Genomic DNA, 112727 nt, shown 5'->3' with positions numbered 1-112727 from the left:
TAAGGTTAACGCGGGTGCCGGGCTTTTCAAGCGCTCTTGCGTTTGATGCCGATCGACCGGCCGGCACGCTCCGGCGTCGGCAGCGCGGCGTGGGCAGCGCGCATGGCTTCAACCTGTGCCATCACATCGGCCGGGAAAGGAGCGACCTTCGGCCCGGCCATGTCGACATGCAGCGACAGCGATTCGGATGTTGCGGCCAGCCAGCCGTCGACGTGGCGAATCTCCTGGTAGACTCTGAGCCGCTTTTCGTCATGGTCGATGAGCTGGAACGAGACGTTCACCTTGTGGTCAAGGTGAAGCTCCTGCACGTAGCAGACATGGACCTCGGCCGTGTAGATGGTGAGGCGGCGCTCCTTGGCATAGTCCGGCCCCATGCCCATCATTTCGAAAGCCTCGTCCGAGCAGCGATCGAACAGCACGTTGTAATAGGCCATGTTGAGATGGCCGTTATAGTCGATCCAGTCCTTCTCGATCGCCATCGGCTTGGAAATGATCGGCGCAGGCATTGGCATCTGGTTTTCCTTGATCGTCGCTGGACAGGGCGTGGCTGGTGAGGTTCTCTTTGTTCTGGCGCAATTCCGGACGGAAAACCGCTTCACACTTTTCCTGGAATTGCTTTAGGCATCATCCATAGCTGCATAGCAAGAGTGGCCGCTGGTCCATTCGCGGAGGAATTCATGGCTTTGAGCGACCTCAATCCCGTCGAGCGCAACGAGGAAGGCATCGCCGCCGTGCTCGGCATCCTCAAGCAACAGTTCGGCGAACGTTTCCAGACCGGCGCGGCGATCCGCGGCCAGCATGCGCATACCACCACCTATATCCCGACCCAGGCACCGGACGGCGTCGTCTTCGCAGAAACCACCCCGGAGGTGCAGGAGATTGTGCGCGCCTGCGCGGCGCACCGCGTGCCGGTCATCGCCTTCGGCGTCGGCTCCTCGCTCGAGGGCCATACCAATGCGCCGGGCGGCGGCATCTCGATCGACACCTCGCGGATGAACCGCATTCTCTCGGTCAATCCGCAGGATCTCGACTGCACGGTCGAGCCAGGCGTGACGCGCGAGGACCTCAACCGGCATTTGCGCGATACCGGCCTGTTCTTCCCGATCGATCCCGGCGCTAATGCCTCGCTCGGCGGCATGGCGGCGACGCGCGCCTCCGGCACCAATGCCGTGCGCTACGGCACCATGCGCGAGAACGTGCTGTCGCTGACCGCGGTGATGGCCGACGGCGAGGCGGTGACGACCGGCAAGCGGGCGAAGAAAAGCTCGGCCGGCTACGACCTGACCCGGCTGCTGGTCGGCTCGGAAGGCACGCTCGGCATCATCACGTCGCTGACGCTCCGCCTGCAGGGCATTCCGCAGGCGATTTCCGGCGGCGTCTGCCCGTTCCCCAGCCTGGAGGCGGCCTGCAACACGGTGATCGCGACCATCCAGATGGGCATTCCGGTGGCGCGCATCGAACTGGTCAACGCGCTGCAGATGCGGGCGATGAAGACCTATTCGAAGCTCGACTATCCGGAGAGCCCGTGCCTGTTCGTCGAATTCCACGGCAGCGATGCCGGCGTCGCCGAACAGGCGGAGACCTTTGGCATGATCGCCGAGGAGCAGGGCGGCGGGCCGTTCCTATGGACCAGCGTTGCCGAAGAGCGGACAAAGCTCTGGAAGGCGCGGCATGACGCCTACTGGTCGTCGCTGACACTGCGTCCCGGCGCCAAGGGCCTGTCCACCGATGTCTGCGTGCCGATCTCGCGGCTCGCCGAATGCGTCACCGAGACCGAGGCCGACATCGCCGAGATGTGTCTGATCGCGCCGATCGTCGGCCATGCCGGCGACGGCAATTTCCATGTGCTGGTGCTGATGGATGTCGACAACCCGCAAGAGATCGCGCTTGCGGAAAAATTCGTCGCCAGGCTCAACATGCGCGCGATCGCCATGGAAGGCACCTGTACCGGCGAGCATGGCATCGGCCAGGGCAAGGTGGGCTTCCTGCGCCATGAACTCGGCCACGGTGTCGATGTCATGCGCACCATCAAGCAGGCGCTCGATCCGCTGAACATCATGAACCCGGGCAAGATTTTGCCGGCGGCGGGACGATGAAGTTGCCGCGAGCTACTCCTGCGCTCCCTCGGCGAGCTTCTGCAGCGTAGGTCGGGTGGGCGCGAAGAAGGTCGTGCCGGTGTGCGGCGTCGAGAAATCGAGCAGCCGGTCGTAAGCGCCGGGCGGCTCGCCGACATACATGCGCTGCAGCATCTTCTCGATCACCCACAGATAGCGGGTGTAGCCGATGAAGTAGGTTCCGAATTCCTTCTGCCCCGGCCGGCCGAAAGGCATGTTGTCGCGCAGAATGTCGTATTCGTTGCCGGCGTCGTCCTCGATCGTGGCCAGCGACTTGTGCGACTTGCGCGGCTTGTCGTCGTCATCGATCTCGATGTTGTCGATCTTGGTGCGGCCGATGATCTCTTCCTGGAGGTGCGTCGGCGTTTCCGCCCAGGCGTCGAGATCGTGCAGGTATTTCTGGACGACGACATAGCTGCCGCCGGCAAAGCCGGCATCCTCGTCGCCGACAAGGGCCGAAGCGGGCAAATCGAGGCCGGTCGGGTTGGCCGTGCCGTCGACGAAACCGAGCAAGTCGCGCGCGTCGAAATAGCGAAAGCCGGTAACCTCGTCGACGACGGTGACGCTGCTGCCCAAGCTGTCCAACAGGATGCGCTCGAACTCAAAGCACATATCGGAGCGTTCGGCACGGATGTGGAAGAGGAGGTCGCCAGGCGTCGACGGCGCCGAATGGACCGGCCCCTTGACCGGCGCAAAGGCTTTCAGCTCGCGCGGTTGCCAGTCCGGGGAAAGACGCGCCCAGAGGCCAGCGCCAATGCCGGCGATGCACGACAATCGGCCGGACAGGTCGCGGAAGCCGACATTCTTGACGAGGTCGTCAAGCCCGCCGAGCACGAAGGCCACCTTCGAGAGGGCCACTTGATCGCTGCCGACCGTGACGACGAGGAAGACCGAGGCGAGCGACAGCGGGGCATCGATGCTCTGCGCATCGATCGGCACCCTGTCCCAGTTCTTGCCTGACATCGGGAATGCTCCGCGTTTGACGATTTGGTTCAGATGATCGCGGCCGGGCATGGCCGCTTGAGGCAGGTGCGTTCCAAAAAGGATATCGCGACCGCGAGCGGTTGCGCAACAATGGTCGTTACCCTGGATTGGCGGGCGAACAGGGCCGAATTGCCTCTTTATCGACACGCGGATGCGGGTAGAGTGCGGCTGACTTTCAATCCGGGGAGAAAATGCTCGCACGCCTGTTCGTGATCTTCGGTGGGCTGTTCGTGCTGGTGCTGTGCGCGGCGCTGGTGGTGCCGTATTTCATCGACTGGACCGGCTATCGCGCCGATTTCGAGCGCGAGGCGAGCACCATCCTCGGCCGCAAGGTGACCGTCAAAGGCGATGCGACCGCGCGCCTTCTGCCGTTTCCTTCGGTGACCTTCTCCAATGTCGAGGTCGCCGGCGGCCCTGACCGCCAGCCGGCGATGACGATGGAGACCTTCTCCATGGATGCGGAGCTTGCGCCTTTCCTGCGCGGCGAGCTGCTGATCTTCGACATGCGGCTGGTGCACCCGAAGGCGACGATCGACGTCGCCGGCGACGGCACGGTCGATTGGGCCATCCGGCCGTCGACGCGCTTCGATCCGGGCCAGATCGCGATCGAGAAGCTGACGGTGACCGAAGGGCAGATCGAACTGCGCCATGCCGCCGGCGGGCGCAGCCATTTTATCTCCGAGATCAACTCGACCATTTCGGCCAAGTCGCTTGCCGGCCCATGGCGGATGGACGGCACGCTGCGCTTCGACGGCCTGCGCACGGAAGTCTCGGCCTCTACCGGCAGGGTGGAAGCAGACGGCCAGATGCGGCTCAGGCTGAAGGCCGATCCGGATGCCTATCCGCTGGTCATCGAGACCGACGGCAATGCCGGCATCGTCAAGGGCGCGGCAGTCTATTCCGGCCAGTTCAAGATTTCTGGAGCCGACAGGAACTCGGCCGAATTGCGTGGTACTGACGGCGAACCTGTGAAAGTCAGCACCGGCAAGCCCGATCCTGGCTTCCGATTGAACGGCAAATTCGCTCTCGACCATCAGAAGCTCGGCGTCGACGAATTCCGCTTCGAGACCGGGCCGCTCGACAATCCCTACACCGCCGATGGCAAGGCGTCGGTCGATCTCGGCCTCAAGCCGCATTTCGCGATCGAAGCGAGCGGGGCGCAGGTGCAGTTCGACGAGGCGGTGGGCGCATCCGCTGGAACCGGGCTGACGCTCGATCAGCGCATCGCGGCATTCGAGCAGACGCTGCTGCACATGCCGAAGCCGACGATACCGGGCACGGTCGAGGTCAGGCTGCCGGCGGTGGTGGCGGGCGACACGACAGTGCGCGACGTGCGGCTTTCGGCGGAGCCGGTCGAGGGCGGCTGGTCGGTGAAGTCGCTTGCCGCGACACTGCCGGGCCGCGCGACGCTCGAAGCCGACGGCATGCTGAGCGTCGAGGACCATTTCGGCTTCACGGGCTCCCTGCTGCTTGCCGTCGGACAGCCCTCCGGTTTCGCGGCCTGGCTGTCGAAGGATGTCGACGACGCGATCCGCCGTCTGCCGGCGGCAGGGTTCAAGGCCAAGGTCGATCTCAGCGCGAACCGGCAGTCCTTCAGCGATCTCGAGCTCATCCTCGGCAAGGCGAAGTTCTCGGGCAGCATCGATTCCAGCCAGCCCGATGGCGCCAGGCCCTCGGTGCTGATGCGGCTGGAAGGCGGCGAGCTCGACGTCGACGGGCTGGCGGCTTTCGCCTCGATCTTCGTCAGCGACAAGGGCGCCAACCGTTTCTCCGACCGCGACCTCGATTTCCAGATCAAGGCGGGCCCGGTCAGCGCCGGCGGCCTGACGGCCGACACGGTGGATACGGCGTTGAGGCTGCGTGAGGGCCTGCTCGAAATCGACCGGCTCTCGGTCGGCGGGCTTGCCGGCGCCTCGATCAGCGCCACAGGGCGTATCAAGGACTTTCCGGAAAGCCCGACCGGCAAGCTCGACGCATCCGTCGTGGCCGTGGATCTCAAGCCGCTCATCGATGTCGCGGCACAGCATTATCCGGACAATCCGGTTCTGAAGGGTCTGGCCACCCGTGCGGCTGCTTATCCCGAATTGTTCCAGGACGCCCGTGTCGACCTGGTAACCAGTGCGGCCGACAATGGCGACGGCACTACCGGGCTCGCGCTCTCCGCGCAAGGCAAGGCCGGCGGCTCCGCCTTCTCGGCTTCGCTCTCGGGCAAGGGCACTGCGGCTCGGCTTCTGGAGGCGCCGGTCGCGCTGACCTTCAACGCTCGCAACCAGAACGCCGCCACGCTGCTTGCGCTTTATGGCCTGCCGGCGCTGCCGCTCGGCATGCTTGGACAGGCGACCACCGATCTTTCGGCGAAGGGCTCGTTGAGCGGCGGTCTGGCGACCAGCTTCAATCTCACGGCTGACGATTTCAGGGCGAGCTTCGACGGGACCGTCGCCGAGACGCAGCAAGGCGCCACCGCCAAGGGCAAGGTCAATCTCGACGCCGCCGATATCGAGCCATGGCTGATGACGACAGGCGTCGGGCTGCCGGGCATGGGCACCGGCACGTCGGCATCGCTCGCCGCCGATGCCGATTTCGGCAATGGGCTTCTGGTGTTGAGCGGACTGACCGGCGCGATCAACAAGGCCGCAGTGTCGGGCGACGTCAATGTCGACGGCAAGGATGGGCTGCCGCATCTTGCCGGTGCGCTGGCACTCGATGAGCTCGACCTCGATCCGCTGGCGGTGTCGCTGTTCGGCGATCAGTCCTTCCTTGCCGCGAAAGGCGGCGGCTGGCCAACCGCGCCGTTCAGCCAGAAGTCGACCCTGCCGTTCAGCGCCGATCTCGACCTCAACACGGCGGCGCTTGCCGCCGGACCGTTCGCCACCGCGCATGACGCGGCGCTGTCGCTGAAGCTCGACCGGGAAGGCATCCATGTCTCGGACCTCAAGGCCAAGCTCTACGGCGGCACGCTGACCGGCCTGTTTGAGCTGAAGAACACCGACGGCACCGGCCTGTTTTCGGGGCAGTTGAAACTGGCCGGCAGTGATCTTTCCACAGTGCTGCCGGGGTCAGGCATCGGCGGCAGCGGCGACATTTCGGCAGCGCTGTCGACCAGCGGCAAGTCTGTGGATGCGATGATCGCCGCCCTGTCCGGGTCCGGCACGGCGGCGCTGAAGGGACTGGCCATCGCCGGCATCAATCCCGATGCCTTTGCCCCTGTCATCGCTAAGGCCGATGCAATCGGACGCGACATCGATGCCGCCAAGACCGCCGGCTTCGCGCCTGAGATCGCCGGCGAGGGCAGTTTCACGGCCGGTGACACCGACATCGCCTTCACCGTTGCCAACGGCACGCTCCGGGCGCCGCCGATCAGCCTCGACAACCCGGCAGCGACACTGTCGGCGGACGTGATGGCTGACCTCAGCACCAGCACCGTCACAGCAAAGGGCGCGATCACCTATCGACCAGGCGACGAGGCGCTGGTCGGCTCCGAACCGGCCGTGAATTTCAGCCTCGCCGGCGCGCTCGGGGCGACGGCGCCCCAGTTCGACAGCGCGCCGTTGGCGCAGTTCCTGACCCAGCGCGCGCTGGAGAAAGAGCAGCAACGGGTCGAGGCGATGCAGGCGGCGCTGCTCGAGAAGCAGAGGCTGCGGCGCGAGGTGCGCTACTACGCTGCCCTGCAGACGGAGCGCGACCGGGCGGCCGAGGAATTGCGCCGGCAAGAGGAGGAGGCGCGGCAGAAAGCCGAGGCCGAAGCCAGGGCGAAAGCCGAGGCAGAGGCGCAGGCAAAAGCGGAAGCCGAGGCGAGGGCCAAGGCGGAGGCCGACGCCAAGGCTCAGGCCGAGGCTGAGGCACGCGCCAAGGCGGAGGCTGATGCCAAGGCAGAAGCGGAAGCCGACGCTAAGGCAAAGGCAGAACAACGAGCAACTGACGAAGCGGCGAAGGCCCAGGCCGAGGCGGAGCGCAAGAAGGCGGAGCAGGCGAGGCTGGAGGCCGATCGCAAGAAAGCCGAGCAAGCGAGACTGGAAGCAGAGCGCAAGGCGACCGAGCAGGCGCCGAAGGCCGACCGGTCGCTTCCCGGCGTCAACGACAGTTCCGCTCCAGAGTCGCCGAAACCCAAGGCCAACCCGTTCACGATCGACAATCTGCTGAAATCGCTGGACGGCGGTTGAGGCCTATCCACCGAAGCCGCGGGTCTGGCATTCGGCCGCGCCGCCTTGTCGATTAGGACGGCTCCTGACGAAAGAGCAGGCGCCTGAGCATAGGCTCGATCCGCGAAAGCTCGTCGAGATGGGCGGCCGACAATTCGGCCAGGCGATCGTCGGCGAGAGGGGTAAGTTGCAGCAGCACGCGGCGGTGGTCGGCCTTGTCCTGATCCCTTATGACCAGTCCGGCCTCGCTCAGCCGGTTCACCAGTTCGACGGCGCTGTGGTGGCGGATGCGCAACCGCTCCGCCAGATCGCCCACCGCCACAGGTCCGCCGCCGGGATAGCCCTTGATCGCCAGCAGCGCCTGGTGCTGGCGCGGGGTCAAGCCCGCCTCATTCGCCTGAAGCTGGCTGAATTCGAGGAAGCGGCGGATCAGGTAGCGGAACTCCGACAGCCGCTGGTAGTCGGCCTGGCTGATGGCGGGACGTGGTTTCTTCGGCGGCGTCATTCTCCGACTTATGGCCCTTTCCGGCCAAAGCTCAACTCTCATGAAGCTAGGGGCCTAGTGCGATCCATGTCCAAAATGACGCGGATCGATGATCGAGAAACGCCCTTGATGAATTATATCGTAGTACGATATGTAGCGGCCCGACACCGGACGGCACTCGCGCCGCCAGAAAGCTCAGGCTCCCCAATGAAATCCGCTCACGCCGGTAATGGCCATCTTCGCGACTTCACCACCGATCCAAGGGTGTTGCTCATCGCCGCGATAGCGGTCGTGGTCGCGACCGCCGGGCTGTTTGCCGGCATCGTGCTGCTGAAGCTCATCCGGCTTGCCACCAACATTGCCTATTTCGGCCAGTTCACGTTGGCCGAGCTCAGGCTCGAGGACACGCCGCTCGGCTATGCCGCCGTGATCGTACCCGTGATCGGTGCGCTCATCGTCGGGCTGATGGCGCGCTTCGGCAGCGAGAAGATCCGCGGCCACGGCATTCCCGAAGCGATCGAGGCAATCCTGCTCGGGCGCTCGCGGCTCGACGCCAAGGTTGCGGTGCTGAAGCCATTGTCGTCGGCGATCTCGATCGGTTCCGGCGGACCGTTCGGTGCCGAGGGCCCGATCATCATGACCGGCGGCGCGATCGGCTCGCTGATCGCGCAGATGCTGCCGGTCAGCGACAATGAACGCAAGACGCTGCTGGTGGCGGGCGCGGCTGCCGGCATGACGACCGTCTTCGGCACGCCGATCGCCGCCATCATGCTTGCCGTCGAACTGCTGCTGTTCGAATGGACGCCGCGCAGTTTCATCCCGGTCGCCGTCGCCGCCATCGTCGCCGAGGTCGAACGCACCCTGCTGCATCTGCCGGGTCCGATCTTCCCGTTTTCGGGCAGCATGGAAGCATCGATCGCCGGATTGGGCGGCTGGGTGCTGGTCGGCATTGCCTCCGGGCTTCTTTCGGGCCTGCTGACGCAATTGGTCTATGCCTGCGAGGACGCCTTCCAGAAACTGTCAATACACTGGATGTGGTGGCCGATGATCGGCGGCCTCGTGGTCGGCATCGGCGGATTGATCGAGCCGCAGGCGCTCGGTGTCGGCTACGACAACATCGCCAATATGCTCGATGGCCGCGTCGTCGCGACCGCGGCGCTGACGCTTCTGGTGGTGAAGGCCATCATCTGGTCGGTGGCGCTGGGTTCGGGAACGTCAGGCGGTGTGCTGGCTCCGCTGCTGATCATGAGCGGCGCGATGGGCGCGGTGCTGGCCGGCATCCTGCCCGAGGCGACGCCGGACTTCTGGCCGCTGCTGGCGATGGCCGCGACCATGGGCGGCACGATGCGCGCGCCGCTTACCGCGACCTTCTTCGCGGTCGAGCTCACCGGCAACACCCATATGCTTGTCCCGCTGATCGCGGCCTGCGCAACCGCGCATGCCGTCACCGTGCTGTTGATGAAGCGATCGATCCTGACCGAAAAGGTGGCGCGGCGCGGACATCACCTCGTCCGCGAATACCGCGTCGATCCCTTCGCGCTGACCAGGGTGCGCGAAGTGATGACGGCCAAGGTCGAGAGCGTGCCGGCGACGATGACGCTGCATGGCGCAGCCGCATTCCTCACCGCGCCGGACACGCGGCATCCGAGCTTCCCCGTGATCAACGAAGACGGACATGTGCTCGGCGTCATCGATCCGCCGGCGATCCTACGCTGGCGCCGCGCCGGCAAGCACCGTAAGACGACGCTCGGCGAGCTTTTAACCGGCAGCAAGGTCACGCTCGCCTATCCGGACGAGTATTTGGAAGGGCTGTCCGACAAGCTGCTCTTGGCTAACGTCTCGCATCTGCCGGTCGTCTCGCGCGAGGATGCACGGCTCGTCGGCTATATCGGCTGGAAGGACCTGATGCGAGTGCGGTCGAAAAAGCAGGCGGAGGAACGCGACCGTTCGGCCCTGCTCAGCTTCGGCGCCAAACGCAAGACGCAGCAAAGCGTCGGCGACCCGGTCTGAGGCCGGTCAAGGCGACTTGCCGCCGCGCTTTGCCCAGGCCAGCACGTAGAGCCTCAGCGCGGAGGAGAGGTTCGCGTCGCGTGTTCGCGTTTCGTCGATCTCGGCAACAAGGGCCGCCAGCGAAATCGAGCGCTGCGCCGCGATCGTGACGAGGTCATCGTAGAAAGGTTGCTCCAAGGAAAAACTAGTGCGGTGGCCGCGGATCGTCACCGAGCGCTTTTCGACCGCGGCCATCGGAGGCGCTCAGCGTCCGTCCGGATCGCCGGGCTTCTCGCGGCGATGGCCGTCCATGAATTTTTCCGTCCTGTCGGACGTCAGCCAGTCACGCTCGCGCTCGGCCTTGGAGCGGCCGTGCAATGCCCGGTTCTCGCCGGCCAGGCGTTCCTTCTCGATGCGCGCTTTCTGTTTGCGGGCCCGGCGGAGATTGACGACTTCGCCCATTCTCCCGGCTCACTTCTTGCGAAAAGCGTCGAGCGAAACCACCTCGGCGCTCTTGCCGCCGGTATCGGCGACGGCCGGCTTCTTCTCGGCCTCGGTGGTCTTTTTCTTCGATTCCGGTTTCTTTTCGGCCACGACGGCAATCGGCAGCTCCGGGGCCGGCGCTGCGTCGTCGTCTTCCGCGGCATTGTCCGCCTTGACGTCGAATTCGAGCTCGAAATTCACCGAAGGATCGTAGAAACCGCGCACGGCGGAGAAGGGGATCTCGAGCTTTTCAGGCACGTCGGAGAAGGAGAGCCCCACCTCGAAACCGGCATCCGTCACCTTCAGGTCCCAGTACTGGAACTGGATGACGATGGTCATCTGCTCCGGATAACGCTCGCGCAGCCGCGAGGAAATGCGCACGCCAGGCGCGCCGGTCAGGAAGGTGATGAAGAAATGATGGTTGCCCGGAAGGCCTGTGCGCGCGACCTCGGCCAGGACCTTGCGCATGACGCCGCGCAATGCCTCCTGGGCCAGAATGTCGTAGCGGATGTGGTCGTCGGCCATGTGACGGTCGGGTTCCGTTGAATCGTCCGCATAGCTGTAATCAAGCTTGAGCGCGGCGTAAACCGCATATAGGCGCCCAACGCCGAGGCCAAGAGGGGGTGGCGGCGATTTGATCGCTCAGGCGTGGGTGAGGGCGGCCTGCCTGACGGAGGTTGTTTTCCGCGAGCCGAAAGCGCGGAGGAAGGTGCGCACACCGTTGGTGGCCGAGCGCAGCACTTCCTCTTCGGTCGGCATGCCGCCGAGCATGAAGGTTATCTGCAGCTCGGCGTTGACAAGCGCGAGGAACTGGCGCGCCGCCACGTCCGGATCGTCGATCGACAGGTGCCCGGCATAGGCAAGCCGCGCGAAGCGGGCGGCAAGCGCCGACCAGGTGCGGCCCGGCCCCTGTTCGCGCCACTCGGCAAAAAGCTCCGGATAACGCTCGCCCTCGGCCTGGATCAGCTTGCGCAGGAAGCGGCCGTCGCGGTTGCAGATGCAGTTGCGGTTCATGCGCACCGCGAAGGCGACAAGATCGGATTCGAGGTCGGCGGGCTGATCGGGGAAGGTGGCGATGGTGGCGAATATGCCGGCATTGCAGCGTTCCGTCAGGTCGCGCACGACCGCCATGAAGAGCTTTTCCTTGTCGCCATGGTGATTGTAGACGGTCTGGCGCGAGACGCCGGCCTCGGCCGCGATCAGGTCGATATTGGCGCCGGCATAGCCTTCCCGGCAAAAAACCGAAGCGGCCGCATCGACCACCGATGTGCGCTTGGCCTCATGGCTGCGTGGCGGGAAAGTGTCAGGAGAAACGCCGGGCTTCATAAAAATCTATATAGTGGTGATTGACGAATTGGACAAGCCTGTCTAAATTTGTGGACACAACAAAGGGAAGTCCGCTCCCCGAGAGACGAATGAATTCGCTCTAGAGGCGAATGAACTCGCCCTCAGATGTCGGATTTCCACGGGATGGAACGTCCTGGGGTAGACGCCGATCTTCGCGGCGCCAACCAGATTCGAAAGAAGCCCTATCATGAGTCCCAAATTCCTCCGCATCGCGGTCGTGCTCGGCTTGTTGTCCGCAATCGGCCCCTTCGCGATCGATATGTATCTTCCCGCGCTGCCCTCGATCGGTGAGGATCTGCACGCTGGCACGGCTGCCGTGCAGATGAGCCTCTTGATCTTCTTCCTGTCGATGGGCTTCGGCCAGATCGTCGTCGGCCCGATCTCCGACATGGTCGGGCGCAAGCTGCCGCTTTATGCCGGCCTCGCGCTGTTCATGGTCGGCGGCGTCGGCTCGGCCATGGCGCCCTCCATCGAATGGTTGATCGCCTTCCGCTTTCTGCAGGGGCTCGGCGCCAGCGCCGGCATGGCCATTCCGCGCGCCATCGTGCGCGACCTGCACACCGGCAACGAGGCCGCAAAGCTGATGTCGCTCCTGATGCTGGTGTTCTCGGTCTCGCCGATCCTGGCGCCGCTGACCGGCAGCCAGATCATCGAGAGTTTTGGCTGGCGCGCAGTCTTCTGGACCGTGACGGGTGCCGCGGCTTTAGCCACCATCCTGCTCGCGACTTCGCTGAAAGAGACGCGGTCGGTGGAGGAGCGCGCCAACTCGTCTTTCGGCACGGCGCTGGCGGGTTACCGCTACCTGATGGGTGACCGCAACTTCCTCGGCCTGGTGGCGATCGCCGGCTTCGGCATTGCGAGCTTCTTCGTCTATCTGTCGAGCTCGTCCTTCATCCTGATCGACCACTACGGCCTGTCGCCGTCGGTCTACAGCGTCTTCTTCTCGATCAACGCGGTCGCCTTCATCGGCATGTCGCAGTTGACCGGAATGCTGGCGGACCGCTTTGGTTTGAAGCGGGTCGTCTGGGTGGCGGTGACCGGCTACGCCACGGTGATGGTGGCGCTGTTCGCGATCATGGCTTCCGGCGTCGACCGGCTCGACGTGATGGCGGCGCTGCTCTTCGTTGGCTACGGTTTCCTCGGCTTGGTCATCCCGACCACTTCCGTGCTGGCCATGGAAGAGCATGGCGAGATCGCCGGCACCGCCTCGGCGTTGATGGGCACGCTGCACTTCGCCATAGGTGCGTTGGCCATGGGCGTAGCGGGCCTCTTCTTCGACGGCACGCCGCTGCCGATGGTTGCCGGCATCACGCTTTGCGCGGTGATTTCGTTCACGCTGGCCAAGGTGACTCTCGGCCGCACGCGGGAAGCGGTCGAAGCGCCGGCGGAGTAAGAACTCACGAAAGATCGGAAAAGGCCGGGCTTGCCCGGCTTTTTCCGTGTCCGCAACAATCCGTCGCGTCGAGGACGAAGCGCACACGCTCCTCGACCGACGTAAGGGGCAAGGGCACAAGGTTGTAGCCGAGTTCGGCGTAGGCCTCGGCCACCGATTGGAAGGTGCGCTCGGCTTCGTCGAGTGTCTGTTTCCTCTCCTCGTCCTGAGTGAAGATCTTCGGCCATGGCGGCGCGATGAAGACGCGGCGGGCATAGCGGAATTTGGCCGCCGCGTTTTTGATGCGGTCAGGCACCGGCAGGCTGCAGAGCCTGAGATAGCCGATCACGTCCGGCACGCCGCGATCAAAGAAAACGGGGCCGGGCTTAGCATGCGCGGCGCGCCAGGAGCGCAGCTCCCATGACAGCATCAGCTCGGCAAAGAGCGCCTGGTCCTGCCACGGAAGGGCAGGGCCGCCGATCGCCATCTGATCGCGGATGACGCGTCCCGCCTCGGGCGCCGTCGCGAAGCCCATGGCCTTCAGCGCTTCGATGAGCGTGGTCTTGCCGGAGCCGGGACCGCCGGTCAGCACGAAGAATCGATCGGAGTCGTTTTGCATGACTTGTCCATGGATGATGGACGGCAAGGCAGGACGACGCATGCGCGCCGGACCTTGGCCGTTCAGTGGGAAAGAAGAAAAGGGGAGAAGGTGGAGGTTTCTGTTGCCAGGTACCTCCGAACCCCGCCTAGAAGTGCGAACCCCTAGGGCTTGATTTGAAGCGTTCGCACTGCATTAAGCAGCGAGACGAGCTTCCGCATAGTTGTCGTTGGCAACTATAAGTTTAGCCCGATGACGGTGGTACAATGCCGGGCAAAAGTACGATCTTTACACCTTCGTCGATCCTATTTCGCCCCCAGCAAAAGCCGCTCCGTCATCCAGAGCAGTTTTTGGTGGAGGCGCCGGGTACCGCCCCCGGGTCCGAACGGCTTATTTCATCGCCTGTTTATCGCCATAGTCGGTCAAGCCGACGAAGTGAATATAGGGACCGATCATGGAAAATGAAAGGCCAAACCGGCACTTGTCCCCGGTGCCAAACTCGACAGCCAAGGGTTGACTTGCGCGCTTACTCAATCGAAGCTCCGCCGGCGATGAGGAATCTCTGACCTAGCGCACAAGTTGCGCGGCGCGCCACAAGCCTCATCGATCGGATCCGTGGCGCCGACGAGGGGAATTTCGATGGCCGACTATCTTGCGGATGTGAAGAAGTACGATGCCGGCGCCAGCGCCGACGCCGTCGAGAAGATCGTCAAGCATCTGGGCATCGCGCTCAGGAACCGCGATTCCTCGCTGGTCTCCTGCACGGACCCGAAGGAGCTCGAGCGCGTCCGGGAGAATTGGGCCGGCAAGAAGCTCGGCGTCGCGGACGCCAAGAAGGCAGACGCCTCGATTGAGAAGGTCTGCAAGGCGATGGCCGCCGACAACACCAAGAGCCGCGTTACCTTCTATTACCTGGTCGCCAAGGATCTGGGCAAACTGGGTTCCCTCTGAGGCACAGCCGTCGGCAGCCGGCTCCGCATCGTGCCGGCCCGCGGACTTTCTGGCGCACGATCCATATCTGTGACGGGTTTGCGGTGTTCGACCGACGGCCAGTCGGCTATGATCGCATGTCACCCGAATCGAGGCGAATCCTATGCGCCAATATCTCGACCTATTGAAGCACGTGCTGGAAAACGGCGCCAACCGGGGCGACCGCACCGGCACCGGCACGCGCTCGGTGTTCGGCTACCAGATGCGCTTCGACCTTTCGCGCGGCTTCCCGGTCACCACCACCAAGAAGCTGCATCTGAAGTCGATCATCCACGAGCTGCTGTGGTTCCTGGCGGGCGACACCAACATCAAATATCTCAACGACAACGGCGTCACCATCTGGGACGAATGGGCCGACGAGAACGGCGATCTCGGCCCTGTCTACGGCAAGCAGTGGCGCTCGTGGCCGGACGGGCATGGCGGCGAGATCGACCAGATTGCTGGCCTTCTCAAGGAGATACGCAAGAATCCCAATTCGCGACGGCTGATCGTTTCGACCTGGAACCCGGCCGAAGTGGAAGCGATGGCGCTGCCGCCCTGCCACTGCCTGTTCCAGTTCTACGTCTCGGAGGGCCGGCTCTCTTGCCAGCTCTACCAGCGCTCGGGCGATATCTTCCTCGGCGTGCCGTTCAACATCGCGTCCTATGCGTTGCTGACGCTGATGGTGGCACAGGTGACCGGTCTGAAGCCCGGCGACTTCGTCCACACGCTCGGCGACGCGCATCTTTATTCGAACCATTTCGAGCAGGCGCGCGAGCAGCTGCGGCGCACGCCGAAGCCGCTGCCGACGATGTGGATCAACCCGGACGTGAAGGACCTTTTTGCCTTCCGCTTCGAGGATTTCCGCCTCGAAAACTATTTCGCCGATGCCAGCATCAAGGCGCCGATCGCGGTCTGATACCAGGCGCTCCCGGCGCTTGGATGGTGAAACGCAGTTCTGTCAGTCGATGCCGACCACGACGTCGGACGCCTTGATCACCGCATAGGCCTGCTTGCCTTTTTCGAGCTGCAGGTCGGCGACGGCCTCGTTGGTGATCGAAGCGGTGACGATCGCCCCGCCGCCGATGTCGATCCTGACATGCGAGGTGGTCGCGCCCTTGATGATCTCGACGACCTTGCCCTTGAGGATGTTGCGGGCGCTGATCTTCATCTGCCTCTCCTTGGCCTGCGCTGTATCGGATAGGCTTCATCGTAGGCTGGGAGGACCCAGCTATACAATGGTGCTGAAGGTAAAAAGCCTTCCCTTGTTATGTTCATCCGGATATATCGATCGAAGGCATTAGGCAGAACGAATTTTCAAGACAGGGAGAGGTTTCATGACGGGCAAGGGTTTTGGATTGAAGGCGGTCGCGGTCAGCGGGCTGACGGCGCTCTTGATCGCGGCCGTGCCGACGGCTCGCGCCGACGACAAGGTGGTCGTGTTCGCTGCGGCGAGCCTCAAGGACGCGCTCGATGCGGTCAACAAGGCCTGCGAGCCTGAAGTTGGCGAAGCGGCGACCATTTCCTATGCGGCAAGCTCGGCGCTCGCCAAGCAGATCGAGGGCGGTGCGCCGGCAGACGTTTTCGTCTCGGCCGATCTCGACTGGATGAAATATCTTTCCGACAAGAAGCTGACCAAGACGGACACCGAAGTGAAGCTGCTCGGCAACCAGATCGTGCTGGTGGCGCCGAGGGATTCCAAGGTCGAAGCCAAGGTGGAAAAGGGTTTCGATCTCGCCAAGCTTATCGGCGATGGCAGGCTCGCAATCGGCGACGTCAAGGCGGTGCCGGCCGGCAAATACGGCAAGGCGGCGCTGGAATCGCTGGGCGTCTGGTCCTCCGTCGAAGGCAAGGTCGCGCAGGCCGAGAATGTCCGCGCCGCGCTGAAGCTGGTGTCGACTGGCGAGGCCGTCCTCGGCATCGTCTACGCTACCGACGCGCATGCCGAGAAGGGCGTGAAGGTCGTCGGAACCTTCCCCGAGGATTCGCACCCGCCGATCATCTACCCGATTGCCCAGACGGCGGATTCGAAGGACAAGGATACGGCTGCCTTCCTGAAGTGCGTCGAGTCGGCCAAGGCCGCCGCGCTCTTCAAGGAACAGGGTTTTACGGTGCTCGCGCCGAGCAACTGAGAGAGACCTTACACCGCATATGAACTGGCTGCTGGACCTCACTCCCGATGAATGGAATGCGGTCCGGCTGTCGATCAAGGTGGCGACGGTGGCGATGATCGCAAGCCTGCCGCCGGGCATCCTGATCGCGCTGGTGCTGGCCCGGGGGCAGTTCTGGGGCAAGACCCTGCTCAACGGATTGGTGCATCTGCCGCTGATCCTGCCGCCGGTGGTGACCGGCTATCTGCTCCTGCTTACCTTCGGCAGGCGTGGACCTGCCGGCTCTTTCCTGGTCGAACATTTCGGCATCGTCTTTTCGTTCCGCTGGACGGGCGCGGCGCTCGCTTGCGGCGTCATGGGTTTTCCGCTGATGGTACGAGCGATCCGGCTGTCGATCGAGGCGGTCGACCGCAAGATGGAGGCCGCGGCCGGCACGCTCGGCGCCAATCCGCTCTGGGTGTTCGCCACCATCACTCTGCCGTTGATCCTGCCCGGGCTGATCGCCGGCGCGATCCTCTCCTTCGCCAAGGCAATGGGCGAGTTCGGCGCCACCATCACCTTCGTCTCCAACATCCCCAACGAGACGCAGACGCTGCCCTCGGCGATCTACACCTTCACGCAGGTGCCGGGCGGTGATGCGGGCGCGCTGAGACTGACGCTGATTTCGATCGTCATCTCCATGGTCGCGCTGGTGGCCTCCGAGGTCCTTGCGCGGCGGATCGGCCGGCGGATGGACATCGAATGACGCTCTCGGTCGACATCAATCATCGCCTCGGCGATTTCGCCATCGAAGCGAATTTCGAAAGCGCCGGCCGGCTGACGGCGCTGTTCGGGCCTTCGGGTTCGGGCAAGTCGACGCTGATCAACCTGATGGCCGGACTGATCCGGCCGCAAAAAGGGCGGATTGCGATCGACGGCCGCGTGCTGGTCGACACCGCCGCCAGCGTGTTCGTGCCGATGCACAAGCGGCGGATCGGCATGGTGTTCCAGGACGCGCGGCTCTTCCCGCATATGAGCGTCGCCGGCAATCTGCGCTATGGCCGCTGGTTTACGCCGGCTACCGAACGCTACGCCAATATCGACGCCGTGGTCGACCTGCTCGGCATCGGTCCTCTGCTCGACCGGCGGCCGGCGAGATTGTCAGGTGGCGAAAAGCAGCGCGTGGCGATCGGGCGTGCGCTGCTTGCCAGCCCGAAACTGCTGTTGATGGACGAGCCGCTTGCCTCGCTCGACGAGGCGCGCAAGGCCGAGATCCTGCCCTATATCGAGCGGCTGCGTGACGAGACGAAGATCCCGATCGTCTATGTCAGTCATTCCGTCGCCGAAGTGGCGCGGCTGGCGAGTGACGTGGTGGTGCTCTCGCAAGGCAAGGTCGCGGCTTTCGGCCCGACCGAGGCGATCATGCAGCGGCTCGACCTTTTGCCGGCGGAGGAGCGCGGCGAGGGCGGCGCGGTGCTCGACACCAGGGTGCTGCGTCACGACGAGGCTTTCGGCATGACTGTGCTCGGCTCGCCGGCCGGCGATATCCGCGTGCCACGCCTCCCACGGCCGGCGGGGGCTCTGGTGCGGCTCCGCATCCGCGCTCGCGACGTCATGATCGCGACTGAACGGCCGGCGGGCCTCAGCGCGCTCAACATATTGGCGGGAACGATCGCCGCAGTCAGGCCGGGCGTCGGCCCGACGGTGGAGATCGCCATCGACTGCAACGGCGCAATCGTCCTGGCGCGCATCACCGAACAGTCGAAACACACCCTTCGCCTCGCGCTCGGCCGCAAGGTCTTCGCGGTGATCAAGACGGTGAGCTTCGACAGTGCGACGACCGCGCCCGGATTGCCGGTAGAGGCCGACGGTTGACGAAAGGGCAATATCGCTATGTTGGTTTGGAATAGCGATATGGCGGCGGAGGGGGTAATCTCGACGTGATCGCGGAGGACAAGAGATGCCATCGCTGAGCCTGCGGATAAATCTCGATCCCGACGGACGAATTGGTCCGGGTAAGATCGAGTTGCTGGAACAGATCGCCGCTTTCGGTTCGATCTCGGCCGCGGCGCGCGGCATGGAGATGTCGTACAAGCATGCCTGGGATCTTGTCGAGGACATGAACCGGGTGTTCGGCAAGCCGCTCGTTGCGGCGCAGACCGGTGGCCGGAAAGGCGGCGGCGCGCAATTGACCGCGGTAGGCCTCGCCGTCGTCAGTCGCTTCAGGGCCATAGAGCGCGCCGCCGCTTCCGCGGCCGCGGTGCATATGCAGGCTTTGCAAGCGGAGATCGACGCCGGGTAGGCAGTAGGCAGTAGGCTGTGATGTCCTAGAGTTGTTGCTCGACGCGCACGAAATCGACAACTTCCGATCGTCCTAATGGCCCACTGCCTATTCCCTACTGCCTATTTCCTACTCCCCTGGCTTCCTCAGCAGGTAGGTGTCCATGATCCAGCCTTTTTTCCGCCTGGCTTCCTCGCGGACCTTCTCGATCTCGGCGCCTACATCGCCGAGCCGGCCGGAGAGGATGATCTCGTCCGGCGTGCCGAGATAGGCGCCCCATTGGATGAAGACATCCTGATCGGCCAGCGTGTTGAAGGCGCATTTGCCGTCGAGCATGACAACCGTGCTTCCGGCGTTTGCCGGCAGCCCTTCTTCAGTCAGCCTGCGTCCGGTGGTGACCAGGATCGAATCGCCAATGCGGTTGAGCGCTGTCGCGTGGCTCGCGGCCAGCGCCTGGATCGCGGTGATGCCCGGAATGACCTCGAGCTCGAAACCGACATTGCCTCTGCGGCACACGCGCTCCAGGATGCGCAGCGCGCTGTCATAGAGCGAAGGATCGCCCCAGATCAGGAAGGCGCCGCAGCCATCCTCGGCAAGCTCGTCGCGGATCAGCCGCTCATAGATCTCGGCGATCGCCTCGTGCCAGTCGTCGACCGTCACGCGATAGGACGATGCCGGCTCGGCGCGAACCGGCACGTCGAACTCGACGCGGCGCGATTGCGGGTTGGTGACGAAGCGGTCGCAGATCTGCCGGCGAAGTTCGGCGAGATCGTTCTTGCTCGCGCCCTTGTCGGGAATGAACAGCACGTCGGCGCGGTTCAGGCCGTTGATGGCCTGGACCGTCATGTGATCGGGATTGCCGGCGCCGATGCCGATGACGAGAAGGTTGCGCATGAGCGCTTCTCCTGCCCGATCGGACGGCCGGTGTCCAGACGGCTTGGGCAACCAGAACGTAAAGGCCTTTGAAGCGGGCAACAGCAGTCCATCGTTTGGCAGAAACGCTGAACTGCTCTAGCTACTTTTCGTGGAATTGCTCTAGATGAAAGCGCATACCGGGGTGATCCCGGTCGAGAGGGGATTCATGTTCCGCACCATCCTCACCGCAGCGTTGGCGTTTTTGGCCGCACCGGCCTTCGCCAACGATTCCGTCGCCGAACTGGGTACCGGCGGCCTGATCCTGTCGCGCAGCGACGCCGTCGCCATGGAAAGCGAGAACCTTTTCATCTCGCCTGAGAAGGTGACCGTCGACTACGTCTTCCGCAACAACACCGACAAGGACGTCAGCGCCATCGTTGCCTTCCCGATGCCGGACATCGAGGGCGATCCAAACGAGATGCCGGCGCTCCCGGAAGCGCAGAGCGACAATTTCCTAGGCTTCGAGGTGACGATCGACGGCGTCGACGCGAAGCCGCAGCTCGAACAGAAGGCGTTTGCGCTGGGCATCGACATCACGGCCGACCTCAAGGCGCAGAACGTGCCGCTCTATCCGTTCGGCGATGCGGCCAAGGCGGCTCTGGCGAAACTGCCTAAGGATGTCGCCGAGGATTGGGAAAACCGCGGCATCATTATCGAGGACACTGCCGATGACGGGTCGGGCATGCAAACCGCCTACGCGCCGTTCTGGCAATTGCGCTCGACTTATTGGTGGCGCTCGACCTTCCCGGCCAACAAGGAAGTCCATGTCTCGCACCGCTATAAGCCCAGCGTCGGCGGCACGTCATCGGTCAGCTTCTATTACGACGGCAAGTTCCAGGGGCAGTACGACACCTACAAGACCCGCTACTGCATCGACGGCGCGTTCGAGAACGCGGTGCGCAAGGCAGCGAAGGAAAATCCCGACGGCTATCCGAAATATTTCGAGAGCCGCATCGCTTACATCCTCACCACGGGCGGAAACTGGGCGTCGGGCAGCATCGGCAATTTCAAGCTAACCATCGACAAGGGTAGCCCCAAGAATCTGGTTTCGTTCTGCGGCGACAACGTCCGCAAGGTTGGCCCGACGACATTCGAGATGACGGCCAAGGATTTTTATCCTGAGCACGATATCAACATCCTGCTGCTCGAGCCGTCGGACAATGGCGGGAACGGCGGCTGATGGATATCGCGATCTACGTCGCCATTGCCGAGAACGGCGTGATCGGACGCGAAGGCGGGCTGCCGTGGCGGCTTTCCAGCGATCTGAAGCGCTTCAAGGCCGACACGATGGGCAAGCCGATCATCATGGGCCGCAAGACTTATGAGGGCATCGGCCGGCCGCTGCCCGGCAGGCTCAACATCGTGGTGACGCGCGCCAGAGACTGGCGCGCCGAGGGCATCGAAGTCGCCCATTCGCTCGACGAGGCGATTACGCTGGCCAAGGTGCGCGGCCGCTGCATGGCGGGCGCCGAGGAGATCTGCGTGGTCGGCGGCGGCGAGATCTATGCCCAGGCCTTGCCGCTCGCCGATCGTCTCCATGTCACCCATGTGCTGGCCGCGGTCGATGGCGACGCTCATTTTCCGCCGATCGACCCGGCGATCTGGCGGATCGTGCGTTCCGAGGATTTCCCGGCGGGCGAAAAGGACAGCCACGCGACGCGCTATACCGTCTATGAGCGTCGCGGCGACGGCCAGTGACGAGGACAAAGGGTCGCTGCCGGCCCAAATCGGACGGCGCGGGCGGCAGACCGCGTTGAAAGCGCGTCACGGCGTCCCTATAGAAGAACGACAGTACAGCGCCGCGCGTCCAACCGGACCCGCAAAAGGCCGCTGTAAAACTTTGATTTGGCGCATGATTCCTTTCCGAAAACCGGTACCGGTTTTCGGGGTCATGCGCTAGGATTGCGCCGCAAGGCCCGAGGGAACCGAAGCGAAAGGACATTCATGCCCTGGAACGACAAGAGCGGTGGCGGCGGCCCATGGGGCGGCGGCGGCAATCAGGGGCCCTGGGGGCAGGGACCGAAAGGCCCGAGCGGCCCGCCGGGTTCGCCTCCCGATCTCGAGGACATTATCCGCCGCGGCCAGGACAGGCTGCGGCGCGCTCTTCCGGGCGGCGGCGGCGCCAGCCCGGCGGTCCTCGGGCTGATCGCGCTCGCTCTGGTCGTGCTTTGGGCCTTCAAGGCAATCTATACCGTGCAGCCTGACGAGGTTGCGGTCGAATTGCGCTTCGGCAAGCCGAAGACGGAGCTTTCGCAGCCCGGCCTGCATTTCCACTGGTGGCCGATCGAAACGGTCGAGACGGCCAAGATTTCCGAGCAGCTTGTCAGCATCGGCGGCGGATCGAGCAGCGGTTCCGGGCTGATGCTCTCCGGCGACCAGAACATCGTCAACGTGCAGTTCTCGGTCGCCTATCAGGTTTCCGATCCAAGGGCCTACCTCTTCGATGTCTCCGATCCCGATGGCATGCTGACGCAAGTGGCCGAAAGCGCCATGCGCGAGGTCGTCGGCCGGCGCCCGGCGCAGGATATTTTCCGCGACGATCGCCAGGGTATCGCCACTTCGGTGCGTGAGATCATCCAGAACACGCTCGACGGCTACAAGACGGGCCTCCAGGTCAACGCGATCTCCATCGAGGATGCAGCACCGCCACGCGAGGTCGCCGATGCCTTCGATGAGGTGCAGCGCGCCGAGCAGGACGAGGACAAGTTCGTCGAGCAGGCCAACCAGTATTCCAACCAGAAGCTCGGCCAAGCGCGCGGCCAGGCGGCTCAGGTCCGCGAGGATGCCGCCGCTTACAAGAACCGCGTCGTGCAGGAAGCCGAAGGTGAGGCGCAGCGCTTCATCTCCGTCTACAACGAATATGCCAAGGCGCCCGACGTCACGCGCAAGCGCCTTTATCTGGAAACGATGGAGAGGATCCTGAAGGACTCGAACAAGGTCGTCGTCGAGCAGGGCAACGGCCAGGGTGTGCTTCCCTATCTGCCGTTGCCTGCACTGCAGCCGAAGGCGCCGCCGGCGCCGGCGCTGGGAGGTAACCAGTGATGGCCAACCGTCTTCCCATCATCGCCGTCATCGCGGCCGTTCTCCTGTTCCTCCTCTATTCCTCGGTCTTCGTGGTCAGTGCGGGCCAGCAAGCGATCGTGCTGAGATTCGGTGAGATCATCGACGTCAAGAGTGAGCCGGGCGTCTACTTCAAGGCACCGTTCGCCTTCTTCGACGCCGATAGCGTGCAAATGGTCGAGAAGAGAGTGATGCGCTTCGACCTCGACAACATCCGGGTCCAGGTCTCCGGCGGCAAGTTCTACGAGGTCGACGCATTCATCGCCTACCGCATCTCGGATCCGCGCACCTTCCGAGCGGCCGTGTCCGGACAGGTGGAACTCGCCGAAGCTCGGTTGAGGACGCGCCTCGATGCGGCGCTCCGCCGCGTCTACGGTCTGCGCGACTTCGAGGCGGCACTTTCCGAAGAACGTGGTGTCATGATGCGTGAGGTGCGTGACCAGCTCCGTCCGGATGCGACGTCGCTCGGCCTCGACATCGAGGATGTGCGCATCCGCCGGACTGATCTGACCGCGGAAGTATCGCAGCAGACCTACGACCGCATGAAGGCCGAACGCCTGGCGGAAGCCGAGCGGCTGAGAGCGCGCGGCAACGAGGCGGCGCAACGCATCAAGGCCAGGGCCGACCGCGAGGTCGTCGAGATCATCGCCGAGGCGCAGAAGGAATCGGAAATCCTGCGTGGCGAGGGCGAGGCGCAGCGCAGCGCGACCTTTGCTGACGCCTACAAGCGGGACCCGGCCTTCTTCGATTTCTACCGCTCGATGAATGCCTATGGTGCCGCGTTGGACAATACCGGAACGACGATGGTGCTGTCGCCCGAGTCCGAGTTCTTCCGTTACTTCCGCGATCCGGACAGCAAGCCCGCCCCCGGACCGGCAACGCAACTGGGGGCACCGCAACCGGCGCCTGCGGCACCTGCCGCGCCTGCGACGGCACCTGCCGCGCCTGCGACACAACCCAGCACCGCCCAGTAGCGGGCGGTGCAGGATTTCCTTGCGGCAATCGGCCTGGTCCTCGTCATCGAGGGGCTGGTCTATGGCGGGTTTCCAGCTCTGGCCTGGCGACGCCTGAGAATGTGCTGCGGATCGGCGGACTGGTTGCGATCGCCGTCGGCGTCGGGATCGTCTGGTTGGTCCGTGGCTGATGAAATTCCATGGTGCCGAAGTGATTGACGATTTATCTTCCGCCGATAGCTATAGCCGCAAACGTGCCTTATTTCTTGCCAACATGAATTGGACAGGCGCCTTTGCGGATGCGCTTTTCCTTTTCTAAAAACGCCGGGAGGCCACGATGATATCCGACACCCTGTTGCGCGCGGCGCGGCGCACGCTTTTCGCCGGCGCCACCGCATTCGTCGTCGGCATGGTTGCCGTCCCGTCTTTCGTCACGCCCACGATCGCTTCCGACGGGCCGCCTTCCGTCGCCGATCTCGCCGAACGCCTGCTCGGCGCGGTGGTCAACATCTCGACCTCGCAAACGGTGAAAGGCACGGAAGGGCCGGGCGCAGTTCCGATGCCGCAACTCCCCGAAGGTTCGCCCTTCCAGGATTTCTTCGACGACTTCTTCAAGAACCGTGGCGGCGACAAGGGCGGCGGCGGGCAGAAGGTGCAGTCGCTGGGCTCCGGCTTCGTCGTCGACGCCGAGCAGGGCATAGTGGTGACCAACAACCACGTGATCGCCGATGCCGACGACATCGAGGTCAATTTCTCCGACGGCGTGACGCTGAAGGCGACGCTTGTCGGCACCGATACAAAGACCGACGTCGCGGTGCTGAAGGTCGATCCGAAGGGCCACAAGCTGACGGCGGTGAAATTCGGCGATTCCACCAAGATGCGCGTCGGCGACTGGGTGATGGCGATCGGCAACCCGTTCGGCCTTGGCGGCACGGTCACGGTCGGCATCATCTCGGCGCGCAACCGCGACATCAATTCCGGCCCCTATGACGACTTCATCCAGACGGACGCCGCCATCAACCGCGGCAATTCCGGCGGCCCGCTGTTCAACGCCGAAGGCGAGGTCATCGGCATCAACACGGCGATCATCTCGCCGTCCGGCGGCTCGATCGGCATCGGCTTCTCCATTCCCTCGCAGCTTGCGGCGGGCGTCGTCGACCAGCTTCGCCAGTTCGGCGAAACGCGGCGCGGCTGGCTTGGCGTGCGCATCCAGCCGGTGACGGACGACATCGCCGAGAGCCTCGGCATGGCGACGGCCAAGGGCGCGCTGGTGGCCGGCGTCATCAAGGGCGGTCCGGTCGACAATGGTTCGGTGCAGGCTGGCGACGTCATCATCAAGTTCGACGGCAAGGACATCCACGAGATGCGCGACCTGCCGCGCGTGGTCGCGGAAAGCCCGGTCGGCAAGGCGGTCGACGTCGTGATCGTGCGCAAGGGCGTCGAGCAGACGGTGAAGGTGACGCTCGGCCGGCTCGAGGACGGCGAGAAGCTGGCCAGCGGCGAGAACGGCAATACCGACCAGGACAAGGGCGACAAGGCGGCTCCGGTGTCCACGGCTTCGGTGCTCGGCATGACCGTCGGCGAGCTCAACGACCAGACGCGGCAGAAGTTCGGCATCGCGGCCGATGTGTCGGGCGTGGTCATCACCGACGTCGCCAAGGATTCGGCGGCCGCCGAGCGCGGCATCCAGCCCGGCGAGGTGATCACCGAGATCGCGCAGGAATCGGTCGGAACGCCGAAGGACGTCATGGACCGGATCGGCGCCCTGAAGGAACAGGGCCGCAAGAACGCGCTGCTGATGCTGGCCTCGAAGACCGGCGAGCTGCGCTTCGTGACGATCCGGATGGATTGAGTCCGGAAAACGTCCAACCAACTGGGCTCCAACAAAAAGGGCGGCTAGCGAGCCGCCCTTTTCCGTGCCTGCCAGTCGCCTCGCGACAGCCTGTAGAGGACGTGCCGCTTAAGATGAGGGAGGCTGTCCGGCACGGCAGGATGATCGAAGTCGCTGGCCGGATCGACGCGCATGCCGAGCCGTTTCATGACGGCGACGGAGCGGTGGTTTTCAGCGACGGCGAAGGAAACGATTTCGCCCAGCTCCAGCGTTTCGAACCCGTAAGCGAGCCAGGCTTCGGCCGCCTCGGTTACATAGCCGTTGCCCCAGAATTCCGGCGCCAACCGCCACCCGATCTCGATCGTGCCGGCCGGCAGGACGTCCACATCCTCCGTTCCGGACAATCCGACAAAGCCGATGCACTCGCCCGTGGCGGCAATCTCGGCCGCGGCGAAGCCGTAACCGTCTTCATCGATCCAGGTGCGGACCTCGTCCATCTTGGCATCGGCGGCGGCGCGGTCGCGGCGGAATGGGAAGAACTCCATCACGCGCTCGTCGGAGTTGATGCGGTGGAAGAGCGCCCGGTCGCGCTCCTCCCAGTTGCGCAGGATGAGGCGATCGGTGCGCATCGGCTTCATTGCACGAATTCCTCCTGGCGATAGCCTTGGAGGTAGAGCAGCGCTGTGAGGTCGCCATGATCGATGCGGATCCTTGCCTGCTCCGCCACCGCTGGCTTGGCGTGCAGGGCCACTCCAGTGCCTGCCAGGCGGATCATGTCGAGGTCGTTGGCGCCGTCGCCCACAGCAATCGCGTCGGCCGTCGACAGGCCAAGCCTTGCCGCAATGTCGAGCAGCGCCTCGGCCTTGGCGGCGCGGCCGAGGATCGGTTCGGCCACCGTCCCGGTGAACCTGCCGTCGGCCTCGATCAGTCGGTTGGCGCGGTTCTCCTGGAAGCCGAGCAGCGCGGCGATGCGGCTGGTGAAGACGTCGAAGCCGCCGGAGACGAGTGCCGTCCAGGCGCCGCCGGCGCGCATCGTCTGCACCAGCGCGCGGCCGCCGGCGGCCAGCGTCAGCCGCTTGGCGATGATGCGGTCGACCACTGCCGTGTCGAGGCCCTTCAGCAAGGCGACGCGCTCGCGCAAGGCGGGCTCGAACGCGATCTCTCCATTCATCGACCGCGCCGTGATCGCGGCGACATGTTGCTTGACGCCGATCTCGTCGGCGAGCTCGTCGATGCATTCCTGGTCGATCATGGTCGAATCCATATCGGCAAGCAGGATCTTTTTCTTCCTGCCTTCGGCCGGCTGGACAACGATGTCGACCGGTTCGGAGGCCAATGCCGCGCGCAGATTGGCCGTCAATACGCCGATGTCGGGCGTCTCCGGCAGAACCAGATCGCAGGCGACATCTTCCGCCAGCCAGTGAAGGGCGCTTGCGCCGGCTGCACGCGAGGCCATATTCGCAAGTGAGGCCGACACTGCGCGGTCTTTGGGACGGGATACAAGCGTGGCGATCAGCGGCATCGAAAATTCCGGCAGACGGGCGGGCGAAGGCCGCGTGAAGAACGCGATCCTGATAGCTGGGCCGACCGCCAGCGGCAAGTCGGCGCTGGCGCTCGATCTTGCCGAACGCCAGGGCGGCGTCATCGTCAACGCCGATTCCATGCAGGGCTATTCGGTACTCGACGTGCTGACGGCGCGCCCAAGCGCGGCCGAAATGGCACGCGTGCCGCATTTCCTCTACGGCCATGTGCATCCTTCGACAGCCTACTCCACCGGCGCTTGGCTGCGCGACGTCACCCGGCTGATCGAGGAAGACGCTTTGTCCGGGCGGCCCGCCGTCTTCGTCGGCGGCACCGGGCTCTATTTCCGCGCTTTAGCCGAAGGCATCTCGGACATGCCCGACATTCCGCCATCGGTGCGCGAGCGCTGGCGCTACGAGCTCAAGGAACAAGGGGCCGAACGGCTGCATCGCATTTTGATGCGTGAAGACTCCGCCGTCGCCATGCATCTCAGGCCGACCGACGGCCAGCGCATCGTGCGGGCGCTGGAGGTGCTCGACGCGTCGGGGCGGTCGATCCTTGACTGGCAGGCGGCGCGCGGCCAGCCGCTTATCGACCGCGACAGCGCGCGCTTCCTGGTGATCGAGCCGGATCGCGGCGAGCTCGTGGCGCGCATCGAGGCGCGATTCGACCAGATGATCGACAAAGGTGCGCTCGACGAGGTCAGGCAGTTGATGGCGCTCGATCTTGCTCCGAACCTGCCGGCGATGAAAGCGATCGGGGTTCGAGAGCTGCAGGCCGCGTTGGCCGGGGAGATGAGCTTTCCCGAAGCGATCGAGCGCGCCAAGATCGCCACGCGCCAATATGCCAAGCGTCAGACGACCTGGTTCAGGCACCAGCTGGGACCGGAGTGGCAAAGGCTCCGCCCGGGTGGGGAATCGTCAATCCCGGACTGATGGATTTTGCGATTTCAATCAGAGGCTTGGAATCTTCGATGGAGCTTCCCGCCACGGTTGTCCGGGTTAACCGTCCGTAAGGCTGGGCATGCCATAACGACGATGGGTCGCAGTACCGCGGGGAGTTATGCGTTTTCACAAGGCGGAATCCGCATTTTTCGTCTTTATTTTCGTGATCCTGGCTGCCGGCCTGGTGACCTTCCACGCCTATGGCCAATTGCAGGACATTGCGACTGATCTCGACACCGCGTCGCGTCTCGACAGGATCATCTATCTCAACAAATTGCTGTTCGTGACCGGCGCGCTGCTGGCCGCCGCCTTGTTCTTCGGGACCTTCTTCATCTACCCGCTGATCCGCGGCCAGGTGAGGGAAGAAGGCAAGCTGCGCGCCATGACGGTATCACTGAGCGCCCGTTCGCAAACGCTCGAGCACGCGGCGCTCACCGATGGCCTGACCGGCATGCAGAACCGCCGCTACTTCGACGACGCGCTAAGGGAATATCTCGACGAGTTCGGCCGCATCGACAAGCCGGTGGGCCTGATGATCCTCGACCTCGATCACTTCAAGCAGGTCAACGACACGCATGGTCATGATGTCGGCGACGAAGTTCTGCGGGCCGTCGCGCAATGCGTGCGCGGCATGACGCGCTATCACGACGTGGTGGCGAGGCTTGGCGGCGAGGAGTTTGCCGTGGTCACGCCAAACATGGACGCGGAACTGCTCGCCCGGTTCGCCGAGCGAATCCGCAAGGCGATCGCCAACATGTCGATCCTGTCGGGCAATGTGCGGCTGAAGGTCACCACCAGCGTCGGCCTTGCCGTCTGGGACCGCAAGGAGAGCGCCGACGACTTCTATCGCCGCGCGGACCGGCAGCTCTACGAGGCGAAGAAGCAGGGCCGCAACCGCGTCTGCGCCTAAAATTCCGTCACTAAATTCGTGATGCTGGCCGCCTGGAGCCGCTTTCTGCGCTTCCGGTGCTCACGGACTTTTTGTCCGCTCCGCTCCGGTTCTCGAAAGCAACTCCAGTCGACTCGGCCTGACGAATTTCCTGACGGAATTTACCCATGCCTGCCGGTGAAACGGAGCCTGGAAGCCTTACAGTGGCACTGTTATCGGTCGGCGAAAGGCTGCCGCAGGCTCAGTCGTTCTGCTGGCGCATGCCGAAGGTCGAGGGCTTCAGGCCGTAGCGCAGGTCGAAATCGTCGTCCGGCTGCACGCGCGGCGCGGATGGCTTGCGGTAGTCGGGATCACCGGCCTGGCGGCCGGCATCGACGGCCTCGGCGAACGCTATCGACTGCTGCGGTTTCGGCACGTTGCGCAGCCGCTCGACAATTCCTGCGAGATCGACATCGTCGCCAGCTTCCGCGGGCAGGGTCTGCTCGCGCTTGGCCGTTCCCGGTATGAATTCGCGGGACAATTTCTCGAATTTGAGCCGCATGGTCGTCGCCACGCCTTCACCGAAGGCGATGGCTTCGCGCTGGCCCATGGAGGACAGGAACGCCAGCGTCGAGGCCGAGGAATCGGCGATCGCCGAGCGGATGATCGCCTGGTCCTGCTCGTTGGCGAGCCGCATGGCGAAGAAGGTCGAGCATTGTGACAGGATGGTCGGATCGAGCTCACCCGGACGCTGGGTGACGACGCCGAGGTAGCAGCCATATTTGCGGCCTTCCTTGGCGATGCGCGACAAAGCGTGCCTGGTCGGCGCGAAGCCGAGGCGCGGATCGGCGGGCATGTAGCGATGCGCCTCCTCGCATAGCAAAAGCAGCCGCAGCCGGCCCTCGCTCCAGAGCGCAAGGTCGAAGGCGAGACGCGCCAGTACCGAGCAGACGGAGTTGACGACCTCGGACGGCATGCCCGCCATCTCGAAACAGGTTACCGGACGCCCGTGGTTCGGCACGCGGAAGATGTTGCCGACGGTCTCGTGTATGGTGTCCTCGATCAGCCGCGAATTGAACATGAAACGGTAGCGCGGATCGGCCGCGGCCGATTCGATGCGCGTCCTCAGCGACTTCAGTGTCGGCCGATCGTTCTTGCTTTCCAGGAGACCCATTCGCTCGTCGATCTGCTTGAGGAGATCGGCGATGCGGTAAGGCACCGGCGTGTCCGCCGTCAGCGCATCGCTGCCGCGCCTGATATACGAGCCGGAACTCGGGTTGCGGTAGAGGTTCTTGGCGGCCGGGATGAGGTCGCGCAGGACGTCGACTTCCTCCGGCACGGTCTCGCGCCCGCGAAACAGAACCTCGGCGAATTCCTCCAGCCTGAACATCCAGAACGGCAGGTCGAGCGTCTTGGAATCGACCTTCACGCAATGTTCCGGAAGCGAGGCGGCAAACTCATTGTGTGGGTCGAGGATCAGCACGCGCAGATCGGGCCGGGCCTCGATCGACTTACGCAAAAGCAGCGAGACAGCCGTGGATTTGCCGACGCCGGTCGTGCCGACAACGGCGAAATGGCGCGCCAGCGTGTCGTCGATGGCGATGTTGGCGTCGATCGCCTCGTCCTGGGACAGCGTGCCGATGGTGATCGAATGGCGGCCGGCGAGATCGTAGACGGCCTGCAGGTCGCGGCTGCGGATGCGATGGGCAACGGCGCCGATATGCGGATAGGTGGTGATGCCGCGGTCGAAGACCGGCTTGGCGCCAGACTCGGCGCCGTCGCGCACCTCGCCGATCAGTTCGATGCTGACCTCGATCGCATTCTGGCCCTCGCTGCTCCAGGCGCGGTCAGACTTGCCGATCGCATAGACAAGGCCAACGGTGCGCGTCGAGCCGAGGTTGATGGAAATCATCTTGCCGACGGTCCACAGGCCGGTGACCGTGCCTTCGGCATCCTCGGCATAGGCGCTGATGGTGGCGCGCGCGCCGTCGCATTGCACGACATTGCCCAGAATGCGCTTGTCGCTTTGCTGGGCGTCGCGGCGCTCCTGCGAGGTCGGTTCCCCAACGGAGGCTTCGCGTTCAACAAACATCGGTGACCTGTCCCATTCCCCTCGAGGTCAAACCTATCCAATCGGGGTTAAAGTCGCGTGAGGTCGGATGGTGTAGGGCCTGTTAAGGTAGTCGCGAAAATTCGATCGAATAGCCACTTTCGCTATGGTTAGTTTTCGATATATTGGACGAATGGCTGATATATCGAATGACATCACATCCACCATCGGCAGGCGGATACGCTCCGAGCGGGATTTGCGAGGATGGTCGCTGGCCGAGCTGGCCGAGCGGTCGGTTGTTTCCAAGGCGATGCTGAGCGCCTTGGAGCGCGGCATGACAAGCCCGACCGCGGCGCTTTTGGTGCGCATAGCGTCGGCTTTCGGCATGACGCTGTCGACGCTGATTGCCCGCGCCGAAATGCAGGGCGGCGGGGTCTGCCGCAAGGATGAGCAGCCGGTCTGGCAGGATCCGGCGACGGGTTATGTGAGACGGCACCTGTCGCCGGCGACGCAAATGCCGCTCGAACTGATCCGGGTCAGTTTGCCGGCAGGCGCCGAGGTCGATTTCCCGGCAGCGTCCTATGCTTTCATCAAGCAGCAGATCTGGCTTATCGGCGGCCGCCTCGACTTCACCGAAGGCGATGTCGTGCACAGGCTCGAGCCGGGCGATTGCCTTGCGCTCGGCGCTCCGTCGGACTGCACGTTCCATGCTCCGGGACCGGAAGCCGCCGAGTATCTGGTGGCGCTGGTCCGGGGCTGATCGCATGGCACGCCGACCGAGACGCTCGCACAATGGCGGGCCGCCTATCGACGATTATGAAGGCCCTCCCTGGGGCAAGGGCGATGCCTACATCTTTCTCGCCTGGCGCGACGCCCACGACAAAGCCTGGAAGGCGCCGAGCCACGGAATCATGCTGATGCGGCTGGAAAGGGCCGAGCGGCTTGGCCTCACCTATGAAGAGTACACGCTCGAGATCCCGGAGCGCGGGCGCCACCTCAGGCGAGGACGACGCCGAGCGCATCGCGGAAATCCGCAGGGCGCGCCGCCGACGACGGAACAGTCATTTCGAATGACGGCGGCCCGACACTTCACCACCTGGAGAGTATGGACATGGACTCCCTTGAAATCATGGCGTTGAACGATGACGCGAAAACCAGCGGGATGCTGGCCGATCTGCTGATCGAGACGGTCGCCACCGGCGGATCGGTGAGCTTCATGCATCCGCTGTCGCCCGACGCGGCCCATGAGTTCTGGCGCAAATCGCTCGCCGCCGCCGCACGGGGAGAAAGGGCGGTGCTGGGCGCATGGGACGGCGAGACGCTTGTCGGCACCGTGACGCTGCTGCTCGACTGCCCGCCCAACCAGCCGCACCGCGCCGAGATCGCCAAGCTGATGACCCGCCTCGACCATCGCGGCAAAGGCATCGCGACGGGTCTGATGCGGGCCGCCGAGGAACTGGCCGTCGAGAAGGGACGCACCTTGCTGGTGTTGGACACAGCAAGCGAGGAGGGAGCTGCCGGCCTTTACGAGAAACTCGGCTTCGCGCTGACCGGCGAGATTCCGGACTATGCACTCAAGCCGCATGGCGGGCTGACCGGCACACTCATCTACTGGAAGCGGATAGGCGCGCCGGTTCAAGCGCTACCCTGAACTCGTGGAGACGCGCGACAAAAGCCAGCGGCGAAAATCCTGCTCGGCGCCGGTCAGCCGCGACGACGACGGCCTTGTCAGGAAGTGGCCCGATGGGCTCGAAAGCTCGAAGTCCGAAAGCCTGACAAGGACGTTGTCCTTGAGGGCGGCGTCGATCAGCGGCCGCGAGCCCAGCAGCGCTCCGGCGCCGGCCTTCGCCGCGTCCATCGCGGCGACGAAACTGTCGAAGCGGTGCGAGCGCCGCGAATGGCCGGCAAGCCCGGCGGCCGCGAACCATTCCGCCCACATCTCGCGCGCGCCCGCCACCAGCAGCAGCGGTAACGACGTCCAATCAGCGTCACTGGCCAGGGGCGGAGCCGCGACTGGGACAAGCCGCTCGACGGTCAGCCGGTCGGCCTCGCGCGCCGGGAAAGATCCGTTGCCAAAGCGTATGTCGAGTGCAGAGCCCGGCTGGTCGTAATCGGCCGGTCGATGGATGGTCACCAGATCGAGCCTGACCCGTGGCAGCGCTTTTGCCAGATCGGCAAGAGCCGGCACGAGCACGAGAAGGGCGAAGGAGATCGGAACGCGGATGCTGACCGTCTGCACGGCGCGGGGCTCAAACAGCTCGCTCGTGCTGTTGCCAATGATCGCGAATGCCGACTGGATGTGTGGCAGATAGGCGGCGCCCTCCGGCGAGAGAGCGACGCCACGTGCCAGGCGTGCGAACAACCGCGTCTTGAGCCGTTCTTCCAGAAAGCGGATGTGCTGGCTGACGGCAGCTTGCGTGAGGCCGAGCTCTGCGGCCGCGGCGGTAAAATTCGACAGGCGCGCTGCCGCCTCGAAACTGCGCAGCCAGTCGAGAGGAGGTATTGTGTCGAAAGTTTTCCTAGCCATCAGAATTTCTACGCCATTGACCGAAAAACGATAATTTGAATTATGCCTTTGGCGACGTCAGCATGCAACCGGTACCTGCGGTGGCGGGATCGAAGATGGGAGCTTCATGAACATGCTGACCAGAGCAACGCTGGCCAACGACGGACGAACGATCGAACTCGGCTGGGAGGACGGAACGCACTGCCGCTTCCATGCCATGTGGCTGCGCGACAATGCGCTGGACGACAAGACGCGCAGCGCCGGCAACGGCCAGCGGCTGATCACCATTCTCGACATTCCGGCGGAGGCGCGGATCGGCGCTGCTTCGATCAAGGGCGAAGCGCTGGAAGTCGCGTTCGTCCCGGAAGACAAGACCGTCAGCTTTCCCGCAAGCTGGCTTCGCGCCCATGCATATGACCACCAGGAGGATCGGCAGCCCGGCTGGACAGGTAGCGACATTCAGCGGTGGACCAAGGCCATCATGCAGAATTCGGTGCCGCGCGCGGCCTATGCGGAGGCCAGCCGCGACAGCAATGTTCTGCGGCAATGGCTGGCCGCCGTGCGGACCTACGGCTTCGCCGTCATGGACGGTCTGCCGACCGAATCCGGGGCATTGTGCAAGGTGGCCGATCTCTTCGGCTACATCAGGGAAACCAATTACGGGCGCTGGTTCGAGGTGCGCGCCGAGGTCAATCCGAACAACCTTGCCTATACCAATCTCGGCCTGCAGGCGCATACCGACAATCCCTACCGCGATCCGGTGCCGACGCTGCAGATCCTGGCCTGCATCGAGAATACGGTCGACGGCGGCGAATCCAGCGTCGTCGACGGATTTGCGGTCGCCGCCGCGCTGCAGACGGAAAACCCCGAGGGTTTCCGGCTGCTCTGCTCCTATCCGGCGCGCTTCGAATATGCCGGCTCTTCCGGCGTTCGGCTGCAGTCGAAGCGGCCGATGATCGAGCTCGGACCCGATGGCGAACTCATCTGCATCCGATTCAATAACCGCTCGCTGGCGCCGATCGTCGATGTGCCGTTCGCCGAGATGGACACATACTACGCCGCCTATCGCCGGTTCGCCGAACTGATCGAGGATCCTTCCTTCGAGGTGACCTTCAAGCTCGAGGCGGGGCAGTCCTTCATCGTCGATAACACTCGCGTCATGCATGCGCGCAAGGCGTTTTCCGGCAGCGGCAAGCGCTGGCTGCAGGGCTGCTACGCCGACAAGGATGGCCTGCTTTCGACACTTGCCGCGATCGAGCACGGTTTCAGGGAGGCGGCGGAATGAACCCGCAGGGATTGAACACCGGCAACATCGTCGAGTTCATCGCCGATATCTTCGAGCGCCGCGGGGCGGAATCCTATCTCGGCGAGCCCGTCACCATGTCGGAGCATATGCTTCAGGGCGCGTGGCTTGCCGAACAGGACGGTGCGCCGGAGGAACTGGTGGCCGCGGCGTTGCTGCACGACATCGGCCACTACACCAGCGAGTTCGGCACCTATTCGCCCGACGATGTCGAGGACAAGCACCATGATGAGGCGGGCGGCGAGGTGCTGGCGCCGTTCTTTCCGCCGGTCATCGTCGAATGTGTGCGGCTGCATGTTGCGGCCAAACGCTATCTCTGCGCCACGGATCCGACCTATTTCAGCAAGCTGTCGCCGGCTTCGGTCCACACGCTGTCGCTGCAAGGCGGGCCGATGCGTGCCGAGGAGGTGGCGGAGTTCCGCAGCAATCCGTTTCACGAGGAAGCGGTGCGTGTGCGCATCTGGGACGAAGGCGGCAAGGTCGCCAACATGAGGACGCGGGCCTTTCGCGACTACGTGCCGCTGCTCGAGCGGGTGGTGAAAAAATTCGCGGCCCAAAGGGCGACATAAAACGGATGCCCGGCATAACCGGGCTTCCATTCGACGCGACCTTTTGCATCAAGCCTTGTGGTGCACCTGCTGCAGCCCGTAGACGGGCGTCGGCAGGCCGACCTGCCTGGCCTTCAGTTGCAGCGATAGATACTGCGAATAGTGGCGCGACTGATGCAGATTGCCGCCGTGGAACCACAGCGCTTCCTGCTGCGTCGGCTTCCACATGTTGCGCTGCTCGCCTTCCCACGGGCCGGGATCCTTGGTGGTGTTGGAGCCGAGGCCCCAGACCTTGCCGACCTTGTCCGCCACTTCCTGCGAGATGAGGTCCGCGGCCCAGCCGTTCATCGAGCCGTAGCCGGTGGCATAGATCACAAGATCGGCCGGCAATTCGCTGCCGTCGACGAACTTGACGCCGGTCTCGGTGAGTTCCTGCACCGCAGCACACGGACCGCTCTTCAGCTTGATGGAGCCGTCGATGACGAGGTCGCAGGCGCCGACGTCAATGTAGTAGCCGGAGCCGCGGCGCAGATATTTCATGAACAGACCCGAACCGTCGTCGCCCCAGTCGAGCATGAAGCCGGCCTTTTCCAGATCCTCGTAGAATTTGGCGTCGCGCTCCTTCATCTGTTCGTAGAGCGGAATCTGGAACTCGTGCAGGACGCGGTAGGGCAGGGAGGCGAAGATCATGTCCGCTTTGCGCGTCGTCATGCCGTTCTCGACCGCCTGCTCGGAATACAGGGCGCCGAGGCCGATATCCATCAGCGTGTCGGACTTGACGATATGCGTGGACGAGCGCTGCACCATGGTCACATCCGCGCCTGCTTCCCACAGCGCCGCGCAGATGTCGTGGGCGGAGTTGTTGGAGCCGATGACGACGACCTTCTTGCCGACATATTTGTCCGGGCCGGGATGGGTCGAGGAGTGCTGCTGTTCGCCCTTGAAGATGTCCTGGCCCTTGTATTTCGGCCAGTTCGCCTTGCCGGACATGCCGGTCGCCAGCACCAGCTGCTTCGGCTTCAGCACGATCTCCTTGCCGTCGCGCTCGACGACGACGGTCCATTCCTTGGTCTTCTCGTCGTAAGCGGCGGATTTCGCGGTGGTGGAGCTCCAATAGTTCAGCTCCATCACCTTGGTGTACATTTCCAGCCAGTCGCCGATCTTGTCCTTCGGCGCGAAGACCGGCCAGTTCTTCGGAAAGTCGATGTAGGGCAGGTGATCGTACCAGACCGGATCGTGCAGGCAGAGCGACTTGTAGCGCTTGCGCCAGGAATCGCCCGGGCGCTCGTTCTTCTCGACGATGATGGCCGGCACGCCGAGCTGCTTCAGCCGGGCGCCAAGAGCAATTCCGCCCTGGCCGCCGCCGATGATGACGGCATAGGGTTGCCTTGTATGGCCGAGCTCGGCGATCTCGTCGTCGCGCTCCTCGCGCCATGTCTTGCGGCCCTTGCCGTGGCCGTGCTTGGCGCCGAGCGGGCGGGTGAAGCCCGCCTTCTCCTCATGGCCCTTCAGCTCCGCGATGGTGGTCAGCAGCGTCCAGATCAGGTCGCCCTTGAACCGCACGAGGCCGAAGCCGCGCGCCACACCGGTCTCGAACGTGATCCAGGCGGTGATGATGCCGCCGTCCTCGGTCGCTTCTTCGCCTTCGGCCACCGTCCAGCCGATAGGCTTGGTATTAGCCAGCGTCGCCTGCAGCATGTCGCCGATCTGGTCGCGACCCTCCATCGTTTTCAGGTTCCAGGTGAAGGCGACAAGGTCGCGCCAGTAGCAGTCGGCCTGGAAGCAGTTGACGGCGGCATCGATGTCGCCGGCTTCCAGCGCCTTGCCGAATTTGTCGAGCAGCGCCTGCGCCCTGGTGGTGGGTGTTCTCTCGAGCATTTGTTCTCCTCCACTTGCCAGAGTCCCGAAATGAACTGCAAATGACGTGCCAGCCACCGCGCCAAGGGATAAATCACAATGCAATCAAGTCGTTAGGGAAGTCCCTCGGGATCTCGCCTGTTGCGCCGGGTGTTGCGCGTGCTACAACGCGCCACAGCCGCTGCAACGCTAGTTCGGTGCTTCCAGGCGCAGGCGCTTCATCCGGCGATGCACCGTTGTGCGGTCGACCCCAAGGCGGCGCGCGGCCTCGGAGATGTTCCAGCCTGCCGCCACAAGCGCGCTCAATAGCGCCTCTCGCTCTTCACCGGGCGAGGGCGGCCGTAGCGCGACAAGCTTCGCGTGCGGGACCGATGGCGCCACATGGGGCATCGCGAAGTCGGGCAGGTCGGCGGGCTGGATCGTGCCATCGTCGCAAAGCGCCACGGCCAGATCGATGGCATTGACGAGCTCGCGGATGTTGCCGGGCCAGCCGTGGCGGATCAGTACCAGCCGCGCCGCCGGCGACAGTTTCGCCGGCCGACCGGCAAGGCGTGCGCGCTCGCTCACCAGCCGGTCCAGCAGCCATTCGAAATCGGTGCGCTCGCGCAGCGCCGGCAAGGCCAGCGAGGCGGCGTTCAGCCGGTAGAACAGATCCTCGCGGAAACGGCCCTCGGCGACAAGCTTGCGCAGGTCATAGTGCGAAGCCGAGATGACCTTGATGTCCACGGATCGCGGCTCGGTGCCGCCGACCGGGACCAATTCGCGCTCGGCGATCACCCTCAACAGCCGCGACTGCAGCGCATAGGGCATGTCGCCGATCTCGTCGAGGAACAGGGTGCCGCCGTCGGCGCTCTCGATCAGCCCTTTGCGCCCCCTGGACGCGGCCCCGGTGAAGGCGCCCGCCATGTGCCCGAACAATTCGCTCTCGATCAGATGCTCCGGAATGGCCGCGCAGTTGATGGCAACGAACGGGCCAATGCGCCCGGAGCTGTCATGGATCGCGCGGGCGAGAACCTCCTTGCCGGAGCCGGTCTCGCCATGGATCAGGATCGGAATTGGCGTGCGCGCCAGCTTGGCGGCCCTGACCTGCATTGCCGCCATTGCCGGATCGCCGCCCGAAAGCTCGGCAATCGGCTTCGGCAGCACTTCAGTGGGAGCGCGGCGCATGCTCTGCGGCTGCGGCTCGATGGCGTGCGCGAAGAGGGCGCTGCCGTTGCGGCCGAACACCAGCCGCTCCTCGGTCGGACGCCCCCGCGTCAGGTTCGGCAGTTCGTCGATGCCCATGTCGAGATAGTGCGAGATCGGCTGGCCGATCGGGGAAGGCGAGTGCCTCCAGTCGACACCGCCGGCCTGCGCCAGAAGCAGCGCTGCGCCGCGTGTCGTGCCGAGGATGCGGCCCGAGGCATCGAGCGCGATCGCCGCCTCCGGATCGACGTCGAGGAATTCAGGCGAACGCGAGAAGCGCAACACCCATTCGGAGTGCATCTGCGCCATCAGATTGGCGAGCTCGATGCGGCGCGCGGAGGCAGTCACCAGATGCAGCGCGAGGTTCTGACTGCCCTTCGGCTGCGGCGAACGCAGCAGCGAAATGTCGAGCACGGCGGTCAGTTCGCCCTTGGTGTCGAAGATCGGCGCGGCGGTGCAGGAAAGCGGCGTATGGGTGGTGTCGAAATGGTCGGTCTGATGAATGGTCATTGCCTCGCCGGTGACGATGCAGGAGCCGACGCCGCAGGTTCCGGTGCGGCTCTCCGACCATTCCGAGCCGAGATAGAGCCCGGCCTTGCGCAACTGGTCCATGAACAGCGGATCGCCGAGAAAATCGACGGTGACCCCTTTGGCGTCGGCCAGCAGCAAGACGTAGTTCTGGCCAGCCACCTGCTTGAACAGCGTCTCTAGGCCGCTGCGGGCAATCGCGATCAGCCGCTCGGATTGCTCGCGGTGCTCGCGCAACTGGGTGTCGGGAACAATATAGGCTTCGGTTGGCCGGGCAGGATCGAGGCGGTGCGTGTCGACGCAACGCAGCCAGGACTGCACGACGATGTCGTCGCGGGCCGATCGCGCACCAGACAGGACCTGCTCGATCTCGCGGATATGCTCCCGTTCGCCAGCCATGCGTCCTCCTCGCAGCCAACGTCCTTTGCGACCGCATAGTGGTGTCTCGGCGGCACCCGCTCAACTGTACTATGGTAGCGCGCGACGGCGCCGATTTCACAGGCGGGTGAATTCGCGCGGCACCCCATTGACGAGTCCGCGCTTTGGCCCTTATTGTCCGCGGCCATGAAAACAGCACTCATTCTCGTAGGTTGGCGCGTGGGCAAGGCGGTGTAACCGCCGGGCGAAAACCTCCCATGCGCATCCCACAGGCTCCCTCGGGGGCCTTTTTTATTGCCCAAAATCCAACTAAACGACCAGCAAATCGCCAGACGGCGAACAGTACGGGACCAGACCGATGAGCAGTGGACAGAACGAACGGCGTGAAATGACTGGCGCCGAAATGGTGGTGCAGGCGCTGAAGGACAATGGCGTCAAGCACGTCTTCGGCTATCCGGGCGGTGCGGTCCTTCCGATCTATGACGAGATATTCCAGCAGGACGAGGTCGAGCACATTCTGGTCAGACACGAGCAGGGCGCCGGCCACGCGGCCGAAGGCTATGCGCGTTCGACCGGCAAGGCCGGTGTGCTCCTGGTGACGTCCGGCCCCGGCGCCACCAATGCGGTGACGCCGCTGCAGGACGCGCTGATGGATTCCATTCCGCTGGTGTGTCTCACCGGCCAGGTGCCGACCTCGCTGATCGGCTCCGACGCCTTCCAGGAATGCGATACGGTCGGCATCACGCGGCCCTGCACCAAGCACAACTGGCTGGTGAAGGACGTCAATGAGCTTGCCGCCACCATCCACGAGGCCTTCCATGTGGCGACCACCGGGCGCCCCGGCCCGGTCGTGGTCGACATTCCGAAGGACGTGCAGTTCGCCAAGGGCATCTACGTGCCGCCGCAGACGGCGCCGCGCACCAGCTACCAGCCGAAGGTCCAGGGCGATCTGGAGAAGGTCAAAGCTGCCGTCGAGCTGATGGCCGGCGCCAAGAAGCCGATCATCTATTCGGGCGGCGGCGTCATCAATTCCGGTCCGGAAGCCAGCCACCTGCTGCGCGAGCTGGTCGATCTCACCGGCTTCCCGATCACCACGACGCTGATGGGGCTCGGCGCCTATCCGGCCTCGGGCAAGAACTGGGTCGGCATGCTCGGCATGCACGGCACCTACGAAGCCAATATGGCGATGCATGATTGCGATGTGATGATCTGCATCGGCGCGCGCTTCGACGACCGCATCACGGGCCGGCTCACTGCGTTTTCGCCGAACTCGAAGAAGATCCACATCGACATCGATCCGTCCTCGATCAACAAGAACGTCCATGCCGAGGTGCCGATCCTGGGCGATGTCGGCCGGGTGCTGGAGGATCTGGTGCGGCTGTGGCGGGCGACCGCCAAGGCCGACAAGAAGGCGCTCTATCCGTGGTGGGAGCAGATCGCGAAATGGCGCGCGCGGGACTCGCTCGCCTACAAGATGAACAACGACGTGATCATGCCGCAATACGCCATCCAGCGGCTTTATGCGTTGACCAAGGACATGGACACCTACATCACCACCGAGGTCGGCCAGCATCAGATGTGGGCGGCGCAGCACTATCATTTCGACAAGCCCAACCGCTGGATGACGTCGGGCGGGCTGGGCACGATGGGCTACGGCCTGCCGGCGGCGCTCGGCGTGCAGATCGCGCATCCGGACGCGCTGGTCATCGACATCGCCGGCGACGCTTCGGTGCAGATGACGATGCAGGAGATGAGCTCGGCGGTGCAGTACGAGGCACCGATCAAGATCTTCATCCTCAACAACCAGTATATGGGCATGGTGCGCCAGTGGCAGCAGCTGCTGCACGGCAACCGGCTGTCGCATTCCTACACCGAGGCGATGCCGGATTTCGTCAAGCTGGCGGAAGCCTATGGCGGCCACGGCATCCGCTGCGACAAGCCGGACGAGTTGGACGACGCGATCCGCGAAATGATCTCGGTGAAGAAGCCGGTGCTGTTCGACTGCCGCGTGGCGACTTTAGCCAACTGCTTCCCGATGATCCCTTCCGGCAAGGCGCACAACGAGATGCTCCTGCCCGACGAGGCGACGGACGAAGCGGTGGCTAACGCCATCGACGCCAAGGGCAGGGAACTGGTGTAGCCGAGGGCTCTGAATGTTTACGCAATTCCGGACGGAAAACCGCTATGCGCTTTTCCTGGAATTGCTGGAGCCTGCGGCGGGAAGCCGTGTGGAAACAGAGAATTAGCGCAAAAGTTTGAAATCGAGAGTCATGTCATGAACGCACAGCTCCAGCCGACCGGCTCCGCCTATTTCATCGCCAAGGAAACTGAGAAGCCGGAAACGCACACGCTTTCCGTGCTGGTCGACAACGAACCAGGCGTGCTTGCCCGCGTCATCGGCCTTTTCTCGGGACGCGGCTACAACATCGAAAGCCTTACCGTCTCCGAGACGGAGCACGAGAAGCATTTGTCGCGCATCACCATCGTGACGCGCGGCACGCCGCATGTGCTTGAGCAGATCAAGCACCAGCTTGAGCGTATCGTGCCGGTGCACCGCGTCGTCGACCTTACCGTGCGCTCGCATGAACTTGGCCAGGAGCGGCCGCTGGAGCGGGAACTCGCGCTGGTCAAGGTCGCCGGCACCGGCGACGCGCGTGTCGAGGCGCTGAGGCTGGCGGATGCCTTCCGGGCCAGCGTCATCGACGCCAATACCGAGCATTTCATCTTCGAGATCACCGGCAAGGGTTCCAAACTCGATCAGTTCATCGCCATCATGAAGCCGCTCGGCCTCGTCGAAATCTGCCGCACCGGCGTGGCGGCGATGAACCGTGGCCCGCAGGGCATGTGAGCGCGCGGCAACCGCCACTCGCACTGCTACAGTTCCCCTCTCTGGTCCTGCAGTCGCCCGTCCGTGGCTTTCGCGCGCCTGCAAAAAAAGGACAATAAGGCTGACATATCTAGGGAGGATACGATGTCTCTCAACGCGTTCCTTGCTCTCTTGGTTTATGCCTTCGTGACCTCGATCACGCCGGGGCCCAACAACCTCATGCTGCTGACGTCCGGGGTCAATTTCGGCATCGTCAGGACCGTTCCGCACATGCTGGGCATCAGCATTGGCTTCCTGGTGCTGCTGCTGGCCGTCGGCTTCGGGCTCGGCGCGGTGCTGACGGCGGTTCCCGCGCTGCACACGGCGTTGAAAATCGCTGGCGCCGCCTACCTGCTCTACCTCGCCTGGAAGATCGCCGTGTCACGCTCGGTGAGCGACAAGAGCGGTGCGGAGGCGCGGCCGATGCGCTTCATCGACGCCGCGGCGTTCCAATGGGTCAATCCCAAGGCGTGGGTGATGGCGATAACCGCCATGGCCGTCTACACCAACCCCGACCATCCGTTCGTCTCGGTGGCGCTGATCTCGATCGCCTTCACCATCGTCAACCTGCCAAGCGTCTCCGTCTGGGCCGGGTTCGGCACCGCGCTGCGCGGCTTCCTGTCGGATCCCGTGCGCCTGAAATGGTTCAACATCGCCATGGGTCTGCTGTTGGCGGCGACGCTTTGGCCAATGCTGCGCTGAGGTCATTTTCAGCCTGATGCGAGGGCCGCCACGGCACGTTAGCCGGGTGCACAGCGATTGTGCAGTGCACATTAAATCTTCGTAATACCGCGTTTTGGCCCTTTTCCGCCAAAGCCTTGTCCTATCTATTCGGCGAAAATCGCGGCAAGGCGCCGTGAATAGAGCTAGAATAGACCACCGGGTTCGGCGTGTCGGGTGATAAGGCTTGTTGTCGATGCGCGGAAAAATCGCCTTTGCAGTCATCGCGGCGGCCTGCCTCGCGGGCGCCGGCCTCTACCTTTCGCCAACCGCGATGGGCAAGGTCCAGCAGCTCATCTCAGGCCAGCAAGCAGCGACGGGCAGCGCGGACAAAACGGCGAAGGCATCGGACAACCCGAAGAGTGGCAGCGGTCGCGCGCGTTCGGCCTCGATCGTTGCCGCGACAGCAACCACCGCTGACTTCCCGATCCGCCGCTATGCCATCGGCTTCGTTTCCTCGCCGGCGGTGGTCAGCATCAATGCCCGGGTGTCCAGCCAGATCGTGTCGATCGCGGTCAAGGACGGGCAAATGGTCAAAGCGGGCGATCTTCTGCTCTCGCTGGATGACCGCTCGCTGAAGGCGCAGCTCGCCAAGGACCAGGCGACGCTGGCCAAGGACCAGGCGATGCTGGTCAGCGCCCAGGCCGATCTGCAGCGCGCCAAGGATCTCGTCGCCAAGCAGGCGGGCACGCAGCAGACCTACGATCAGGCGCTGGCGGCACAAAAGGCGGCGGCCGCCACCATCGATGCCGACGAGGCGACGATAGACGCCGATACGGTCCAGTTGAGCTACGCGACCATCACCGCGCCCATCTCGGGCAGGCTCGGAGCGGTCAACGTCTCCGTCGGCGATCTCGTCACCACCAGCAACGGCAACTCAAGCAGCACGACGCCACTTGTCACCATCACGCAAATGGACCCGCTGCAGGTGAATTTCACTCTGCCGGAAAGCAACCTTGCCTTGCTGCACAAGGAGCTCGCGAATCCGCAGCAAGGGGACGTGACGCTGACCAAGGACGGCGATCCGACGCCGATCGGCAAGGGCACGCTCGACTTCGTCGATTCCAGCGTCGATACCGCCTCGGGCACCATCGCCACGCGCGCGAGCATACCGAACTCCGATCTTTCGCTTTGGCCGGGCCAGTATGTGAACGTCGTGCTCGACGCCGGCACGATGCCGCAGATGACCTCGGTTCCGACGGTTGCGGTGCAGCCCAGCCAGAAGGGCTCCTTCGTCTATGTGGTCAAGCCCGACAACACGGTGGAGATGCGGCCGGTGCAGGTGGCGCTGACGGAAGGCGAAAACAGCGCTATCAGCCAGGGGCTGAAGAGCGGTGAGAAGGTCGTCGTCGAAGGCCAGACCAGGCTGAAGGACGGCGCCGCCGTCCACGAAGGCAAGACCGCCGGCAGCGGCACCGATCAGGCCGCTCCCAAGGTCGCGGAAGCCGACAAGGCCGGCGGGGCGCGACCATGATCTCCGAATTCTGCATACGCAGGCCCGTCGCCACGCTGCTGATGTCGTTGGCCCTCGTGCTGGGCGGAATTTTTGCCTACAAGTTCCTGCCGGTCGCGGCGCTGCCAAGCGCCGAGTTTCCGGTGGTCAATGTTTCCGCTTCGCTGCCCGGCGCTTCGCCGGAGACGATGGCGACCTCGGTGGCCACGCCGCTGATCAAGCAGTTTTCGACCATCGCCGGCATCGATTCGATCTCGACCACCAACTCGCTCGGCCAGACCTCGATCGCCATCCAGTTCGTGCTCAACCGGGACATCGACGCGGCGGCCGCGGACGTGCAGGCGGCGATCGCGCGCACGCAAAAATCGCTGCCGCCGGAGATGACCGCGCCGCCGAGCTATCGAAAGGTCAATCCGGCTGACGCGCCGATCCTTTTGATGTCGCTGGTCAGCGACACGGTTCCGCTCACGGACCTCGATGCCTTCGCCGAGAACGTCATCTCGCCGTCGCTGTCGACCATCGACGGCGTGGCGCAGGTCTCGATCTTCGGCCAGCAGAAATATGCGGTGCGCATTCAGATCGATCCGACAGCGCTCGCCGCGCGCGGCATCTCGATCGATCAGCTGCAGGCGGCGATCGCGTCGGCCAACAGCAACACGCCGCTCGGCGTGCTGCAGAACGACAAACAGCAGCTCACCATCACCGCCAACACCCAGCTCGGCAACGCCGCCGGGTTCTCCAACCTGATCATCGCCACCAAGAACGGCCACCCGGTGCGGCTGGGCGAGGTGACCCGCGTCGTCGATTCGGTGCAGACCACCACGACCGCAAGTTGGTACGATGGTACCCGCGCGATCATCATGGCCGTGCAGCGCCAGCCCGACGCCAACACCGTCGACGTCGTCGACAAGGTCAAGGCGATGCTGCCGTCCTTCCAGGACCAGATGCCGGCGGCGGCCAGCATCAAGCTGCTCAACGACCGCTCGACTTCGATCCGCCAGGCTGTCGACGACGTGCAGTTCACGCTGCTCTTGACCATCGCCCTGGTGGTGATGGTGATCTTCGTGTTCCTGCGCAGGATAACGGCGACGATCATACCGGCGGTGGCGGTGCCGATCTCGCTGATCGCGACGCTTGGCGCGATGTTCCTGTTCGGCTTCTCGATCGACAACATCTCGCTGATGGGCCTCACGCTCGCGGTCGGCCTCGTCGTCGACGACGCCATCGTCATGCTCGAAAACATCTTCCGCCATATGGAGGAGGATGGGCTGTCGGCCTTCGACGCGTCGCTGAAGGGCGCGCGCGAGATCGGCTTCACCATCATCTCGATCTCGATCTCGCTTGTGGCGGTGTTCATTCCCGTGCTTCTGATGGGCGGCGTCATCGGCCGCATCTTCAACGAATTCGCGGTCGTGGTGACGGTCGCCATCCTGGCGTCGATGTTCGTGTCGCTGACGTTGACGCCGATGCTGTGCTCGCGGCTGCTGTCGGTCACGAAAGCCGATCGCGAGGCGCATAGCGAAGGCCACGGCCATGACTTGTTCACGCGCGGCTACAACTGGTTGCTCAGCTTCTGCCTGCGGCACACCTTCTTCGTATTCCTCGTCTTCATCGGAACGGCGGCGGCATCGGTCTGGCTGATCCAGGTCTCGCCGAAGGGCTTCTTCCCGCAGGAGGATATCGGCCAGATTTCGGTGACGACGATGGCCCGGCAGGACATCTCCTTCGACGCCATGGCGAAGCTGCAGGGCCAGGTGGCGAACGTCTTCGCGCATTCGCCTTATGTCGCGCATGTAGCCTGGTCGGCCGGTAGCGGCAACAACGCGCTGAACCAGGGCCAGCTCTACGTGCAGCTGAAGGACAAGGATCAGAGGCCCAGCATCGAGAAGGTGCTTTCAGACCTGCGGCGGCAGCTGGCCGCTGTCCCGGGCATCGAGGCCTATATGCAGCCGGTGCAGAACCTCAGGCTGGGCTCGCGCTCGTCCGCCAGCGCCTACCAGCTCGTGGTTCAGGGCCTCGATACGGGCCAGACCGATATCTGGGCACAGAAGCTCAATGATGCGATGGCGGCGGACCACACGACGTTCACCGACGTCACCAGCGATCTGCAGAACAACGCCCTGCAGGCGACGCTGGTGGTCGACCGCGACAAGGCGGCCCAGCTCGGCGTCGACACCGACACTCTGCGCTCGGCCCTCTACGGCGGTTTCGGCACCGACCAGGTTTCCACCATCTTCGGCTCCGCCGACAGCTATCAAGTCATCACCGAGCTCGATCCGAAGATGGCGTGGTCGCCCGAGCGCATGCTGGCTATCCAGGTGAGGACGGCGCGCGGCAGCCTGGTGCCGCTCGGCGCTTTCGCCCATGTCGATCGCACGGCAGGCGCGCTGACCGTCAACCAGCTCGGCCAGCTGCCGGCGGTGACGATCTCCTACAACCTGCCGCAGGGCGTGTCGCTCGGCGACACGGTGACCCGCATCGACCAGCTGAAAGAGCAAATCGGCATGCCGAAGGCGATCTCGACCAGCTTCGCCGGCACCGCCAAGACCTTCCAGGATTCGCTCGCCAACCAGGGCCTGCTGATCGGCGGCGCGATCCTGACGATCTACATCGTGCTCGGCATGCTCTATGAGAGCTTCATCCATCCGCTCACCATCCTTACCGGTCTGCCGTCGGCGGTGCTCGGCGCGGTGCTGGCTTTGCGCTTCGCCGGCATGGATATCTCGGTCATTGCTGTGATTGGCATCCTGATGCTGATCGGCATCGTCAAGAAGAACGGCATCATGATGGTCGATGTCGCGCTGGAGCTCAGACGACAAGGCATGTCGGCCAAGGATTCCATCCACAAGGCTTGCCTGATGCGTTTTCGGCCGATCATGATGACAACGCTGGCAGCGTTGATGGGCACGTTCCCGATCGCGCTCGGCACCGGCGCAAGCGCCGAACTGCGCCAGCCACTCGGCGTCGCCGTGGTCGGCGGCCTGCTTGCCTCGCAGGCGCTCACTTTGTTCGTCACACCGGTGATCTACGTTTACTTCGAAAACTTCTCCGGCTGGCTGCTCAGCTTCTCGTCGAAGAAGAGCCGGCCGGCACTGCATGCGGTCGAAAGCAGCGAGCAGCCTTCGCTGTTCGAGGAAGAGGCCGAACCGAAAAAGGTGGCCGCCGAATAGAGCATGATTTCCGAAAAGTTGCAGACTTTTCGGAGAAGATCATGCTCCAAAACAACACTCTTCAAGCGAGATGGCGATCGAGGAAGAGCCGTCTCGCTTGAAGCGGCCGCCTCTGGCCCAAGGTGTGGTGCTTGCGGGGAACAGCACGCGATCCTAGTCTCAAGGTCATGTCCCATGATCACGACCATGACAACGAGCTCGACCCGTTTGCGGCGCGCGTGCGCGCGCTTGAGACGATCCTGACCCAGAAAGGCCTGATCGACCCGGCGGCCATCGACGTCATCGTCGATACCTACGAGACGAAAATCGGCCCGCGCAATGGCGCCAGGGTGGTGGCCAAGGCCTGGAGCGATCCCGCTTATGCCGATTGGCTTAGGCGCGACGCGACGGCGGCGATCGGATCGCTCTCCTACACCGGCCGCCAGGGCGAGCACATGCAGGCCGTCTTCGACACAGAGGACACGCACAACCTCGTCGTCTGCACGCTCTGCTCCTGCTATCCGTGGTCCGTGCTCGGCCTGCCGCCGGTCTGGTATAAAGCGCCGCCCTACCGCTCGCGCGCGGTGATCGATCCGCGCGGGGTACTGGAGGAGTTCGGGCTGACGCTGCCCGCAGGCAGGAAGATCCGCGTCTGGGATTCGACGGCGGAGCTTCGCTATCTGGTGGTGCCGATGCGACCGAAGGGAACCGACGGCTGGAGCGAGGAGCAGCTTGCCGGGCTGGTCAGCCGCGACGCGATGATCGGCACGGCGCTGGCCAAGGAGCCGGCATGAACGGGGAAGCTCAATGAACGGGCCGCAGGATCTCGGCGGGCAGATGGGTTTCGGGCCGGTCGCGCCCGAGAAGGACGAGCCCTATTTCCATGCCGAATGGGAGAAGCGCGCGCTGGGCGTCACGCTCACCGCTGGCGCGATGGGCGCCTGGAATATCGACGAGAGCCGGCATGCGCGGGAATCGCTGCATCCAGCCGACTATTATGCGTCCAGCTATTATCAGATCTGGATCAAGGCGCTGGAAGTGCTGCTGAAGCGCCACGGCTTCATCACCGAGCGCGACCTTGTGGCCGGCAAGGCGGTCGATGCGGCCGCGACGCCGAAAAGAGTGCTGAAGGCGGCGGATGTGCCCGCGGTGCTCGCCAAGGGCGGACCGTGCGATCGTCCGGTCGCCACGCCGGCACGCTTCCGGGCGGGCGACCGCGTGCGGACGAAGAATTTCAATCCCACCGGCCATACGCGCCTGCCGCGCTATGCGCGCGGCAAGAGCGGCACCATCGAGGCCGTGCGCGACGGTTTCGTCTTCCCCGACAGTAACGCGCATGGCAGGGGCGAGAATCCGCAATGGGTCTATACGGTGGTTTTCGACGGAGCCGAGATCTGGGGCGAGGGCGCCGATCCGACGCTTGTTGTCTCGATCGATGCCTGGGAGAGCTATCTTGAGCCCGCATGAGGCCAAACTGCCAGACGGCTTCGATGATCCGGTGTTCGCCGAGCCATGGCAGGCGGAAGCCTTCGCCATGACGGTGGCGCTGCACGACAAGGGATTGTTTTCGTGGAGCGAATGGGCGGACGCGCTGTCCGCCGAGGTGAAGAAGCCGGACGCCGAGAGCGACGGCCACGACTATTACGAGCATTGGCTGGCGGCGCTGGAAAAATTGCTGTCGACAAAGGATGTTGCCGGCAAGGGCGAAGTCGACGCGCTCGCGGCCGCCTGGGAGCGCGCCGCACACGCCACACCGCATGGCAAGCCAATCCTGCTTGAGAACGATCCCGGCCCTGGCAGGTAGCGTAACGAAGACAGGCTTGTTCCCTTTACGTTCTTGTTTGCCCCTGATAGCGTGCCGAGCTGGTAACAAATGAGATCGTCACCGGCGACGCCGGTGATGGGACGCCAATCTTGTATTTCGCTCGCGAATCCGGTCTGTCGCGTTGATGGAATTCTCTCCCCAACAGGACGAGGCTTTGAAGGCGGTCGGCCGCTGGCTGAAGGACGGCCGGCCGCAGATCTTTCGCCTGTTCGGCTATGCCGGCACGGGCAAGACGACGCTGGCGCGCTATTTTGCCGAGCATGTCGACGGCCAGGTGCAGTTCGCCGCCTTCACCGGCAAGGCCGCCCAGGTGCTGCGCTCGAAGGGGGCCATCAACGCCCGCACGATCCATTCGCTGATCTACAGGCCGAAGGGCGAGGAATCGGTTTCGGACGAGGTGACCGGCAAGACGTCGATCTCGCCGACTTTCGCGCTCAACCGGCAAAGCCCGATCGCGCGCGCCAAGCTGGTCGTCATCGACGAATGCTCGATGGTCGACGAGCAGCTGGGCCGCGACCTGATGAGCTTCGGCACGCCGATCCTGGTGCTTGGCGATCCCGCCCAGCTGCCGCCGATCTCGGGCGGCGGCTTCTTCACCGAGCACGAGCCGGACGTGCTGCTCACCGAAATCCATCGCCAGGCGCAGGACAATCCGATCATCCGGCTGGCGCTCGACGTGCGCGAAGGCCGCGAGTTCATGCATGGCGACTACGGCACGGCGCAGGTGATCGGCAGGGAAGGGGTCACCCAGGACCTTGTGCTCAAGGCCGACCAGGTGCTGGTCGGCACAAACCGCACGCGCCGGCGCTATAACCAGCGGCTGCGTGAGTTGAAGGGTTTTTCCGCCGATTTTCCGCAGGCCGGCGACAAGCTGGTCTGTCTGCGCAACGACCCGGCCAAGGGGCTGCTCAACGGCTCGCTGTGGAAGGTGATGACCTCGTCGCGCGAGACGGTGAAGCCCGGCATCAACCTGCTGGTCTCGCCGGAAGAGGACGATCCCGACCGCAGCGTCGCCAAGATCAAGCTGCTCAAGGCGGCGTTCGAGGATCCGGACGCCGAGATTCCGTGGCAGCAGAAGAAGCGCTTCGACGACTTCGACTATGGTTACGCGCTGACGGTCCACAAAGCACAAGGCTCGCAATGGAACGAAGTCGTGCTGTTCGACGAGAGCTGGGCGTTCAAGGAGACGCGGCAGCGCTGGCTCTACACGGCAATCACCCGCGCCGCCGAGCGGTTGACGATCGTGCGCTAGTTTCGTTTGCCGGCCTGGCGCCGAGCCACTGCCAGGCAGCGGCTTCGTTGTCACTGTCGAAATGCCTGAACTCGAACGGCAAAGCCTTCGGAAAGAACCCCCCGACAAGGGACGCCCAGCGCGGTTCCCCGATAGCCGCGCAACGGACGACATGCTCCAGCGCGTCGGCCACGCCTTGTCGGATCGTACCTTCCGAAATGTTGGCCCAATCGACGCTCTCCTCGTCGGTCAGTCTCACCAGCACGTCGATCCTCGGGTGCAGGGCATAGGCTGCTTCGAGCAGGCCGAAAAGGTTTTCCGCGTCCGCCGGCGAAACATCGCCGACGACGTCGATGGCAAAAAGCGCGTCACGGTTTGTATCGAGGCGGCGTATCGCCGGCACGGCTTCGAGGAAATTCACTGGCAAATCCTTGCGCTAGGGCAATTCCAGGAAAAGTGCAAAACGGTTTTCCGTCAGGAATTGCGTTAAAACAGAGAGCCTTAACCACCATCTCGTCCCCTGGAACACCGGAAACCCTCTATCTGTTCCCTGCAAAGGCGCTATAGATGCCCGCCGAACCGCTCTGAGTATTTTGTTCTTACGCAATTCCGGACGGAAAACCGCTACGCACTTTTCCTGGAATTGCTCCAACTGGACGCCGGATCATGCCTGCAAAGCTTTCGGTCAACCTCAACGCTGTCGCCATGCTGCGCAATCGCCGCGACCTGCCGTGGCCGAGCGTTACGGGGCTCGGGCGCATCGCGCTTGCCGCCGGCGCGCATGGGCTGACGGTCCATCCGCGTCCCGACGAGCGGCATACGAGACATTCCGACCTGCCGGAGATCAGGGCGCTGATCGACGATGAGTTCCCAAAGGCTGAATTCAACATCGAAGGCTATCCGACCGAGGATTTCCTGGCACTTGTCGAGAAGAACCAGCCGGAGCAGGTGACGCTGGTGCCCGACGACCCGGCGCAGGCAACATCGGATCACGGCTGGAACTTCGCCGCACAGGCGGCGTTCCTGACGCCGATCGTCAAGCGGCTGAAGAAGGGCGGTTTTCGGGTGTCGCTGTTTTCCGACGCCGATCCGGTCGGCGTGACTGCCGCGCGCGATACCGGCGCCGACCGGATCGAACTCTATACCGGGCCCTATGGCGGTTACCATTCCGATTCCACCAAGGCGGCCAAGGAATTGGAAAGACTGGGAAAAACCGCGGATGCGGCACTCGCGGCGGGGCTCCAGGTCAATGCCGGCCACGATCTGACCGTGGCCAACCTGCCGGCATTGGCCAAACGCATCCCGGCACTGGCCGAAGTATCGATCGGACACGGGTTGACAGCCGATGCGCTGGAGTATGGCATGGCCGGCACGGTTGGGCGGTTCTTGAAGGCTTGCGGATGGTAGCTTCAGGAGCTGCGCGTGACGGGCATGGGAGCCATCACGTTGGGGCACTTGATATTGCATCGCAGCAAGCGTAGAGCACCGCGCGTTTATCGGAGTGTCGTTTATGGCCCTTACCAACAGTGGTAGTGAGGCAGAATCCGTCGACCAATCGAGCCATTCTGAAGTCGAGCAGCACAGCACCAAGATGCTGATGCTTGGCGCGCTCGGTGTGGTCTATGGCGATATCGGGACCAGCCCGATCTATGCGTTGCGCGAGGCATTGCACGCTTCGTCCGGTGGCGAAGTGGCCACTCGTGGCGATATCCTCGGCGTGCTGTCGCTGATCATCTGGTCGCTGACCATTACCGTCACGATAAAATACATCATGTTCGTGCTTCGTGCCGACAACCGCGGCGAGGGCGGTGTGCTGTCGCTGATGGCGCTGGCGCGCGGCAGCTTCCCGGCGCGCTCGGCGATCATCCTCGGCATCGGCATCGTTGGCGCGTCGCTGTTCTTCGGCGATGCCGTGATCACGCCGGCGATCTCGGTGCTGTCGGCGGTCGAAGGCATGAACGTCGTCACACCCACCTTCCAGCCCTATGTGGTGCCGCTGACACTGGTCATTCTGGCGATACTGTTTGCGGTGCAGCGCTTCGGCACAGGCGGCGTCGGATTGGTGTTCGGCCCGGTAACCGCCGCGTGGTTCCTGGCCATCGGCCTATCCGGTCTCAACCACATCATCGACGATCCGGAAATCCTTTGGGCAATCAGCCCACATCATATCGTCGCCTTCCTGATCAATTCGCCCGATGTCTCCTTCGTGACCATAGGCGCCGTCTTCCTGGCCGTCACCGGGGCCGAAGCGCTCTATGCCGACCTCGGCCATTTCGGCCGCAAGCCAATCGTCATGGCGTGGCTGGCGATCGTGTTCCCCTGCTTGCTGCTGAACTACGCCGGGCAGGGTGCCTTCATACTGGCAAACAAAGGTGTAGTCGGACATCCGTTCTTCGAGATGAATCAGGGCTGGGCGCTGATCCCGATGGTGGTGCTGGCGACGGCTGCGACGGTCATCGCCAGCCAGGCGGTGATTTCCGGGGCCTTTTCGCTGACCAGACAGGCCGTACAGCTCAACATGCTGCCGCGCCTCGAGATCCTGCACACGTCGGAAAAGCAGTCCGGCCAGATCTTCATGCCGCGCGTCAATTTGCTGCTGGCACTGGTGGTGATGCTTCTGGTGGTCGGCTTCGGCGAATCCAGCAGGCTGGCCTCGGCCTACGGCATTTCCGTCACCGGCAACATGCTGGTGACGACCACGCTGCTGTTCGTCGTCATGACACGCATCTGGAAGTGGAACATCTGGCCGGCGGTCGCGCTGACGGCAGTGTTCGCGCTCATCGACATCGGCTTCTTCGCTTCCAACATCGTCAAGGTGTTCGAAGGCGGCTGGTCGTCGCTGGCGGTGGGCTTCGCCATCGTCATGGCCATGTGGACCTGGGTGCGCGGCAGCCGCTACCTGTTCGACAAGACCCGCCGCAACGAGATTCCGCTCGACTTCCTGGCGGCGAACCTTCTCAAGAAAAAACCGCAGCTTGTGTCCGGCACCGCGGTGTTCCTGACCAGCGACCCGCTGAGTGCGCCGACGGCGCTGATGCATAGTCTCAAGCACTACAAGGTGCTGCACGAACAGAACGTCATCCTTTCGGTGGTCACTGCGCCGCAACCGGTGGTGCCCGACAGCGAACGGGTGAAGATGGAGACGGTCAACGAACTGTTCATGCGGGTGACGTTGACCTTCGGCTACATGGAGCAGCCGAACATCCCGCGCGCGCTCGCGATCTGCCGCAAGCAGGGCTGGAAGTTCGACATCATGACGACGTCCTTCTTCCTGTCGCGGCGCTCGCTGAAGGCCTCGCCCAATTCCGGCATGCCCATCTGGCAGGACCGGCTGTTCATCGGGCTTGCGAAAACAGCGGCGGATGCGACAGAGTACTTCCAGATTCCCACCGGACGCGTCGTCGAGATCGGCACGCAGGTGGCCATTTGAGGGGCCGCAACGCTTAGAGCAATTCCAGGAAAAGCGTGTAACGGTTTCCCGTCAGGAATTGCGTGAAGACAAAGGGGCGGTTCGGCGTTTCGTGAAACGGTGAACCGCTGTAGAGGGGCAGAGGCGGGCATGGGCGGTGAGTTGGTGCTCGTTACCGGCGGCTCGGGCTTCCTCGGCGCTCACTGCGTCCTCGCGCGTCTGAAGGCAGGCTACCGCGTACGCACGACCGTCCGCTCGGCCAAGCGCGAAGCCGATGCGATCGCGCGAGGAAGCGCTTGCTGCGACCGGCGAAAGCCTGATCCGGCTCGGATTGCTCAAAAGTCAAAATAGCGCGCCCGGTAGAACGGCCGCCGGGCGCGCCGGTTTCAGCCGAGCAAAGCGGCTTTGTTCGCTTCGAGGAACTGCTTCAGCGTCTGCGGCTTGCGACCCGACAACGTCTCGATCGCGTCGGTCACCATGCCGATACGGCCGGAGCGCGTGTTGGCGTCGAAGGAGACGATGATGCGAGCAAAATCCTCGGGAAGGCCGGCCGCCTTGACGCCCTCGGTCAGAGCCTCATCAGGCAATCGGATAACCTCCAGCGGCTTGCCGGTGACTTCGGTTACCAAGGCGGCAATTTCGTTCGTGGTGTAAGCATGCGGGCCGGTCAGCGTGTAGATGCGGCTCTCCGTCGAGCCGGAAGCGAGGCTCGCGGCGATCGCGGCGGCCATGTCGTCGCGCGCGCCGTGCGCGATGCGCCCGTCGGCGGCCGACGTGTACCACTTGCCCGACGAAATGGCGTGTGGCAGCGCCATGAACAGGTTCTCCTGGTACCAGCCGTTGCGGAAGATGGTGTAGGGAATGCCACTCGCCTCGATCGCCTGCTCGGTGCCGTAGTGGTCGCCGGCAAACAGCACCGGCGAGACCGGCTCGGGATTGGGCATCGAGGTGTAGAGCAGGTGCGAGACACCGACTGCCTTGGCAGCGGCCACCGCGGCCTGATGCTGTTTGAGGCGCCGGTCGCTCTTGAGGTCGAGCTCTCCGGTCGAGACGATCAGCACCCGGTCGGCGCCTTTGAATGCGGTCTCGATCGATGCCGGATCGTCGAAATCGGCCGCTCTGACGGCGACGCCGCGAGCCGCGAGGTCGGCGAGGTTTCCGGGATTGCGCGTGGTGGCGATGATATTCGCCGGCGCGACTTTCTGCACATCGAGCAGATGGTTGATTACGGCGCGGCCGAGATGGCCGGAAGCGCCGGTGACGAGGAGGGTTTCGGTCATGGGAGGTTCCTGAAAATTGCGTCGAAGGGCGGGTATATTTGGTCTCAAAAAGAGACCAGCGCTAAAATAGGAATTGACCGGAAGCCGTAAAGAAGGCAGTTTTTCGGGAGGTAGGCACAGCCGGGGAACCACCGGGCGGTCGCCGCTTCGACCAATGGATGTCGCGATGGACAGCAAGATCTTCAATCTGAAATCGAAGCTCGAGGTCTACAAGGCCATGACCGGCGGCGGCAATTTCGCCGATTGCCCGGTTCGCGACGTGATCCAGGGCATCAGCGGCAAATGGAGCTCGCTGCTGGTCATGGCCTTGGCCGAGAAGCCTTACCGGTTCGGGGAGTTGCGCCGCCTTGTGCCCGATATCTCGCAGCGCATGCTGACGCAGACGCTCTACGACCTGCAGCGCGACGGCTATGTGCATCGCGAAGTCTTTCCGACCAAGCCGCCGAGCGTCGAGTACAGCCTCACCGATCTCGGCCGCTCGATGTTCGCGCCGTTGCAGATGCTTATCCAATGGGCCGAACTCAACCACGATGCCGTTCGTGAGGCGCGCGCCGCCTTCGATGCCGCGCAGGCCTGAGGCATTCGCCATCGGCGACAGCCTCAAAGCGCCAGTGGTGATCGATCCATTCAGGCCGATCGGGCCTGCGGAACTGCAATGGCCTGCAGCCGGATCATCTGCGACAGATAGGACGCCTTTGCCCGCAGGAAGGCGTGCAGCCGCAGCGGATAGCCCGGAGTGACAGCCTCCTTCACCGATTGCCGTTCGCTCAACGCCTTGCGCCAGGCCTGGACGAGAGGCTTTCCCTCCAGGATGCCGAAATCAACGATCCTGTCGAACGTGTCGAAGTAGCGGAAGATCGGCCCGTAGACGGCGTCGACCAACGAGAAGCGGTCACCTGCGAACCACGGACCGCCCTGCCTTGCCGACAGCTCCGCCTCGACACGCCCAAACATTTCCGACAAGCCGTTGCTTTCCTTGAAGAACGCAGCCTCATCGGCCGCGGAATAGAAGCGGCCTATCGCATTGAGGATGGCCGAGCCGAATTCGATCCAGGCGCGGTGCCTGGCCCTCATGAGCGGATCGGCCGGGTGCAACGGATTGGCCTCCGTCTCCTCGAGGAATTCGAGGATGACGGCCGATTCGAAAATGACTTCCTCCGCGCCATCTCGCCGGACACGAAGCAGCGGCACCTTGCCGAGCGGCGAGATGGCCTTGAACCAGTCCGGCTTGTCGGCAAGGTCAACGTCGACGCGCTCGAACAGCACGCCTTTCTCGGCAAGCGCGATCGCCGCACGCTGGACGTAAGGGCAAAGATGATGGCTGACGAGGGTGAGTCTGGCCGTCATCTCACTCTCCCCAGACATAGTTCAGCGCGCCATCCTCGACGAGGGTCGACAGGAACATCAGGCGCGAGCCCTTCGGTGCCGGGCCTTCGATCCGCTCGCCGCTTTCCATGTCGAAGCGGGCGCCGTGCCATTGGCAGACCAAGGCGCCGTCCTTGCAGTCCAGCGGTCCGCCGAAATGCAGGCAGGCATTGGCCGCGGCGCGGATGCGCTCGCCGCTACGCCAGACATGGACCTCGCGGCCGAAGAAAGGCGCCACCAGGCTGCCCGTCTGCGGAATGTCGGCCACTTTACAGATTTCGTGTTTCATCGGAGAACTCCATATAGATGTAATTGCATCTATATGGATGCATCTGCATCGATCGTCAAGCTTGATGCATTTGCATCTATCGAATAGAATCCCGCCATGACGAAGAAGTCTCCTTCGCCCGAGGCCGTCAAAACCTGGGGCCGCCTGATGAGCGTGTCGCGCCAGCTGGTCGAGAAGACCGAGGACGCCCTGAAGGCCGGCGGTCTGCCGCCGCTTGCTTGGTACGACGTGCTGCACGAGCTCGCCGAGGCGGGTGAGGGCGGCTTGCGCCCCTTCGAGCTGATCGATCGCGTCCTGCTGGCGCAGTACAACGTCTCGCGACTGCTGGCCCGGCTGGAGGCGGATGGCTTGGTGGAAAAGCTGCCCGTCTCGGACGATGGCCGTGGCCAGACCGTGCGCATCACACCCGCGGGGCGGGAGACGCGCCGCCGCCTTTGGGCTGTCTACGGAAAAGCCATATCGGAACTGATGGGCGACAAGCTTTCCGCCAAGGAACTGGAGATGCTGGCCGGGTTGCTTGGGAGGCTGCGCGACGCGCCAATCATGGAATGATTGCCGGCCGACCGGGCCTTCAGGGCAGATGCGAGGCCCAAAGAAACGCGATCGTCGCCAGCGCGCCAAGCGCGACGCGGACCAGATGCATTTTGCCCCATCTGACGATCATTGATCTTGCCTGCGGATTGTCGGCCTCGACCTTCATCGCTTCCAGCAAACGGTTGGTCGGCATCATCACCAGCAGTGTCCATGGCCAGGGCAGGATGATCGCCACTGCGCCGGCCAGAAAGCCAGGTCCTCCGGTTCGCCACCAGGCAATCAGCCCGAGAACGCAGGCGACCATGGCAATGGAAGCCTGCATGGCGGCGCCGCGCTTGTAGGAAGGCTGCCATTCCCGCAGCAATGCCTTGTCGTCAAGGCCAAGCCGCGCCGGCTGCTCCGCAACGCTGACATAGACTGCGGCGCCGGTGAAGGCGGCCGCAATAGCCAAGGCAAACAGACCGGCCCGCATCTCGTCCTCCGGCAAGAGAAGCCATCGGTGAAAAATAGCGCTTGCATGACTGCCGGCAATACGGCATAGAAGCCGAACCGTAACGTACGGTACGCCTGCCGACCGTGGTTAACGTCTCCCGAAGGAAGTGTGTTGCACAGCGTGCCCGATATCGACAACAGCGAAGCGCTGACCGAGCGGCAGCAGGCCGTTCTGGACGCGGCACTTCGCCTGCTGGTCGAGGAGGGCGACAACCTCACCATGACAGCGGTGGCGCGGCGGGCAAGCTGCTCCAAGGAAACGCTCTACAAATGGTTCGGCGACCGCGACGGGCTGCTGACGGCAACGGTGCAGTGGCAGGCCTCGAAGGTGCGTGTGACGCCGGTCGACCGCAAAGGCCTCGACCTTGCTTCGCTGACCGCAAGCCTCGAACGCTTCGCGTCCGACTGGCTGAGGGTGATTTCCAGTGACACGTCCGTCGCGCTGAACCGAGTGGCGGTCAGCCATGCCGGTTCCGGGAAAGATGACCTTGGCGCGATCGTGCTGCAGAATGGCCGCTTCGCGCTGGCCAGGCGCCTGAAGCCGGTGCTCGAAGCGGGACGACAGGCCGGGCTGCTCGACTTCGAGGAAGCCGAGACGGCGTTCCGGACCTTTTTCGGGCTGGTCGGCCGCGACGTGCAGATCCGGCTTCTGCTCGGCGACCGGCTGCAATTGACCGAGGCGGCAATCGGCGGCGACGCCGCCCGCGCGACGCAGCAGTTTCTCGCTCTCTACGGGTCAAAGACCCGGGGGGTAAACAACCGGCCGCAAGGCCTCTGATCTTCAAAACGGGAAGGAAGACGAAATGCGTGTCTATTACGATCGTGACGCCGATCTCAATCTGATCAAGGGCAAGAAGGTCGCCATCATCGGCTATGGCAGCCAGGGGCGGGCACACGCGCTCAACCTCAAGGATTCCGGCGTCAAGGAGATCGCCATCGGCCTGAAGGCCGGCTCAGCGACCGCCAAGAAGGTCGAGGCGGACGGGCTCAAGGTGATGAGCGTGGCCGATGCCGCCAAATGGGCCGACCTGATGATGATGGCGACGCCCGACGAATTGCAGGCCGATATCTACAAGAACGAAATCGCGCCGAATATCCGTGACGGCGCCGCGATCGCCTTCGCGCATGGCCTCAACGTGCATTTCGGCCTGATCGAGCCGAAGGCTTCGGTCGACGTCGTCATGATCGCGCCGAAGGGCCCCGGCCACACGGTGCGCGGCGAATACCAGAAGGGCGGCGGCGTGCCGTGCCTGGTCGCCGTCAACCAGGATGCCTCGGGCAACGCGCTCGACCTCGCGCTCTCCTATGCGTGCGGCGTCGGCGGCGGACGCTCGGGCATCATCGAGACCAACTTCCGCGAGGAATGCGAGACCGACTTGTTCGGCGAGCAGGTGGTGCTTTGCGGCGGCCTGGTCGAATTGATCCGCGCCGGCTTCGAGACGCTGGTGGAAGCCGGCTACGCCCCGGAAATGGCCTATTTCGAGTGCCTGCACGAGGTCAAGCTGATCGTCGACCTGATCTATGAGGGCGGCATCGCCAACATGAACTACTCGATCTCGAACACCGCCGAATGGGGCGAATATGTCTCGGGCCCGCGCATCATCACCGCCGACACCAAGGCCGAGATGAAGCGCATCCTGAAGGACATCCAGACCGGCAAGTTCACCTCGGAATGGATGCAGGAGTACCGCGCCGGCCTGTCGCGCTTCAAGGGCATCCGCCGCATGAACGATAGCCACCAGATCGAGGAAGTCGGCACCAAGCTGCGCGCGATGATGCCGTGGATCGCCAAGAACAAGCTGGTCGACAAGGCCAAGAACTAACGCAATCCACGTTCTTCTGCCTTGCGCGTCCTCGGGCTTCGCCCTGCGGTCGCGCGGGGTGATCGCCAAGAACAAGCTGGTCGACAAGGCCAAGAACTAAGGCGATCCACGTTCTTCCGCCTTACGCGTCCTCGGGCTTCGCCCTGCGGTCGCGCGGGCTGATCGCCAAGAACAAGCTGGTCGACAAGGCCAAGAACTAGGAAGCCTGCGCCAATTCTACCCTGCCGGCCATCTGCCGCGGGTTTCTGCGCTTCCGGTGCTCACGGACTTCAATGTCCGCTCCGCTCCGGTTCTCGAAACCCGCACCAGCTGACCCGGCAGGGCGAATTGTCATCAAGCTTCCGGTCGTGAAACATCAAGCCGGCGGAGCGATCCGCCGGCGTTTTCGCGCTCAGCCATAATGCCAATGCGGTTTCGGCCCGGTGCCGGTGAACTCGACGCCGATGCGGTCCTCGCGGCGCCAGCGGACGATCGCCTTGTAGCCGATGCCGTCGGTCGCCACGTAAAGCAGGAATTCGTCCGGCACGCGCGCCTCGATCGGCACTTTCAGTTCGGCGCCGCCGGGATGCATGTTGCGCACCGTGCACTTGACCTCGGAATTGTTGATGCCGGTCAGGATCGCCGCGCCTTTCAGCACGCGCTGCCTGTGCTTGCCTCTCAACTCGTTCTCAGCCATGGCGGGCACGTCCTAGCGGATCGCGGCTCCGCGATCGTCATGTGGGGGCATCGCATCACCAATAGACGCCCCCGCTAAATTTAAGGTTATTGCCCCGCAGGCGGTTTCTTTCTTGCCGAAAAAGAAACGGCGCCGCGATGGGCGCCGTCTCATTCTTCCTGCCGACGGGCTCAGATATAGGGCGAAATGCACTGCCGGCGCGGGCCATAGTTGGGCTGGAACGTGTTGTCCCAGGCCCGATAGGACCGGTAACGGTCGTAGCACCATTGGACATGGGCCCTGGAGAGCCGCTCAGTCCGGTAGATGCGCCGCGGCTGATAGTACCGCGGATACGGATCATAGTAGTAGGGATCGTAGTAGTTGTTGTAAGCGAGGCTGCCCAGGCCAAGGCCGAGGCCCAGCCCCAGAAGGGCCGCGTCACCACTATCGAAATGCCGATGATGGCGATGATGCCGCCAGCGCCAGTCGTCGCCATCCCAGTTGCGGGAGAAATGACGGCCGCGCCAGTCGCCGCCGCGCCATCTGAAATCGCGGCCGCGCCAGTCGCCACCGCGCCGCCAGCGCCAGTCATACATCTGCGGCGAGTAGTTGTTGCCGCCGGCCCAGCTGTCGCGGACGGGGATGATCGTAGGTGCCGCCGTGCTGGTGGCGGCCGAGAGATCGGGCTGCAGGATCGGGCCGGCGATCGACGGCGCCGTCAGACCCGTCATGAGGCCCAGGGCCACCAGCCCGGAGCCGAGGGAAGACAAGAGCGGTTTCATTTCACTCTCCAAGGAGTAAGGCCCCACGCCCAGAACACCCCGGGAAGAGGCCTATTGATGGGACTTTCCGTCTGAACGGAGGATGAACGGAAAGGTTCCGTCAACTATGACGGATCAACCGTAGCGGGTAGGTAAGGGCTCTTGTCTTCGTACACGCTTGCGGGCAAAGGTCACGGCCATGTCTCTGCGCCTCGCCACCTTCAACGTCGAGAACCTGATGAACAGGTTCGATTTCTCCGGCTATCGCAACCAGCTCAATGAGGACCGAACGCTGGCGCTGTTCGATATCCGGAGCGAGGCTGAGTACAGGCTGCTCGAACAGGCGCGCACCATCGCTCTGTCCGACGACACCCGCCAGCTTACCGCGCTCGCCATAGCCGCGACCCGCGCCGACATCATCTGCATGCAGGAGGTCGACAATATCGAGGCGCTGAAGGCCTTCGAATATGGCTATCTATTCAAGATGATCGGACAGGGCTACCGACAGAAATACACCACCGCCGGCAACGATTCGCGCGGCATCGACGTCGCCGTGATGATGCGCAACGAGACCGCGCAGGGGCAGCCGATCGAATTCGTGCGCATGACCAGCCATGCCTATGTTACGTTCGAGCAGTTCGGCCTGTTCACGCCGGAACTGGCGGCGCTCGGGTATCTGGCCAACGAACGCGTCTTCCGGCGCGACTGCCTGGAAATCGACGTGACGGTTGGCGGCATGCCGCTGACGCTCTATCTGGTGCATTTCAAGTCGATGGGCTCGCCGCGCAACGGGCTCGACGGCCGCGAGGCTACGATGCCGCTGCGCATCGCCGAAGCGCAGGCCGTGCGCCGCATCATCGAGGACCGTTTCGGCAAGGCCCATGCGGCCGACAGACGCTGGGCGATCTGCGGCGACATGAACGACTACCGGCAGCGCGTGAAGATCGAAGGCGACAGCTTCGACGGCTATCGCTTCCAGGTCGTCGACGAAGCCCAGTCCTCGATCAACGTTCTGACCGCCGGCGGCTTTTGCGAAAATGTCGTGGAGCGGCGGCCCGAGATGGACCGCTGGAGTTTCTATCACACGCGCGGGCCGGAGGAGCGGCATCTGTGCCAGCTGGATTACATCCTGCCGTCGAAGGCGCTGGCGGCGAAGAACGCCACCGCGGTTCCGGAGATCATCCGCCGCGGCCAGCCATGGCGCACAGTCTTTCCGTCCGGTCAGGAAGTCGAACGTTTCCCGCGGGCCGGCTGGGACAGGCCGAAGGCCTCGGACCACTGCCCGGTGGTGATCACCCTGGAGATGGCTTGAACCGATGAGTTTCGACCTGCCGCGCAACGTCATCTTGCCGGTCGACGATGTCGACGTGCGGCTCGACCCAACTCCTCATCCCTTCGAACGAGACAACCAGCCAGCGATCGCCGAGAACTGGCGGCGCGAAATGGCGGCGAAGCCGGCGCTCTACGACGGCACGGTGGTGCTGCTTTCGGCGCTGAGCTATCGCGACAGGCGGCTCATCGGCCGCTGCCATGCGGTGAGGTACTCGACCTTCATGCTTTGGCGCAAGAACCGGGAGCTCAGCGGCGCCGAACATGCCTATGCGCATGCCGTGCTGGTCGCCGGCGACAATGCGCTGGTGGCGATCCGCATGGGCTCGCACACGGTGAACGCCGGCTGCGTCTACTTCGCCGCCGGCTCCTTCGAGCCGATCGATTTCCGCGACGGCCTCGTCGATGTCGACTTCAACATGATCCGCGAGGTGAGCGAGGAAACCGGGATCGACCTTTCGGTGGCCCGGCACGGGAGGCGCTACCATGCGCTATCGACATCGAGCGGCACGGTGATCTTCCGCCGTTATCATGTCCCCGAGCCGGCCGACGAGGTTGCCCGGCGCATCGGCGCCTTCGTCGCCGGCGAGAGCGAGCCGGAGATCGAGGGTCCGGTCATTATCCGTAATGCCGATGACCTGCCTGACGGCCTGATGGGTCACATGAAGCCGCTGATCGAATGGCATTTCGCCAACGTGCTGGCCTGACAAGGGTGGCGGCAGGCGAGGCGTTCACTCATGCCTTAGCGCGTCGATCGGGTCGAGCCTTGCGCCGCGCAAGGCCGGGAAGAAGCCGAACACCATGCCGATCAGCGCCGAGAACCCTACGGCAAGCAGGATGACCGCCGGGCTCGGCGCGAAGGGTATCGTCAACGTGACCGAGGCGAGGCCGGCGATCGCCAGTCCGATCAGGATGCCGATGATGCCGCCGAGCAGCGACAGCACCGTCGCCTCGACCAGGAACTGAATCAGGATGTGGTTTTCGTGCGCGCCGATTGCCAGCCGGATGCCGATCTCGCGCGTGCGTTCGGTGACCGATACCAGCATGATGTTCATGATGCCGATGCCGCCGACAAGCAGGCTGACGCCGGCGACTGCGCCCAGCATGCCGGTCATGGTCGTGGTAGCGCTGGCCATGGCGTCGGCGATCTGGGTCATGTCGCGGATCGAGAAATCGGGATCGCGGTCCGGCGTGATGCGGCGCGTGTCGCGCAGGATGTCCTCGACGCGCGGCTGCAGTTCGGTGGTCGGCGTCCTGTCGTCGGCGGCGATGTAGATGTTGTCGATATCGCGGTTGCCGGCGATGCGCCGCTGATAGGCGGCTAAAGGCATGAGCACGACGTTGTCCTGGTCCTGGCCGAAGCCGGTATAGCCCTTCGGCTCAAGCAAGCCGATGATCCTGCAGGAGGTGCGGTTGATCCGGATGGTCTCGCCTTCCGGATCGCCCGCGCCGAAGAATTGCTGACGTACGGTCTCGCCGATCAGGCACACGCCGGCGCCGGCGCGGGTCTCGGAATCGCTGAAGGGACGGCCGGAGACCAGATTCCAGTCGCGCGCGTCGAGATAGGCGCTGTCGGTGCCGGTGACGCCCGACGTCAGGCTCTCCGTGCCGAAGATGACGCGCACCTGCTTCTGCGAGGCCGGCGCGATGGCGCGCGCGCCGCTGAGATGGGCGACCAGCGCTTCAACATCCTTGGCGGCGAGGGGACGCGTGACCTGGTCGAGCCCGCCCGGCCCACCGGGGCCTGCCGGACGGCCGGAGCGGACGACGAGCAGGTTGCTGCCGAGTTTCGAGATGTCGGTCTTGACCTTCTCGGTGGTGCCGGAGCCGATGGTCAGCATGGCGATGACCGCGGCGACGCCGATGACGATGCCGAGCAAGGTCAGGAACGAGCGCAGCACGTTCCGGCGGATCGAAATCAGCGAAAGGCGGACGGTCTCCCAGATCATGCGGCCTCGGCTTTCGCTGTATCTGAAGCGACGCGGCCGTCGAGGAAGCGCACGGTGCGCTCGGCATAGCCCACGACATCGGCCTCGTGCGTGACCATGACGATGGTGAGGCCGAGCTCGGCGTTCAGCCTGGTCAGCAATTCCATGATTTCGTGCGTGCGCTCGGTATCGAGATTTCCCGTCGGCTCGTCGGCGACAAGCAGCATCGGTTTGGTGACGATGGCGCGGGCGATCGCAACGCGTTGCTGCTGGCCGCCCGAGAGCTCGGCCGGCGTGTGATGCTCGCGTCCGACGAGCCCGACCTGGGCGAGCGCCTGCATGGCCAACTCCCGACGCTCGCGAGCGGAAACGCCGCGATAGATCAGCGGCAGCTCGACATTTTCCGCCGCCGTGGTGCGAGGCAGGAGGTTGTAGCCCTGGAAGACGAAGCCGACATAAATGTTGCGCAGCAGGGCGCGGCGGTTGCGGTCGAGCCGGCCAGCATCGACGCCCATGAAGCGGTAGGTTCCGGCGGTCGGCGTGTCGAGGCAGCCGATGATGTTCATGGCCGTCGACTTGCCCGAGCCGGACGGCCCCATGATGGCGACGAACTCACTTCTGCGGATCGCAAGATCGACGCCGGCAAGCGCATGCACGCGCGCCTCGCCCTCGCCGTAGCTCTTCCAGACCTTGTCGAAGGTGATGAGCAGGGGAGCGGACAAGGGTCAGCTCCGCTGCTGCGAGCCGGTGATGACCTCCGCGCCTTCCTCGAGGCCGGACGTGATTTCGGTCAGCTCGCCGTCGGTCGAGCCGATCTTGACGTTGACGGCATGCGCCCGTCCGTTTTCCAGTACATAGAGGGTGCGCGAGCCATCGGTCGGCACCTTGGTCGCCTCGCGCTGCCGGTTGGGGCGGCCCATGCGGCCTGTGAACAAGTCTCGCAGGCTCCAGCCTCGCGCCGCCTGTTCGGCCGGGCGATAGCGGAACGCCGTGGCCGGCACGGTGAGCACGCCCTTGGCCTGCCTGGTCACGACCGCAACCGTTGCGGTCATGCCAGGCCTGAGCAGCAGCTCGCTGTTGTCGACCTCGAGCCGCGCATTGTAGGTGACGACGCCGTCGGTGGTGACGGAGGCGTAAGAGATGTCGCGGATCTCGGCGTCGAAGGGACGGTCCGGGAAAGCGTCGACCGTGAAGCGGGCATGCTGGCCGGGCTTGACCTGGCCGATATCGGCCTCGTCCACCGCCGCCTGCAGCTCCATGTTCCGCAAGTCGGCGGCGATGACGAAGAGCACCGGCGCCTGCAGCGAAGAGGCGACCGTCTGTCCGGGGTCGACCGAGCGCGTGAGCACGATGCCATCGATCGGCGCGTAGATCGTGCTCTTGGCAAGGTCGGTCTGCTGCGCCTTGAGGTCGGCCTGCGCGATGGCGAGATTGGCTTCGGCGCTGTCGAGTGCCGCCTTGGAGCGGTCTCGCGTCGCGGTTGCCGCCTCGAGCGACTGATCCGTCGCCATGCCGCGCTTGGTGAGCGCGCTCGTGCGGACCACCGCGTTCTCGTTTTCCTGCAATGTGACCTTGGCATCCTCGACCGTCGCCGCTGCCGCCTTGGCCGAGGCTGTGGCGCGCTCGATCTGGACCTCGAGCTTGGCGGTGTCGAGCGTCGCCAGCACGTCGCCCTTCTTGACCTGCTGGTTCTCGTTGACCGCGACCGAGCGGACGATTCCAGAAAGCTCGCTGGAGATGTCGACCTGCGTCAGCGGCTGCAGCGTGCCGGTTGCCGATACCTGGACGGTCAGGTCGGCGACCGCCGCCGGTGCGGTCGTGTACTCGATTCGGGGCGGCGAGGCGGCGTTCAACCGGTAGACGCCGATCGCGACCGCCACGACCGCCAGTGCCAGCAGCGTGTAAAGCCAGCCGCGGCGGCGCTTGCGGCTCACGCCTTTGCGGTCGAGCCCGAGGGCGGCTTCGATGGAAGTATCGGATTCTGCGTTTGGCGGATTGACAACCTGGTCCACCCCGGACCCCTATAGCGAAAAATTGATGTCCCTATCCGTGCACAAATCATGCCTTAAGGTTCGAATTTCAAATTAAATTTCCCTCATGTTGGGATTGAGGCAGAAATTCGGGGCGAGGCGGAAGGTTTTCTCGATGGCGCGCAATTACTTGCTTTACGATGTGTTTACGACCGAGCGGTTGGCCGGGAACCCGGTCGCCGTCGTGCTCGACAGCCAAGGGCTCGATAGCGCCGCCATGCAGGCGATCGCGCGCGAATTCAACCTGTCCGAGACGGTTTTCGTGCTGCCGCCCGAAAATCCCAAACACCGCAACCGTATCCGCATCTTCACGCCCGACTATGAGATGCCGTTCGCCGGCCATCCGACGGTCGGTTCGGCTATCGCGCTTACGGAACAAGCAGGCGAAGCGACAGGCATCTTTGTGCTGGAAGAAAATATCGGCCCTGTGCGCTGCGCGGTCAGCAAGCATGATGGCGCCACCTTCGCGGAGTTCGACCTGGCGAAACTGCCGGAGCGCCTGGAACTCGCCGCCGACCCGGAAATGATCGGTGCAGCACTTGGCCTTGGCCCGCACGAGATCGGCTTCGAGAATCACCGCGTTTCCTTCTGGTCGGCCGGCGTGCCCTACGTCACCATTCCGGTCTCCGACCTCGACGCGGCGGCGAAAGTCAGGCTGGACAACCAGGCCTGGTCGGAACTTGCCCCGCGCAAGAGCGAATGGGCCTTCGCCAGCCCCTTCATCTATTGCCGCGAGACGGTGCATCACGACAGCGCCTTCCACGTGCGCATGATCGTGCCCGGCAATCCCTCCTACGAAGATCCGGCGACCGGCTCGGCCGCGGCCGCCTTTGCCGGCGCCATCATGGATTTCGATGCTCCAACGGACGGAATCTCGCAGCTTTGGATCGAGCAGGGACTGGAAATGGGCAGGCCCTCGCGCATCCGGCTCGAACTCAATGTCGACGGCGGAAAATTGGCCTCCGCGCGCATAGGCGGGCACGCAATCAAGGTCGCGGAAGGCAAGCTCCTGGTCTGACGCCTGCGGCCTTTTTTAAGCGGGCATGATCTTTTCCGAAAACTGGAATCCACTTTTCGGGATCATGCCGTGTCGATTTGTCGGGAAATGATCCGGCGGGGCTGGACATCGCCGAAAGCGGCGGCTATATGCGCCGCCGACGCTGGGTTTCCGGCGGTGTGGGTGTGTAGCTCAGTTGGTAGAGCAGCTGACTCTTAATCAGCGGGTCCACAGTTCGATCCTGTGCACACCCACCAAATTTTCCCCTAGATTTAGATGGAAAGTCCCGTCGCTCAAGGCGATTGGCTGCGTGAGCGGCATTGAGATATGAGGGGGCTGGCGGGCTGCTTATGAGCGGGCAACCCGCCATTTGTCCGCGGTATTACTTTTCCGATACACCCGCCTCAGCGAAGCTCGCCATGCGGGCATGGCATTCCAGTGCCGAGCGCACGATGTTGACGGCAAGGCAGGCGCCGGAGCCTTCGCCGAGCCGCATGCCGAGATCAAGCAGCGGCGGCAGGCCTAGGGCTTCGAGAAGGCGGCGGTGGCCGGCTTCGGCCGAGACGTGGGCAGCGATCGTGTGGGCCAGCCCGGTCGGGTGCAGCCTTGCAAGCGGCGCAACCGCGGCGGTGCAGACGAAGCCGTCGAGCAGCACCGGCACGTTATTGTGACGCGCGGCAAGCGTGGCGCCGAAGATCGCGGCGAGCTCGCGTCCGCCAAGTGCCGCAGCGATCTTCAGCGGGTCCGACAGCGAATCGGCGTGGCACTTGATGCCCGCCTCGATGGCCACGACCTTGCGCTGCAGACCTGCGTCGTCGACGCCGGTGCCGCGCCCGGTCCATTTTTCCGCGGCGCCGCCGAAGAGGGCGGTCGAGATCGCTGCCGCCGGCGTGGTGTTGCCGATGCCCATCTCGCCGAAGCAGACGAGATCGAGATCCTTGGACACGGCGTCATAGCCGGCCGAGACCGCGGCGAGGAAGGTCTGCTCGTCCATAGCCGGCACCTGCGTGAAATCGCCGGTCGGGTGGTCGAGATCGAGCGGGATGACATCGAGCTTTGCACCAGCGATACGGGCAAGCTGGTTGATGGCGGCACCCCCGCCGGCGAAATTCGCCACCATCTGTACCGTGACTTCCGACGGATAGGCCGACACGCCCTGTGCGGTGACGCCGTGATTGCCGGCAAAGACGAAGACTTTCACCGCGTCGAGCTTCGGCATGTCGCGGCCCTGCCAGCGGCCCAGCCAGGCGGCGATCGTTTCAAGCCTACCGAGGCTGCCCGGCGGCTTGGTCAGCGTGTCCTGGCGGCGGGCGACCGCATTGGCTGCGGCGTCGCTGCCGGCAGGTAGGTCGAGGCATGCGGCGCGAAGGTCTTCGAGCGATTTGAAGGAAGTTGATTGGGGGGACATGGGGGCAAGGTCTCCGAAAGAGAATCAGGAAAGGCAAACGGAAGCGGTAAGCAGCACCGCAGTTTCGCAGAGCTGCTGCAGCGCGCCGATCGTGTCGCCGGTCTGGCCACCGATCTGGCTGAGGCAAAGCGAGCGGAATGCGGCGAACAAGAGGCCGAGCAGGATGAGCGCCGCGATCGCGCCGCCAAGGCCGAGCGCCAGCAGCGACACGGCGCCAAGCGCTGCCCCGATAGCGGCTGTCTCGAAGGCTACGGTGCCGGCATTCGCTGACAGACCGTCGACGCGGGCCGACGGCAGCAGATGCATGAAAGCGCCGAACAGGCCGCGCGAGGCGGCATGCGCGGCAAGCAGCGCCAGGAAGACATGTCCCGCCCCGGTCAATTCCGAAAGCGCGCTCCAGCGGATGAGCAATGAGATGCCGAGTGCCGCCGCACCGTAGGCGCCGATGCGGCTGTCGCGCATGATCTCCAGCTTCTTCTCGCGTGTCCGGCCGCCGCCGAAGCCGTCGGCGATGTCGGAAAGCCCATCCTCATGCAGGCAGCCGGTGACAAGCATCGTCGCGGCAAGCGCGAGCGCCGAGGCCGGCCTGGCGGCAAGACCCAGGGCGACAGCAATGGCGTAGACAAGCGCGCCGATGATGGCGACGGCGAGACCGGCAAAGGGCGCGGCCCAGATCGCTTCGGCAAGACTGCGGCCGCCGAAATCGCCCGAAGGCAACCTCAGCCTTGTGAAGAAGACAAGGCTGAGGCCGATATCGTCAAGCAATTGCCGAGGCTTGGAGAGACCGCTCATGCGCCCCTCGCAATCGCGTGGAAGAAAGTGCCGCTGACATGGCCGCGCCGGTAGCCCGACGCGCCAAACGGATTGCCCTGGCCGTCGGCAAGGTCGGCCAGCGGCTCGTCATTGCCGGTGGCCGTCATCTGCGCATAGTGGAATTCGTGGCCGCGGATCACGGTCCCTTCGCCTCCGAGCGGGCAGGCGGCGCGCAGGCGGGCCTCGCGATAGCCGAGGTTCATCTTGCGCTTGGCGAAGCTGGTCGAGTGTCCGAGCAGCCCGAGCATTTTATGTGTCTCGCCGTCCGCATCCTCCAGCGTCTCGCCCAGCACCATGAAGCCGCCGCACTCGCCATGCACGGGCTTGGTCGCGGCGAAGCGCGCCATCCCAGCTCTGAAGTGATTGGCGGCAGCGAGCTTGCCGGCATGCAGCTCAGGATAGCCGCCGGGCAGCCAGCAGACGTCGCAGTCTTCGGCAGGCGCTTCATCGGCGAGAGGGGAGAAGGGCACGATCTCGGCGCCCGCGTTGCGCCAATGCCTGGCGACATGTGGGTAGAGGAAGGTGAAGGCGGCATCCTCGGCCAGGGCGATACGCTGGCCGGGTGGCTGTAGTGCGTCGCCGAAGTCGCCAGCCGCCGGTTCGAGCGGCGTCGCCAGCGCCAGGATGGCATCGATGTCGAGCGACTTCTCGACCATGTCGGCCAGCCGGTCGAGATGCGCCATCAGGTTTTCATATTCGCCGGCCTGGACGAGGCCGAGATGCCGCTCCGGCAGGTTGAGCATGGGATCGCGCATGATGGCGCCGACCACCGGCAGTCCGATCGCCTCGATGGCGTCGCCGGACAGCCGCCGGTGCCGCTCGCTGCCCAAGCGGTTGAGCACGACGCCGGCCATGCGCACATCCGGATCGTAGGTCGCAAAACCCTTGGCGACGGCGGCCGCCGTGGTCGACTGTCCGGAGACGTCGAGCACCAAAAGCACCGGCAGGCCGTAAAGCCGGGCCAGATCGGCTGCGGAGCCCGATCGTCCCTCCGGCGCGGGAATGCCGTCGAACAGGCCCATCGCGCTTTCCAGGATGACGTATTCGGCATCGTCCGCCGCCTGCGCGGCCAGTGCGTTGAGCAGGGAAGGCGACATCGCCCAGCTGTCGAGATTGACGCCGGACAGGCCCGTGGCGGCGGCGTGGAAGCCGGGGTCGATATAGTCCGGTCCGGATTTCGCGCCGCGCACCTTCAGCCCGCGCCGGGCAAGCGCGCGCAGCAGGCCGATGGTGACGCTGGTCTTGCCCGAGCCGGAGCGCGGCGCGCCGATGATGATCGCGCGGGCGGTCATGTCCCGCCCGCCAGTACCGCGCGCATGGCGACGATGCCGCCCACGACGATCAGCGCCGGCGAGGCGAGCCCGGCGGCTGCGGCCTCCTCGGCGATTGTCGCGAGCGTGGCGACGACGATGCGCTCCTGCGGCGTGGTCGCCGCAACGATCACCGCCGCCGGGGTCGTGGGCGCGAGGCCTCCTTTGAGCAGGGCGGCGGCAATCACCGGCAGATTGGCCATGCCCATATAGACGACGACCGGCTGGCCGGTGCGCGCGATCGCCGCCCAGTCGATATCGTCATCTGTGCCTGCCGCGTGGCCAGTGGCGAGGATGACCGCCTTGTTGATGCCGCGCATGGTGGCGGGGATGCCGTTGGCGGCCAAGGCGCTCAGACCGGAGGTGAGGCCGGAGAGAACGCGGAACGGAATGTTTTCGTGCGCGAGCGCCAAAGCTTCTTCGCCGCCCCGGCCGAAAATATAGGGGTCGCCGCCTTTGAGGCGCACGACACGGCGGCCCTCGCGCGCCAGCCGCACGAGCAAGGCGTTGATGTCGTCCTGCTTCATCGAAGGCTGGCCGCCGCGCTTTCCGGCGTAGAAAAGCTCGGCGCCGTCGGCGACCGCCACGACATCCGGCGAGACCAGCGCGTCATAGACCAGCGCATCGCACTGCCCGAGCGCCGCCAGCACCTCCAGCGTCAGGCAGCCAGGATCGCCCGGGCCGGCGCCGGCCAGCCAGACATGACCGGGCTCGAGCGTGCGCGGCTTGAAGTTCAGCCGCGCCAGCGCCTGATCCACCGTGGCCCGTCCGTTTCTGTTGGCGTTATCGGTCACAATCCGTCCCGTCCGCGAAAACGCCGCTGGTAGTGGGCGTCGTAAAGTGAGCTTTCGCCGAAATCCTGAGCGGCCAAGGCGCTGCCGACGAAGATGATCGCCGTGCGCTCCATCGGATTTTCGGCAAGCTGCGCTTCGATCGTGCCCAGCGTGCCGGTCAGGATGCGCTCATCCGGCCAAGAGGCGCGGAAGACGACCGCTACCGGGCACTCGGCGCCGTAGAGAGGCGTTAAATCGGCAACGACACGGTCGATGGCATGGATGGCTAGGTGAATGGCGAGCGTCGCGCCGGTGCGGCCGAAGGCGGCGAGCGTTTCGCCCGGCGGCATTTTCGAGGCGCGGCCGGAGACACGGGTCAGCACCAGGCTTTGCGCGAGCTCGGGAATGGTGAGCTCGCGGCGAAGCGCTGCCGCTGCCGCCGCAAAGGAAGGCACGCCTGGCGTCAGCGTATAGGGGATGTTGTGCTTTTCCAGCCGCCGGATCTGTTCGGCCACCGCGCTCCAGACGGAAAGGTCGCCGGAATGCAGCCGCGCGACATCCTGGCCGGCCTTGTAGGCGCCGACATATTCGGCCTCGATCTCGTCGAGCGACATCGGCGCGGTGTCGATCAGCTTGGTGCCGGGCGCGCAATGTTCGAGCAATTCCGGCGCGACGATCGAGCCGGCATAGAGACACACGGGGCAGGACGCCAGCAGCCGGCTGCCGCGCAAGGTGATGAGGTCGGCCGCGCCCGGGCCGGCGCCGATGAAATGAACGGTCACGCAGTGCCTCCACCGAGAGCGATGGCGCAGGTCACCGGGCCGAGAACGGTGCGCGGCCCGAGCAGTTTTGCATCTTTTCCGGCCGCGGCCAGGGCCGACGCTTCCGAAACCGACGGCGTGCCGGCATGCGCCTGCGACTCTTCGGATCGGCTGATCGTGCCTGCGGACGCGGCCTGCAATGCATGGTCGGTGACGACGATCACCGGAAGCGAGAGGTCACGACCTGCGAGGAAGATTGCTTCCTCGTCGCGCTTGATTTCGCCGGTCGCCAGCGCCGAAAGCGCGGCCATTGCCAGCCCATGCGCTTCGAGCGCGGTTTCGATCGCGGCGCGCACGTCGCGCGCCGTCACGCCTTTCCGGCTGCCGATGCCCGCGATCATCATGGCTTTACCCAACTCCACTGCGTGACAGGCATCGCCGGACGCCAGGCCTGCATGGACCCGACCGGCGCCGCGCGGGAAAGCGCGATGCGGGTGAGGTCGCCGCCCCGCCTGGTGTGCTGGTCGAGGAGGAGCGTCTCCATCTCCAGCGTTACCGCATTGGCGACCAGCCGGCCGCCGGGACGCAGCGCCTTGAACGCCTTCTCCAGCACGCCGGCATCGCTGCCGCCGCCGCCGATAAAGATCGCGTCTGGCGTCTCCAGTTTGGCCAACGCCTTCGGCGCCGAGCCCTCGATCACGACAAGGCCGGGCACGCCGCAATGCCCGGCATTTCGGGCGATGCGGGCGGCGCGCTCGCTATCGGCTTCGATGGCAATCGCCCGCATCGAAGGGTGGGCCAGCATCCATTCGATACCAATCGAGCCGGAACCGGCGCCGATGTCCCACAGCAGCTCGCCGCGCCTGGGCGCAAGCGACGAGAGCGTCATGGCGCGGATCTCGCGCTTGGTGATCTGGCCGTCATGTTCGAAGAGATGATCGGCTAGGCCAACGGTCAAAGGCAGGACGCGCGCATCCGGCGTCTGCTCAATTTCGAGCGCCAGCACGTTGAGTGGGTTGATGTCTTTAAGATCGAAGCTGTCGGCGCGGGCGGCGCGGCGCGTTTCGTCGGGACCGCCGAGCGCTTCGAGGACCGTCAATCGCGAAGGGCCGAAGCCGAGCTCGTCGAGCAACCGGGCGATGGCCGCCGGGGCGTCGCCGTCGGACGTCAGTGCAAGGATGCGCGCGCTGGGGTGGAGCAGGGGCCGGACCAGGTCGATCGAATGGCCATGCAGCGAGATGGTTTCGACATCCTGCAGCGCCCAGCCGAGGCGGGAGGCTGCCAATGACAGCGACGATGGGGCCGGAAGAACCATCATTTGGTCCGGCTTCACCTTGCGCGCCAGGGTGACGCCGACGCCATGGAAGAACGGGTCGCCGGAGGCAAGCACGCAGACGTTTTTGCCTTTCAGCGCCAGCACCTCGCGCATCTCGGTATCGAACGGCGTTGGCCATTGCCGAGTTTCACCTTTGACCAAGGGCGCGACAAGCGCGAGGTGCCGCTTGCCGCCGAAGATGACTTCGGCCTCGCCGATCCGGCGCTTGGCCTCGTCGCCGAGACCCGCTACCCCGTCCTCGCCGATGCCGACGATGATGAGCCATTGAGGTTTTGGCTGCTTGTTTTTTGACATGCCGCGCCGCCCCTCATCCGCCTGCCGGCACCTTCTCCCCGTATAGTGACGGGGAGAAGGTGGTTGGCTGCAGCGCCGGCCTCCCCCTCTCCCCGTCCTTAACGGGAGAGGGTAAGGGTGAGGGGCAGCGCAGGCGCTGCGCATCATGGTGCTCATGACGAATATTCTTATCCTCGGCGGAACCACGGAGGCCCGGCAGCTGGCGGGAAAGCTGGCCTGTCGCCAGGATTTTTCGATCACGCTGTCGCTGGCCGGCCGCACCGAAAGTCCGGTCGCGCAAGGCGTGCCCGTGCGCACCGGCGGCTTCGGCGGCGCGGAAGGACTGGCGACCTATCTCCGCCAAGAACGCATCCACCTGGTGATCGACGCCACGCATCCTTACGCGGCGCACATCTCGACCAACGCCGCTGAAGCGGTAAGGCAATCCGGCGTGCCGATCCTTGCGCTGCGGCGTCCCGGTTGGGAGCCTGTCGCAGGTGATCGCTGGACGCTGGTCGACAATGTCCCGGAAGCGGCGCGGGCTCTTGGCACGCCACCGCGTCGCGTTTTCCTCGCGATCGGCCGGCAGGAGGCAGGCGCCTTCGAAGTCGCCCCGCAGCACCGTTATCTGATCCGCAGCGTTGATCCGGTAGAGCCGAAGCTCGCGGTGCCCGATGCGCTCTACCTGTTGGCACGCGGGCCGTTTCCGGAACCGGACGAACGGGCGCTGCTCGAAAAATACGGTATCGATGCCGTCGTCTCGAAGAACAGCGGTGGTGACGCGACCTATGGCAAGATCGCCGCGGCGCGGGCGCTCGGCATCGAGGTGATCATGGTGCGGCGGCCGCCCTTGCCGGACGTCCCCTCGGCTGAATCCGTCGATCAACTGGCTGCAATGGTCGATCATCTTTTCGAGCCCGTTGCCGAACGCGGCGTATAGACCAGCGCGGGTCGTTCGCCGCGCTTGATGATCCGGGTCTCGGGCGAGCCGATGATGATGCAGGTTGCCATGTCGGCCTTTTCCGCATCTGCATCCGCCAGAAGATACACCTCGATGCGCTCGTCGGGCCGGCCGGCGGCGCGGCCGAAAATCACCGGCGTGGTGCCGGGCAGGATCGCCTTGAGGCATTCGAAGGCGCGGCCGAGCTGCCAGGGGCGCGCCTTGCTGATCGGATTGTAGAGCGCGATGACGAAGCCGGCGCCGGCCGCCGCCAGTAAACGCAGCTCGATCAGGTCCCACGGCTTCAGATTGTCGGAGAGCGAGATGGCGCAGAAGTCATGGCCGAGCGGCGCGCCGATACGGGCGGCGACCGCAAGCATGGCCGTTACGCCTGGAATGACCGAAATGTCGATGGCGCGCCATTCGGCCGGGCCGGCCTCGATCGCCTCGCAGACGGCCGCGGCCATGGCGAAAACGCCGGGATCGCCGCCGGAAACGACCGCGACGTTGTGCCCTTCGGCGGCCTTGGCCAGCGCCTCGTTCGAGCGGGCCAGCTCCTCGCGGTTGTCCGAGGCGATGCGGGTCTGATCCGACCGCAGCTCGAGCCGGTCGAGATAGGGCTTGTAGCCAAAGAAGAAGGAGGCCTCGGCCACGGCGCGGCTCGCCTGCGGCGTGACCTGGTCGGCATTGCCGGGGCCGAGACCGATGACTGTGAGGCGGCCGCTCATACCTTGGCTCCCGGCCGGGCGGACCAGCCGGCGACCAGCACGATGGCGAAATAGGGCGCCTTGTCGTCCGGCTTTTCCGCAAGCCGCATCGAGACGCTGCCCGGCATGGTGCCGCGCTCGACATAGACGGCCTTCGCCAGCTTGCCGGTCGCTTCCAGCGCACGGCGGATTTTCGGCAGGTTGCGGCCGACCTTCATGATGACCGCGGCATCGGTGTCGGCCAAGCGTCGCGTCAGCTCGAACTCGCTCATCGTGCCCGGAAGCACGGTGAGCACGTCGTCGCCCTGCACGATCGGCAGGCCCGTAGCCGACCAGCAGCCGGACATGGCGGTGACGCCGGGAATGACCTCGGTCGGGAACCGGTGCGCCAGGCGCACATGCAGGTGCATGTAGGAGCCGTAGAAGAGCGGATCTCCCTCCGACAGCACAGCCACGGTTCTGCCGGCGCCGAGATGCCCGGCGACCTGTTCGGCCGACTGCTCGTAGAAATCGGCGATCTGCGAGCGGTAATCGTCGTGATCCTTGTCGATCTCCGTCGTCACCGGATAGAGCAGCGGCAGCTCGATCATGTCCGGGCGAAAGCGCGCCTCGACGATGGCGCGCGCATTGCTGTTGTTGCCGCGCTTGGCGAAATAGGCGACGACATTCGCTTCAGCTAATGCCCGCGCGGCCTTCAGCGTCAGAAGCTCCGGATCGCCTGGGCCGGTTCCGACGCCGACGAGACGGCCTTTCGCAATCGCGTTCACAGGCCCGGCCTCGCCAATGCGTTGAGCGCTGCGGCCGTCATGGCACTGCCGCCCAGCCTGCCGCGCACGATGGCGTAGGGCACGCCATAGGAATTCTCCGCCAGCGCGTCCTTGGATTCGGCGGCTCCGACGAAGCCGACCGGCATGCCGATGATCGCCGCCGGCTTCGGCGCGCCGTCGCGCAATTTTTCCAGCAGATAGAAGAGCGCGGTCGGCGCGTTGCCGATGGCCACGACCGACCCGGCCATGCGCTCGCCCCAGAGGTCGATCGCTGCGGCGGAGCGCGTGTTGCCGATCGTCTTGGCGATCTCGGCCGTGCGCGGATCGCGCAGCGTGCAGATCACCTCATTGCCGGCCGGCAGCCGCGCGCGGGTGACGCCATGAGCGACCATCTCGGCATCGCAGAAGATCGGCGCGCCGGTGGCAAGCGCGGTCCGGGCGGCGGCAACGAAATTGCTGGAGAAGACGAAATGGCCTGCGGCCTCGACCTGACCGCAGGCATGGATCATGCGGATCGCGACATCGGCTTCGGCCTCGGAGAAGCGCGACAGGTCCGCCTCGGCGCGGATGATGGCGAAAGAGCGCTCGTAGATCGCCATCCCGTCATGGATATAGTCGTAGGCGGCCATTCCTTAGTTCCGTCGATAGAGTTCGGCGACGCCGGCAAGCCTTGCCAGGCAGGCGGCAACGGTTTCGCCCTGATGTCTTTGCGCGCGCACCGCGGCAAGGATGCCGCCGACCCCGCGCGCGGCGTCATAGCCCGGCCTGTATCCGGCAGGAAGGGCCTTTGCCGTCCCGTCCACGACAAGTCCGGCTCCGTTTTCGTCGCCGACCAGGGTCAGTGTCGCCGGGCCGGGATGCGCGCAGCCCTTGGCGCAGCCGGAAATGTGGAGCGTGAGCGAGGTGTCAAGGAGGTCGGCGCTTTCGGTCGCGATCGTCTCGGCGATGGCGCGGGTGGCGATGCGGCCGGAGGCGCAGGCCGGCGTGCCGGGACAGGCGGCGATGCGGGTGCGCGGGTCAGTGGGGGAGGTGACAAAGCCGAGGGCGGCGGCGGAGGATTGGAGATTGGGATAGGCGGCGAGGCCGAGAAAGAGCAGGGCGCGGCCGGGTGCTAGGCGGATTTCGGTTACGCCAAGTTCCGACGCCTTTGTGGCAAGCTCGATGAGACTCTGTGCCGGCATGCTACCGAAGGGCAGGCCGAGGCCGAGGGCATGGCCGGTGTTCAAGTCGAAAAGGCCAATCGGCGGGCGAGGCCGCTCTACGGCGCCCCCCTCTGTCCTGCCGGACATCTCCCCCACAAGGCCCACTTGGGGGGAGATCAGGCCGGCGCCGCCGGTTTCGCCAATTTCCAACGCCGAAAGTGAAGAGCCGGCGACGAAGCTGCTGATCTCCCCCCTTGTGGGGGAGATATCCGGCAGGACAGAGGGGGGCGCGAAGGAACGCCAGCCTGCGAGAGACGCCAACTGCCGCTCCGACAAATCGCGCGTATGCGCCTCTCGGCCTTTTTCTGCGACCATCCTAAGCGCAGCCACCGCGATGTCGCGGGCAGCATCGGCATCGACCGTTGTGAGCGCCTTCGCACTCCGGCCATTACCGCTAGCCGACACGCGCCAGAAAACCTCGCCGTTGGCCTGCACCGCCTTCAGCCGCACATCGGCCGTGACCGCATCCAACGTCAGTTGCCCACCGCCGTCGACAACCACCGACACTTTTGGCCCCAGCCTTGCCGTCAGCCCTGCCTCTTCAATCGCGGCCCGGATCCGCTCAGCCAGCGGTCGCGGGTCGGCGATCTCCTGCGGGTCGATGCCTGCCAGCGGCCCAGTCTCAACGGGCACGCCGCTGCGCACCGCGATGCCCAGCGTATCGACTTCCGCCACCAGCAGCCGCGCGCTTTCCGGTGTCAGGCCGCGGATCTGCAGGCTGGCGCGCGCAGTCACCTCCATGATGCCGTTGCCGTGGCGCAAGGCGGATTCGCAGAGTCCGATCAGCGACTTCGGCGTAAGTCCTCCAGCGACCGGATTGAGCCGCACCAGCAGCCCGTCGCCGGTCTGCATCGGCGCGCTGAGGGCAGGGCAGGCGCCGCGGCGCGAGAACGCGTTCATGCCGCCACCCCGCTTGCCTGGGCCTCGGCGATCAAGGCGGCGAGGTCGTCGTCAATGGAATTGCGCAGCGGGTGCCAGAGGCCGCGCCGCCGCGCCGAGAGGAACCGCTCGGCAATGACCTTTGCCGCAGCCGGATTCTCGCGCAGGAGGAAGGCGCGGACTTCCGCGTCGCCAAGATAGGCGTCATGCACGGCCTCGATCAGCGCGCCCGATATGGCGTGGGTGGTCTCGGCAAAGCCGACGAGACGGTCGACCGTCTCGGCGAATTCCGATGCGCCGCGCGGGCCGTGGCGCATCTGGCCGGCGATGAACCGCGGATTGACGGCGCGCGCCCGCACCACTCTAGCTACCGCTTCGCTGACAGAGCGCGGCTTGGGCTTCTTCGGATCGGTCGTGTCGAGCACGATGACGTCGGCATTCCGGCCGAGCTCGGCGAGCGCCGCCGAAAACCCGCCGATGAAGGCGACATCGGCCGAGCCTTCGAGGATGTCGCGGCCAGGGTCGTCGCCGGTATGGACGAGCAGCTCCGCTTCGGCGATGCGGCCCTCGAAGGCGCCGGGCGCCGAGACCGCTTCGCCGTCGGCGCCGCCATAGGCATGCGAGGTGGCGTCGAGATAGGCACGGCCGATCTCCTCACGCGCGCCCCATTCGCCGCGCGACAGCAATTCCTCGACGCCGGCGCCGTAGGTGCCGGGCGAGGTGCCGAAAATGCGGGGGCCGACCTTGCCCTGGGCGCGGGTCGCGGCGGCGAGGGGATTTTCGGTATCGTCCTCATCGCGGCTGGCAACCGCATTGGCGGCAGCATCAATCAAAGCGATCTGGGTTGGGAACATGTCGCGGAACAGGCCGGAGATGCGCCAGGTGACGTCGACGCGCGGGCGGCCGAGCGCTGCCGGCGGCAGCACCTCGATGCCGGTGACGCGGCCCGTTGCGGCATCCCATTGCGGCCGGCACCCCATCAGCGCCAGACCTTGCGCGATTTCCTCGCCGCCGGTGCGCAGCGAAGCCGAGCCCCAGAGGTCGGTGACCAGCGAGCGCGGCCAGTCGCCATGGTTTTGCATGTAGCTGCGCACCACTTCTTCTGCCGCTGCCTGGCCGAGGTCGTAGGCGGTCGGAGTCGGCATTGTGCGCGGATCGGAGGTAAACAGGTTACGGCCGGTCGGCAGCACGTCGGAGCGGCCGCGCGCCGGCGCGCCGGCGGGGCCGGCCTTGATGTGGCGGCCGTCGAGAGCGGCGAGCAGGGCAGCCTTTTCGGCCTCGGCGCTTTGCCGGCGCAGCGGATCGGCTTCGTCTTCCGGCGCGCGGCCATAGACATGCAGCCCGTCCTTGACGGCAAAATCCTTGAGGTCGCAGAGCCAGGCGTCGATGCGGCGCAGCGCTTCGTCCGGCGCGTCGGTGCCGGCAACGCCGGCCTCGGCCGCCAGGCCGGACTTCTGCGCGGTCTCGACGATGAGCCTGGCCAGCCGATCGCGGCGACGGCGGTCGAGTCCGTCGGCCTGGGCATACTCGTCGACCAGCCGCTCGAGCCTCTGTTGCGCTTCGTCGAGGCCGGCGCCGGTCAATGGCGGCGGCAGATGGCCGAGCGTGACGGCCGAAAGGCGGCGCTTGGCCTGCGCCGCCTCGCCGGGATTGGAGACGATGAACGGATAGACGACAGGCAGCGCGCCGGTGACGATCTCGGGAAAGCATGTATCGGAGAGGGCAACCGTCTTGCCCGGCAGCCATTCCAGAGTGCCGTGCGCGCCGACATGGATGATAGCGTGCACGCCGAGCGATTTCTGCAGCCAGAGGCCGAAGGCGATCAGTTCGTGGCGCGGAGGCAGAGTCGGGTCGTGGTAGTCGGCGCGGCGGTCGGCGGGGCGGCCGCGGTCGGGAGCCAGCGCCACGGTGACGTTGCCGAAGGTCGCGGCGCGGAAGGGGAAGCCTGGCGAGGTCGGCGCTTGAGCCTCGCGCAACCCTATCGCGTCTTCTGCCTTACTCCACGCGGCCTCTACCGCAGCTACAGCAGCCTTCGGCAATTCAGTTGAAAAGGAGAGATAGTCGTCAAGCCCCACCGAATGGCCGGAAGTTTCCAACGCATCCAGCAATTCGCGCGGCGATTGCGGTATCCCCTCAACGGAGTAGCCCTGTTCCTTCAGGTCATGCAGCATGGCGAGCACGCTGGACGGCACATCCAGGCCGACAGCATAGCCGGTCCGCCCTGGCGCGCTCGGGTAATCCGGGATCAGGATCGCCAGTTTGCGCCTGGCCCGCTCGGTCCGTTGCAAGCGAATGAAGCCCGCGATGCGCTTGGCGACCTGCCCGACGCGGTCGGCTTCGGGCCGGTTGGCGAAGGCGCGGAAGGCGAGCGCCGGATCGGTCTCGATCTCGCCCTTGAAGGAGATTGCGCCGGCCAGGATGCGGCCGTCGAGTTCGGGCAACACGACATGCATGGCAAGATCGGCCGGCGCCAGGCCGCGCTGGTTCTTCTCCCAGACCTCGCGCCGCGTCGTGGCGACGATGACCTGGAAGACGGGCACGCCGGCGCGGTCGAAGAGCGTTTCGGCGCCCGGCTCGGCGCCTGAGGCGAAGGCGGTGGCGCTGACGATGGCCGACGGGTTCAGCGAGGCGAGGGCGGTTTCGACGAAGGCCAGAGACGCAGGATCCTTCAGGCTGGACACGAAGATCGGCATTGTCGTGAGGCCCTGCAGCCTCAAGGCTTCCGCGAGAGCGTCGATCGGCGCCACGTCTGCCGCAAGCAGCATTGAGCGGTAGAAGAGGATGGGGATGATAGGAGCGGTGTTTCCCTCCCCCTTGAGGGGAGGGTGGCCCGAAGGGCCGGGTGGGGTCACCTCGGCAGCGCTCGGCGTTTCTTGATGTCGGCGCGCGTCGCGGAGGACCCCACCCCCGGCCTGCGGCCGGACCCTCCCCTCAAGGGGGAGGGAGACCACACCGAGTCCCGGATGATAGTACCCAGCCTTCGGTACACTCACCGGCTCGGCCACGGCCGCTTCCGATCCCGCCAGCCGCGCCAGCCTCTTCACCAGCGCCGCCATGTTCGCCGGGCCGCCTTCGCGGAAATAGCCGAGCAAGGCGTCGAGCTCGGCGCGCGGCAGGGTCGAGCCTTCGATCAGGCGCTGGTCCTCGTCATGGCTTTCGCCGGGCAGCAGCGCCAGCTTGATGCCGCGTTCGCGCGCCACCGCCGCAAGCTGGTCGCAGCCGTAGCGCCACCAGTCATAGCCGCCGAGGATGCGGACCAGAACGACCCTGGCGTGGCGGGCGACGCTGTCGATCCAGAGGTCGACCGACATCGGATGCCTGAGGTCTCGCAGGGCTGCCAACCGCATCGACGGTAGTCGCTCCGCGTCCGCCTTCCAGGCGGCGGCCAGTCCGGCGAGGTCGCTGTCTGTGAAGGACAGGGCCACGACATCCGCAGGCGTCTGCCTGAGGTCGATCGGCTCGGCGAGGTCGTCGAGCGAAGCGGATGTCGTGGTGAGGATATGCATCGCTTTTCGGGTTTGCCTCAGCCGGCGAGGATACGTTCGATCGCAGGGCGGTTCAGCCCTTTGAGGCCGATGACGACGAGCCGCGAGCGGCGGTCGTCTTCCGCGGTCCAGGCGCGATCGTAATAGTGGTTGACGCGCGGGCCGACGGCCTGGAGCAGGAGCCGCATCGGCTTGCCGCCGACCTGGACGAAACCTTTGACGCGCAGCACGTTTTCCTGCTCGGCGGCGAGGGCGACGCGCTTGGCCAGCTCGTCCGGATTGGCGATCGACGGAATGTCGATGACGAAGGAGTCGAAATCGTCGTGCTCGTGGTCGAGCTCGTCGTCGTGATGGGTCTTTCGGTTCTCGATGTCGTCCTCGACCGCGAGGCCGAGGCCGAGCACCACGGACGGATCGACCTTGCCCTGCGCGGTCGGCACGACCTTTACGGCGCGCGCCACATGCTCGCCGATGACGGCGTTGGCGCGGGCCGCGCCGGCCGTGTCCATCAGGTCGCTCTTCGACAGGATGATGAGGTCGGCGCAGGCGATCTGGTCCTCGAACACCTCCTCGACCGGATCGTCATGGTCGAGCGAGCCGTCGGCGGCACGTTGCGCCTGCAGGGCGTCCATGTCGGAGGCGACGCGGCCATCGGCCAGCGCCGGGCCGTCGACCACGGCAATGACGCCATCGACCGTGACGCGGCTCTTCACGCTCGGCCACTGGAAGGCCTGGACCAGCGGCTTGGGCAAAGCGAGGCCGGAGGTTTCGATCAGGATGTGGTCGACTTTCGGCGTGCGCGACAGGATCTGGTCGAGCGCCGGCACGAAATCGTCGGCGACGGTGCAGCAGATGCAGCCATTGGCAAGCTCGACGATGTTTTCTTCAGGACATGTGTCGATGCCGCAGCCTTTGAGGATCTCGCCGTCGATGCCGACATCGCCGAACTCGTTGACGATGATCGCCAGCCGCTTGCCCTTGGCGTTTTCGAGCAGGTTGCGGATCAGCGTCGTCTTGCCGGCGCCGAGGAAGCCGGTGACGACGGTGCAGGGAACGCGGGAAACGGAACCATTCATGGTCAGTCCTTCAGGAGGTCGAGGGGAGGGATGCGGGCAACCAGGCCGCGCTTGAGGGAATCGGGCCGGCCGCGCCACGGGATCAGGCCATCGGTCGATGTGGCGAAGAGTTTTGCGCCGGCGACGAGGTCGGCGCCGCTGGTCGTGTCCAGGTCACCGAAAACGTAGCTCCAGCAGCCGTCGCGCAGCAGCGCTGCGCTCAAACGTCGCTTGCAATTGCCGAGGCATTCGACGGTGCGGATGTCGATATCCTGGCCCGAGGCCGCGCGGCGCGTGTCCTCGGCCAGCAGGGCGCCGGCGCGCGGCTGCGCGTCCGAACCGGTCTCGTCGCGGCAGGAGGAACAGACGATGACGGTGACGCCCGCCAGCATGTCCTCGGGTTCGGACGGGACGTCCGCTACGTTGGCCGGAAAACTGCCGTTGCGATCCAAAACCAGGCTCCTTGCCCGGAAAACCCGCCGGGCGATCGGATACTTTAAGTCTCAGACGGCAGGTCTCCTGGCTCGCGGGTCGTCACCTTGGCGCCGCCTTCCCGGGGACATCCCAGTGGTTTTCGGCTGAGGCTCGTCGCTTACAGTTGCGGGGACAGCCGCGGATTTGGAATTTTTGAATTCCGCACCGCATTCCCTCTTGGCTCCTCCCTTTGCCGGGAGAAGACCGTCTGCTTCGGATTTAGGCTTACAGGTGCAGGCCTGTCAACGCGTGGCTACGACACCCGGATGTCGGCCAGCGCCGGACCGAGGTCGCCGGCCGGTGTCACTTCAATGCTCTCCAGGCCAAGCCAGGCTTGCATCTGCTTCAACTCTTCTACCAATTGGGCTGCTGTTTCGGCCGGTGCGCCGGCCTCGGCATAGGCGGCGTGGACGCGAAGCACGCTGGCAGGCCGATCAGCTCGGAGATCGACTCGGGCGACGATCCGGTCGCCGAGCAGGAATGGCAGCACGTAATAGCCGTATTGGCGCTTTTCGGCCGGTGTGTAGATCTCGATGCGGTAGCGGAAGCCGAAGAGCTTTTCGGTCCGGGTGCGCTCGAAGACGACGGGATCGAACGGGGCGAGCAAGGCGCGCGCCTCTATCCGGCGCGGAATGCGCGCGTCCTTGTGGAGATAAACGGTCTTGTCCCAGTCCTCGACGCGCACCGGCAGCAGTTCGCCCATTTCGACCAGTTCCTCGATTCGGTCTTTCGTGTCGCCCGGCGCCAGGCGGAAATAATCGCGCAGGTCGCCATAGGTGGCGATGCCATGGGCGCGGGCGGAAATGCGCAGCAATTCGCGGTGGGCGTCCTCGACCGACGGTACCGGCAGGTCGAGCACCGCCTGCGGCAGCACGCGCTCCGGCAGGTCGTAGTAGCGTTCGAAGCCGCGCCGGTAGGCGGTGGTGATGTATCCTGCCCAGAACAGCCATTCGAAGGCGTGCTTGGCCTCGCTCCAGCCCCACCAGCCGCCATTGCCCTTATGGCCCTCGATGTCGGAGGCGGCGATCGGCCCGCGATCGGCGACTTGCCTGTAGATCTCCTCGATCATCTCCTTGCGCTCGCGGCCCCATTTGGCGAGGCCGAGATACATTTCCTCGCCGCGTTCGGCGCGCTGCATGCGCCAGCGCATCAGCGGGTAGGTCTCGACCGGCAGGAAGGAGGCCTCATGCGCCCAATATTCAAAGACGGCGCGCCTGCGGGTGAGCGCGGCATTGTCGAGCAGCGAAAGCGGGTAGGGGCCAAGGCGCGAATAGAGCGGCATGTAATGAGCGCGCACCACCGCGCTGACGGAATCGATCTGCAGCAGCCCGGTGCGGGAGAGCACGCGGGCGAGGTGCCTGCGGTTAGGCTCGCCGCCGGGGCGAGGGTCCGTAAAGCCCTGCGCGCCAAGCGCGATGCGCCTGGCCATGCGAAGAGAGATTTTTTCCTTCATCAAGGTGCCTTTGCCTCGATCCGTTTACCTGACGTCCAGCCGATGATTCCAGCCATGCTAGCAGGCAAATGGCGGGAGATATGTCAGGAGAGGAAAGTGGAGTAAAAAGCGAAGGAAATCAAACAGGAGCGGATCGGACCAGTTTGCTCCGATATGGCGTCCAGGGCCGGATTTTGAACAAGGTTTGACTTGCTTCGCCGAAACCGCTGCGCTAACCCTCGCCGCGTCGCAGCATAGGGCCCTTAAAACGGTTCAGCGGGTTAAACTGTCACGCTTCCGCATTAGAGTCCGTTGCTGTAATCAAAGTGAACTGGCCCGCCAAAGGAAAGTCGCCGCATGAGCGCACTCCTAAGTTCGTACCTGCCCATCGTCCTGTTCATCGCAGTGGCGATGGTCGTCGGTCTGGCGCTTATCATCGCGCCGTTCCTGGTGGCCTACCGCAATCCCGACCCGGAAAAGCTTTCCGCCTATGAATGCGGGTTCAACTCGTTCGACGACGCCCGCATGAAATTCGACATCCGCTTCTACCTGGTGTCGATCCTGTTCATCATCTTCGACCTCGAGGTCGCCTTCCTGTTCCCGTGGGCGGTGTCCTTCTCCAAGGTCGGCATGCTCGGCTTCTGGTCGATGATGGTGTTCCTGGCGGTGCTGACCATCGGCTTTGCCTATGAATGGAAAAAAGGAGCGCTGGAATGGGATTGAACGACAGTTCAGGCACCCTCGTCGCGCCGAAGCCCAAGGGCATCATCGACCCCAACACCGGCAGGCCGGTGGGGGAGGACGATCCCTTCTTTCTCGAAATCAACAATGAGCTGGCCGACAAGGGTTTCCTCGTCACCTCGACCGAAGCGCTGATCACCTGGGCGCGCAGCGGCTCGCTGATGTTCATGACCTTCGGCCTCGCCTGCTGCGCGGTCGAGATGATCCATACTTCGATGCCGCGCTACGACTCGGAGCGGTTCGGCGTCGCGCCGCGTGCGTCTCCGCGCCAGTCCGACATCATGATCGTCGCCGGCACGCTGACCAACAAGATGGCGCCGGCGCTGCGCAAGGTCTACGACCAGATGCCGGAGCCGCGCTACGTCATCTCGATGGGCTCCTGCGCCAATGGCGGCGGTTACTACCACTATTCCTATTCAGTGGTGCGCGGCTGCGACCGCATCGTGCCGGTCGACATCTATGTGCCCGGCTGCCCGCCGAGCGCGGAAGCGCTGCTCTACGGCATTCTTCTGTTGCAGAAGAAGATCCGCCGCACCGGCACGATCGAACGGTGAACCGATGACCCTGGCGTTGAACGAACTCTCCACCTATCTCGGCGAGAAGCTCTCCGGCCGCATCGGCGAAACCGTGCTTGCCTATGGCGAACTGACCGTTTCCGTCGAACCCGGCAGCCTGATCGAGGTGGCGACCTTCCTGCGCGACGACCCGCGCTGCCAGTTCATCTCGATCATCGATATCTGCGGTGCCGACTATCCGTCGCGGGCCAAGCGCTTCGACGTCGTCTACCACCTTCTGTCGCCGAAGCAGAATGTCCGGATCCGCCTCAAGGTCCAGGCCGACGAAGAGACGCTGGTGCCGTCGCTGACCGCCGTCTATCCCGGCGCCGACTGGTACGAGCGCGAGACCTACGACCTCTATGGCGTGCTGTTCTCCGACCATCCCGACCTGCGACGCATCCTGACCGACTACGGCTTTGACGGGCATCCGCTGCGCAAGGATTTCCCGCTGACCGGCTTCGTCGAGGTGCGTTACGACGACGAGGCCAAGCGGGTCATCTACGAGCCGGTCGAGCTCAAGCAGGAATTCCGCAATTTCGATTTCCTCTCGCCATGGGAAGGCACCGACTACGTGCTGCCAGGCGACGAGAAGGCGAAACAGTGAGTAGCGAAGTAGTGAGTAGTCAGTAGGGAAGGAATTGGAAAAGCGGATCGAATCTTATCGAGACCTAATGGTGTGGCAATCGGCGATGGTTCTTGCCGAAGATTGTTATCGTGTCACCAAAGGTTTTCCGAAAGACGAGGTCTATGGAATGACCTCCCAGATGCGCCGCTCGGCGGTATCTATCGCCGCCAACATTGCTGAAGGGTATGGTCGTGAGAACAGAGGTTCGTTCGTTCAATTTCTGCGCATGGCGCAGGGTTCGCTGAAAGAACTGGAAACGCACATACTGCTGGCATGCCGTGTCGGTATGCTGGAAAGAGCCAACGAGACTGAGCTGCTGCTGCGATGCGAAGAGATTGGGAAAATGATGCGATCTCTTATCAGGACGGTGCAGGCAAAACAGGCGGAATAAGTAGGCATTGAGATTGATGATCACTACTCACTACTCACTACTGACTCTTCGCCAGAGGCGCCAGAATGGCTGAGACCTCCGTCCGTAACTTCAACATCAACTTCGGTCCGCAACACCCTGCGGCGCATGGCGTTTTGCGCCTAGTGCTGGAGCTGGACGGCGAGGTGGTCGACCGTGTCGATCCGCATATCGGGCTGCTCCACCGCGGCACCGAGAAGCTGATCGAAGCCAAGACCTACCTGCAGGCCGTGCCCTATCTCGACCGGCTCGACTATTGCGCGCCAATGAACCAGGAGCACGCCTTCGCGCTCGCGGCCGAGCGGCTGCTCGGCATCGAAGTGCCGAAGCGCGGCCAGCTGATCCGCGTGCTCTATTCCGAAATGGGCCGCATCATGTCGCACATCCTCAATGTGACGACGCAGGCGATGGACGTCGGTGCGCTGACCCCGCCGTTGTGGGGCTTCGTCGAGCGCGAAAAGCTGATGGTGTTCTACGAGCGCGCCTCCGGCTCGCGCATGCATGCGGCTTATTTTCGGCCGGGCGGCGTGCACCAGGACCTGCCGCAGAAGCTGGTCGAGGACATCGGCAAGTGGATCGACCCGTTCCTGAAATCGGTCGACGACCTCGACGCGCTGCTCACGCCCAACCGCATCTTCAAGCAGCGCAATGTCGACATCGGCACGGTGTCGCTCGCCGACGCCTGGGCCTGGGGTTTTTCGGGCGTGATGGTGCGCGGCTCGGGCGCTGCCTGGGACCTGCGCAAGGCGCAGCCTTATGAATGCTATGCCGAGATGGATTTCGACATCCCGGTCGGCAAGAACGGGGACTGCTTCGACCGCTATCTGGTGCGCATGGAAGAGATGCGCCAGTCGGCGAAGATCATGCGTCAGTGCGTGGATATTCTGCTCGGCAGGGAAAGCACCGGTCCGGTATCGAACCTCGACGGTAAGGTGGTGCCGCCGAAGCGCGCGGCGATGAAGCGCTCGATGGAAGCGCTGATCCATCATTTCAAGCTCTACACCGAGGGCTACCGCGTGCCGGCCGGCGAGGTCTATGCGGCCGTCGAGGCGCCGAAAGGCGAGTTCGGTGTCTATCTCGTCTCCGACGGCACCAACAAGCCCTACCGCTGCAAGCTCCGGGCGCCAGGCTTCGCGCATCTGCAGGCCATGGATTTCCTGTGCCGCGGCCACATGCTGGCCGACGTCACCGCCGTGCTTGGCTCCCTCGACATCGTGTTTGGTGAGGTCGATCGCTAAAATGTCAGTCCGCCGTCTCGCAGATGCCAGCGTCCAGCCAGCCTCCTTCGCCTTCAACAAGGCGAACGCGGCGGCGGCCAAGCAGTGGATCGCCAAATATCCGAAGGGACGCGAGCAGTCGGCCATCATCCCCTTGCTGATGCTGGCGCAGGAGCAAGAAGGCTGGGTGACGAAGGCGGCGATCGAGGCGATCTGCGACATGCTCGGCATGCCGCGCATCCGCGGCCTCGAGGTGGCGACCTTCTACACGCAGTACCAGCTCAATCCGGTCGGCACCCGCGCCCATATCCAGGTCTGCGGCACCACGCCCTGCATGTTGCGCGGGTCTGAAGCGCTGATGGATGTCTGCCGCTCGAAGATTCATCACGATCAGTTCCACACCAATGACAAGGGCACGCTGTCGTGGGAGGAGGTCGAATGCCTCGGCGCCTGCGTCAACGCGCCGATGGTGATGATCTTCAAGGACACGTTCGAAGACCTGACGCCGGAACGGCTGGCCGAGATCATCGATCTCTATGAATCGGGCAAGGGTGCAGACGTTAAGCCGGGTCCGCAGAACGGCCGCACCGGCTCGGAGCCCGCCTCTGGCCTTACGACGCTCAAGAGCGAGAAGGCGATCCTAAAGGCGACCCGCGACAGGGAAGCAAAGGCGGCGGCGAAGGCGGCCAGGGAAGCCGCTGCCGCGGCACCGGCTGCGGCCCCCGCCGCCGTCGTCTCGCAGGCACCGGCCATGCCGGCGCCATCGGCCCCGGTCGGGCCGTCGAAATCCGGCAAGCCGAAGACCGATGCACCCGAAACCAGCCCGGCGCTGACGACGCCGTCGCCGGTCAAGGTATCGCCGGCCACCGAGAAGGCGGCCAGCGTCAGGGCGCCGCGCCACTCCGCCGCCAACGCCAACCAGGCTTCTCCGGAAGTCGAAGGGGTTTCGAAGCCTCGTAGCGGGCCGACGATCAAGGCCGAACCTGCTTCCGCCTTCAAATCGCCGGAAACCAAGCAGCCTGTCGCCAAAACGGCAAAGCCGTCGCTCGATGACAAGAACCGTCCGGCCAGCATCGAGCGCCCAGCAACGGTCGACGACCTCAAGCTGATCTCCGGCGTCGGTCCGAAGATCGAAGGCACCTTGAATTCGCTTGGCATCTACACTTTCGCGCAAGTCGCCGCGTGGAAGAAAGCGGAGCGCGAATGGGTCGACGGCTATCTTAACTTCCGCGGCCGCATCGAGCGCGACGACTGGGTGAAGCAGGCCAAGGCGCTCGCCAAGGGCGGCGTCGCCGAATACATCCGCGTCTTCGGCAAGAAGCCGGTCTGAGGGACGAACCATGCTTCAGGACAAAGACCGCATCTTCACCAACATCTACGGCCTGTTCGATAAGTCGCTGGCCGGAGCGCAGGCGCGCGGCATCTGGGACGACACGCCCGGCCTTATCGCCAAGGGACGCGACTGGATCGTCAACGAGATGAAAGCGAGCGGCCTGCGCGGCCGCGGCGGCGCAGGCTTCCCGACCGGCCTCAAATGGTCGTTCATGCCCAAGCAGAGCGACGGACGCCCGGCCTATCTGGTCATCAATGCCGACGAATCCGAGCCGGGCACCTGCAAGGATCGCGACATCCTGCGCAACGATCCGCACACGCTGGTCGAGGGCGCGCTGGTCGCCGGCTTCGCCATGGGCGCGGTCGCGGCCTACATCTATGTGCGCGGCGAGTTCATCCGCGAGCGCGAGGCGCTGCAGCGGGCCATCGACGAGGCCTATGCGGCGAAGCTCATCGGCAAGAACAACACGTCGGGCCACGACTTCGACATCTATATGCACCACGGCGCCGGCGCCTATATCTGCGGCGAGGAGACGGCGCTGCTCGAAAGCCTTGAAGGTAAGAAGGGCCAGCCGCGGCTAAAGCCGCCGTTCCCGGCCAATGTTGGTCTCTATGGTTGCCCGACGACGGTCAATAACGTCGAATCGATCGCCGTGGCGCCGACGATCCTGCGCCGGGGTGCTGCCTGGTTCTCGTCCTTCGGCCGGCCGAACAATGCCGGCACCAAGCTGTTCTGTGTCTCAGGCCACGTCAACAACCCGTGCACCGTCGAAGAGGCGATGTCGATCCCGTTCCGCGAGCTGATCGAGACGCATTGCGGCGGCATTCGCGGCGGTTGGGACAATTTGCTCGCGGTCATCCCGGGCGGCGCCTCGGTGCCGCTGGTGCCGGCGGCGCAGATCATCGACGCGCCGATGGATTTCGACGCGCTGCGCGACTTGAAATCCGGCCTCGGCACGGCGGCCGTCATCGTCATGGACAAGTCGACCGATATCGTGAAGGCGATCGCCAGGCTTTCCTACTTCTACAAGCATGAGAGCTGCGGCCAGTGCACGCCTTGCCGCGAAGGCACCGGCTGGATGTGGCGGGTGATGGAGCGGCTGGTGCGCGGCGAGGCGCAGAAGCGCGAGATCGACATGCTGCTGGACGTCACCAAGCAGGTCGAGGGCCACACCATCTGCGCGCTGGGCGATGCGGCGGCGTGGCCGATCCAAGGCCTGATGCGGCACTTCCGGGGTGAGGTGGAGCGTCGCATCGACGAGTTTTCGCGCAACGCCCACCGGGTCGAGCCGGTTATGGTGGCGGCGGAATAGGATTGGAATACGGGCATTGCCCGGGACGGAAAAGCAGGGGCGGTGCGTACGAGGAAACGACCAGGAGAAGTCTATGGCGACGTATTCGATAGCCAACCCGTTGATGCCTTATTTGGACGAACTCGAGAAGATGAACCAGGACCTGACCAAGATGATGCCGAGGGAGATGGCCAGCGCCGTCAACCTGATGGCGCATCCCATCGCGGGCGCGGCCGCGATGTCTGCGCTCGGCATGGGTCTTGCCAATCACGCGCTTGGTGTCTGGATGGGCGCGCTCTCCGGCGCCGTCGAAGCCTCGCAGCGCATGTTCCAGCCGTTCCTCGACGATCTCGAGGCACGGACCGAAGCCGCCAACAATTCGTCCAAGGCGCGCAAGGCGACGGAGACGCTGATCGCCGAGGCGCAGACCTTCGCCAGGGACGTGACCGACATCGCCGCGAACGCCACCGAGAAGGCGCTCGACACAGCAGGCGCCGACACTGTTGCCGGAACGGCCGCGACCGGGCTGATGCCGGAAGATTTCAGGCAGCCCAAGGCGATCGACAAGCCGGCGAAGCCTTCGGATCTGAAGGCGATCTCGGGCATCGGACCGAAGCTGGAAAAAGTGCTGAATGGTCTTGGCATCTGGACCTACGGCCAGATCGCCGCTTGGACGTCGGAAGAGATCGCCTGGGTCGAGGATTACCTGTCGCTCGCCGGCCGCATCGGCCGCGACGACTGGGCTGCCCAAGCGGCGGCGCTGGCCGCCAAGAGTTAAGATGAAATGCCGGGCGCGGCGCCAGTCGCGCCCGGAAAGATGGATTGCGGGAAATCCGCGAGGGTTTGAGGCGAATGGCAAAGCTTAAGGTCGACGGGAAAGAGATCACGGTACCCGACCATTACACGCTGCTGCAGGCGGCCGAGGACGCCGGCGCGGAAGTGCCGCGCTTCTGCTTCCATGAGCGGCTGTCCATCGCCGGCAACTGCCGCATGTGCCTGATCGAGGTGAAGGGCGGCCCGCCCAAGCCGCAGGCTTCCTGCGCCATGGGCGTGCGCGACCTGCGCCCCGGCCCGAACGGCGAGCCGCCGGAGATCTTCACCAACACGCCGATGGTCAAGAAGGCCCGCGAAGGCGTGATGGAGTTCCTGCTGATCAACCATCCGCTCGACTGCCCGATCTGCGACCAGGGCGGCGAATGCGACCTGCAGGATCAAGCGATGGCCTTCGGCGTCGACTCCTCGCGCTATCACGAGAACAAGCGCGCGGTCGAAGACAAGTATATCGGCCCGCTGGTGAAGACGGTGATGAACCGCTGCATCCACTGCACGCGCTGCGTCCGCTTCACCACCGAAGTTGCCGGCATTTCCGAGCTCGGCCTGATCGGCCGCGGCGAGGACGCCGAGATCACCACCTATCTCGAACAGGCGATGACGTCGGAGCTCCAGGGCAACGTCATCGACCTTTGCCCGGTCGGCGCGCTGACCTCCAAGCCGTTCGCCTTCCAAGCGCGGCCGTGGGAACTCACCAAGACGGAATCGATCGACGTCATGGACGCCGTCGGCTCGGCGATCCGCGTCGATTCCAGAGGCCGCGAGGTGATGCGCATCCTGCCGCGCGTCAACGAAGCGGTGAACGAGGAGTGGATTTCCGACAAGACCCGCTTCATCTGGGACGGTCTGCGCACGCAGCGCCTCGATCGCCCCTATGTGCGCAAGAACGGCAAGCTCGTTTCGGCAAGCTGGACGGAAGCCTTCGCGGCGATCAAGGACGAGGTGGGCAAGACGGCACCCGAGCGCATCGGCGCCATCGCCGGCGATCTCGCCGCGGTCGAGGAGATTTACGCGCTCAAGCTTTTGATGGCAGCGCTCGGCTCGAAGAACATCGACTGCCGCCAGGACGGCGCCGCGCTCGATCCGTCACTCGGCCGCGCCAGCTACATCTTCAATCCGACCATCGAAGGTATCGAGCAGGCCGACGCGGTGCTGATCATCGGCGCCAATCCGCGCTTCGAGGCCTCGGTGCTCAACGCCCGCATCCGCAAGCGCTGGCGCGTCGGCAACCTGCCGGTCGGCGTCATCGGCGAGATCGGCGACACGCGCTATGACTACGAGCTCATCGGCGCCGGCCCGGAATCTCTGAAGGACCTTGCTGACGGCAACGGCAAGTTCTTCGAGGTGCTGAAGAAGGCGACGCATCCGCTGATCATCGTCGGCCAGGGCGCGCTGGCGCGCCCGGATGGCACGGCGGTGCTCGGCCAGGCGGCCAAGCTCGCGGTAGTCGTCGATGCCGTCACGGCCGACTGGAACGGTTTTGCCGTGCTCCACAATGCTGCAGCCAGAGTCGGCGGCCTCGATGTCGGCTTTGTGCCGGGCGAGGGCGGCAAGAACGTCGCCGGCATGCTCGGCGAGACGGATCTGCTGTTCCTGCTCGGCGCCGACGAGATCGACATGGCCAGGACCGGCGGCGCCTTCGTCGTCTATATCGGCACGCATGGCGATGCCGGCGCGCATCGCGCCAACGTCATTCTGCCGGCTGCGGCCTACACCGAAAAGTCCGGCACCTATGTCAACACCGAGGGTCGCGTGCAGCAGACCAACCGCGCCGGCTTCGCGCCGGGTGAGGCGCGCGAGGACTGGGCGATCCTGCGGGCGCTTTCGGATGTTCTCGGCAAGAAGCTGCCGTTCGATTCGCTGGCGCAACTGCGCACCAAGCTGTATGGCGAACATCCGCATCTCGCCCGCATCGACCAGGTCCTGGCCGGCAGCGCCGACGACATAGCCAAGGCGGCGAAGCTCGGCGGCCGGCTGAACAAGGGCACTTTCACCTCGCCAGTGAAGGACTTCTATCTGACCAACCCGATCGCGCGGGCGTCGGCCGTGATGGCCGAATGCTCGGCGCTGGCCAAGAGCGGCTTCAAGCAGGCGGCGGAATAAGCATGGACACCTTTTTCTCCTTCTACGTGCTGCCGGCGCTCCTGATCCTGTTGAAGTCAGTCGTGCTGATCGTCGTTCTTTTGATCTTCGTCGCCTATGTGCTCTATGCCGACCGCAAGATCTGGGCGGCGGTGCAACTGCGCCGCGGCCCGAACGTCGTTGGCCCCTGGGGCACGCTGCAGGCCTTCGCCGACCTTTTGAAATTCGTCTTCAAGGAGCCGGTGATCCCGTCCGGCGCCAACAAGGGCGTTTTCCTGCTGGCGCCGCTGGTCTCGGCGGTGCTGGCAATCTCGGCCTGGGCGGTCATTCCGGTCAATGAAGGCTGGGCGATCGCCAACATCAATGTCGGCATCCTCTATGTCTTCGCCATCTCCTCGCTCGAGGTCTATGGCGTGATCATGGGCGGCTGGGCATCCAACTCGAAATATCCGTTCCTCGGCGCGTTGCGCTCGGCCGCGCAGATGGTGTCCTACGAAGTCTCGATCGGCTTCGTCATCGTCACCGTGCTGCTCACCGTCGGCTCGCTCAACCTCTCCGACATCGTGCTTGCGCAGCAGGATGGCCTGGGCACGCGGCTCGGCCTGCCCAACACCTTCCTCGACTGGCACTGGCTGTCGCTGTTCCCGATGTTCATCGTGTTCTTCATCTCGGCGCTGGCGGAGACGAACCGTCCGCCGTTCGATCTGGTGGAGGCGGAATCGGAACTCGTCGCCGGCCACATGGTTGAATATTCGTCGACGCCGTTCCTGCTCTTCTTCCTCGGCGAGTATGTCGCCGTCGTGCTGATGTGCGCGTTGGCCACCATCCTCTTCCTTGGCGGCTGGCTGCCACCGTTCGACTTCGCGCCCTTCACCTGGGTGCCGGGCCTGATCTGGTTCGTGCTCAAGGTCTGCCTGGTGTTCTTCATGTTCTCGATGGTGAAGGCGTTCGTGCCGCGCTACCGCTACGACCAGCTGATGCGGCTGGGCTGGAAGGTGTTCCTGCCGATCTCGCTGTTCATGGTCGTTGCCACCGCGGCCTTCCTCAAGATCACGGGGTTTGCGTGATGTCCGCTCTTGCCCAGGCCGCAAAGGCCTTGCTGCTCAAGGATTTCGTCAGCGCCTTCTTCCTGTCGATGCGCCAGTTCTTCGCGCCGAAGGAGACGATCAACTATCCGCATGAGAAGGGGCCGACCAGCCCGCGCTTCCGGGGCGAGCATGCGCTGCGCCGCTATCCGAACGGCGAGGAGCGCTGCATCGCATGCAAGCTTTGCGAAGCGATCTGTCCGGCACAGGCGATCACCATCGAAGCCGGTCCGCGCCGCAACGACGGCACGCGGCGCACTGTGCGCTACGACATCGACATGGTGAAGTGCATCTATTGCGGCTTCTGCCAGGAAGCCTGCCCGGTCGACGCCATCGTCGAGGGGCCGAATTTCGAATTCGCGACCGAGACGCGCGAGGAGCTTTACTACAACAAGGAAAAGCTGCTCGCGAACGGCGATCGCTGGGAGCGGGAACTGGCGCGCAACATCGCGCTGGACGCGCCCTATCGCTGACATTGACGCATGGACGGGGCGCAAGGGCCTCGTCCAGGGGATGATCCCGAAAAGTTGCGGACTTTTCGAACCAGATCATCCTCCGGAATGAAAGAGTCGCGCATGTTTCTTCGATCGGGTCTTTGAACCCGATCGGAACATGCGCTAGGAACACGCGGCTTTGGTACCGGAGGCGGGACGAAGCCAGAGACAACGGGGACGACGAATGTCCGATCCGACAGGAACCCGGGGGAACCCATGCTGAGTGGATTAGAGGCGGCTTTCTTCTACCTCTTCGCCTTTATCGCCGTGGCGTCGGCCTTCATGGTCATTTCGTCGCGCAACCCCGTGCATTCCGTGCTGTTCCTGATCCTCACCTTCTTCAACGCCGCCGGCCTGTTCATGCTGACCGGCGCCGAGTTCCTGGCGATGATCCTGCTCGTCGTCTATGTCGGCGCGGTGATGGTGCTGTTCCTGTTCGTCGTCATGATGCTCGACGTCGACTTCGCCGAAATGAAGCAGGGCGCGCTGCAATATGCGCCGATCGGCGCGCTGGTCGGGCTGATCCTGGCGGCGGAGCTGATCATCGTGCTCGGCGGCTACAACTTCGCGCCGCAGCTAGCCTCCACGGTGGCGAAGCAGACGCCGGATCTCGCCACGCGCTCCAACACCGCTGCGCTCGGCGACATCCTCTACACGGACTACCTCTACTACTTCCAGATCGCCGGCCTCGTGCTCCTGGTCGCCATGATCGGCGCCATCGTGCTGACGCTGCGCCACAAGGAAGGCGTCAAGCGGCAGTCGATCGCCGCCCAGGTCGGCCGCACGCCGGCGACGGGCATGGAAATCCGCAAGGTCAAGTCGGGCGAGGGTATCTGAGATGGTCGTCGGCATCGCGCATTATCTGACCGTATCGGCGATCCTGTTCACGCTTGGCGTGTTCGGCATCTTTTTGAACCGCCGCAACATCATCGTCATCCTGATGTCGATCGAGCTGATCCTGCTCGCGGTCAACATCAACTTCGTCGCCTTCTCGGCGGCGCTGCATGACCTCGTCGGACAGGTTTTCGCCCTGTTCGTGCTGACGGTCGCCGCGGCGGAGGCCGCGATCGGTCTTGCCATTCTTGTCGTCTTCTTCCGCAACCGCGGCTCGATCGCGGTCGAAGACGTGAACCAGATGAAGGGTTGACGGAACAACCATGTACCAGGCCATCGTCTTCCTTCCGCTGCTCGGCTTCCTGATTGTCGGCCTGTTCGGCAATTCGCTCGGCGCCAAGGCGTCCGAATACATCACATCCGGCTTCCTGGTGATCTCGGCGGTGCTGTCGTGGATCGTCTTCTTCACGGTAGGCTTCGGCCATGGCGAGGTGTTTACCGTGCCGGTGCTGCGCTGGATCCAGGCCGGCGGGCTCGACGCCGCCTGGGCGCTCAGGATCGATACTCTCACGGTCGTGATGCTGGTTGTCGTCAACACCGTGTCGGCGCTGGTCCATATCTATTCGATCGGCTACATGCACCACGATCCGGACCGGCCGCGCTTCTTCGCCTATCTGTCGCTGTTCACCTTCGCGATGCTGATGCTGGTGACGGCGGACAACCTGGTGCAGATGTTCTTCGGCTGGGAAGGCGTCGGCCTCGCCTCCTACCTGCTGATCGGTTTCTGGTACAAGAAGCCGTCCGCCAATGCCGCTGCAATCAAAGCCTTCATCGTCAACCGTGTCGGCGACTTCGGCTTCGCGCTCGGCATCTTCGGCGTCTTCGTGCTGTTCGGCTCGGTCAATCTCGGCACTGTCTTTGCCAACGCCGCCTCCTTCCTTCCGGCCGAAGGCGCGCCTGAGGGGGCAGCCGTGCTTACCTTCCTTGGGTATGCGCTAGACAAGCATACGGCGCTGACGGTGGTCTGCCTGCTGCTCTTCATGGGCGCCATGGGCAAGTCGGCGCAGGTGCCGCTGCACACCTGGCTGCCCGACGCCATGGAAGGCCCGACGCCGGTCTCGGCGCTGATCCATGCCGCCACCATGGTGACGGCCGGCGTCTTCATGCTGGCGAGGCTCTCGCCGCTGTTCGAGCTGTCGCATTCGGCGCTCACCGTCGTCGTCTTCATCGGCGCCTTCACCGCCTTCTTCGCGGCGACCGTCGGCCTGGTCCAGAACGACATCAAGCGCGTCATCGCCTATTCGACCTGCTCGCAGCTCGGCTACATGTTCGTGGCGCTCGGCGTCGGCGCCTATGGCGCGGCGATCTTCCACCTGTTCACGCACGCTTTCTTCAAGGCGCTGCTTTTCCTCGGCTCCGGCTCGGTCATCCACGCCGTTTCCGACGAGCAGGACATGCGCAACATGGGCGGCTTGAGGACGCTTATCCCCAAGACCTACTGGATGATGGTGATCGGCACGCTGGCGCTGACCGGCGTCGGCATCCCGGCGACGGTGATCGGCACCGCCGGCTTCTTCTCCAAGGACGCCATCATCGAAGCATCCTTTGCCAGCCACAACGCGGTCGCGGCCTTCGCCTTCGTGCTGCTGGTCATCGCCGCCTGCTTCACCAGCTTCTATTCCTGGCGGCTGATCTTCATGACCTTCCACGGCGAGCCGCGCGCCAGCCACGAGGTCATGCATCACGTGCATGAATCGCCGCCGGTGATGCTGGTGCCGCTCTACGTGCTGGCGGCCGGCGCGCTGTTTGCCGGCATCATCTTCCACGGCGCTTTCATCGGCGAGGGCTATGCCGAGTTCTGGAAGGCATCACTGTTCACGCTGCCGGAAAACCATATCCTGCATGAGATCCATGAATTGCCGCTTTGGGTCGAACTGGCGCCGTTCATCGCCATGGTCATCGGCTTTGCGATCGCCTGGAAGTTCTACATCCGCTCGCCGGAACTGCCCCGGAGCGTCGCTGCCAACCATCGCCTGCTCTACGGCTTCCTGCTCAACAAGTGGTATTTCGACGAGCTCTACGACTTCCTGTTCGTCCGGCCGGCGAAGCGCCTCGGCCGGTTCCTGTGGAAGACCGGTGACGGCACCATTATCGACGGGCTCGGCCCCGACGGCATCTCGGCGCGGGTCGTCGACGTCACCAACCGTGTCGTCAAGCTGCAGACCGGTTATCTCTACCACTATGCCTTCGCCATGCTGATCGGCGTGGCCGCTCTCGTCACCTGGATGATGCTCTGATGACCGACTGGCCAATCCTCTCGCTGGTCACCTTCCTGCCGCTGGTTGGTGTTCTCTTAATTCTGCCGATCAGCGACGACAGCGAAAACGCGCGCCGCAACATCCGCTCGATCGCTTTCATCACGACGGCGTTCACCTTCGTGGTGTCGCTGTTCATCTGGAAGGGCTTCGACAATTCGCTGGCCGGGTTCCAGTTCGTCGAGAAGCACGCCTGGCTGGATTCAGGCATCTCCTACCATATGGGCGTCGACGGCATCTCGATGCTGTTCGTCATCCTGACCACCTTCCTGATGCCGCTCTGCATCCTGGCCTCGTGGGACGCGATCGAGAAGCGGGTGAAGGCCTATATGGTCGCCTTCCTGATCCTCGAGACGCTGATGATCGGCGTGTTCTGCGCGCTCGACATCGTGCTCTTCTACGTCTTCTTCGAGGGCGGCCTGATCCCGATGTTCATCATCATCGGCGTTTGGGGCGGCAAGCGGCGCGTCTATGCCTCGTTCAAATTCTTCCTCTATACGCTCGCCGGCTCGGTGCTGATGCTGCTCGCCATCATGGCGATGTTCTTCCAGTCCGGCACCACCGACATCACCACGCTCTTGACGCACAACTTCCCGGCCAACATGCAGACCTGGCTGTGGCTCGCCTTCTTCGCCTCCTTCGCGGTGAAGATGCCGATGTGGCCGGTGCACACCTGGCTGCCCGATGCCCACGTCGAGGCGCCGACGGCGGGCTCAGTCATCCTGGCCGCCATCCTCCTGAAAATGGGCGGATACGGCTTCCTGCGCTTCTCGCTGCCGATGTTCCCGCTGGCGTCCGAGATGTTCGCGCCGCTGATCTTCACGCTCTCCGTCGTCGCCATCATCTACACCTCGCTGGTGGCGCTGATGCAGGAGGACATGAAGAAGCTGATCGCCTATTCGTCGGTCGCCCATATGGGCTTCGTCACAATGGGCATCTTTGCGATGAACCAGGAGGGCGTGCAGGGCGCGATGTTCCAGATGCTCAGCCACGGCCTCGTCTCCGGCGCGCTGTTCCTGTGCGTCGGCGTCATCTACGACCGCATGCATACGCGCGAGATCGACGCCTATGGCGGGCTGGTCAACAACATGCCGAAATACGCCACCGCGTTCATGATCTTCACCATGGCCAATGTCGGCCTGCCGGGCACCAGCGGCTTCGTAGGCGAGTTCCTGACCATGCTCGGCGTGTTCCGGGTCAATACCTGGGTGGCGTTCTTCGCCGCCACCGGCGTCATCCTATCGGCGGCTTACGCGCTCTGGCTCTACCGCCGCGTGATCTTCGGCGCGCTGACCAAGGAAAGCCTGAAGAACCTGCTCGATCTCTCGACGCGCGAGAAGGTCATAATCTACCCGCTGGTGGCGCTGGTCATCTTCTTCGGCGTCTATCCGGCGCCGGTCTTCGACGCCACGACGCAGTCGGTCAAGGCGCTCGTCACCAACGTCACCGCATCCATCAATTCCGCGCAGACCGCGGCGGCGAACTGACTGGGGAAACACCATGACGCCGGACCTTCTCTCCAGCCTTTCGCTCTCGACGCCGGAGCTGATCCTCGCCATCGGCGCGTTGGCGCTTCTGATGGTGGGTGCCTATTCGCGCTCCAACAACACGATGACGGTGACCGGCCTTGCGGTCGCGGTGCTTGTCGTCGCCGGTCTTTGGCTGGCTTTCTCCGGAGGCGAGGGGACCGCCTATGGCAGCGCCTTCGTCCAGGATTCCTTCGGCCGCTTCATGAAGATGCTGGCGCTGATCGGCTCGGCGGTGACGCTCGTCATGTCGATGCGCTTTGCGAGGCAGGAGCACTTCGACAAGTTCGAATATCCGGTACTGATCGTGCTCTGCACGCTCGGCATGATGCTGATGATCTCGGCCAACGGCATGATCGGGCTCTATCTCGGCCTCGAGCTGCAGTCGCTGGCGATCTATGTGCTGGCGGCGATCAACCGCGACAATCTCCGCTCGACCGAAGCGGGCCTGAAATACTTCGTCCTCGGCGCGCTGTCCTCGGGCATGCTGCTCTATGGCATCAGCCTAGTCTACGGTTACACCGGCAATACCGGTTTCCACGAGATCGCGACGGCGCTCGGCAGCGGCGAGCGGCAGCTCGGCCTGGTCTTCGGCCTGGTCTTCGTGCTTGCCGGCCTCGCCTTCAAGATTTCCGCGGTGCCGTTCCACATGTGGACGCCGGACGTCTATGAAGGCGCGCCGACGCCGATCACCGCCTTCCTGGCCGCGGCGCCGAAGATGGCGGCGATGGCGCTGATCGTGCGCGTCACCATGGGCGCCTTCAAGCCGATCGCCGCCGACTGGCAGCAGATCGTCGTCTTCATCTCGATCGCCTCGATGGCGCTCGGCGCCTTCGCCGCCATCGGCCAGACCAACATCAAGCGGCTGATGGCCTATTCCTCGATCGGCCATATGGGCTACGCTCTGGTCGGCCTTGCCGCCAACAGCCAGGCCGGCGTGCGTGGTGTCGTCATCTACATGCTGATCTATCTGGTGATGACGCTCGGCACCTTCGCCTTCATCCTCGCCATGCGGCGCAAGGAGGGCAATGTCGGGCAGATCGGCGATCTCGCCGGCTTGGCCTCGACCAACCCGATCATGGCCACCATCCTCACCATCCTGATGTTCTCGCTGGCCGGCATTCCGCCGCTCGCGGGCTTCTGGGGGAAGTGGTACGTATTCCTGGCCGCCATCAACGCGCATCTCTATGCGCTGGCGATCATCGGCGTGCTGGCCTCGGTGGTAGGCGCCTACTATTACCTGCGCATCATCAAGATCATGTGGTTCGACGAGCCTGTCGGCGGCTTCGTGCCGATGGCCAGCGAGCTGCGCCTCGTGCTCGGCGTCAGCGGCGCCTTCGTGCTGTTCTACGTGCTGATCGGCGGACCGATCGGCACCTATGCCGAAGCCGCGGCCAAGACCTTCTTCTGACGGGATGGCATTTCGGCTGGCTCCAACCGCGGCGTCGGAGGGGTTCCGGCTCGAGGCGCATGACAGCGTCGGCTCGACCAACGCGCTGGCGCTGGAGCACGCGCGCGCAGGCGATCCCGGCAAGCTCTGGGTCGTCTCGAAGAAGCAGGAAAGCGGGCGCGGGCGGCGCGGCCGCGCCTGGGCGACGCCCGAAGGCAATCTGGCGGCGACGCTGCTTCTGGTTCCGGGCGGCGAGCTCAGGCTTGCCGCGACGCTCGGCTTCGTCGCCGGGCTGGCGCTCGCCGACGCGCTGGACGCCGTCGTCCCGCAAGGCCGGATCGTCGTTGCCCTGGACGGCGCCAGCGAAGGCCGCAATCGCTTCGAGCTGAAATGGCCGAACGACGTGCTCGCCTCAGGCGCCAAGCTTGCCGGCATCCTGCTGGAGTCGGCGATGCTCGAAGGCGGCCGCTTTGCCGTCGCCGTCGGCATCGGCGTCAATGTGGTGGCTTATCCTGAGGATCTGCCCTATCCGGCGACATCGCTGCAGGCGCTGGGCGCCAATTGCGATGCCGAAACGCTGTTCCTGGCGCTTTCGGACGCCTGGAGCGAGAACTTCAGATTGTGGGACGACGGGCGCGGGCTTTCCGCCATCAGGAAGCGCTGGCTGGCGCGCGCGGCCGGGCTCGGCGGCGAGGTTGCTGTCAGAATTGACGGCAATGTGGTGCGCGGTGTCTTCGAGACCATTGACGAGGACTGCCGTTTTGTGATCCGCGACGATGACGGATCGGTTTTGACGATCGCGGCCGGCGACGTGCATTTCGGCGCGGTCGCATCGGCCCGTCCTTGACACTTGATTTGATTGGCTTGGCCTGAGCGGCCAGGAAGGAAAGAATTCATGGCGGATAGAGAAAACGCCGAACTCGTGTTCGCGCCGCTCGGCGGCGTCGGCGAGATCGGCATGAACTTCGCCCTCTATGGCTACGGGCCGGCCGACGCGCGCGAGTGGATTATCGTCGATGTCGGCGTCACCTTTCCCGATACCGCGCATCCGGGTGTCGATCTCATCTTGCCCGAAACGCGCTTCATCGAGGAGAACCTCGACGGCCTGCGCGGCATCGTCATCACCCATGCGCATGAGGACCACTACGGCGCGCTGCTCGACATCTGGCCGAAGCTCAAAGCGCCTGTCTGGATGACGCCCTTCACCGCCGGCCTGCTCGAGGCCAAGCGGCAGGGTGAGCGGAATGCGCCGAAAATCCCAGCATCGATCTATCGGGCGGGCGAGAAGTTCACCGTCGGACCGTTCGAGATCGAGGCCATCCCCGTCGCGCACTCGATCCCTGAGCCGATGTCGCTGGCGATCACCACGCCCGCCGGCACGGTGATCCACACCGGCGACTGGAAGATCGATCCGGCGCCGACGATCGGGCCGAAGACCGACGAGGCGCGCTTCCGCGCCTATGGCGACAAGGGCGTGCTGGCGCTGATCTGCGATTCCACCAATGCGCTGAGGGAAGGCGAGTCGCCGTCGGAAGTGGCGGTCGGCGAGGGCCTCAAGGGGGTCATCGAGAAGGCCAAGGGCCGCGTCGCGGTCACCACCTTCTCCTCCAATGTCGGGCGCATCGTCTCGATCGCCAGGGCGGCGCGCGACGCCGGCCGGCAATGCCTGGTGCTCGGCCGCTCGCTGAAGCGCGTCATCGATGTCGCGACCGAGCTTGGCTACATGGACGGCCTGCCGGAATTCATCGCCGAGGAGGATTACGGCTTCATCCCGCGCGAAAACCTGGTGATCATCTGCACCGGCAGCCAGGGCGAACCGCTGGCGGCACTGGCGAAGCTTTCGCGGGACGAGATGAAGTCGGTGGCGCTGACGGCCGGCGACACGGTGGTGTTTTCCTCGCGCACCATTCCCGGCAACGAGAAGGCGATCCTCGAGGTCAAGAACCGGCTGATCGACCTCGGCATGAAGATCATCGAGGACGGCGATGCGCTGGTGCACGTCTCCGGCCATCCGCGCCGCAGCGAATTGCGCAAGATGTATGAATGGGTGCGGCCGCAGATCGGCGTGCCGGTGCATGGCGAAGCGGCGCATCTGGTGGCGCAGGGCTCGCTGATGTCTATGTCGGGCATCGGCCAGGTGGCACAGGTGCGCGACGGCGATATGCTCAGACTCTGGCCCGGTCCCGCCACGATCATCGACCAGGTGCCGTTCGGCCGCCTCTACAAGGATGGCCTGCTGATCGGGACCGACCAGGCGATGGGCATACGCGACCGCCGCAAGCTTTCGTTTGCCGGGCATGTCGCGGTCAATGTCGTGCTCGACGACAAATACGAGTTGGCCGGCGACCCTGATCTGGTGGCTATCGGCGTTGCCGAGGCCGATGCCAGCGGCGAGACGCTGGAAGACCTGATGCTCGATGCGGCAATCGGCGCGGTGGACTCCATCCCCCGCCAGCGCCGAAAAGACCTCGACCTGGTGCAGGAGGCCGTGCGCCGCGCCGTGCGCGGCGCCGCCAACGAAGCCTGGGGCAAGAAGCCGCTGGTGACGGTATTCGTGACTAGGTAGTGAATGGTGAATGGTGAATAGTATTTGGTATCTGCACTGCTCGAGTTTGGGCTTACCATTCACTATTCACCATTTACCACGACGGAGCCTTCCATGCTCGGACGCCTGAACCATGTCGCGCTTGCCGTGCCGGACCTGGCCGCGGCGACCGCGGCCTATCGCGATACGCTGGGCGCCGCCCAGGTGAGCGAACCGCAGGCGCTGCCGGAGCATGGCGTGAACGTCGTCTTCGTCGATGTCGGCAACACCAAGATCGAATTGCTGGAACCGCTGGGCGAGGCTTCGCCCATTGCTGCCTTCCTGGAGAAGAACCCGTCAGGCGGCATGCATCACGTCTGCTATGAGGTCGACGATATTCTGGCCGCGCGCGATCATCTCAAGGCGAGCGGCGCGCGTGTGCTTGGCGACGGCAATCCGAAGACCGGCGCGCATGGCAAGCCGGTGTTGTTCCTGCACCCGAAGGATTTCTTCGGCACGCTGGTGGAACTGGAGCAGGCATGAACTGGGTTTCCTTCGTAGCGCTGTTCTTCGTCACATGGTGGCTGGTGTTGTTTGCCGTGCTGCCGTTCAGCCTGCGCACGCAGGACGAGGACAAGGACGTGACGCTGGGCACGGTTTCGAGCGCGCCACGTGGGCCGCATATGCTGCGCGCGGCGATCCGCACGACGATCGTGACTGCAGTCGTGATCGGCATTTTCTACGGGCTGACGAGGGGGCTCGGCTTTGGCTTCGACGACATCCCGCACATCGTGCCGGACTTTAGTCATACTGAGGGCAGCTAAGGTCCTATACAGTTTCGCAAGTATTGACCAGCCGGTGCCCGCTTTGGTTGAAGGCGGAAGCGGGCTTCCGATTTCAATGGCTGACGCAACGTAATGCTGTTTGGCAGCTTGTCGTGCTAAGCAGATGATTGCACAAAAAAAATGCAAGGCACGAGGCCTTGCAATTTAAACGCGTCCGATCCGTTTCCGGTGTCCGGCGGCAGCGAGTTACCGCGCCTAGATCGCATCCTCCCAAGACTTTGACCGCGTAGGAGAGCAGATTTTTCTCCGCCCTCTCGGTTATCGGCGCACACTAGACCAAGGCAGGTGAAAATGTCACGAAGAATTTTGCCTCCAAACGGGCAATATCGTGCTGCACTGCACAATAGTGGGGCAAGGCTTGCTTGTGAATCGATCAAATAGCCGGATGAGGCACTTTGGCGGCCAAACAGCCTTTTTGATTATGCGCAGAACGCGCCAACACTTTGGCGCGCTCGGGTTTCCATTCTGTCATGAAATGGCTATGAAGCCCGGGCAAGCAGCCTCGGTTGCGCCGATTCCCCGCGCCGCCATTTTTTCATTCACGGACCAGTCCATGCGTTTGTCGCGCTACTTCCTGCCCATTCTCAAAGAAAACCCCCGCGAGGCCGAAATCGTCTCGCATCGGCTGATGCTGCGTGCCGGCATGATCCGCCAGCAGGGGCAGGGCAGCTTTTCCTGGCTGCCGCTCGGCAAGCGGGTGCTGGACAAGGTCTGCCAGATCATCCGCGAGGAGCAGAACCGGGCAGGCGCGCTGGAAATCCTGATGCCGACCATCCAGTCGGCGGACCTGTGGCGCGAGAGCGGCCGTTACAACGACTACGGCAAGGAGATGCTGCGCATCAAGGACCGGCAGGACCGCGATATGCTCTACGGCCCGACCAACGAGGAAATGGTCACCGAGATCTTCCGCGCCTACGTCAAGTCCTACAAGGACCTGCCGCTCAATCTCTACCACATCCAGTGGAAGTTCCGCGACGAGGTGCGTCCCCGCTTCGGTGTCATGCGCTCGCGCGAGTTCCTGATGAAGGACGCTTACTCCTTCGACCTCGATTTTGAAGGCGCCAGAGCCGCCTATAACCGCATGTTCGTCTCCTATCTCAGGACGTTCACGCGCATGGGCCTGCAGGCCATTCCGATGCGCGCCGACACCGGCCCCATCGGCGGCGACCTCAGCCATGAGTTCATCATCCTGGCCGACACCGGCGAGAGCCAGGTGTTCTGCGACCGCGCCTATCTGTCGCTCGAGGTGCCTGGAGCGGACACGAATTTTGCCGACGATACCGAGATCGGCGGCATCGTGAAGAAATGGACGACGCCTTACGCCGCCACCGACGAGATGCATGACGAAGCAGCCTGGGAGAAGGTCTCCGAAGGCGACAGGCTTTCGGCGCGCGGCATCGAGGTCGGCCACATCTTCCACTTCGGCGAGAAATATTCGAAGCCGATGAATGCCAAGGTCACCGGGCCCGACGGCAAGGACCATTTCGCTTCGGGCGGCTCCTACGGCATCGGCCCGTCGCGGCTTGTCGCGGCGATCATCGAGGCGAGTCACGACGAGAACGGCATCATCTGGCCGGAAGCGGTGGCGCCGTTCGATATCGGCCTGATCAATATGAAGGCGGGCGACGCCGAATGCGATCGCGTCTGCGACGAGCTCTACGCGGCGTTGACTTCGGCCGGCAAGGACGTGCTCTATGACGACACCGACCAGCGGCCGGGCGGCAAGTTCGCGACCGCCGATCTGATCGGCCTGCCCTGGCAGGTGATCGTCGGCCCGCGCGGCGTGGCCGCAGGCGAGGTCGAGATCAAGAACCGCCGGACCGGCGAGCGCGAGACCCTGCCGATCGCGGAAGCCAAGAAACGCCTGGGTATCGCCTGATGAACGAGGCGGCTGCAGCTCGATCGCCGGCAGGCGCCTTTTCAGGCTTCGAGCGCATGGTGGCGTGGCGCTATCTGCGTTCGCGCCGCAAGGAGACGGTGATCTCCGTCATCGCCTCGATCTCCTTCCTCGGCATCATGCTGGGCGTCGCGACGCTGATCGTCGTCATGGCGGTGATGAACGGTTTTCGCGCCGAATTGCTTACCCGCATCCTCGGCGTCAACGGCCATCTGATCGTGCAGCCGCTGGATTCGCCGCTGGAGGACTATGCGCAGGTGGCGAGCCGCATCAACGGTGTTTCCGGCGTCAAATACGCCATCCCTCTGATCGACGGGCAAGTGCTGGCGCAAGGCAATGTCGGCGGCGGCACCGGCGCGCTGGTGCGCGGCATTCGCGCGGAAGACCTCAACAAGATCTCGATCGTGTCCAACAACATCAAGCAGGGCACGCTTGACGGCTTCGACGCCGGCGAGGGCGTGGCGATCGGTAAGCGCATGGCCGAGAATCTAGGCCTGGTGCTCGGCGACACCATCACGCTGATTTCGCCCGAAGGCGACGTCACGCCGCTAGGCACCACGCCGCGCATGAAGGGCTACAAGGTGGCGGCGATCTTCGAGGTCGGCATGTCGGAATATGACAGCTCGATCGTCTACATGCCGTTCTCGGAAGCGCAGCTCTACTTCAACATGGACGGGCGGGCGCAGACCATCGAGATCTATGTCGACAATCCCGACAATGTCGATGCGTTGAAGCCGTTGGTCGAGCGGGCGGCGCAGCGGCCGATCGATCTCGTCGACTGGCGCCAGCGCAACGAGACCTTCTTCTCGGCGCTTCAGGTCGAGCGCAACGTGATGTTCATGATCCTGACGCTGATCGTGCTGGTGGCGGCGCTCAACATCATTTCCGGCCTGATCATGCTGGTGAAGGACAAGGGCCACGACATCGCCATCCTGCGCACCATGGGCGCTTCGCGCGGGGCGATCCTGCGCATCTTCCTGATGACCGGGGCCGCGATCGGCGTGACCGGCACGATAGCCGGCGTGTTGCTCGGCGTCGTCATCTGCCTCAACATCGAATCGATCCGCCAGTTCTTCTCCTGGATGACCGGCAGGATACTGTTCAATCCCGAGCTTTATTTCCTCAGCCAGCTGCCGGCGAAAATGGACCCGCGCGAGACCACCTATGTCGTCATCATGGCGCTCAGCCTGTCCTTCCTCGCCACGGTGTTTCCGGCATGGCGGGCAGCGCGGCTCGATCCGGTCGAAGCCTTGAGGTACGAGTGATGGCCGAAGCCATTATCGAGCTGAAGGGCGTCGAGCGGCACTATGTCCAGGGGCCGCGCAAGCTGACCATTCTGAACGGCGCCGATTTCTCGCTGCGGCGCGGCGAGATGGTGGCGCTGGTGGCGCCTTCGGGCACCGGCAAGTCGACCTTGCTGCATACGGCGGGATTGCTCGAGCGGCCTGACGCGGGGGATGTGATCCTCAGCGGCCGCGCCTGCGGCCGGCTCTCCGACGACGAACGCACCGCGATCCGCCGTAACGATGTCGGCTTCGTCTATCAGTTCCATCACCTGCTGCCTGAGTTCTCGGCGCTCGAGAACATCATGATGCCGCAGCTGATCAAGGGGCTCGGCCGCAAAGAGGCGTCCGAGCGGGCGGCACAACTGCTGGATTACATGCAGATCGGCAAGCGCGCGCAGCACCGGCCGTCCGAGCTCTCCGGCGGCGAGCAGCAGCGTGTCGCCATAGCCCGCGCCGTCGCCAATGCGCCGCTGGTGCTTCTGGCCGACGAGCCGACCGGCAATCTCGATCCGGCGACCGCTTCGTATGTTTTCGACGCACTGGAGGCGCTGGTCCGGCAATCGGGGCTTGCGGCGCTGATCGCCACCCACAATCACGAGCTGGCCGCCCGCATGGACCGGCGGGTGACGCTGGCCGAGGGTAAGGTGGTGCCGCTCTAACCGTGTCGAGGCGCAGGTTGTCGGGGTGTACCGGTTGAGCCGCCTTCTTTCAGACGGCAGTGTTGCCCCTGATCCGCCTGCCGGCACCTTCTCCCGTATAGTGACGGGGAGAAGGAAGGTAGCCGCGGCCTCGGCGCCTATCCTGCAATGTTGGCGATTGGCGAAGCCGGCGATGAGAGCGGGTTGTGTGCGTCAAGTTCTGCAAATTCGCTGAGAGAGGGCGGTCATGGCAGGCTGGGACAGCGCAGACGCCCGAAAGGAATTCAAAACCTGAAGCGATTGCCTCGCGGCAGAGGCACCTGTCTTAAGTTCCAGTTAGTTCCCCAGCCGTGCATCTCGTCCCGTCAACCGTTCCTTAACCGTGCCCAAACGGACCGCCCGGATTCGCCCGGCGCGTCGCTTCCTGATCGTTGACATTCGAACAAAATTAGAACAAATTGAGAACATACTAACAACAGGAGAGAGTTATGGCCGATCTGGTTCAGGATGTCGTCTCGCTGGTTTGCATGAGCACTTTCCTCATTTCCATGGCGATCTGGATTGGCGCCATGTGATCGGGCGGCTTTGCCGCCGCTGTTCGGGCGGGCAAGGGCCCGCCCATTGTTTGAGACGGGCAAGAGCCCGCCCATTGTTAAGTCTTTCTTGGCCGCGCCGCCGCTAGGCTGCTCCTTCAAGACGGGGAGCCAAAGGCAGTGTCGGTCATCGCCACGGTCACTCTCGTGGCCGGAAATCTCGGACTGATCTTCTTGCTGATGACCGTGCCGCTCGGGTTGCGCACGGTTACAGTCAGCCGCGTGGTAGAGGCCGATCGGAAACGCCTCTGGCAGGCGCTTTGGCCGTTCGGCAGCGATGCCGGCTGGTCGGGCGAAATCCTCTCGGCCGAAACGCTGGACGGCAAGGGGACGGCGCTGATCAAACTGTCCTGGGAGGGACGGGACGGCCGGCCGATCGAACGCAAGGCGCGGTTCGACGATGTGGTGGAAGGCAGCCGCTTCTCGATGCGCGTCATCGACGATACGGCGCTCGATCCATCCTTCTGGGCCGACTATCGCGAAACCACCGAGCTCGCGCCCGAAGGCGGTGCGACGCGGGTCACACTGACGCAGACCGACCGCTATCGCGGCGTCGCCTTCCTGATCTTCCGTTACTTTGCCATGCGCCGCGAACTCGCCAAGCTTAAGGTCTGGGCGAGGACCGGCAAGTATCGCAAGGGCGGCTGGTTCGAGCATCCGGTGAGCCAGATCGGCTTCGCCGTGCTTTCGGCCCTTATCCTGTGGCCGTTCTTCGGCCTCAGTCCCGGCGGGCTGGCGCTCGCCGCGATCCTGACCTCGGTTGTGGCCCTGCACGAGCTTGGCCACATGGCGGCGTTCCGCCTGACGGGGCATCGGCGGGCGCGCATGATCTTCATCCCGCTGCTCGGCGGCATCGCCATGGGCGGCAGGCCCTATGACAGCCGCTTCGAAGTCGCTTTCGTGGCGCTGATGGGGGCCGGCTTCTCCGCCTTCCTGGTGCCTCTGCTGATCGCTGCCAGCAGCCTTGCCGGAAGCGAAGGGCATCGCCTGGCGGCATTGCTGCTGGCAACGCTTGCCGGCTGCGCGTCGCTGTTCAACATCGCCAATCTGGTGCCGGTGTGGAAGTTCGACGGCGGCCAGGTGCTGCGCCAGATCTGCCCGGGGCCCATCGCGCTCGCGCTGGCCTCCTTCCTGTTGCTGTCCGCCCTGCTGGCGCTCGGCTGGCGCGCCGGTTTCCCGTCCAGCTTCCTGCTTGTCGCCGGCGCGGTGTTCTCGATCCTCAGCCTGCTTACCGTGGGAAGCGGCGTGAAGCCGCGCCATGAGCTGAAGCCGATCCGAACCTTCGACCGCTTGGTCTTGGCCGGCGCGCTGCTCGCGGTCTTTGCCATTCACGGCTATGGGGTGCTCTGGGCCTCCGCGCAGCTGATGTAGCCGTGGTGGGTCAGCCTGCCTTTCGGGCCGGCTCGGCGACTGGCACCGCGGCAGGCCCGAATACGCCTTCGAAGGCGGATTTCAGCGCGAGGTCGAGGTCGGCCATGGTGACGGGCAGGCCGAGGTCGACGAGGCTGGTGACGCCATGGTCGGCGATGCCGCAGGGCACAATGCCGCTGAAATGGCCGAGGTTCGGCTCGACATTGATAGCGATGCCATGAAAACTCACCCAACGCCTCAGCCTGATGCCGATGGCGGCGATCTTGTCCTCGGCGGGCGAGCCGTCCGGCAGGGCAGGGCGATCCGGCCGCACAACCCAGACGCCGACGCGGTCCTCGCGCCGTTCGCCGCGCACATTGAAGGCGGCAAGTGTTGTGATGATCCATTCCTCGAGCGCGGCGACGAAGGCACGGACATCCTCACGCCGTCGCCTGAGGTCGAGCATGACATAGGCCACGCGCTGTCCCGGACCGTGATAGGTGTATTCGCCGCCGCGGCCCGCGGCAAAGACGGGAAAACGGTCGGGCTCGATCAGGTCCTCGATGCGCGCGCTGGTGCCCGCCGTGTAGAGCGGCGGATGCTCGACCAGCCAGACCATCTCGTCGGCGGCGCCGCTGCGGATCGCCTCGGCGCGCGCTTCCATGAAGGCAAGGGCGTCCGGATAGGAATTGAGGCCGGGTTCGATCACCCATTCGACCGGCGCCGAACCGGGAAGGGGCAGGAACGACGTGGCGATCTGGCTGCGTTCTGTCATGGCGCGTCTCTTCTGAGGCGCGCCGTGATCGGACGAATCCTGGCGGGCTCAGATGTGTGTTTGTACCCCAAAAATCCGTCAGCGGCTTCAGGCGGCATGCGATTGCCCTTCATATGGCGGCAATCGGCAAAAACGTCCAGTTCCGCGGGCTCGCGGCGAGGCTGTGGAGCATTGTGCCAGCAGCTTTATCTGATGCATGTCGTTCTCCCAAAACCGCTACGCACTTTTGGGCGACATGCATTAGCGAATATTCCGCACGGCGCACTTGTTTCGCCGGAAACGATTTGCTACAGGCCCCGGGCCGGACGGTTCCGGCTCCTACCACGTGCGGTCGTGGCGGAATTGGTAGACGCGCAGCGTTGAGGTCGCTGTGGGGCAACCCGTGGAAGTTCGAGTCTTCTCGACCGCACCAAAACTCCCCTGACAGATCGCTTTAGTCAACTGACGGGACGCGCAGCTCGTCGTTGTGCGGCCGGCAATGCGATATCGCTCGCAACGGATGAACGAAAACGGCGGCGGGTCATGCAAGACCCCGCCGCCGGTTCCGATTCCGTCAATCGTCTGATCGCTGGTCAGGCAGCCTTCTTCGTGCGCGCTAGCGTGTCGGCCACGACTTCGCCGAAGGACGCAGGTGTCGGCACGATGACCACCCCTGCCTCCTTCAGGATTTCGACCTTTTCCTGCGCCGACTCGCCGAAGGCCGAGATGATCGCGCCGGCGTGGCCCATGCGGCGGCCCTTCGGCGCGGAGAGCCCGGCGATGTAGGCAATCAGCGGCTTGCGCATATTGTCGCGCGCCCAGATCGCGGCTTCGGCTTCCTGCGGGCCGCCGATCTCGCCGATCATCACCACGGCGTCGGTTTCGTCGTCCTGCTCGAACAGTTTCAGAATGTCCTTGAAGGAGGAGCCGTTGATCGGGTCGCCGCCGATGCCGACGCTGGTCGACACGCCGATGCCCAACGCCTTCATCTGCGAGGCCGCCTCGTAGCCCAGCGTGCCGGAGCGGCCGACGATGCCGACGCGGCCTGGCAGATAGATGCTG

General features: G+C 64.4%; 106 protein-coding genes, 2 tRNA genes, 1 other RNA gene, 4 pseudogenes and 1 riboswitch. Of the genes and pseudogenes, 69 read left to right on the top strand and 44 right to left on the bottom strand.

What is annotated here, in order from left to right:
• Window positions 1-26 precede the first annotated feature (26 nt).
• Window positions 27-512 (bottom strand): thioesterase family protein, encoded by a 486-nt coding sequence (locus tag AU465_RS07840; RefSeq protein ID WP_192245571.1) that lies wholly within the window; start codon window positions 510-512, stop codon window positions 27-29.
• A 165-nt stretch (window positions 513-677) separates the two neighbouring features.
• Here AU465_RS07840 and AU465_RS07835 point away from each other — a divergent pair, with 165 nt between their 5' ends.
• A complete protein-coding gene (locus tag AU465_RS07835; RefSeq protein WP_192245569.1) occupies window positions 678-2096 on the top strand; it encodes an FAD-binding oxidoreductase in 1419 nt (472 codons plus the stop codon).
• 12 nt (window positions 2097-2108) lie between these two features.
• Here AU465_RS07835 and AU465_RS07830 read toward each other — a convergent pair whose 3' ends face one another.
• The gene (locus tag AU465_RS07830) at window positions 2109-3077 is read right to left on the bottom strand and encodes a Dyp-type peroxidase (RefSeq protein ID WP_192245567.1); all 969 of its coding nucleotides are present in this window, start codon (window positions 3075-3077) and stop codon (window positions 2109-2111) included.
• 212 nt (window positions 3078-3289) lie between these two features.
• Between AU465_RS07830 and AU465_RS07825 the strand changes: the two genes are divergently transcribed.
• Window positions 3290-7258: an AsmA family protein gene (locus AU465_RS07825; protein WP_192245565.1), complete on the top strand. Its 3969-nt coding sequence runs from the start codon at window positions 3290-3292 to the stop codon at window positions 7256-7258.
• Window positions 7259-7310: 52 nt separating this feature from the next.
• Here AU465_RS07825 and AU465_RS07820 read toward each other — a convergent pair whose 3' ends face one another.
• Window positions 7311-7742, bottom strand: a complete 432-nt coding sequence (locus AU465_RS07820) for a MarR family winged helix-turn-helix transcriptional regulator (protein ID WP_192245563.1) — start codon at window positions 7740-7742, stop codon at window positions 7311-7313.
• A gap of 186 nt (window positions 7743-7928) precedes the next feature.
• Between AU465_RS07820 and AU465_RS07815 the strand changes: the two genes are divergently transcribed.
• Window positions 7929-9731, top strand: coding sequence for a chloride channel protein (locus AU465_RS07815; protein WP_192245561.1), 1803 nt, complete (start codon window positions 7929-7931; stop codon window positions 9729-9731).
• 6 nt (window positions 9732-9737) lie between these two features.
• Here AU465_RS07815 and AU465_RS07810 read toward each other — a convergent pair whose 3' ends face one another.
• The 4 genes from AU465_RS07810 to AU465_RS07795 form a co-directional block, all read right to left on the bottom strand.
• A complete protein-coding gene (locus AU465_RS07810) occupies window positions 9738-9965 on the bottom strand; it encodes a ribbon-helix-helix domain-containing protein (RefSeq protein WP_192245559.1) in 228 nt (75 codons plus the stop codon).
• A gap of 9 nt (window positions 9966-9974) precedes the next feature.
• Window positions 9975-10172 (bottom strand): DUF4169 family protein, encoded by a 198-nt coding sequence (locus AU465_RS07805; protein ID WP_192245557.1) that lies wholly within the window; start codon window positions 10170-10172, stop codon window positions 9975-9977.
• Window positions 10173-10181: 9 nt separating this feature from the next.
• Complete coding sequence (locus tag AU465_RS07800) at window positions 10182-10718, bottom strand: SspB family protein (protein WP_192245555.1); 537 nt, start codon at window positions 10716-10718, stop codon at window positions 10182-10184.
• 117 nt (window positions 10719-10835) lie between these two features.
• Complete coding sequence (locus AU465_RS07795; protein ID WP_192245553.1) at window positions 10836-11519, bottom strand: TetR/AcrR family transcriptional regulator; 684 nt, start codon at window positions 11517-11519, stop codon at window positions 10836-10838.
• A gap of 208 nt (window positions 11520-11727) precedes the next feature.
• Here AU465_RS07795 and AU465_RS07790 point away from each other — a divergent pair, with 208 nt between their 5' ends.
• On the top strand, window positions 11728-12933 hold the full coding sequence (locus AU465_RS07790) for a multidrug effflux MFS transporter (RefSeq protein WP_192245551.1): 1206 nt from the start codon (window positions 11728-11730) through the stop codon (window positions 12931-12933).
• A gap of 4 nt (window positions 12934-12937) precedes the next feature.
• Here AU465_RS07790 and AU465_RS07785 read toward each other — a convergent pair whose 3' ends face one another.
• Window positions 12938-13531 (bottom strand): AAA family ATPase, encoded by a 594-nt coding sequence (locus AU465_RS07785; RefSeq protein WP_192245549.1) that lies wholly within the window; start codon window positions 13529-13531, stop codon window positions 12938-12940.
• Window positions 13532-13620: 89 nt separating this feature from the next.
• Window positions 13621-13981: a transfer-messenger RNA gene (gene ssrA, locus AU465_RS07780) on the bottom strand.
• Between the two features lie 168 nt (window positions 13982-14149).
• Between ssrA and AU465_RS07775 the strand changes: the two genes are divergently transcribed.
• Window positions 14150-14461, top strand: coding sequence for a DUF2853 family protein (locus AU465_RS07775; RefSeq protein ID WP_192245547.1), 312 nt, complete (start codon window positions 14150-14152; stop codon window positions 14459-14461).
• A 142-nt stretch (window positions 14462-14603) separates the two neighbouring features.
• Window positions 14604-15398 (top strand): thymidylate synthase, encoded by a 795-nt coding sequence (locus AU465_RS07770; protein WP_192245545.1) that lies wholly within the window; start codon window positions 14604-14606, stop codon window positions 15396-15398.
• A 42-nt stretch (window positions 15399-15440) separates the two neighbouring features.
• Here AU465_RS07770 and AU465_RS07765 read toward each other — a convergent pair whose 3' ends face one another.
• Entirely contained in the window at window positions 15441-15650 is a 210-nt protein-coding gene (locus tag AU465_RS07765; protein WP_192245543.1) for a TOBE domain-containing protein, read from the bottom strand.
• 166 nt (window positions 15651-15816) lie between these two features.
• On the opposite strand from AU465_RS07765, the gene modA reads away from it, so the two are divergent.
• The 4 genes from modA to AU465_RS07745 all read left to right on the top strand — a co-directional run bounded on the left by modA (window position 15817) and on the right by AU465_RS07745 (window position 18871).
• Window positions 15817-16611 carry a molybdate ABC transporter substrate-binding protein gene (modA, locus tag AU465_RS07760; protein ID WP_192245541.1) on the top strand — a complete coding sequence of 265 codons (795 nt, stop codon included), beginning with the start codon at window positions 15817-15819 and terminating at the stop codon, window positions 16609-16611.
• 19 nt (window positions 16612-16630) lie between these two features.
• Window positions 16631-17335, top strand: coding sequence for a molybdate ABC transporter permease subunit (gene modB / locus AU465_RS07755; protein ID WP_192245539.1), 705 nt, complete (start codon window positions 16631-16633; stop codon window positions 17333-17335).
• On the top strand, window positions 17332-18444 hold the full coding sequence (gene modC / locus AU465_RS07750; RefSeq protein WP_192245537.1) for a molybdenum ABC transporter ATP-binding protein: 1113 nt from the start codon (window positions 17332-17334) through the stop codon (window positions 18442-18444). Before modB ends, modC begins: the two co-directional genes overlap by 4 nt.
• Window positions 18445-18529: 85 nt before the next feature.
• Window positions 18530-18871 carry a winged helix-turn-helix domain-containing protein gene (locus AU465_RS07745; RefSeq protein ID WP_066990897.1) on the top strand — a complete coding sequence of 114 codons (342 nt, stop codon included), beginning with the start codon at window positions 18530-18532 and terminating at the stop codon, window positions 18869-18871.
• 108 nt (window positions 18872-18979) lie between these two features.
• Here the strand turns inward: AU465_RS07745 and cobF are convergent, their stop codons facing one another.
• Window positions 18980-19744, bottom strand: coding sequence for a precorrin-6A synthase (deacetylating) (gene cobF, locus AU465_RS07740; protein ID WP_192245535.1), 765 nt, complete (start codon window positions 19742-19744; stop codon window positions 18980-18982).
• Window positions 19745-19931: 187 nt separating this feature from the next.
• Here cobF and AU465_RS07735 point away from each other — a divergent pair, with 187 nt between their 5' ends.
• From AU465_RS07735 to AU465_RS07710, 6 genes and pseudogenes are all read left to right on the top strand, one after another.
• Entirely contained in the window at window positions 19932-20945 is a 1014-nt protein-coding gene (locus AU465_RS07735; RefSeq protein WP_192245605.1) for a DUF4424 domain-containing protein, read from the top strand.
• Window positions 20945-21463, top strand: coding sequence for a dihydrofolate reductase (locus tag AU465_RS07730; protein ID WP_192245533.1), 519 nt, complete (start codon window positions 20945-20947; stop codon window positions 21461-21463). The genes AU465_RS07735 and AU465_RS07730 overlap by 1 nt, the downstream gene beginning before the upstream one ends.
• A gap of 246 nt (window positions 21464-21709) precedes the next feature.
• On the top strand, window positions 21710-22807 hold the full coding sequence (hflK, locus tag AU465_RS07725) for an FtsH protease activity modulator HflK (RefSeq protein ID WP_192245531.1): 1098 nt from the start codon (window positions 21710-21712) through the stop codon (window positions 22805-22807).
• A complete protein-coding gene (hflC, locus tag AU465_RS07720) occupies window positions 22807-23799 on the top strand; it encodes a protease modulator HflC (protein ID WP_192245529.1) in 993 nt (330 codons plus the stop codon). Before hflK ends, hflC begins: the two co-directional genes overlap by 1 nt.
• Window positions 23800-23805: 6 nt before the next feature.
• Window positions 23806-23969 (top strand): annotated as a pseudogene (locus tag AU465_RS07715) (DUF2065 domain-containing protein).
• A gap of 146 nt (window positions 23970-24115) precedes the next feature.
• Entirely contained in the window at window positions 24116-25630 is a 1515-nt protein-coding gene (locus AU465_RS07710; RefSeq protein WP_192245527.1) for a DegQ family serine endoprotease, read from the top strand.
• Window positions 25631-25674: 44 nt separating this feature from the next.
• Here the strand turns inward: AU465_RS07710 and AU465_RS07705 are convergent, their stop codons facing one another.
• Together AU465_RS07705 and serB are read right to left on the bottom strand one after the other, a co-directional pair.
• Window positions 25675-26247, bottom strand: coding sequence for a GNAT family N-acetyltransferase (locus AU465_RS07705; protein ID WP_192245525.1), 573 nt, complete (start codon window positions 26245-26247; stop codon window positions 25675-25677).
• Window positions 26244-27131 carry a phosphoserine phosphatase SerB gene (gene serB, locus AU465_RS07700; RefSeq protein ID WP_192245522.1) on the bottom strand — a complete coding sequence of 296 codons (888 nt, stop codon included), beginning with the start codon at window positions 27129-27131 and terminating at the stop codon, window positions 26244-26246. Before serB ends, AU465_RS07705 begins: the two co-directional genes overlap by 4 nt.
• On the opposite strand from serB, the gene miaA reads away from it, so the two are divergent.
• On the top strand, window positions 27121-28065 hold the full coding sequence (miaA, locus tag AU465_RS07695) for a tRNA (adenosine(37)-N6)-dimethylallyltransferase MiaA (RefSeq protein WP_192245603.1): 945 nt from the start codon (window positions 27121-27123) through the stop codon (window positions 28063-28065). The genes serB and miaA overlap by 11 nt on opposite strands.
• A gap of 127 nt (window positions 28066-28192) precedes the next feature.
• Window positions 28193-28984 carry a GGDEF domain-containing protein gene (locus tag AU465_RS07690; RefSeq protein WP_192245520.1) on the top strand — a complete coding sequence of 264 codons (792 nt, stop codon included), beginning with the start codon at window positions 28193-28195 and terminating at the stop codon, window positions 28982-28984.
• 220 nt (window positions 28985-29204) lie between these two features.
• On the opposite strand, the gene AU465_RS07685 is transcribed toward AU465_RS07690, so the two are convergent.
• Complete coding sequence (locus AU465_RS07685) at window positions 29205-31034, bottom strand: ATP-binding protein (RefSeq protein WP_192245518.1); 1830 nt, start codon at window positions 31032-31034, stop codon at window positions 29205-29207.
• A gap of 151 nt (window positions 31035-31185) precedes the next feature.
• Here AU465_RS07685 and AU465_RS07680 point away from each other — a divergent pair, with 151 nt between their 5' ends.
• From AU465_RS07680 to AU465_RS07670, 3 genes and pseudogenes are all read left to right on the top strand, one after another.
• Window positions 31186-31752 (top strand): helix-turn-helix domain-containing protein, encoded by a 567-nt coding sequence (locus AU465_RS07680; RefSeq protein ID WP_192245516.1) that lies wholly within the window; start codon window positions 31186-31188, stop codon window positions 31750-31752.
• A gap of 4 nt (window positions 31753-31756) precedes the next feature.
• Window positions 31757-32066: pseudogene (locus AU465_RS07675) on the top strand (hypothetical protein).
• A gap of 37 nt (window positions 32067-32103) precedes the next feature.
• Window positions 32104-32643: a GNAT family N-acetyltransferase gene (locus AU465_RS07670; protein WP_192245514.1), complete on the top strand. Its 540-nt coding sequence runs from the start codon at window positions 32104-32106 to the stop codon at window positions 32641-32643.
• Here the strand turns inward: AU465_RS07670 and AU465_RS07665 are convergent.
• Window positions 32635-33519, bottom strand: a complete 885-nt coding sequence (locus tag AU465_RS07665; protein ID WP_192245512.1) for a LysR family transcriptional regulator — start codon at window positions 33517-33519, stop codon at window positions 32635-32637. The two genes, AU465_RS07670 and AU465_RS07665, sit on opposite strands and share 9 nt — an antisense overlap.
• Before the next feature lie 112 nt (window positions 33520-33631).
• Between AU465_RS07665 and tmpA the strand changes: the two genes are divergently transcribed.
• Complete coding sequence (tmpA, locus tag AU465_RS07660) at window positions 33632-34783, top strand: 2-trimethylaminoethylphosphonate dioxygenase (protein WP_192245510.1); 1152 nt, start codon at window positions 33632-33634, stop codon at window positions 34781-34783.
• Window positions 34780-35370, top strand: coding sequence for a (R)-1-hydroxy-2-trimethylaminoethylphosphonate oxygenase (gene tmpB / locus AU465_RS07655; protein ID WP_192245508.1), 591 nt, complete (start codon window positions 34780-34782; stop codon window positions 35368-35370). The genes tmpA and tmpB overlap by 4 nt, the downstream gene beginning before the upstream one ends.
• A 48-nt stretch (window positions 35371-35418) precedes the next feature.
• Here tmpB and AU465_RS07650 read toward each other — a convergent pair whose 3' ends face one another.
• Window positions 35419-37227, bottom strand: a complete 1809-nt coding sequence (locus AU465_RS07650) for an NAD(P)/FAD-dependent oxidoreductase (protein ID WP_192245506.1) — start codon at window positions 37225-37227, stop codon at window positions 35419-35421.
• 168 nt (window positions 37228-37395) lie between these two features.
• Window positions 37396-39318: a sigma-54-dependent Fis family transcriptional regulator gene (locus tag AU465_RS07645; protein WP_192245504.1), complete on the bottom strand. Its 1923-nt coding sequence runs from the start codon at window positions 39316-39318 to the stop codon at window positions 37396-37398.
• Between the two features lie 337 nt (window positions 39319-39655).
• On the opposite strand from AU465_RS07645, the gene AU465_RS07640 reads away from it, so the two are divergent.
• The 9 genes from AU465_RS07640 to AU465_RS07600 all read left to right on the top strand — a co-directional run bounded on the left by AU465_RS07640 (window position 39656) and on the right by AU465_RS07600 (window position 50562).
• Complete coding sequence (locus AU465_RS07640; RefSeq protein ID WP_192245502.1) at window positions 39656-41437, top strand: acetolactate synthase 3 large subunit; 1782 nt, start codon at window positions 39656-39658, stop codon at window positions 41435-41437.
• Window positions 41438-41572: 135 nt separating this feature from the next.
• Window positions 41573-42145: an acetolactate synthase small subunit gene (ilvN, locus tag AU465_RS07635; protein ID WP_059185300.1), complete on the top strand. Its 573-nt coding sequence runs from the start codon at window positions 41573-41575 to the stop codon at window positions 42143-42145.
• Window positions 42146-42268: 123 nt separating this feature from the next.
• Window positions 42269-42865 (top strand): LysE family translocator, encoded by a 597-nt coding sequence (locus tag AU465_RS07630; RefSeq protein WP_192245499.1) that lies wholly within the window; start codon window positions 42269-42271, stop codon window positions 42863-42865.
• A gap of 214 nt (window positions 42866-43079) precedes the next feature.
• On the top strand, window positions 43080-44357 hold the full coding sequence (locus AU465_RS07625; protein WP_192245497.1) for an efflux RND transporter periplasmic adaptor subunit: 1278 nt from the start codon (window positions 43080-43082) through the stop codon (window positions 44355-44357).
• A complete protein-coding gene (locus AU465_RS07620; RefSeq protein WP_192245495.1) occupies window positions 44354-47506 on the top strand; it encodes an efflux RND transporter permease subunit in 3153 nt (1050 codons plus the stop codon). The genes AU465_RS07625 and AU465_RS07620 overlap by 4 nt, the downstream gene beginning before the upstream one ends.
• Window positions 47507-47673: 167 nt before the next feature.
• On the top strand, window positions 47674-48279 hold the full coding sequence (gene nthA, locus AU465_RS07615) for a nitrile hydratase subunit alpha (protein WP_192245493.1): 606 nt from the start codon (window positions 47674-47676) through the stop codon (window positions 48277-48279).
• A 13-nt stretch (window positions 48280-48292) separates the two neighbouring features.
• Window positions 48293-48952 (top strand): nitrile hydratase subunit beta, encoded by a 660-nt coding sequence (gene nthB / locus AU465_RS07610; protein ID WP_192245491.1) that lies wholly within the window; start codon window positions 48293-48295, stop codon window positions 48950-48952.
• Window positions 48939-49289 carry a nitrile hydratase accessory protein gene (locus AU465_RS07605; RefSeq protein ID WP_376774829.1) on the top strand — a complete coding sequence of 117 codons (351 nt, stop codon included), beginning with the start codon at window positions 48939-48941 and terminating at the stop codon, window positions 49287-49289. The genes nthB and AU465_RS07605 overlap by 14 nt, the downstream gene beginning before the upstream one ends.
• 145 nt (window positions 49290-49434) lie before the next feature.
• Complete coding sequence (locus AU465_RS07600) at window positions 49435-50562, top strand: ATP-dependent DNA helicase (protein WP_192245486.1); 1128 nt, start codon at window positions 49435-49437, stop codon at window positions 50560-50562.
• Here AU465_RS07600 and AU465_RS07595 read toward each other — a convergent pair.
• Window positions 50525-50962 (bottom strand): SpoIIAA family protein, encoded by a 438-nt coding sequence (locus tag AU465_RS07595; protein ID WP_192245484.1) that lies wholly within the window; start codon window positions 50960-50962, stop codon window positions 50525-50527. The two genes, AU465_RS07600 and AU465_RS07595, sit on opposite strands and share 38 nt — an antisense overlap.
• Before the next feature lie 245 nt (window positions 50963-51207).
• On the opposite strand from AU465_RS07595, the gene AU465_RS07590 reads away from it, so the two are divergent.
• The 3 genes and pseudogenes from AU465_RS07590 to AU465_RS36350 all read left to right on the top strand — a co-directional run.
• Window positions 51208-51948, top strand: a complete 741-nt coding sequence (locus AU465_RS07590; RefSeq protein ID WP_192245482.1) for a pyridoxine 5'-phosphate synthase — start codon at window positions 51208-51210, stop codon at window positions 51946-51948.
• A 103-nt stretch (window positions 51949-52051) separates the two neighbouring features.
• The gene (locus AU465_RS07585; protein ID WP_192245480.1) at window positions 52052-53971 is read left to right on the top strand and encodes a potassium transporter Kup; all 1920 of its coding nucleotides are present in this window, start codon (window positions 52052-52054) and stop codon (window positions 53969-53971) included.
• A 129-nt stretch (window positions 53972-54100) separates the two neighbouring features.
• Window positions 54101-54235 (top strand): annotated as a pseudogene (locus AU465_RS36350) (NAD-dependent epimerase/dehydratase family protein); the annotation flags it as partial.
• Between the two features lie 101 nt (window positions 54236-54336).
• Here the strand turns inward: AU465_RS36350 and AU465_RS07580 are convergent.
• Window positions 54337-55230 (bottom strand): SDR family oxidoreductase, encoded by an 894-nt coding sequence (locus AU465_RS07580; RefSeq protein ID WP_192245478.1) that lies wholly within the window; start codon window positions 55228-55230, stop codon window positions 54337-54339.
• 166 nt (window positions 55231-55396) lie between these two features.
• Between AU465_RS07580 and AU465_RS07575 the strand changes: the two genes are divergently transcribed.
• Entirely contained in the window at window positions 55397-55807 is a 411-nt protein-coding gene (locus AU465_RS07575) for a winged helix-turn-helix transcriptional regulator (RefSeq protein ID WP_126088566.1), read from the top strand.
• Between the two features lie 50 nt (window positions 55808-55857).
• Here AU465_RS07575 and AU465_RS07570 read toward each other — a convergent pair whose 3' ends face one another.
• Together AU465_RS07570 and AU465_RS07565 are read right to left on the bottom strand one after the other, a co-directional pair.
• Window positions 55858-56577, bottom strand: coding sequence for a glutathione S-transferase family protein (locus AU465_RS07570; RefSeq protein ID WP_192245476.1), 720 nt, complete (start codon window positions 56575-56577; stop codon window positions 55858-55860).
• 1 nt (window position 56578) lies between these two features.
• Window positions 56579-56884 carry a Rieske (2Fe-2S) protein gene (locus AU465_RS07565; protein WP_192245474.1) on the bottom strand — a complete coding sequence of 102 codons (306 nt, stop codon included), beginning with the start codon at window positions 56882-56884 and terminating at the stop codon, window positions 56579-56581.
• A 96-nt stretch (window positions 56885-56980) separates the two neighbouring features.
• Between AU465_RS07565 and AU465_RS07560 the strand changes: the two genes are divergently transcribed.
• Window positions 56981-57436, top strand: coding sequence for a MarR family winged helix-turn-helix transcriptional regulator (locus AU465_RS07560; RefSeq protein WP_192245472.1), 456 nt, complete (start codon window positions 56981-56983; stop codon window positions 57434-57436).
• A 19-nt stretch (window positions 57437-57455) separates the two neighbouring features.
• Here AU465_RS07560 and AU465_RS07555 read toward each other — a convergent pair whose 3' ends face one another.
• Window positions 57456-57890, bottom strand: coding sequence for an anthrone oxygenase family protein (locus tag AU465_RS07555; protein ID WP_192245470.1), 435 nt, complete (start codon window positions 57888-57890; stop codon window positions 57456-57458).
• 129 nt (window positions 57891-58019) lie between these two features.
• Here AU465_RS07555 and AU465_RS07550 point away from each other — a divergent pair, with 129 nt between their 5' ends.
• Both AU465_RS07550 and ilvC read left to right on the top strand, forming a co-directional pair.
• Complete coding sequence (locus AU465_RS07550; RefSeq protein ID WP_192245468.1) at window positions 58020-58688, top strand: TetR/AcrR family transcriptional regulator; 669 nt, start codon at window positions 58020-58022, stop codon at window positions 58686-58688.
• Window positions 58689-58713: 25 nt separating this feature from the next.
• Window positions 58714-59733, top strand: coding sequence for a ketol-acid reductoisomerase (gene ilvC, locus AU465_RS07545; RefSeq protein WP_192245466.1), 1020 nt, complete (start codon window positions 58714-58716; stop codon window positions 59731-59733).
• A gap of 391 nt (window positions 59734-60124) precedes the next feature.
• Here the strand turns inward: ilvC and AU465_RS07540 are convergent, their stop codons facing one another.
• Together AU465_RS07540 and AU465_RS07535 are read right to left on the bottom strand one after the other, a co-directional pair.
• Entirely contained in the window at window positions 60125-60409 is a 285-nt protein-coding gene (locus AU465_RS07540; RefSeq protein WP_192245463.1) for a PilZ domain-containing protein, read from the bottom strand.
• Between the two features lie 170 nt (window positions 60410-60579).
• On the bottom strand, window positions 60580-61170 hold the full coding sequence (locus AU465_RS07535) for a BA14K family protein (protein ID WP_192245461.1): 591 nt from the start codon (window positions 61168-61170) through the stop codon (window positions 60580-60582).
• 178 nt (window positions 61171-61348) lie between these two features.
• On the opposite strand from AU465_RS07535, the gene AU465_RS07530 reads away from it, so the two are divergent.
• Together AU465_RS07530 and AU465_RS07525 are read left to right on the top strand one after the other, a co-directional pair.
• Entirely contained in the window at window positions 61349-62461 is a 1113-nt protein-coding gene (locus AU465_RS07530; RefSeq protein WP_192245459.1) for an endonuclease/exonuclease/phosphatase family protein, read from the top strand.
• A gap of 4 nt (window positions 62462-62465) precedes the next feature.
• On the top strand, window positions 62466-63185 hold the full coding sequence (locus AU465_RS07525; protein ID WP_192245457.1) for a hypothetical protein: 720 nt from the start codon (window positions 62466-62468) through the stop codon (window positions 63183-63185).
• Between the two features lie 24 nt (window positions 63186-63209).
• Here AU465_RS07525 and AU465_RS07520 read toward each other — a convergent pair whose 3' ends face one another.
• The 3 genes from AU465_RS07520 to AU465_RS07510 are packed head-to-tail and all read right to left on the bottom strand — an operon-like array spanning window position 63210 to window position 66418.
• The gene (locus AU465_RS07520; RefSeq protein WP_192245455.1) at window positions 63210-64427 is read right to left on the bottom strand and encodes an ABC transporter permease; all 1218 of its coding nucleotides are present in this window, start codon (window positions 64425-64427) and stop codon (window positions 63210-63212) included.
• The gene (locus tag AU465_RS07515; RefSeq protein WP_192245453.1) at window positions 64424-65128 is read right to left on the bottom strand and encodes an ABC transporter ATP-binding protein; all 705 of its coding nucleotides are present in this window, start codon (window positions 65126-65128) and stop codon (window positions 64424-64426) included. The genes AU465_RS07520 and AU465_RS07515 overlap by 4 nt, the downstream gene beginning before the upstream one ends.
• Window positions 65129-65131: 3 nt before the next feature.
• Window positions 65132-66418, bottom strand: a complete 1287-nt coding sequence (locus tag AU465_RS07510; RefSeq protein ID WP_192245451.1) for an efflux RND transporter periplasmic adaptor subunit — start codon at window positions 66416-66418, stop codon at window positions 65132-65134.
• Between the two features lie 133 nt (window positions 66419-66551).
• On the opposite strand from AU465_RS07510, the gene AU465_RS07505 reads away from it, so the two are divergent.
• Complete coding sequence (locus tag AU465_RS07505; protein WP_192245449.1) at window positions 66552-67454, top strand: PhzF family protein; 903 nt, start codon at window positions 66552-66554, stop codon at window positions 67452-67454.
• A 160-nt stretch (window positions 67455-67614) separates the two neighbouring features.
• Window positions 67615-67690, top strand: a tRNA-Lys gene (locus AU465_RS07500).
• Window positions 67691-67815: 125 nt separating this feature from the next.
• On the opposite strand, the gene cobT is transcribed toward AU465_RS07500, so the two are convergent.
• The 7 genes from cobT to cbiE are packed head-to-tail and all read right to left on the bottom strand — an operon-like array spanning window position 67816 to window position 74128.
• Entirely contained in the window at window positions 67816-68841 is a 1026-nt protein-coding gene (cobT, locus tag AU465_RS07495; RefSeq protein WP_192245447.1) for a nicotinate-nucleotide--dimethylbenzimidazole phosphoribosyltransferase, read from the bottom strand.
• 24 nt (window positions 68842-68865) lie between these two features.
• Entirely contained in the window at window positions 68866-69633 is a 768-nt protein-coding gene (locus AU465_RS07490) for an adenosylcobinamide-GDP ribazoletransferase (RefSeq protein ID WP_192245445.1), read from the bottom strand.
• Complete coding sequence (locus AU465_RS07485) at window positions 69630-70946, bottom strand: cobyrinic acid a,c-diamide synthase CobB (protein ID WP_192245443.1); 1317 nt, start codon at window positions 70944-70946, stop codon at window positions 69630-69632. The genes AU465_RS07490 and AU465_RS07485 overlap by 4 nt, the downstream gene beginning before the upstream one ends.
• Complete coding sequence (cobA, locus tag AU465_RS07480; RefSeq protein ID WP_312891223.1) at window positions 70943-71758, bottom strand: uroporphyrinogen-III C-methyltransferase; 816 nt, start codon at window positions 71756-71758, stop codon at window positions 70943-70945. Before cobA ends, AU465_RS07485 begins: the two co-directional genes overlap by 4 nt.
• Complete coding sequence (gene cobM / locus AU465_RS07475) at window positions 71755-72519, bottom strand: precorrin-4 C(11)-methyltransferase (protein ID WP_192245441.1); 765 nt, start codon at window positions 72517-72519, stop codon at window positions 71755-71757. The genes cobA and cobM overlap by 4 nt, the downstream gene beginning before the upstream one ends.
• On the bottom strand, window positions 72516-72902 hold the full coding sequence (locus tag AU465_RS07470) for a cobalamin biosynthesis protein (RefSeq protein WP_192245439.1): 387 nt from the start codon (window positions 72900-72902) through the stop codon (window positions 72516-72518). The genes cobM and AU465_RS07470 overlap by 4 nt, the downstream gene beginning before the upstream one ends.
• The gene (gene cbiE, locus AU465_RS07465; RefSeq protein WP_192245437.1) at window positions 72899-74128 is read right to left on the bottom strand and encodes a precorrin-6y C5,15-methyltransferase (decarboxylating) subunit CbiE; all 1230 of its coding nucleotides are present in this window, start codon (window positions 74126-74128) and stop codon (window positions 72899-72901) included. The genes AU465_RS07470 and cbiE overlap by 4 nt, the downstream gene beginning before the upstream one ends.
• Before the next feature lie 154 nt (window positions 74129-74282).
• On the opposite strand from cbiE, the gene AU465_RS07460 reads away from it, so the two are divergent.
• A complete protein-coding gene (locus tag AU465_RS07460; RefSeq protein ID WP_192245599.1) occupies window positions 74283-75047 on the top strand; it encodes a cobalt-precorrin-6A reductase in 765 nt (254 codons plus the stop codon).
• On the opposite strand, the gene AU465_RS07455 is transcribed toward AU465_RS07460, so the two are convergent.
• The 8 genes from AU465_RS07455 to AU465_RS07420 form a co-directional block, all read right to left on the bottom strand.
• Entirely contained in the window at window positions 75011-75775 is a 765-nt protein-coding gene (locus AU465_RS07455) for a precorrin-3B C(17)-methyltransferase (protein WP_192245435.1), read from the bottom strand. The two genes, AU465_RS07460 and AU465_RS07455, sit on opposite strands and share 37 nt — an antisense overlap.
• Complete coding sequence (locus AU465_RS07450) at window positions 75772-76521, bottom strand: precorrin-2 C(20)-methyltransferase (protein ID WP_192245433.1); 750 nt, start codon at window positions 76519-76521, stop codon at window positions 75772-75774. The genes AU465_RS07455 and AU465_RS07450 overlap by 4 nt, the downstream gene beginning before the upstream one ends.
• The gene (locus AU465_RS07445) at window positions 76518-77150 is read right to left on the bottom strand and encodes a precorrin-8X methylmutase (protein ID WP_192245431.1); all 633 of its coding nucleotides are present in this window, start codon (window positions 77148-77150) and stop codon (window positions 76518-76520) included. Before AU465_RS07445 ends, AU465_RS07450 begins: the two co-directional genes overlap by 4 nt.
• A gap of 3 nt (window positions 77151-77153) precedes the next feature.
• A complete protein-coding gene (gene cobG, locus AU465_RS07440) occupies window positions 77154-78623 on the bottom strand; it encodes a precorrin-3B synthase (RefSeq protein ID WP_192245429.1) in 1470 nt (489 codons plus the stop codon).
• Window positions 78620-82108, bottom strand: coding sequence for a cobaltochelatase subunit CobN (cobN, locus tag AU465_RS07435; protein WP_192245427.1), 3489 nt, complete (start codon window positions 82106-82108; stop codon window positions 78620-78622). Before cobN ends, cobG begins: the two co-directional genes overlap by 4 nt.
• 17 nt (window positions 82109-82125) lie before the next feature.
• A complete protein-coding gene (cobW, locus tag AU465_RS07430) occupies window positions 82126-83163 on the bottom strand; it encodes a cobalamin biosynthesis protein CobW (RefSeq protein WP_192245425.1) in 1038 nt (345 codons plus the stop codon).
• 2 nt (window positions 83164-83165) lie between these two features.
• The gene (locus tag AU465_RS07425) at window positions 83166-83594 is read right to left on the bottom strand and encodes a DUF1636 family protein (RefSeq protein ID WP_192245423.1); all 429 of its coding nucleotides are present in this window, start codon (window positions 83592-83594) and stop codon (window positions 83166-83168) included.
• A gap of 40 nt (window positions 83595-83634) precedes the next feature.
• Window positions 83635-83840: riboswitch (cobalamin riboswitch) on the bottom strand.
• Window positions 83841-83869: 29 nt separating this feature from the next.
• A complete protein-coding gene (locus AU465_RS07420) occupies window positions 83870-85069 on the bottom strand; it encodes a winged helix-turn-helix domain-containing protein (RefSeq protein ID WP_192245421.1) in 1200 nt (399 codons plus the stop codon).
• 336 nt (window positions 85070-85405) lie between these two features.
• On the opposite strand from AU465_RS07420, the gene AU465_RS07415 reads away from it, so the two are divergent.
• From AU465_RS07415 to AU465_RS07300, 24 genes are all read left to right on the top strand, one after another.
• Window positions 85406-85771, top strand: coding sequence for an NADH-quinone oxidoreductase subunit A (locus tag AU465_RS07415; RefSeq protein ID WP_149791214.1), 366 nt, complete (start codon window positions 85406-85408; stop codon window positions 85769-85771).
• Entirely contained in the window at window positions 85762-86343 is a 582-nt protein-coding gene (locus AU465_RS07410; protein WP_013531090.1) for a NuoB/complex I 20 kDa subunit family protein, read from the top strand. The genes AU465_RS07415 and AU465_RS07410 overlap by 10 nt, the downstream gene beginning before the upstream one ends.
• 4 nt (window positions 86344-86347) lie before the next feature.
• A complete protein-coding gene (locus tag AU465_RS07405; protein ID WP_192245419.1) occupies window positions 86348-86950 on the top strand; it encodes an NADH-quinone oxidoreductase subunit C in 603 nt (200 codons plus the stop codon).
• A gap of 34 nt (window positions 86951-86984) precedes the next feature.
• Window positions 86985-87362 (top strand): four helix bundle protein, encoded by a 378-nt coding sequence (locus tag AU465_RS07400; RefSeq protein ID WP_192245417.1) that lies wholly within the window; start codon window positions 86985-86987, stop codon window positions 87360-87362.
• Between the two features lie 65 nt (window positions 87363-87427).
• Entirely contained in the window at window positions 87428-88618 is a 1191-nt protein-coding gene (locus AU465_RS07395; protein ID WP_192245415.1) for an NADH-quinone oxidoreductase subunit D, read from the top strand.
• Window position 88619: 1 nt separating this feature from the next.
• Window positions 88620-89927 carry an NADH-quinone oxidoreductase subunit E gene (locus tag AU465_RS07390; protein WP_192245413.1) on the top strand — a complete coding sequence of 436 codons (1308 nt, stop codon included), beginning with the start codon at window positions 88620-88622 and terminating at the stop codon, window positions 89925-89927.
• 10 nt (window positions 89928-89937) lie between these two features.
• Entirely contained in the window at window positions 89938-91242 is a 1305-nt protein-coding gene (nuoF, locus tag AU465_RS07385; protein ID WP_192245411.1) for an NADH-quinone oxidoreductase subunit NuoF, read from the top strand.
• A gap of 73 nt (window positions 91243-91315) precedes the next feature.
• On the top strand, window positions 91316-91999 hold the full coding sequence (locus tag AU465_RS07380; RefSeq protein WP_192245409.1) for a helix-hairpin-helix domain-containing protein: 684 nt from the start codon (window positions 91316-91318) through the stop codon (window positions 91997-91999).
• A gap of 74 nt (window positions 92000-92073) precedes the next feature.
• The gene (gene nuoG / locus AU465_RS07375; protein ID WP_192245407.1) at window positions 92074-94155 is read left to right on the top strand and encodes an NADH-quinone oxidoreductase subunit NuoG; all 2082 of its coding nucleotides are present in this window, start codon (window positions 92074-92076) and stop codon (window positions 94153-94155) included.
• Window positions 94156-94157: 2 nt separating this feature from the next.
• Window positions 94158-95201, top strand: coding sequence for an NADH-quinone oxidoreductase subunit NuoH (gene nuoH, locus AU465_RS07370; RefSeq protein WP_192245405.1), 1044 nt, complete (start codon window positions 94158-94160; stop codon window positions 95199-95201).
• On the top strand, window positions 95201-95692 hold the full coding sequence (gene nuoI, locus AU465_RS07365; RefSeq protein ID WP_059185258.1) for an NADH-quinone oxidoreductase subunit NuoI: 492 nt from the start codon (window positions 95201-95203) through the stop codon (window positions 95690-95692). Before nuoH ends, nuoI begins: the two co-directional genes overlap by 1 nt.
• Before the next feature lie 237 nt (window positions 95693-95929).
• Entirely contained in the window at window positions 95930-96550 is a 621-nt protein-coding gene (locus tag AU465_RS07360; RefSeq protein WP_192245401.1) for an NADH-quinone oxidoreductase subunit J, read from the top strand.
• Window position 96551: 1 nt separating this feature from the next.
• Complete coding sequence (nuoK, locus tag AU465_RS07355; protein ID WP_066998791.1) at window positions 96552-96860, top strand: NADH-quinone oxidoreductase subunit NuoK; 309 nt, start codon at window positions 96552-96554, stop codon at window positions 96858-96860.
• A gap of 10 nt (window positions 96861-96870) precedes the next feature.
• Entirely contained in the window at window positions 96871-98844 is a 1974-nt protein-coding gene (gene nuoL / locus AU465_RS07350) for an NADH-quinone oxidoreductase subunit L (RefSeq protein WP_192245399.1), read from the top strand.
• Window positions 98844-100349, top strand: coding sequence for an NADH-quinone oxidoreductase subunit M (locus AU465_RS07345; protein WP_192245397.1), 1506 nt, complete (start codon window positions 98844-98846; stop codon window positions 100347-100349). The genes nuoL and AU465_RS07345 overlap by 1 nt, the downstream gene beginning before the upstream one ends.
• A gap of 13 nt (window positions 100350-100362) precedes the next feature.
• On the top strand, window positions 100363-101799 hold the full coding sequence (nuoN, locus tag AU465_RS07340) for an NADH-quinone oxidoreductase subunit NuoN (protein ID WP_192245395.1): 1437 nt from the start codon (window positions 100363-100365) through the stop codon (window positions 101797-101799).
• Window positions 101800-101803: 4 nt separating this feature from the next.
• Entirely contained in the window at window positions 101804-102625 is an 822-nt protein-coding gene (locus AU465_RS07335) for a biotin--[acetyl-CoA-carboxylase] ligase (RefSeq protein ID WP_192245393.1), read from the top strand.
• A 48-nt stretch (window positions 102626-102673) separates the two neighbouring features.
• Window positions 102674-104344: a ribonuclease J gene (locus AU465_RS07330; protein ID WP_192245391.1), complete on the top strand. Its 1671-nt coding sequence runs from the start codon at window positions 102674-102676 to the stop codon at window positions 104342-104344.
• 93 nt (window positions 104345-104437) lie between these two features.
• A complete protein-coding gene (mce, locus tag AU465_RS07325) occupies window positions 104438-104845 on the top strand; it encodes a methylmalonyl-CoA epimerase (RefSeq protein WP_192245389.1) in 408 nt (135 codons plus the stop codon).
• On the top strand, window positions 104842-105126 hold the full coding sequence (locus AU465_RS07320; protein ID WP_192245387.1) for a DUF1467 family protein: 285 nt from the start codon (window positions 104842-104844) through the stop codon (window positions 105124-105126). The genes mce and AU465_RS07320 overlap by 4 nt, the downstream gene beginning before the upstream one ends.
• Before the next feature lie 574 nt (window positions 105127-105700).
• Window positions 105701-107026: a proline--tRNA ligase gene (proS, locus tag AU465_RS07315; RefSeq protein ID WP_192245385.1), complete on the top strand. Its 1326-nt coding sequence runs from the start codon at window positions 105701-105703 to the stop codon at window positions 107024-107026.
• Window positions 107026-108309, top strand: a complete 1284-nt coding sequence (locus AU465_RS07310) for a lipoprotein-releasing ABC transporter permease subunit (RefSeq protein WP_192245383.1) — start codon at window positions 107026-107028, stop codon at window positions 108307-108309. Before proS ends, AU465_RS07310 begins: the two co-directional genes overlap by 1 nt.
• A complete protein-coding gene (locus tag AU465_RS07305) occupies window positions 108306-108989 on the top strand; it encodes an ABC transporter ATP-binding protein (RefSeq protein WP_192245380.1) in 684 nt (227 codons plus the stop codon). Before AU465_RS07310 ends, AU465_RS07305 begins: the two co-directional genes overlap by 4 nt.
• Before the next feature lie 692 nt (window positions 108990-109681).
• Window positions 109682-110932 (top strand): SRPBCC family protein, encoded by a 1251-nt coding sequence (locus AU465_RS07300; RefSeq protein WP_192245378.1) that lies wholly within the window; start codon window positions 109682-109684, stop codon window positions 110930-110932.
• A 10-nt stretch (window positions 110933-110942) separates the two neighbouring features.
• Here AU465_RS07300 and lipB read toward each other — a convergent pair whose 3' ends face one another.
• Complete coding sequence (gene lipB, locus AU465_RS07295; RefSeq protein ID WP_192245376.1) at window positions 110943-111686, bottom strand: lipoyl(octanoyl) transferase LipB; 744 nt, start codon at window positions 111684-111686, stop codon at window positions 110943-110945.
• 327 nt (window positions 111687-112013) lie between these two features.
• On the opposite strand from lipB, the gene AU465_RS07290 reads away from it, so the two are divergent.
• Window positions 112014-112098: transfer RNA gene (locus tag AU465_RS07290), tRNA-Leu, on the top strand.
• Window positions 112099-112258: 160 nt separating this feature from the next.
• Here AU465_RS07290 and AU465_RS07285 read toward each other — a convergent pair.
• A pseudogene (locus tag AU465_RS07285) lies at window positions 112259-112727 on the bottom strand (succinate--CoA ligase subunit alpha); the annotation flags it as partial.

It is taken from the genome of Mesorhizobium silamurunense (assembly GCF_014843905.1).
In the GTDB taxonomy this organism is placed as follows: domain Bacteria; phylum Pseudomonadota; class Alphaproteobacteria; order Rhizobiales; family Rhizobiaceae; genus Mesorhizobium; species Mesorhizobium silamurunense.
This window is presented reverse-complemented; position numbering and strand designations above follow the sequence as displayed.

Bases quoted from the DNA above. Each gene is read 5' to 3' on its own strand.
- nthA (WP_192245493.1), top strand. From the start codon at position 47,674: ATGTCCCATGATCACGACCATGACAACGAGCTCGACCCGTTTGCGGCG.
- AU465_RS07415 (WP_149791214.1), top strand. From the start codon at position 85,406: ATGAGCGCACTCCTAAGTTCGTACCTGCCCATCGTCCTGTTCATCGCA.
- AU465_RS07535 (WP_192245461.1), bottom strand. From the start codon at position 61,170: ATGAAACCGCTCTTGTCTTCCCTCGGCTCCGGGCTGGTGGCCCTGGGC.
- AU465_RS07530 (WP_192245459.1), top strand. From the start codon at position 61,349: ATGTCTCTGCGCCTCGCCACCTTCAACGTCGAGAACCTGATGAACAGG.
- AU465_RS07575 (WP_126088566.1), top strand. From the start codon at position 55,397: ATGGACAGCAAGATCTTCAATCTGAAATCGAAGCTCGAGGTCTACAAG.
- AU465_RS07785 (WP_192245549.1), bottom strand. From the start codon at position 13,531: ATGCAAAACGACTCCGATCGATTCTTCGTGCTGACCGGCGGTCCCGGC.
- AU465_RS07830 (WP_192245567.1), bottom strand. From the start codon at position 3,077: ATGTCAGGCAAGAACTGGGACAGGGTGCCGATCGATGCGCAGAGCATC.
- hflC (WP_192245529.1), top strand. From the start codon at position 22,807: ATGGCCAACCGTCTTCCCATCATCGCCGTCATCGCGGCCGTTCTCCTG.
- AU465_RS07485 (WP_192245443.1), bottom strand. From the start codon at position 70,946: ATGACCGCCCGCGCGATCATCATCGGCGCGCCGCGCTCCGGCTCGGGC.
- cobF (WP_192245535.1), bottom strand. From the start codon at position 19,744: ATGCGCAACCTTCTCGTCATCGGCATCGGCGCCGGCAATCCCGATCAC.
- AU465_RS07360 (WP_192245401.1), top strand. From the start codon at position 95,930: ATGCTGAGTGGATTAGAGGCGGCTTTCTTCTACCTCTTCGCCTTTATC.
- AU465_RS07490 (WP_192245445.1), bottom strand. From the start codon at position 69,633: ATGAGCGGTCTCTCCAAGCCTCGGCAATTGCTTGACGATATCGGCCTC.
- AU465_RS07775 (WP_192245547.1), top strand. From the start codon at position 14,150: ATGGCCGACTATCTTGCGGATGTGAAGAAGTACGATGCCGGCGCCAGC.
- AU465_RS07565 (WP_192245474.1), bottom strand. From the start codon at position 56,884: ATGAAACACGAAATCTGTAAAGTGGCCGACATTCCGCAGACGGGCAGC.
- AU465_RS07390 (WP_192245413.1), top strand. From the start codon at position 88,620: ATGTCAGTCCGCCGTCTCGCAGATGCCAGCGTCCAGCCAGCCTCCTTC.
- ilvC (WP_192245466.1), top strand. From the start codon at position 58,714: ATGCGTGTCTATTACGATCGTGACGCCGATCTCAATCTGATCAAGGGC.
- AU465_RS07790 (WP_192245551.1), top strand. From the start codon at position 11,728: ATGAGTCCCAAATTCCTCCGCATCGCGGTCGTGCTCGGCTTGTTGTCC.
- AU465_RS07590 (WP_192245482.1), top strand. From the start codon at position 51,208: ATGCCTGCAAAGCTTTCGGTCAACCTCAACGCTGTCGCCATGCTGCGC.
- tmpB (WP_192245508.1), top strand. From the start codon at position 34,780: ATGAACCCGCAGGGATTGAACACCGGCAACATCGTCGAGTTCATCGCC.
- serB (WP_192245522.1), bottom strand. From the start codon at position 27,131: ATGCCGCTGATCGCCACGCTTGTATCCCGTCCCAAAGACCGCGCAGTG.
- AU465_RS07320 (WP_192245387.1), top strand. From the start codon at position 104,842: ATGAACTGGGTTTCCTTCGTAGCGCTGTTCTTCGTCACATGGTGGCTG.
- AU465_RS07420 (WP_192245421.1), bottom strand. From the start codon at position 85,069: ATGAAGGAAAAAATCTCTCTTCGCATGGCCAGGCGCATCGCGCTTGGC.
- AU465_RS07815 (WP_192245561.1), top strand. From the start codon at position 7,929: ATGAAATCCGCTCACGCCGGTAATGGCCATCTTCGCGACTTCACCACC.
- AU465_RS07525 (WP_192245457.1), top strand. From the start codon at position 62,466: ATGAGTTTCGACCTGCCGCGCAACGTCATCTTGCCGGTCGACGATGTC.
- AU465_RS07670 (WP_192245514.1), top strand. From the start codon at position 32,104: ATGGACTCCCTTGAAATCATGGCGTTGAACGATGACGCGAAAACCAGC.
- AU465_RS07345 (WP_192245397.1), top strand. From the start codon at position 98,844: ATGACCGACTGGCCAATCCTCTCGCTGGTCACCTTCCTGCCGCTGGTT.
- cbiE (WP_192245437.1), bottom strand. From the start codon at position 74,128: ATGTCAAAAAACAAGCAGCCAAAACCTCAATGGCTCATCATCGTCGGC.
- nuoG (WP_192245407.1), top strand. From the start codon at position 92,074: ATGGCAAAGCTTAAGGTCGACGGGAAAGAGATCACGGTACCCGACCAT.
- AU465_RS07705 (WP_192245525.1), bottom strand. From the start codon at position 26,247: ATGAAGCCGATGCGCACCGATCGCCTCATCCTGCGCAACTGGGAGGAG.
- AU465_RS07645 (WP_192245504.1), bottom strand. From the start codon at position 39,318: ATGGCTGGCGAACGGGAGCATATCCGCGAGATCGAGCAGGTCCTGTCT.
- AU465_RS07770 (WP_192245545.1), top strand. From the start codon at position 14,604: ATGCGCCAATATCTCGACCTATTGAAGCACGTGCTGGAAAACGGCGCC.
- AU465_RS07650 (WP_192245506.1), bottom strand. From the start codon at position 37,227: ATGCTCGAGAGAACACCCACCACCAGGGCGCAGGCGCTGCTCGACAAA.
- AU465_RS07690 (WP_192245520.1), top strand. From the start codon at position 28,193: ATGCGTTTTCACAAGGCGGAATCCGCATTTTTCGTCTTTATTTTCGTG.
- AU465_RS07585 (WP_192245480.1), top strand. From the start codon at position 52,052: ATGGCCCTTACCAACAGTGGTAGTGAGGCAGAATCCGTCGACCAATCG.
- AU465_RS07630 (WP_192245499.1), top strand. From the start codon at position 42,269: ATGTCTCTCAACGCGTTCCTTGCTCTCTTGGTTTATGCCTTCGTGACC.
- AU465_RS07710 (WP_192245527.1), top strand. From the start codon at position 24,116: ATGATATCCGACACCCTGTTGCGCGCGGCGCGGCGCACGCTTTTCGCC.
- mce (WP_192245389.1), top strand. From the start codon at position 104,438: ATGCTCGGACGCCTGAACCATGTCGCGCTTGCCGTGCCGGACCTGGCC.
- AU465_RS07730 (WP_192245533.1), top strand. From the start codon at position 20,945: ATGGATATCGCGATCTACGTCGCCATTGCCGAGAACGGCGTGATCGGA.
- AU465_RS07395 (WP_192245415.1), top strand. From the start codon at position 87,428: ATGGCTGAGACCTCCGTCCGTAACTTCAACATCAACTTCGGTCCGCAA.
- AU465_RS07840 (WP_192245571.1), bottom strand. From the start codon at position 512: ATGCCAATGCCTGCGCCGATCATTTCCAAGCCGATGGCGATCGAGAAG.
- AU465_RS07685 (WP_192245518.1), bottom strand. From the start codon at position 31,034: ATGTTTGTTGAACGCGAAGCCTCCGTTGGGGAACCGACCTCGCAGGAG.
- AU465_RS07335 (WP_192245393.1), top strand. From the start codon at position 101,804: ATGGCATTTCGGCTGGCTCCAACCGCGGCGTCGGAGGGGTTCCGGCTC.
- AU465_RS07460 (WP_192245599.1), top strand. From the start codon at position 74,283: ATGACGAATATTCTTATCCTCGGCGGAACCACGGAGGCCCGGCAGCTG.
- AU465_RS07640 (WP_192245502.1), top strand. From the start codon at position 39,656: ATGAGCAGTGGACAGAACGAACGGCGTGAAATGACTGGCGCCGAAATG.
- AU465_RS07765 (WP_192245543.1), bottom strand. From the start codon at position 15,650: ATGAAGATCAGCGCCCGCAACATCCTCAAGGGCAAGGTCGTCGAGATC.
- AU465_RS07455 (WP_192245435.1), bottom strand. From the start codon at position 75,775: ATGAGCGGCCGCCTCACAGTCATCGGTCTCGGCCCCGGCAATGCCGAC.
- AU465_RS07445 (WP_192245431.1), bottom strand. From the start codon at position 77,150: ATGGCCGCCTACGACTATATCCATGACGGGATGGCGATCTACGAGCGC.
- AU465_RS07835 (WP_192245569.1), top strand. From the start codon at position 678: ATGGCTTTGAGCGACCTCAATCCCGTCGAGCGCAACGAGGAAGGCATC.
- AU465_RS07470 (WP_192245439.1), bottom strand. From the start codon at position 72,902: ATGATGATCGCGGGCATCGGCAGCCGGAAAGGCGTGACGGCGCGCGAC.
- AU465_RS07810 (WP_192245559.1), bottom strand. From the start codon at position 9,965: ATGGCCGCGGTCGAAAAGCGCTCGGTGACGATCCGCGGCCACCGCACT.
- AU465_RS07745 (WP_066990897.1), top strand. From the start codon at position 18,530: ATGCCATCGCTGAGCCTGCGGATAAATCTCGATCCCGACGGACGAATT.
- AU465_RS07825 (WP_192245565.1), top strand. From the start codon at position 3,290: ATGCTCGCACGCCTGTTCGTGATCTTCGGTGGGCTGTTCGTGCTGGTG.
- AU465_RS07555 (WP_192245470.1), bottom strand. From the start codon at position 57,890: ATGCGGGCCGGTCTGTTTGCCTTGGCTATTGCGGCCGCCTTCACCGGC.
- AU465_RS07735 (WP_192245605.1), top strand. From the start codon at position 19,932: ATGTTCCGCACCATCCTCACCGCAGCGTTGGCGTTTTTGGCCGCACCG.
- AU465_RS07820 (WP_192245563.1), bottom strand. From the start codon at position 7,742: ATGACGCCGCCGAAGAAACCACGTCCCGCCATCAGCCAGGCCGACTAC.
- AU465_RS07310 (WP_192245383.1), top strand. From the start codon at position 107,026: ATGAACGAGGCGGCTGCAGCTCGATCGCCGGCAGGCGCCTTTTCAGGC.
- cobW (WP_192245425.1), bottom strand. From the start codon at position 83,163: ATGAATGGTTCCGTTTCCCGCGTTCCCTGCACCGTCGTCACCGGCTTC.
- AU465_RS07540 (WP_192245463.1), bottom strand. From the start codon at position 60,409: ATGGCTGAGAACGAGTTGAGAGGCAAGCACAGGCAGCGCGTGCTGAAA.
- modC (WP_192245537.1), top strand. From the start codon at position 17,332: ATGACGCTCTCGGTCGACATCAATCATCGCCTCGGCGATTTCGCCATC.
- AU465_RS07805 (WP_192245557.1), bottom strand. From the start codon at position 10,172: ATGGGCGAAGTCGTCAATCTCCGCCGGGCCCGCAAACAGAAAGCGCGC.
- AU465_RS07505 (WP_192245449.1), top strand. From the start codon at position 66,552: ATGGCGCGCAATTACTTGCTTTACGATGTGTTTACGACCGAGCGGTTG.
- proS (WP_192245385.1), top strand. From the start codon at position 105,701: ATGCGTTTGTCGCGCTACTTCCTGCCCATTCTCAAAGAAAACCCCCGC.
- modB (WP_192245539.1), top strand. From the start codon at position 16,631: ATGAACTGGCTGCTGGACCTCACTCCCGATGAATGGAATGCGGTCCGG.
- AU465_RS07665 (WP_192245512.1), bottom strand. From the start codon at position 33,519: ATGGCTAGGAAAACTTTCGACACAATACCTCCTCTCGACTGGCTGCGC.
- nuoI (WP_059185258.1), top strand. From the start codon at position 95,201: ATGTCCGCTCTTGCCCAGGCCGCAAAGGCCTTGCTGCTCAAGGATTTC.
- nuoK (WP_066998791.1), top strand. From the start codon at position 96,552: ATGGTCGTCGGCATCGCGCATTATCTGACCGTATCGGCGATCCTGTTC.
- nuoH (WP_192245405.1), top strand. From the start codon at position 94,158: ATGGACACCTTTTTCTCCTTCTACGTGCTGCCGGCGCTCCTGATCCTG.
- nuoF (WP_192245411.1), top strand. From the start codon at position 89,938: ATGCTTCAGGACAAAGACCGCATCTTCACCAACATCTACGGCCTGTTC.
- AU465_RS07800 (WP_192245555.1), bottom strand. From the start codon at position 10,718: ATGGCCGACGACCACATCCGCTACGACATTCTGGCCCAGGAGGCATTG.
- AU465_RS07795 (WP_192245553.1), bottom strand. From the start codon at position 11,519: ATGAAGCCCGGCGTTTCTCCTGACACTTTCCCGCCACGCAGCCATGAG.
- hflK (WP_192245531.1), top strand. From the start codon at position 21,710: ATGCCCTGGAACGACAAGAGCGGTGGCGGCGGCCCATGGGGCGGCGGC.
- ilvN (WP_059185300.1), top strand. From the start codon at position 41,573: ATGAACGCACAGCTCCAGCCGACCGGCTCCGCCTATTTCATCGCCAAG.
- nthB (WP_192245491.1), top strand. From the start codon at position 48,293: ATGAACGGGCCGCAGGATCTCGGCGGGCAGATGGGTTTCGGGCCGGTC.
- AU465_RS07580 (WP_192245478.1), bottom strand. From the start codon at position 55,230: ATGACCGAAACCCTCCTCGTCACCGGCGCTTCCGGCCATCTCGGCCGC.
- AU465_RS07570 (WP_192245476.1), bottom strand. From the start codon at position 56,577: ATGACGGCCAGACTCACCCTCGTCAGCCATCATCTTTGCCCTTACGTC.
- AU465_RS07560 (WP_192245472.1), top strand. From the start codon at position 56,981: ATGACGAAGAAGTCTCCTTCGCCCGAGGCCGTCAAAACCTGGGGCCGC.
- AU465_RS07620 (WP_192245495.1), top strand. From the start codon at position 44,354: ATGATCTCCGAATTCTGCATACGCAGGCCCGTCGCCACGCTGCTGATG.
- AU465_RS07405 (WP_192245419.1), top strand. From the start codon at position 86,348: ATGACCCTGGCGTTGAACGAACTCTCCACCTATCTCGGCGAGAAGCTC.
- cobT (WP_192245447.1), bottom strand. From the start codon at position 68,841: ATGTCCCCCCAATCAACTTCCTTCAAATCGCTCGAAGACCTTCGCGCC.
- cobN (WP_192245427.1), bottom strand. From the start codon at position 82,108: ATGCATATCCTCACCACGACATCCGCTTCGCTCGACGACCTCGCCGAG.
- AU465_RS07410 (WP_013531090.1), top strand. From the start codon at position 85,762: ATGGGATTGAACGACAGTTCAGGCACCCTCGTCGCGCCGAAGCCCAAG.
- lipB (WP_192245376.1), bottom strand. From the start codon at position 111,686: ATGACAGAACGCAGCCAGATCGCCACGTCGTTCCTGCCCCTTCCCGGT.
- nuoL (WP_192245399.1), top strand. From the start codon at position 96,871: ATGTACCAGGCCATCGTCTTCCTTCCGCTGCTCGGCTTCCTGATTGTC.
- modA (WP_192245541.1), top strand. From the start codon at position 15,817: ATGACGGGCAAGGGTTTTGGATTGAAGGCGGTCGCGGTCAGCGGGCTG.
- tmpA (WP_192245510.1), top strand. From the start codon at position 33,632: ATGCTGACCAGAGCAACGCTGGCCAACGACGGACGAACGATCGAACTC.
- cobG (WP_192245429.1), bottom strand. From the start codon at position 78,623: ATGAACGCGTTCTCGCGCCGCGGCGCCTGCCCTGCCCTCAGCGCGCCG.
- AU465_RS07520 (WP_192245455.1), bottom strand. From the start codon at position 64,427: ATGATCTGGGAGACCGTCCGCCTTTCGCTGATTTCGATCCGCCGGAAC.
- AU465_RS07680 (WP_192245516.1), top strand. From the start codon at position 31,186: ATGGCTGATATATCGAATGACATCACATCCACCATCGGCAGGCGGATA.
- nuoN (WP_192245395.1), top strand. From the start codon at position 100,363: ATGACGCCGGACCTTCTCTCCAGCCTTTCGCTCTCGACGCCGGAGCTG.
- AU465_RS07625 (WP_192245497.1), top strand. From the start codon at position 43,080: ATGCGCGGAAAAATCGCCTTTGCAGTCATCGCGGCGGCCTGCCTCGCG.
- AU465_RS07600 (WP_192245486.1), top strand. From the start codon at position 49,435: ATGGAATTCTCTCCCCAACAGGACGAGGCTTTGAAGGCGGTCGGCCGC.
- AU465_RS07330 (WP_192245391.1), top strand. From the start codon at position 102,674: ATGGCGGATAGAGAAAACGCCGAACTCGTGTTCGCGCCGCTCGGCGGC.
- AU465_RS07380 (WP_192245409.1), top strand. From the start codon at position 91,316: ATGGCGACGTATTCGATAGCCAACCCGTTGATGCCTTATTTGGACGAA.